108 protein-coding genes, 5 tRNA genes and 2 pseudogenes are annotated in these 97552 nt (G+C 66.9%); 44 read left to right on the top strand and 71 right to left on the bottom strand.

Annotated features, from left to right (window positions below; all coding sequences use genetic code 11):
• The 11 genes from L1088_RS04945 to L1088_RS04895 all read right to left on the bottom strand — a co-directional run.
• On the bottom strand, nt 1-208 hold a 208-nt coding region (locus tag L1088_RS04945; RefSeq protein WP_234553975.1), incomplete at its 3' end, for a DUF4277 domain-containing protein.
• Nucleotides 209-306: 98 nt separating this feature from the next.
• Nucleotides 307-1425: a cysteine desulfurase family protein gene (locus L1088_RS04940; protein ID WP_234553974.1), complete on the bottom strand. Its 1119-nt coding sequence runs from the start codon at nt 1423-1425 to the stop codon at nt 307-309.
• Nucleotides 1426-1427: 2 nt separating this feature from the next.
• The gene (locus L1088_RS04935) at nt 1428-1874 is read right to left on the bottom strand and encodes an RrF2 family transcriptional regulator (RefSeq protein WP_234553973.1); all 447 of its coding nucleotides are present in this window, start codon (nt 1872-1874) and stop codon (nt 1428-1430) included.
• A gap of 15 nt (nt 1875-1889) precedes the next feature.
• Nucleotides 1890-2696 carry a metal ABC transporter permease gene (locus L1088_RS04930; RefSeq protein ID WP_234553972.1) on the bottom strand — a complete coding sequence of 269 codons (807 nt, stop codon included), beginning with the start codon at nt 2694-2696 and terminating at the stop codon, nt 1890-1892.
• Nucleotides 2689-3429, bottom strand: coding sequence for a metal ABC transporter ATP-binding protein (locus tag L1088_RS04925; protein ID WP_234553971.1), 741 nt, complete (start codon nt 3427-3429; stop codon nt 2689-2691). Before L1088_RS04925 ends, L1088_RS04930 begins: the two co-directional genes overlap by 8 nt.
• Before the next feature lie 66 nt (nt 3430-3495).
• Entirely contained in the window at nt 3496-4326 is an 831-nt protein-coding gene (locus L1088_RS04920; RefSeq protein ID WP_234553970.1) for an ABC transporter ATP-binding protein, read from the bottom strand.
• A gap of 42 nt (nt 4327-4368) precedes the next feature.
• Nucleotides 4369-5571 carry an ABC transporter substrate-binding protein gene (locus L1088_RS04915; protein WP_234553969.1) on the bottom strand — a complete coding sequence of 401 codons (1203 nt, stop codon included), beginning with the start codon at nt 5569-5571 and terminating at the stop codon, nt 4369-4371.
• A 39-nt stretch (nt 5572-5610) separates the two neighbouring features.
• Nucleotides 5611-6678 carry a branched-chain amino acid ABC transporter permease gene (locus L1088_RS04910; protein ID WP_234553968.1) on the bottom strand — a complete coding sequence of 356 codons (1068 nt, stop codon included), beginning with the start codon at nt 6676-6678 and terminating at the stop codon, nt 5611-5613.
• Nucleotides 6675-7628: a branched-chain amino acid ABC transporter permease gene (locus L1088_RS04905; RefSeq protein ID WP_234553967.1), complete on the bottom strand. Its 954-nt coding sequence runs from the start codon at nt 7626-7628 to the stop codon at nt 6675-6677. Before L1088_RS04905 ends, L1088_RS04910 begins: the two co-directional genes overlap by 4 nt.
• Nucleotides 7625-9556, bottom strand: coding sequence for a long-chain fatty acid--CoA ligase (locus tag L1088_RS04900; RefSeq protein WP_234553966.1), 1932 nt, complete (start codon nt 9554-9556; stop codon nt 7625-7627). The genes L1088_RS04905 and L1088_RS04900 overlap by 4 nt, the downstream gene beginning before the upstream one ends.
• Nucleotides 9553-10314, bottom strand: coding sequence for an ABC transporter ATP-binding protein (locus L1088_RS04895; protein ID WP_234553965.1), 762 nt, complete (start codon nt 10312-10314; stop codon nt 9553-9555). The genes L1088_RS04900 and L1088_RS04895 overlap by 4 nt, the downstream gene beginning before the upstream one ends.
• A 162-nt stretch (nt 10315-10476) precedes the next feature.
• Here L1088_RS04895 and rpmH point away from each other — a divergent pair, with 162 nt between their 5' ends.
• From rpmH to prmC, 6 genes are read left to right on the top strand one after another with little or no spacing between them, the layout of a single operon-like run.
• Nucleotides 10477-10623 (top strand): 50S ribosomal protein L34, encoded by a 147-nt coding sequence (gene rpmH, locus L1088_RS04890; protein WP_038045747.1) that lies wholly within the window; start codon nt 10477-10479, stop codon nt 10621-10623.
• The gene (gene rnpA / locus L1088_RS04885; RefSeq protein ID WP_234553977.1) at nt 10593-10961 is read left to right on the top strand and encodes a ribonuclease P protein component; all 369 of its coding nucleotides are present in this window, start codon (nt 10593-10595) and stop codon (nt 10959-10961) included. The genes rpmH and rnpA overlap by 31 nt, the downstream gene beginning before the upstream one ends.
• Before the next feature lie 5 nt (nt 10962-10966).
• The gene (yidD, locus tag L1088_RS04880; RefSeq protein WP_234553964.1) at nt 10967-11215 is read left to right on the top strand and encodes a membrane protein insertion efficiency factor YidD; all 249 of its coding nucleotides are present in this window, start codon (nt 10967-10969) and stop codon (nt 11213-11215) included.
• Complete coding sequence (locus L1088_RS04875) at nt 11212-12504, top strand: YidC/Oxa1 family membrane protein insertase (protein WP_234553963.1); 1293 nt, start codon at nt 11212-11214, stop codon at nt 12502-12504. Before yidD ends, L1088_RS04875 begins: the two co-directional genes overlap by 4 nt.
• A gap of 9 nt (nt 12505-12513) precedes the next feature.
• The gene (locus L1088_RS04870; protein ID WP_234553962.1) at nt 12514-13101 is read left to right on the top strand and encodes a Jag family protein; all 588 of its coding nucleotides are present in this window, start codon (nt 12514-12516) and stop codon (nt 13099-13101) included.
• The gene (prmC, locus tag L1088_RS04865; protein WP_234553961.1) at nt 13064-13882 is read left to right on the top strand and encodes a peptide chain release factor N(5)-glutamine methyltransferase; all 819 of its coding nucleotides are present in this window, start codon (nt 13064-13066) and stop codon (nt 13880-13882) included. The genes L1088_RS04870 and prmC overlap by 38 nt, the downstream gene beginning before the upstream one ends.
• Here prmC and L1088_RS04860 read toward each other — a convergent pair.
• Nucleotides 13829-15214 (bottom strand): DUF3084 domain-containing protein, encoded by a 1386-nt coding sequence (locus L1088_RS04860; RefSeq protein WP_038045731.1) that lies wholly within the window; start codon nt 15212-15214, stop codon nt 13829-13831. The two genes, prmC and L1088_RS04860, sit on opposite strands and share 54 nt — an antisense overlap.
• A gap of 3 nt (nt 15215-15217) precedes the next feature.
• Nucleotides 15218-15946 (bottom strand): LPS export ABC transporter ATP-binding protein, encoded by a 729-nt coding sequence (lptB, locus tag L1088_RS04855; protein WP_038045728.1) that lies wholly within the window; start codon nt 15944-15946, stop codon nt 15218-15220.
• A gap of 54 nt (nt 15947-16000) precedes the next feature.
• Between lptB and gltX the strand changes: the two genes are divergently transcribed.
• From gltX to ftsY, 3 genes are read left to right on the top strand one after another with little or no spacing between them, the layout of a single operon-like run.
• Nucleotides 16001-17416 carry a glutamate--tRNA ligase gene (gene gltX, locus L1088_RS04850; protein ID WP_234553960.1) on the top strand — a complete coding sequence of 472 codons (1416 nt, stop codon included), beginning with the start codon at nt 16001-16003 and terminating at the stop codon, nt 17414-17416.
• Between the two features lie 46 nt (nt 17417-17462).
• Nucleotides 17463-17903, top strand: a complete 441-nt coding sequence (locus tag L1088_RS04845; protein ID WP_038040021.1) for a hypothetical protein — start codon at nt 17463-17465, stop codon at nt 17901-17903.
• 3 nt (nt 17904-17906) lie between these two features.
• On the top strand, nt 17907-18821 hold the full coding sequence (ftsY, locus tag L1088_RS04840; RefSeq protein WP_234553959.1) for a signal recognition particle-docking protein FtsY: 915 nt from the start codon (nt 17907-17909) through the stop codon (nt 18819-18821).
• 95 nt (nt 18822-18916) lie between these two features.
• Here the strand turns inward: ftsY and L1088_RS04835 are convergent, their stop codons facing one another.
• A complete protein-coding gene (locus L1088_RS04835) occupies nt 18917-19066 on the bottom strand; it encodes a C1orf53 family protein (protein ID WP_167764511.1) in 150 nt (49 codons plus the stop codon).
• Nucleotides 19067-19096: 30 nt separating this feature from the next.
• On the opposite strand from L1088_RS04835, the gene L1088_RS04830 reads away from it, so the two are divergent.
• Complete coding sequence (locus tag L1088_RS04830; RefSeq protein WP_038040025.1) at nt 19097-19516, top strand: disulfide bond formation protein B; 420 nt, start codon at nt 19097-19099, stop codon at nt 19514-19516.
• On the opposite strand, the gene L1088_RS04825 is transcribed toward L1088_RS04830, so the two are convergent.
• The gene (locus tag L1088_RS04825) at nt 19504-20217 is read right to left on the bottom strand and encodes a hypothetical protein (protein WP_234553958.1); all 714 of its coding nucleotides are present in this window, start codon (nt 20215-20217) and stop codon (nt 19504-19506) included. The genes L1088_RS04830 and L1088_RS04825 overlap by 13 nt on opposite strands.
• Before the next feature lie 9 nt (nt 20218-20226).
• The gene (locus L1088_RS04820; RefSeq protein ID WP_234553957.1) at nt 20227-22314 is read right to left on the bottom strand and encodes an ATP-dependent helicase; all 2088 of its coding nucleotides are present in this window, start codon (nt 22312-22314) and stop codon (nt 20227-20229) included.
• A 34-nt stretch (nt 22315-22348) separates the two neighbouring features.
• On the opposite strand from L1088_RS04820, the gene L1088_RS04815 reads away from it, so the two are divergent.
• The 4 genes from L1088_RS04815 (at nt 22349) to L1088_RS04800 (ending at nt 26464) form a co-directional block, all read left to right on the top strand.
• Nucleotides 22349-23245 (top strand): phosphohexomutase domain-containing protein, encoded by an 897-nt coding sequence (locus tag L1088_RS04815; RefSeq protein ID WP_135259943.1) that lies wholly within the window; start codon nt 22349-22351, stop codon nt 23243-23245.
• A complete protein-coding gene (locus L1088_RS04810; RefSeq protein ID WP_234553956.1) occupies nt 23242-24195 on the top strand; it encodes an MBL fold metallo-hydrolase in 954 nt (317 codons plus the stop codon). Before L1088_RS04815 ends, L1088_RS04810 begins: the two co-directional genes overlap by 4 nt.
• Nucleotides 24196-24253: 58 nt before the next feature.
• Nucleotides 24254-25900 (top strand): long-chain-fatty-acid--CoA ligase, encoded by a 1647-nt coding sequence (locus L1088_RS04805; RefSeq protein ID WP_234553955.1) that lies wholly within the window; start codon nt 24254-24256, stop codon nt 25898-25900.
• Nucleotides 25901-26026: 126 nt separating this feature from the next.
• Complete coding sequence (locus tag L1088_RS04800; RefSeq protein WP_234553954.1) at nt 26027-26464, top strand: DUF2267 domain-containing protein; 438 nt, start codon at nt 26027-26029, stop codon at nt 26462-26464.
• 13 nt (nt 26465-26477) lie between these two features.
• Here the strand turns inward: L1088_RS04800 and L1088_RS04795 are convergent, their stop codons facing one another.
• The 4 genes from L1088_RS04795 to L1088_RS04780 all read right to left on the bottom strand — a co-directional run bounded on the left by L1088_RS04795 (nt 26478) and on the right by L1088_RS04780 (nt 29682).
• The gene (locus L1088_RS04795; RefSeq protein WP_234553953.1) at nt 26478-27353 is read right to left on the bottom strand and encodes a phosphohydrolase; all 876 of its coding nucleotides are present in this window, start codon (nt 27351-27353) and stop codon (nt 26478-26480) included.
• A gap of 132 nt (nt 27354-27485) precedes the next feature.
• The gene (locus L1088_RS04790) at nt 27486-28307 is read right to left on the bottom strand and encodes an enoyl-CoA hydratase/isomerase family protein (RefSeq protein WP_234553952.1); all 822 of its coding nucleotides are present in this window, start codon (nt 28305-28307) and stop codon (nt 27486-27488) included.
• A 1-nt stretch (nt 28308) separates the two neighbouring features.
• On the bottom strand, nt 28309-29016 hold the full coding sequence (locus L1088_RS04785) for a phosphorylase family protein (protein ID WP_234553951.1): 708 nt from the start codon (nt 29014-29016) through the stop codon (nt 28309-28311).
• 36 nt (nt 29017-29052) lie between these two features.
• The gene (locus tag L1088_RS04780) at nt 29053-29682 is read right to left on the bottom strand and encodes an ABC transporter ATP-binding protein (protein ID WP_234553950.1); all 630 of its coding nucleotides are present in this window, start codon (nt 29680-29682) and stop codon (nt 29053-29055) included.
• 48 nt (nt 29683-29730) lie between these two features.
• On the opposite strand from L1088_RS04780, the gene L1088_RS04775 reads away from it, so the two are divergent.
• Together L1088_RS04775 and L1088_RS04770 are read left to right on the top strand one after the other, a co-directional pair.
• Entirely contained in the window at nt 29731-30378 is a 648-nt protein-coding gene (locus L1088_RS04775; RefSeq protein WP_038045682.1) for a Crp/Fnr family transcriptional regulator, read from the top strand.
• 12 nt (nt 30379-30390) lie between these two features.
• Nucleotides 30391-31122: a 2-phosphosulfolactate phosphatase gene (locus tag L1088_RS04770; protein ID WP_234553949.1), complete on the top strand. Its 732-nt coding sequence runs from the start codon at nt 30391-30393 to the stop codon at nt 31120-31122.
• On the opposite strand, the gene L1088_RS04765 is transcribed toward L1088_RS04770, so the two are convergent.
• Genes L1088_RS04765 through L1088_RS04750 form a run of 4 tightly spaced genes read right to left on the bottom strand, consistent with a single transcriptional unit; the run spans nt 31119 to nt 34858 of the window.
• Entirely contained in the window at nt 31119-32045 is a 927-nt protein-coding gene (locus tag L1088_RS04765) for an arsenic resistance protein (protein WP_234553948.1), read from the bottom strand. The two genes, L1088_RS04770 and L1088_RS04765, sit on opposite strands and share 4 nt — an antisense overlap.
• A gap of 7 nt (nt 32046-32052) precedes the next feature.
• Nucleotides 32053-33363, bottom strand: a complete 1311-nt coding sequence (locus tag L1088_RS04760) for a dipeptidase (protein ID WP_234553947.1) — start codon at nt 33361-33363, stop codon at nt 32053-32055.
• Nucleotides 33360-34058, bottom strand: coding sequence for a heat shock protein transcriptional repressor HspR, fused homodimer type (hspR, locus tag L1088_RS04755; RefSeq protein ID WP_038045668.1), 699 nt, complete (start codon nt 34056-34058; stop codon nt 33360-33362). The genes L1088_RS04760 and hspR overlap by 4 nt, the downstream gene beginning before the upstream one ends.
• Nucleotides 34059-34099: 41 nt before the next feature.
• Entirely contained in the window at nt 34100-34858 is a 759-nt protein-coding gene (locus L1088_RS04750) for an IclR family transcriptional regulator (RefSeq protein ID WP_234553946.1), read from the bottom strand.
• 98 nt (nt 34859-34956) lie between these two features.
• Here L1088_RS04750 and aceB point away from each other — a divergent pair, with 98 nt between their 5' ends.
• The 11 genes from aceB (at nt 34957) to L1088_RS04695 (ending at nt 44418) form a co-directional block, all read left to right on the top strand.
• Nucleotides 34957-36519: a malate synthase A gene (aceB, locus tag L1088_RS04745; RefSeq protein ID WP_234553945.1), complete on the top strand. Its 1563-nt coding sequence runs from the start codon at nt 34957-34959 to the stop codon at nt 36517-36519.
• A 66-nt stretch (nt 36520-36585) separates the two neighbouring features.
• A complete protein-coding gene (locus tag L1088_RS04740) occupies nt 36586-37989 on the top strand; it encodes an FAD-linked oxidase C-terminal domain-containing protein (protein WP_234553944.1) in 1404 nt (467 codons plus the stop codon).
• A complete protein-coding gene (locus L1088_RS04735) occupies nt 37982-39028 on the top strand; it encodes an FAD-binding protein (RefSeq protein ID WP_234553943.1) in 1047 nt (348 codons plus the stop codon). The genes L1088_RS04740 and L1088_RS04735 overlap by 8 nt, the downstream gene beginning before the upstream one ends.
• A gap of 4 nt (nt 39029-39032) precedes the next feature.
• Nucleotides 39033-40295, top strand: a complete 1263-nt coding sequence (gene glcF, locus L1088_RS04730; protein ID WP_234553942.1) for a glycolate oxidase subunit GlcF — start codon at nt 39033-39035, stop codon at nt 40293-40295.
• 32 nt (nt 40296-40327) lie between these two features.
• Nucleotides 40328-40573, top strand: a complete 246-nt coding sequence (locus L1088_RS04725) for a type II toxin-antitoxin system VapB family antitoxin (protein WP_135259930.1) — start codon at nt 40328-40330, stop codon at nt 40571-40573.
• A complete protein-coding gene (locus L1088_RS04720; protein WP_234553941.1) occupies nt 40574-40960 on the top strand; it encodes a type II toxin-antitoxin system VapC family toxin in 387 nt (128 codons plus the stop codon).
• Nucleotides 40957-42177, top strand: coding sequence for a glycerate kinase type-2 family protein (locus tag L1088_RS04715; RefSeq protein WP_234553940.1), 1221 nt, complete (start codon nt 40957-40959; stop codon nt 42175-42177). Before L1088_RS04720 ends, L1088_RS04715 begins: the two co-directional genes overlap by 4 nt.
• A 4-nt stretch (nt 42178-42181) precedes the next feature.
• Entirely contained in the window at nt 42182-42499 is a 318-nt protein-coding gene (locus tag L1088_RS04710; protein ID WP_234553939.1) for a nucleotidyltransferase domain-containing protein, read from the top strand.
• Entirely contained in the window at nt 42489-42884 is a 396-nt protein-coding gene (locus L1088_RS04705; protein WP_234553938.1) for a HEPN domain-containing protein, read from the top strand. Before L1088_RS04710 ends, L1088_RS04705 begins: the two co-directional genes overlap by 11 nt.
• The gene (gene hemW, locus L1088_RS04700; protein ID WP_234553937.1) at nt 42877-44001 is read left to right on the top strand and encodes a radical SAM family heme chaperone HemW; all 1125 of its coding nucleotides are present in this window, start codon (nt 42877-42879) and stop codon (nt 43999-44001) included. The genes L1088_RS04705 and hemW overlap by 8 nt, the downstream gene beginning before the upstream one ends.
• An 18-nt stretch (nt 44002-44019) precedes the next feature.
• Nucleotides 44020-44418: a PaaI family thioesterase gene (locus tag L1088_RS04695; protein ID WP_234553936.1), complete on the top strand. Its 399-nt coding sequence runs from the start codon at nt 44020-44022 to the stop codon at nt 44416-44418.
• On the opposite strand, the gene L1088_RS04690 is transcribed toward L1088_RS04695, so the two are convergent.
• From L1088_RS04690 to L1088_RS04680, 3 genes are all read right to left on the bottom strand, one after another.
• Entirely contained in the window at nt 44415-44804 is a 390-nt protein-coding gene (locus L1088_RS04690; RefSeq protein WP_234553935.1) for an NADH-quinone oxidoreductase subunit 15, read from the bottom strand. The two genes, L1088_RS04695 and L1088_RS04690, sit on opposite strands and share 4 nt — an antisense overlap.
• A 45-nt stretch (nt 44805-44849) precedes the next feature.
• Nucleotides 44850-44926, bottom strand: a tRNA-Val gene (locus tag L1088_RS04685).
• Nucleotides 44927-44933: 7 nt separating this feature from the next.
• Nucleotides 44934-45008: transfer RNA gene (locus L1088_RS04680), tRNA-Cys, on the bottom strand.
• Nucleotides 45009-45091: 83 nt separating this feature from the next.
• On the opposite strand from L1088_RS04680, the gene L1088_RS04675 reads away from it, so the two are divergent.
• A complete protein-coding gene (locus L1088_RS04675) occupies nt 45092-46522 on the top strand; it encodes an ATP cone domain-containing protein (RefSeq protein WP_234553934.1) in 1431 nt (476 codons plus the stop codon).
• A pseudogene (locus L1088_RS04670) lies at nt 46515-46853 on the top strand (hypothetical protein). Before L1088_RS04675 ends, L1088_RS04670 begins: the two are co-directional and overlap by 8 nt.
• Here the strand turns inward: L1088_RS04670 and L1088_RS04665 are convergent.
• The 5 genes from L1088_RS04665 to L1088_RS04645 are packed head-to-tail and all read right to left on the bottom strand — an operon-like array spanning nt 46826 to nt 50107.
• On the bottom strand, nt 46826-47122 hold the full coding sequence (locus L1088_RS04665) for a hypothetical protein (protein ID WP_038045639.1): 297 nt from the start codon (nt 47120-47122) through the stop codon (nt 46826-46828). The pseudogene L1088_RS04670 and the gene L1088_RS04665 overlap by 28 nt on opposite strands.
• Nucleotides 47122-47436: a hypothetical protein gene (locus L1088_RS04660; RefSeq protein WP_234553933.1), complete on the bottom strand. Its 315-nt coding sequence runs from the start codon at nt 47434-47436 to the stop codon at nt 47122-47124. The genes L1088_RS04665 and L1088_RS04660 overlap by 1 nt, the downstream gene beginning before the upstream one ends.
• 12 nt (nt 47437-47448) lie before the next feature.
• Nucleotides 47449-48504 (bottom strand): threonine synthase, encoded by a 1056-nt coding sequence (gene thrC, locus L1088_RS04655; RefSeq protein WP_234553932.1) that lies wholly within the window; start codon nt 48502-48504, stop codon nt 47449-47451.
• 39 nt (nt 48505-48543) lie between these two features.
• A complete protein-coding gene (locus L1088_RS04650; RefSeq protein ID WP_234553931.1) occupies nt 48544-49104 on the bottom strand; it encodes a Uma2 family endonuclease in 561 nt (186 codons plus the stop codon).
• Nucleotides 49105-49108: 4 nt separating this feature from the next.
• Complete coding sequence (locus tag L1088_RS04645; RefSeq protein WP_234553930.1) at nt 49109-50107, bottom strand: homoserine dehydrogenase; 999 nt, start codon at nt 50105-50107, stop codon at nt 49109-49111.
• 58 nt (nt 50108-50165) lie between these two features.
• On the opposite strand from L1088_RS04645, the gene queG reads away from it, so the two are divergent.
• A complete protein-coding gene (gene queG / locus L1088_RS04640; RefSeq protein ID WP_234553929.1) occupies nt 50166-51314 on the top strand; it encodes a tRNA epoxyqueuosine(34) reductase QueG in 1149 nt (382 codons plus the stop codon).
• On the opposite strand, the gene L1088_RS04635 is transcribed toward queG, so the two are convergent.
• Complete coding sequence (locus tag L1088_RS04635; RefSeq protein WP_234553928.1) at nt 51222-51926, bottom strand: metallophosphoesterase family protein; 705 nt, start codon at nt 51924-51926, stop codon at nt 51222-51224. The genes queG and L1088_RS04635 overlap by 93 nt on opposite strands.
• 67 nt (nt 51927-51993) lie before the next feature.
• Between L1088_RS04635 and lnt the strand changes: the two genes are divergently transcribed.
• Together lnt and L1088_RS04625 are read left to right on the top strand one after the other, a co-directional pair.
• A complete protein-coding gene (lnt, locus tag L1088_RS04630; RefSeq protein WP_234553927.1) occupies nt 51994-53325 on the top strand; it encodes an apolipoprotein N-acyltransferase in 1332 nt (443 codons plus the stop codon).
• Nucleotides 53304-53390: transfer RNA gene (locus L1088_RS04625), tRNA-Leu, on the top strand. Before lnt ends, L1088_RS04625 begins: the two co-directional genes overlap by 22 nt.
• 143 nt (nt 53391-53533) lie before the next feature.
• Here the strand turns inward: L1088_RS04625 and L1088_RS04620 are convergent.
• The 11 genes from L1088_RS04620 to L1088_RS04570 all read right to left on the bottom strand — a co-directional run bounded on the left by L1088_RS04620 (nt 53534) and on the right by L1088_RS04570 (nt 64648).
• Nucleotides 53534-55120, bottom strand: a complete 1587-nt coding sequence (locus L1088_RS04620; protein WP_234553926.1) for an alpha-amylase family glycosyl hydrolase — start codon at nt 55118-55120, stop codon at nt 53534-53536.
• 109 nt (nt 55121-55229) lie between these two features.
• Nucleotides 55230-55442, bottom strand: coding sequence for a DUF1653 domain-containing protein (locus L1088_RS04615; protein WP_234553925.1), 213 nt, complete (start codon nt 55440-55442; stop codon nt 55230-55232).
• Nucleotides 55432-56397 (bottom strand): tRNA-5-methyluridine(54) 2-sulfurtransferase, encoded by a 966-nt coding sequence (gene ttuA, locus L1088_RS04610; RefSeq protein WP_234553924.1) that lies wholly within the window; start codon nt 56395-56397, stop codon nt 55432-55434. Before ttuA ends, L1088_RS04615 begins: the two co-directional genes overlap by 11 nt.
• 1 nt (nt 56398) lies before the next feature.
• A complete protein-coding gene (gene ttuB, locus L1088_RS04605) occupies nt 56399-56596 on the bottom strand; it encodes a sulfur carrier protein TtuB (RefSeq protein WP_038045609.1) in 198 nt (65 codons plus the stop codon).
• 4 nt (nt 56597-56600) lie between these two features.
• Nucleotides 56601-57728, bottom strand: a complete 1128-nt coding sequence (locus L1088_RS04600; RefSeq protein ID WP_234553923.1) for an acetoin utilization protein AcuC — start codon at nt 57726-57728, stop codon at nt 56601-56603.
• Nucleotides 57722-58348 carry a CBS and ACT domain-containing protein gene (locus L1088_RS04595; RefSeq protein WP_234553922.1) on the bottom strand — a complete coding sequence of 209 codons (627 nt, stop codon included), beginning with the start codon at nt 58346-58348 and terminating at the stop codon, nt 57722-57724. Before L1088_RS04595 ends, L1088_RS04600 begins: the two co-directional genes overlap by 7 nt.
• A gap of 71 nt (nt 58349-58419) precedes the next feature.
• A complete protein-coding gene (locus tag L1088_RS04590; RefSeq protein ID WP_234553921.1) occupies nt 58420-59403 on the bottom strand; it encodes an ABC transporter ATP-binding protein in 984 nt (327 codons plus the stop codon).
• On the bottom strand, nt 59400-60419 hold the full coding sequence (locus L1088_RS04585) for an ABC transporter ATP-binding protein (protein ID WP_234553920.1): 1020 nt from the start codon (nt 60417-60419) through the stop codon (nt 59400-59402). The genes L1088_RS04590 and L1088_RS04585 overlap by 4 nt, the downstream gene beginning before the upstream one ends.
• Nucleotides 60420-60491: 72 nt before the next feature.
• On the bottom strand, nt 60492-61841 hold the full coding sequence (locus tag L1088_RS04580; protein WP_234553919.1) for an ABC transporter permease: 1350 nt from the start codon (nt 61839-61841) through the stop codon (nt 60492-60494).
• Nucleotides 61842-61857: 16 nt separating this feature from the next.
• On the bottom strand, nt 61858-62841 hold the full coding sequence (locus L1088_RS04575) for an ABC transporter permease (RefSeq protein WP_234553918.1): 984 nt from the start codon (nt 62839-62841) through the stop codon (nt 61858-61860).
• Between the two features lie 55 nt (nt 62842-62896).
• A complete protein-coding gene (locus L1088_RS04570) occupies nt 62897-64648 on the bottom strand; it encodes an ABC transporter substrate-binding protein (RefSeq protein WP_234553917.1) in 1752 nt (583 codons plus the stop codon).
• A 128-nt stretch (nt 64649-64776) separates the two neighbouring features.
• Between L1088_RS04570 and L1088_RS04565 the strand changes: the two genes are divergently transcribed.
• The 4 genes from L1088_RS04565 (at nt 64777) to L1088_RS04550 (ending at nt 68535) form a co-directional block, all read left to right on the top strand.
• Complete coding sequence (locus L1088_RS04565) at nt 64777-65808, top strand: zinc-binding dehydrogenase (protein ID WP_234553916.1); 1032 nt, start codon at nt 64777-64779, stop codon at nt 65806-65808.
• A gap of 79 nt (nt 65809-65887) precedes the next feature.
• Nucleotides 65888-66895 (top strand): NAD(P)/FAD-dependent oxidoreductase, encoded by a 1008-nt coding sequence (locus tag L1088_RS04560; RefSeq protein WP_234553915.1) that lies wholly within the window; start codon nt 65888-65890, stop codon nt 66893-66895.
• Nucleotides 66896-66958: 63 nt separating this feature from the next.
• On the top strand, nt 66959-67507 hold the full coding sequence (locus tag L1088_RS04555; RefSeq protein WP_234553914.1) for a LabA-like NYN domain-containing protein: 549 nt from the start codon (nt 66959-66961) through the stop codon (nt 67505-67507).
• Between the two features lie 8 nt (nt 67508-67515).
• On the top strand, nt 67516-68535 hold the full coding sequence (locus tag L1088_RS04550; protein ID WP_234553913.1) for a hypothetical protein: 1020 nt from the start codon (nt 67516-67518) through the stop codon (nt 68533-68535).
• Here the strand turns inward: L1088_RS04550 and L1088_RS04545 are convergent.
• Nucleotides 68532-69065: a ribonuclease FAU-1 family protein gene (locus tag L1088_RS04545; protein WP_234553912.1), complete on the bottom strand. Its 534-nt coding sequence runs from the start codon at nt 69063-69065 to the stop codon at nt 68532-68534. The genes L1088_RS04550 and L1088_RS04545 overlap by 4 nt on opposite strands.
• Before the next feature lie 30 nt (nt 69066-69095).
• Nucleotides 69096-69287, bottom strand: coding sequence for a YgaP family membrane protein (locus tag L1088_RS04540; RefSeq protein ID WP_038045571.1), 192 nt, complete (start codon nt 69285-69287; stop codon nt 69096-69098).
• An 87-nt stretch (nt 69288-69374) separates the two neighbouring features.
• Between L1088_RS04540 and L1088_RS04535 the strand changes: the two genes are divergently transcribed.
• Together L1088_RS04535 and L1088_RS04530 are read left to right on the top strand one after the other, a co-directional pair.
• Nucleotides 69375-69451: transfer RNA gene (locus L1088_RS04535), tRNA-Ile, on the top strand.
• A 103-nt stretch (nt 69452-69554) separates the two neighbouring features.
• On the top strand, nt 69555-69884 hold the full coding sequence (locus L1088_RS04530; protein WP_234553911.1) for a tRNA-binding protein: 330 nt from the start codon (nt 69555-69557) through the stop codon (nt 69882-69884).
• Here L1088_RS04530 and L1088_RS04525 read toward each other — a convergent pair.
• On the bottom strand, nt 69881-70912 hold the full coding sequence (locus tag L1088_RS04525; RefSeq protein WP_234553910.1) for an SIS domain-containing protein: 1032 nt from the start codon (nt 70910-70912) through the stop codon (nt 69881-69883). The two genes, L1088_RS04530 and L1088_RS04525, sit on opposite strands and share 4 nt — an antisense overlap.
• A gap of 33 nt (nt 70913-70945) precedes the next feature.
• Here L1088_RS04525 and L1088_RS04520 point away from each other — a divergent pair, with 33 nt between their 5' ends.
• Genes L1088_RS04520 through uvrA form a run of 3 tightly spaced genes read left to right on the top strand, consistent with a single transcriptional unit; the run spans nt 70946 to nt 74461 of the window.
• A complete protein-coding gene (locus L1088_RS04520; RefSeq protein ID WP_135259633.1) occupies nt 70946-71167 on the top strand; it encodes a toxin-antitoxin system HicB family antitoxin in 222 nt (73 codons plus the stop codon).
• The gene (locus tag L1088_RS04515; RefSeq protein ID WP_135259632.1) at nt 71164-71562 is read left to right on the top strand and encodes a type II toxin-antitoxin system VapC family toxin; all 399 of its coding nucleotides are present in this window, start codon (nt 71164-71166) and stop codon (nt 71560-71562) included. Before L1088_RS04520 ends, L1088_RS04515 begins: the two co-directional genes overlap by 4 nt.
• Nucleotides 71563-71602: 40 nt before the next feature.
• Nucleotides 71603-74461: an excinuclease ABC subunit UvrA gene (uvrA, locus tag L1088_RS04510; RefSeq protein WP_234553909.1), complete on the top strand. Its 2859-nt coding sequence runs from the start codon at nt 71603-71605 to the stop codon at nt 74459-74461.
• A gap of 22 nt (nt 74462-74483) precedes the next feature.
• Here the strand turns inward: uvrA and L1088_RS04505 are convergent, their stop codons facing one another.
• From L1088_RS04505 to L1088_RS04490, 4 genes are read right to left on the bottom strand one after another with little or no spacing between them, the layout of a single operon-like run.
• Nucleotides 74484-75122 (bottom strand): TetR/AcrR family transcriptional regulator, encoded by a 639-nt coding sequence (locus L1088_RS04505; protein WP_234553908.1) that lies wholly within the window; start codon nt 75120-75122, stop codon nt 74484-74486.
• Between the two features lie 25 nt (nt 75123-75147).
• Nucleotides 75148-75642 carry a DJ-1/PfpI family protein gene (locus tag L1088_RS04500; protein WP_038041638.1) on the bottom strand — a complete coding sequence of 165 codons (495 nt, stop codon included), beginning with the start codon at nt 75640-75642 and terminating at the stop codon, nt 75148-75150.
• 9 nt (nt 75643-75651) lie between these two features.
• Nucleotides 75652-76851 carry an FAD-dependent oxidoreductase gene (locus tag L1088_RS04495; protein WP_234553907.1) on the bottom strand — a complete coding sequence of 400 codons (1200 nt, stop codon included), beginning with the start codon at nt 76849-76851 and terminating at the stop codon, nt 75652-75654.
• 56 nt (nt 76852-76907) lie between these two features.
• Nucleotides 76908-77762: an NAD(P)H-dependent flavin oxidoreductase gene (locus L1088_RS04490; RefSeq protein ID WP_038043405.1), complete on the bottom strand. Its 855-nt coding sequence runs from the start codon at nt 77760-77762 to the stop codon at nt 76908-76910.
• A 36-nt stretch (nt 77763-77798) separates the two neighbouring features.
• Here L1088_RS04490 and L1088_RS04485 point away from each other — a divergent pair.
• Nucleotides 77799-78970: pseudogene (locus tag L1088_RS04485) on the top strand (MFS transporter).
• Here L1088_RS04485 and L1088_RS04480 read toward each other — a convergent pair.
• Genes L1088_RS04480 through L1088_RS04450 form a run of 5 tightly spaced genes read right to left on the bottom strand, consistent with a single transcriptional unit; the run spans nt 78932 to nt 84386 of the window.
• Nucleotides 78932-80362, bottom strand: coding sequence for a glycosyltransferase family 2 protein (locus tag L1088_RS04480; protein WP_234553906.1), 1431 nt, complete (start codon nt 80360-80362; stop codon nt 78932-78934). The pseudogene L1088_RS04485 and the gene L1088_RS04480 sit on opposite strands and share 39 nt — an antisense overlap.
• Entirely contained in the window at nt 80362-81498 is a 1137-nt protein-coding gene (locus L1088_RS04475; RefSeq protein ID WP_234553905.1) for a HEAT repeat domain-containing protein, read from the bottom strand. The genes L1088_RS04480 and L1088_RS04475 overlap by 1 nt, the downstream gene beginning before the upstream one ends.
• Nucleotides 81482-81853 carry a response regulator transcription factor gene (locus L1088_RS04470; RefSeq protein ID WP_438948059.1) on the bottom strand — a complete coding sequence of 124 codons (372 nt, stop codon included), beginning with the start codon at nt 81851-81853 and terminating at the stop codon, nt 81482-81484. The genes L1088_RS04475 and L1088_RS04470 overlap by 17 nt, the downstream gene beginning before the upstream one ends.
• 7 nt (nt 81854-81860) lie before the next feature.
• Nucleotides 81861-84026 carry an ATP-binding protein gene (locus L1088_RS12425; protein WP_267961029.1) on the bottom strand — a complete coding sequence of 722 codons (2166 nt, stop codon included), beginning with the start codon at nt 84024-84026 and terminating at the stop codon, nt 81861-81863.
• A 42-nt stretch (nt 84027-84068) separates the two neighbouring features.
• On the bottom strand, nt 84069-84386 hold the full coding sequence (locus L1088_RS04450; protein WP_234553903.1) for a cupin domain-containing protein: 318 nt from the start codon (nt 84384-84386) through the stop codon (nt 84069-84071).
• A gap of 56 nt (nt 84387-84442) precedes the next feature.
• On the opposite strand from L1088_RS04450, the gene L1088_RS04445 reads away from it, so the two are divergent.
• Nucleotides 84443-84519: transfer RNA gene (locus tag L1088_RS04445), tRNA-Pro, on the top strand.
• Nucleotides 84520-84582: 63 nt separating this feature from the next.
• Here the strand turns inward: L1088_RS04445 and fba are convergent.
• From fba to glpX, 7 genes are read right to left on the bottom strand one after another with little or no spacing between them, the layout of a single operon-like run.
• Nucleotides 84583-85506, bottom strand: coding sequence for a class II fructose-1,6-bisphosphate aldolase (fba, locus tag L1088_RS04440; RefSeq protein ID WP_234553902.1), 924 nt, complete (start codon nt 85504-85506; stop codon nt 84583-84585).
• A complete protein-coding gene (rpe, locus tag L1088_RS04435; protein WP_038045532.1) occupies nt 85487-86155 on the bottom strand; it encodes a ribulose-phosphate 3-epimerase in 669 nt (222 codons plus the stop codon). The genes fba and rpe overlap by 20 nt, the downstream gene beginning before the upstream one ends.
• Nucleotides 86156-86164: 9 nt before the next feature.
• The gene (locus L1088_RS04430; RefSeq protein ID WP_234553901.1) at nt 86165-87112 is read right to left on the bottom strand and encodes a phosphoribulokinase; all 948 of its coding nucleotides are present in this window, start codon (nt 87110-87112) and stop codon (nt 86165-86167) included.
• 7 nt (nt 87113-87119) lie between these two features.
• A complete protein-coding gene (gene cbbX, locus L1088_RS04425; protein ID WP_234553900.1) occupies nt 87120-88010 on the bottom strand; it encodes a CbbX protein in 891 nt (296 codons plus the stop codon).
• A gap of 60 nt (nt 88011-88070) precedes the next feature.
• A complete protein-coding gene (locus L1088_RS04420; RefSeq protein WP_234553899.1) occupies nt 88071-88496 on the bottom strand; it encodes a ribulose bisphosphate carboxylase small subunit in 426 nt (141 codons plus the stop codon).
• A gap of 18 nt (nt 88497-88514) precedes the next feature.
• Nucleotides 88515-89954: a form I ribulose bisphosphate carboxylase large subunit gene (locus L1088_RS04415; RefSeq protein ID WP_234553898.1), complete on the bottom strand. Its 1440-nt coding sequence runs from the start codon at nt 89952-89954 to the stop codon at nt 88515-88517.
• A gap of 13 nt (nt 89955-89967) precedes the next feature.
• Complete coding sequence (glpX, locus tag L1088_RS04410; protein ID WP_234553897.1) at nt 89968-90942, bottom strand: class II fructose-bisphosphatase; 975 nt, start codon at nt 90940-90942, stop codon at nt 89968-89970.
• A 70-nt stretch (nt 90943-91012) separates the two neighbouring features.
• Between glpX and L1088_RS04405 the strand changes: the two genes are divergently transcribed.
• Complete coding sequence (locus tag L1088_RS04405) at nt 91013-91918, top strand: LysR family transcriptional regulator (protein WP_038045518.1); 906 nt, start codon at nt 91013-91015, stop codon at nt 91916-91918.
• Here the strand turns inward: L1088_RS04405 and L1088_RS04400 are convergent.
• Genes L1088_RS04400 through tkt form a run of 8 tightly spaced genes read right to left on the bottom strand, consistent with a single transcriptional unit; the run spans nt 91896 to nt 97372 of the window.
• Nucleotides 91896-92336, bottom strand: a complete 441-nt coding sequence (locus L1088_RS04400) for a phosphate-starvation-inducible PsiE family protein (RefSeq protein ID WP_038045516.1) — start codon at nt 92334-92336, stop codon at nt 91896-91898. The two genes, L1088_RS04405 and L1088_RS04400, sit on opposite strands and share 23 nt — an antisense overlap.
• A gap of 4 nt (nt 92337-92340) precedes the next feature.
• Nucleotides 92341-92610, bottom strand: a complete 270-nt coding sequence (locus tag L1088_RS04395) for a hypothetical protein (RefSeq protein ID WP_234553896.1) — start codon at nt 92608-92610, stop codon at nt 92341-92343.
• Between the two features lie 9 nt (nt 92611-92619).
• Nucleotides 92620-92892 carry a hypothetical protein gene (locus L1088_RS04390; protein ID WP_038045509.1) on the bottom strand — a complete coding sequence of 91 codons (273 nt, stop codon included), beginning with the start codon at nt 92890-92892 and terminating at the stop codon, nt 92620-92622.
• Entirely contained in the window at nt 92880-93185 is a 306-nt protein-coding gene (locus tag L1088_RS04385) for a Dabb family protein (protein WP_234553895.1), read from the bottom strand. Before L1088_RS04385 ends, L1088_RS04390 begins: the two co-directional genes overlap by 13 nt.
• Nucleotides 93173-93928 (bottom strand): HAD-IA family hydrolase, encoded by a 756-nt coding sequence (locus L1088_RS04380; RefSeq protein ID WP_234553894.1) that lies wholly within the window; start codon nt 93926-93928, stop codon nt 93173-93175. Before L1088_RS04380 ends, L1088_RS04385 begins: the two co-directional genes overlap by 13 nt.
• Nucleotides 93913-94722 carry a class II fructose-bisphosphate aldolase gene (locus L1088_RS04375; protein ID WP_234553893.1) on the bottom strand — a complete coding sequence of 270 codons (810 nt, stop codon included), beginning with the start codon at nt 94720-94722 and terminating at the stop codon, nt 93913-93915. The genes L1088_RS04380 and L1088_RS04375 overlap by 16 nt, the downstream gene beginning before the upstream one ends.
• A gap of 8 nt (nt 94723-94730) precedes the next feature.
• Nucleotides 94731-95420, bottom strand: coding sequence for a 2-phosphosulfolactate phosphatase (locus L1088_RS04370; RefSeq protein ID WP_234553892.1), 690 nt, complete (start codon nt 95418-95420; stop codon nt 94731-94733).
• On the bottom strand, nt 95417-97372 hold the full coding sequence (tkt, locus tag L1088_RS04365; RefSeq protein ID WP_234553891.1) for a transketolase: 1956 nt from the start codon (nt 97370-97372) through the stop codon (nt 95417-95419). The genes L1088_RS04370 and tkt overlap by 4 nt, the downstream gene beginning before the upstream one ends.
• Nucleotides 97373-97552 lie beyond the last annotated feature (180 nt).

The raw sequence follows: 97552 nt of genomic DNA, 5'->3' as shown, positions 1-97552 counted from the left end.
AGTGGCCGAAGAGGTAAAGGGGGGAGGAGAGGAAGCCCAGGGCGTTGAGGACCGCGGCCTTCAGGGCAACCCCCGTGCTTACCTTCTCCCCCGGGCGGGGACCTACCCGCCTGTCCACCAGGGATACCAGTCCGATGCGGTCCAGGATGCCGGCCACCAAGCCCAGGTGGCCGAGGTCGTACACCTGCAGGTCGGGAGTCTCTGCCACCCCGAAATCCTACAGGAAGGTGGGAGGGGTGCGGAATGTGGGTTTTAAGGTCCCCGTCGTGGCTTAGGCTACGACGGGGTACCTAGCCCAGGGGGTTTTCAGGCCCGGGCCCGGGCCACGGCCTCGCGGAAGGCCTCCACCGCCCGGTCCACCTCGGCCTCGGTGGTGAAGCGGCCCAGGGAGAAGCGCAGGGAGGCCTTGGCCTCTTCCCGGGAGCGCCCGATGGCCAAAAGGACGTGGGAGGCCTCGAGGCTCCCCGCGGAGCAAGCCGAACCCGAGGAAACCGCCACCCCCAGAAGGTCCATGGCCAGGAGCAGAGCCTCCCCGTCCGCCCCCTTTGCGGTCACGTTCACCAGCTTGGGAAGGCGGCCCTCAGGGGGACCGTTGAGCTCCACCCCTTCCACAGCCAAAAGCCCCTCCTCCAGACGCCGCCTGAGACCAAGAAGCCTCCGCGACTCCTCGGGCAGAAGCCGGAGGGCTTTCTCCAAGGCCACCGCCATCCCGTGGGCCAGGACCGGGCTTTGCGTCCCCCCCCGCCTCCCCCCCTCCTGTTTGCCGGGGATCAGGGGCACAAGGTCCACCCCCTGGCGCACCAGAAGGGCCCCTACCCCTTTGGGCCCGTAGAACTTGTGGGCGCTCAAGGAGACCAGGTCCGCCCCCACCTCGTCCATGCGGAAGGGCACCTGGCCCACGGCCTGCACCGCGTCCGTGTGGAAGAGGGCCCCGTGGGCGTGGGCCACCTGGGCCATCTCCCGCACGGGGTAAAGGGTGCCGAGCTCGTTGTTGGCGGCCATGACGCTCACCAGGAAGGTGTCGGGACGCAAGGCCTCCTCCACCTGCTCCGGGTAGACCAGGCCCTGCCGGTCAGGCCTCAACCGGGTCACGGCGAAGCCCAAGCGCTCCAAAAGCCGAAGGGCCCCCAGGACCGCGGCGTGCTCCACCTCCGTGCTCACCACATGCCCTTTTCCCCGGGCCAGGGCCACCCCCAAAAGGGCTAAAGCATCCGCCTCCGAGCCCGAGGCGGTGAAGACCACCTCCCGAGGGCGCGCCCCCAGGAGGGCGGCGATCCTTTCCCTCGCCCCTTCCAGCACCCGCCTGGCCTCCTGGCCGAAGCGGTGGATGCTGTTGGGGTTGCCCAAAACCCCCTCCACCTCCCGCATGGCCTCCCCGACCTCGGGGTCTAAGGGGGTGGTGGCGGCGTAGTCCAGGTAGACCACGGCTAACCCGCAGGCTGGAGCTGGATGAGGCGCTTGGACTCAATGAGCTTCCGCTCGGCGATGAGGTCCTGCAAGGTGGTGCCCCCCAGGACCTGGCGCATGGCCAGGTCCACCCGCTTCCAGAGGAGCTCGGTGGAGCACTGGCCCACCTTGGCGCAGGACTCGGGGTCCTCGATGCAGGAAACCGGGGCCAGGCTCCCTTCCAGGGCCTCCACCACCTCGAGGGCCGTCACCCGCTCAGGGGGACGGGCCAGGCGGTAGCCCCCCTTGGCCCCGCGGACGGAGCGGATGAAACCCGCGCGGCGGAGCTGCGCGGCGATCTGCTCCAGGTAGTGCTGGCTGATGCCCTGGGCCTCGGCCACCTCCTTGAGGGGTACCGCCTCAGGGGCCCGGAGCCCAATCTCCACCAGGGCCCGGAGGCCGTACTGGGCCTTCGTGGAAACCCACATGCTCCCAGTATACCCCTATTTCCCGCCCGAGAATGCGGTTTTTGCCAGGGCCAGGCCAAAGAAAAGGGCCTGCACCAGGACCACGCTGGCCCCGCTGGGCCAGTCCAGGAGGAAGGAGGCCATCAGGCCCAAGAGGGTGGAAAGGAGGGAAAGCCCCAGGGAAAGAAGGGTGAGGCCAGAGAAGGTGCGGCTCAGGAGCCGGGCCGCCGCTCCCGGAATGACCAAAAAGGCCGCCACCAAGATGATGCCCACCACCTTCACCGCCAGGACTAGGCTCACGGCGATGAAGCCGGAAAGCAGGTAGTCGTGCCGGACCACGGGTACCCGGTCAGCCAAGGCCAGCTCCCGGTCAAAGGTGGCGTAGGCCAGGGGACCCCAAAGGGGCAGGAGGGAAAGAGCCAGAAGGAGCAGTAGCCCTATGGCCACGAGATCCGAAGGCCCCACCGCCAAAAGGGAGCCGAAGAGGTAGCCCATGGCGTCCCCCACGTACCCCTTGGCCTTGGAGAGAAAGACCGCCCCCAGGGCCACGGAGAGGGCGAAGAAGACCCCGATGGCCGTATCCTCGGAAAGCTCCGTCCGCTCCTTCACGAAGGTGATGGCCATGGCCACCAGGAAGGTGAAGGGCAAGGCGAACCAGAGGGGCTCCCCCCGCAAGAAAAGCCCCAGGGCCACCCCGGCGAAGGCCGCGTGGGCCAGCCCGTCCCCCAAGAAGGAGAGCCGCCTTTGGACCACAAAAGGCGCAAGGAGCCCTGCCAAAAGGCTCACCAAAACCCCCGCCACCAGGGCCCGCTGGAAGAAGGGGTAGGTCAAAGCCTCAAGCACGGCTACCTCCCACGTAAAGCTCGTGGGCATGCCCCAGGTGGCCGAAGGCCTGGCGCAAGCACTCCTCGGTGAGGGCCCTCTCCGGGGGGCCAAAGCCCACCACCTTGCGGTTCATCACCAGGACGTGGCTGGCGTGGTGGGCCGCTTCCCAGTCGTGGGTGATCATGAGGACCGTGGCCCCCGCCTCCTCCTGGTAGGCCTCGAGGTACCGGTAGAGGTCCACCTCCCCCACCCGGTCCACCCCGGTGGCGGGCTCATCCAGGAGGAGGAGGCGGGGCCTGCGGATGAGGGCCCGGGCCAGGTAGACCCGCTGGAGTTGCCCGCCGGAAAGCCGCCCCAGGGGACGATCGGCCAAGGCCAGGGCCCCCACCCGCTCCAAGGCCGCCAAGGCTTTTTCCCGCGCCTCCCGGGAAAGCCGGAACGGCCAGCGCCGCATGAGTCCCGTGGCCACCAGCTCCACCGCCAGGGCAGGGAAGGTGCGGTCAAAGGTCTTGATCTGGGGCACGTACCCGAACCACATAGGGTCCGCTTCCCCCAGAGGGCGGCCAAAGACCCGCACCTCCCCCCGGAAGGGAACCAGGCCCAAAACCGCCTTGAGGAGGGTGCTCTTCCCCGCCCCGTTGGGCCCCACGATGGCCACGAAGGCCCCCTCGGGCACCCGCAGGGAAACCCCCTCCAGGGCCTGGAACTCCCCGAAGCGCACCGCAAGGTCCTGCACCTCCAAGGCCCACATGACAATAACGATACTGCGTTTTCAACTTCCCGGTCAAGGCAGCCTGGTCTGGTGCCGGGGCAGGACCTACATGAACCGCTTCCGCCGCTTGTAGGCCTTGACCTCCTTGAAGCTCTTCCGCCCACCCCCCTTGGCCACCCCCAGGTAGAACTCCTGCACGTCGGGGTTTTCCAAAAGGTAGTCCCGGTCCCCCTCCAAGACGATGCGCCCCGTTTCCATGATGTAGCCGTAGTGGGCAATGGAAAGGGCCACCCGGGCGTTCTGCTCCACCACCACGACCGTGACCCCTTCCTCCGCGTTCACCTGGGCCACGATGTCGAAGATCTCCCGCACCAAAAGGGGGGCGAGGCCCAGGGAGGGCTCGTCCAGGAGCAGGAGCCTGGGCTTGGCCAGGAGGGCGCGGCCGATGGCGATCATCTGCTGCTCCCCTCCGGAGCAGTAGCCTGCCAGGCGGTTTCTGAGGTCGGCCAGGCGGGGGAAGTAATGGTAGATGCGCTCCAGCTCCTCCTTCAGCCGGGCGTCCTTGCGGGTAAGGGTGCCCACACGGAGGTTCTCCTCCACCGTGAGGTGCTTGAAGACCCGGCGGCCCTCCAGCACCTGCACAATCCCCCGCTGGACAATCTCCTCCGGGGACCGGTTGTGGATGGGCTCCCCCCGGTACACGATCTCCCCCCGCACCACCTTCCCGTCCTCTGGGATGAGAAGGCCCGAGATGGCGCGGAGGGTGGTGGTCTTCCCTGCCCCGTTGGGGCCCAAAAGGGCGGTGATCCGCCCCTCCGGCACCTTCAGGGAAACGCCGCGCAGGACCTGGATGATGTCGTGGTAGACCACCTCGATGTTGTTGACCAGGAGCAAAATGGGGCCCAAATCTTCGGGTCGCGTGGGGTTCAGGCTCATGGCGTAAAGGAAGGCCCGGGGGCAAGCCCCGGGCCCATGGGCTTACTTCCCGTAGTGCACCTTGCGGAAGAGGGCCGAGGTGAAAGGCTCGGTCACGGGCACAAAGCGGCCCCCCTTGGCCTCGAGGATCCTCAGGCCCTCCGCCCCCGTGTGCTCGCTCTTGGTGAAGTCGATCTCGATGCCCTGCTTGGTGGACACCGCAAAGCCCGGCTTGAAGGCGTTGGGCCCGTTCATTCCGATGATGGCCTGGTACACCGTCTCGTTGGTGATGCGCTTGAAGCGCTCCTGAGCCCGGCGCATGGCCTCCACCGCAATGGCCGCAGCCAGCATGCCGTTGGTGTAGTTCACGCTCTCCACGATGGCCTGCGGACGCCCGTACTTCTGCCCGAGCTCCTTCTGCAAGCGGATACCCGGGGCATCCTCGTGGAACATGTAGAAGCTGGTGGCCCAGAGGAACCCCTCCACCGCATCCCCCGCCAGGTTGATGAGGTCCGGGCCCCCGGTGTAGTGGGCCCCCAGCTGACGGATCTTCTTATCCAGCCCCAGGCGCTTGGCGTCTTTCAGGATGTTGGCCACGGGTCCGGCCACGTTCTGGTGGACGATGAACTCCACCCCTGCAGCCTCAAAGCGCTTGAGGAGGGCGGTGTTGTCCAGGTTGCCCGCACCTACCTCCTGCACGTCCACGATCTGGAGGCCCAGCTGCGCAGCGGCCTTGCGGGCGTCCGCCACCGGGGCCCGGCCAAAGGGGGAGGGGTGAACCACCAGGGCCACCTTGGCCCCCTTCTTCTGCTTGGCGATGTACTCCAGCAGGGCCACCACCTGCTCGGAGTAGGTGGAGGTAGGGATGAAGAAGTAGTCGTTGTTGGGCGGGTCGATGAGCTCCACGTGCATGGACGCCGGAATGGTCACCACCTTCACCTCTTGGATAAGGCTTTTGAGCTGCAGGTTAGCCCCCGTGGCGTAGGAAAGGAACACAGGAATCTTGAAGCGGTCCAGGGCCTCCTCAAAGAAGCGCTGGGTGTTGGCGTTGTTGTACTGGTCGTCCCGCACCACGCAGTTGAGCACCACCCCGGGGATGAGCTTTTTCTCGTTGGCGTACTTGCAGTAGTCCTCCACCGCCGCCCCGTAAGGCGCCCCCGCATCGGAGGTGGGGCCGGTGATGGCCCCCGACCAGAGGATGGTCACCTGCTGCTGGCCCAAGGCCATGCCCGCCGCCGTCAGAAGACCCAACCAAAGTTTGCGCATGCGCCTCACCTCCCATTACCAACCCCAACGGGGGGTTGCCTAGTACTTGAAGGGCCAGGTGCGGAAGTAGCTTCGCACGATGCGCCACCAGTTGTAAAGGCCCCTGGGCTCAAACATCAGGAAGAGGACGATGATGAGGCCAAAGGCCAAGGGCCTTAAGGCGCTGGCCACATCCACCCCGGCCACGCTGAAGCCCAGGGCCTTGATGAAGTTAGACAGGGCCTCCATGTTCACGTCCAGAAGCTCCAGAAAAGCCGGCCCCAGGAAACTCCCCACCAGGGTACCCAGTCCCCCCACGATGGCCATGGCCAGAAGCTTGATGGACACCGCGAAGGTGTAGTCCTCGATGACCACGGCCCGGGAAAGGTAGGCGTAAAGCACCCCCGCTACCCCGGCGTAGAAGGCCCCCAGGGCAAAGGCGAAAAGCTTGGTGCGCCCGGGGTCCATGCCCATGGCGTCCGCCGCCCGGTCGTTGTCCCGCACCGCCACCAAGGCTCTCCCGTAGCGGGTGCGCAGAAGGTTGCGGAAAAAGAAAGCCAGCACCACCAAGGTGACCAGGGAAACGTAGTACCAGAAGTGGAAGTGGTTGCGAAAGCCCGCCTCGTATCCCAAAAAGCTGGCCCGGGGCATGTCCATAGCCCCGCCTTGTTTGAGGAGGGGCATGTGCCCCACCGCCCACTCGAACACCATTTGAAAGGCCAAAGTGGCCAGGGCCAGGTAGAGGTGCTTCACCCGCAAGCTGGGAATCCCCACCAGGTAGCCGAAAAAGGCCGCCACCAACCCGCCCAAGGGAACCACCAGCCAAAAGGGAATCCCCTGAGGGGCCACCAGGGCCGCGGTGTAGGCCCCTACCCCCATGAAGGCCGCCTGGCCGATGTTGATGAGGCCCGCGTATCCGGTGGTGATGTTGAGGCCCAGCACCGCCACGCTGTACACCAGGATCAGGTCAAGGATAAACACCTGGGTTCGGGACAAAAACTGGGGTAACACCAGGAGGAACCCCAGGAAGAGCAGCAAGGAAACGAGCTCCCGGTGGGTGGCGAAGATGCTGGTGTCCTGTTGGTACGAGGTGCGGTAGTTTCCGGTCTGGGCCCAGGGGTTTCTCATACGCGCTCAATCTCCTCCGTGCCAAAAAGGCCATGGGGCTTGAACCAAAGGACCAAGAGCAAAACCAGAAAGGGGAAGACATCCCGGGTGCCCCCACCGGGGATAAAGGGGTCCAGGAAGCCCGCGGCCAGGTTTTCCAAGACCCCGATGAGGATCCCCGCCACCACCGCCCCCGGGATGGAATCCAGCCCCCCAAGGATCACCACGGGGAAAACCCGCAGGCCGATGTGCACCAGGCCGTCCAGGTTGAGCCCGGAGATGGTGCCCACCACCATCCCCGCTGCCGCCGCCGTGAGCCCCGCCGCAGCCCAGGCGAGGGCGAAGACCCGCTCCACGGACACCCCTAGGCTCAGGGCCGCCATCTGGTCGTCGGCCACGCTGCGCATGGCCACCCCAAGGGTGGAGCGCTGGAAAAACCAGGTAAAAACCAGGAGGAAAAGAAGGGTGAAGGCTACCGCCAGGAGCTGGGCGTAGGAAATCTGCACCCCCAAAAGGGTGAGGCCCCCTGGCGGGAGGAAGCTCGACAACGGGGTGGCGCAGTGGAAGGCCGCTTCCGTGAGGCCCCCTGGCGGGAGGAAGCTCGGGTAGCTGAAGTTCCCTGCCCCGTAAGGGGTCAGGTGGATGAGGCCGTCCAGCAAGGAGGCCAGGCCAATGGTGGCCATGATCACCGAGATGATGGGCTGGCCCACCATGCGCTTCAAGAAGACCCGCTCCACACCAAAGCCCAGGAGGGCGGTGAAGGCCAAGGCCAAGGCCGCGGCCAGGAGAAAGGGCACCCCCAGGGAAACCATGGCCCAGTATGCGAGGAAAGCCCCAATGGCGATGAACTGCCCCTGGGCGAAGTTCACCACCCGGCTGGCCTTGTAGATGAGGACGAAGCCCAAGGCGGCCAAGGCGTAAACCAGGCCCAAGACGATGCCGGAAAAGAGCAGCTGGAACAGAAAGCTCATGCCCGCACCCCCTCGAGGTCCTGCACGGGCACCCTGGCCCGCACCCGCTGCAGGGTGCCGTCCTGGTAGCGGTACTCGGCCTCCACCTCCACCTCCTGGACCCTTGAATAAAGGGCCTCCACCAAGGGGGCGTAGCGCTTGGCGATGAGCCCTCGGCGCACCTTACCGGTGCGGGTCAGCTCCTCGTCATCCGCATCCAAAAGCTTGTAGAGGAGAACAAAGCGCCGGATCCGCAGCTCCTCCGGGAGTTCCCGGTTCACCTTCTCCACCTCCTCCTGGACCAGTCCCGCCACCTCCGGCTTCAAGGAGAGGTCCAAATAGGTGGTGTAGGCCAGGCCCCGGTCCTCCGCCCACTTGCCCACGGTCTGGGGGTCGATGTTGATCAAGGCCGCCAGGTAGGGCTTGCGGTCGCCGAAGACCACGGCCTCCTTGATGAAGGGGGAGAACTTCAGCTTGTTCTCCACAAACTGCGGGCTGAAGACAGTGCCCTTTTCCGTACGCATGACGTCGGAAAGCCGGTCGATGACCACCAGGTGCCCGTCCTCCGTCAGGTAGCCGGCGTCCCCGGTGTGGAGCCACCCGTCCCGGAAGGTCTCGAGGGTGGCCTCAGGGCGCTCCCAGTACCCGGCGCAGACCGCGTCGGAGCGGCAGAGGATCTCCCCCTCCTCGCTGATGCGCACCTCGGTTCCAGGAATGGGCAGGCCCACGGTGTCGTGGCGCACATCCCCGTCCCGGTGTACGAAGGCGATGCCGATGATCTCCGTCTGGCCGTAGATCTGCTTCAGGTTCACCCCGATGGCGTGAAAGAAGCGGAAGACATCGGGCCCCAAGGCGGCGCCCCCGGTGTAGGCCCGCCTTAGGCGCAGGAAGCCCAACTGGTCGCGCAAAGGCTTGAAAAGCACCTGGTCTGCCAACCAGTAGGCCAGGCGCAAACCCCAAGGCATGGGCCTCCCCCGCATGCGGTATTCCGCCGCCCGGTAGCCCACCTTGAGGAGCCGCTCGTACACCCAGCGGTTAAAAGCGTAGCTTTCCGACATGCGCACCCAGATGGTGCTCTGGATACCCTCCCAGACCCTGGGGGGGCTGAACATCACGTGGGGGCCGATCTCCTTCAGGTCCTGCATGGCGGTTTCCACCGCCTCGGGAAAGTTCACGGCGAAGCCCCCGGTTAAGGCCATGGCCACCGACATCATCTGCTCCCCGATCCAGGCCAGGGGCAGGAAGGAGAGGTAGTCGTCGGTGGGCAGAAGCGGGTCCACCTCCTGCAGGGCCACCCCCATGTGGACCAGGTTGCGGTGGCGGAGCATGGCCGCCTTGGGCCTTCCCGTGGTGCCGGAGGTGGAGGAAAGGTGGCAGACTTCCTCAGGGCTGACCTCGAGGAGGAGCTTCTCCACGGCGTCCGGGTTCTTCTTGCGGTGTTCCCTTCCCCGCTCCAGCACCTCCTCGAAGGAAAGGAGCCAGGGGTCCTTGTACCCCCGCATCCCCTTAGGATCCTCGTAGATGACGTAGCGGACCTGGGGGATCTCGTTTCGGATCTCGTAGAGCTTGTCCACCTGTTCCTGGTCCTCGGCCACCACGAGGCTGGCCCCGGTATAGCTGAGCATGTAGGCGATCTCCGGGGGAAGGCTGCTTTGGTAGACCCCCACGCTGATCCCCCTGACCGCCTGGGCCCCCAGCTCGGCGTAGAGCCATTCGGGGATGTTGTCGGCGATGATGGCCAAGCGCTCCCCCGGCTGGAAGCCCAGGGAGAGAAGCCCGTGGGCGAAGAGGAGCACCTTCTCGTAGTACTCGGCGTAGGTAACCTCGTTCCAGATGCCGTAGTCCTTCTCCCGCAGGGCCACCCGGTCCCCCTCCTTTTCCGCCCGGAGGCGCAGAAGCTGGGGCAGGGTGTAGCGCTTCATCTCGTAGGAGGGCGTTAGGGCCTTCATACCTCCACCCCCAGGTAGGCCTCCTGGACCCGGGGATTCCTGGCCACCTCCTCCGGGGCCCCTTCCGCGATCACCTGGCCGAAGTCCAGGACATAGACCCGGTCGGAGATGTCCATCACCACCCCGAGGTCGTGCTCGATGAGGATCACCGTGGTGCCCTGGGCGCGGATCTCCAGGATGAAGCGCACCATGTCCTCCTTTTCCTCTAGGGTCATCCCCGCCATGGGCTCGTCCAGGAGGAGGAGCTTGGGGGAGAGGGAAAGGGCCCGGGCCACCTCCACCCGCTTCCTGACCCCGTAGGGGAGGTTCCCCACCAGGGCCTTGCGGTAGGGCTCCAGCTCCATGAAGTCGATGACCTCCTCCACCACCCGGCGGTTTTCCACCTCCTTGGCCAAGGCCTTTCCGTAAAAGGCCCCCGCGGCCCCTAGGCCGTAGGCCAAGTGGGTGTGACGGGCCAGCATGAGGTTCTCCAGGACCGTGAGGCCGGAGAACAGCTCGATGTTCTGGAAGGCCCGGGCGATGCCCCGCTGGGTGATCTCGTGGGGGCTAGCCCTCGTGATCTCCTGTCCTTCGAAGAGGATGCGGCCTCGCTGGGGATGGTAGAAGCCAGAGATACAGTTCAAGAGGCTAGTCTTCCCCGCGCCGTTGGGACCGATGACCGAAACCAGCTCCCCCTGCGCCACCACCAAGGAGACCGCAGATAGCGCAGCCACACCACCGAAACTAAGAGTTACGTTCTCCACGAGAAGCTGGGCCACGGATGCCTCCCTAACGACTGTTTGGCGGGAAGTATAAGGGGGAAGCCAGAGAGCTGTCAACGTTATACCGCTCATGTGTAAAAAACCGTTAGACCAGGTACAGCCCTCGTTGTGCTACACTCGGTAGGGTATTGGGGGCCAAGGCCCCAGGGAGGGAAATGAATGAAAAGGACCTGGCAACCCAACCGGAGGAAGCGGGCCAAAACCCACGGCTTCCGGGCCCGCATGAGGACCCCAGGCGGCAGGAAGGTGCTGAAGCGCCGTCGGCAGAAGGGCCGCTGGCGCCTCACGCCCAAGGTGAGCGGTTAAGCCCGAAGCCCCCCGCCACGGGGGGCAAGCTGCTTTCCCTCAAGGGGAACTGGGCTTTCCAGCGCCTGCGCAGGGGACGTGCGGGCCGGGGTCGTCTTGTAAACGTGAAGTGGCTGCCCGCCGGGGAGCTTCGTGTGGGCATCGTGGTGTCCAAAAAGGTAGGCAAAGCGGTGGTGCGCAACCGGGTGAAGCGCCGCCTGAGGGAGATCCTCCGCCGCCTGCACCTGCCCAAAGCCCACCTCTTGGTGGTGGCAAGCCCGGAGGCCCGGGAGGCCTCCTACGCCGAGCTCTTCCAAGACCTCATCCGCGCCCTCAGGAAAAGCGGCCTGATACAATAGGCGGCGTGCGCGGCTTACTCATCCTTCTGGTCAAGGCGTATCGCAGGTTCGTTTCCCCCCTGAAGCCCAAGACCTGCCGCTTCCACCCCACCTGCTCCGCCTACGCCCTCGAGGCCCTGGAACGCCACGGGGCCCTTTGGGGTAGCTACCTGGCGGCAAGGCGCATCCTCAAATGCCACCCCCTCCACCCCGGGGGGCTAGACCCCGTCCCCCTGGTCTTTCCGCCCCGCAAAGCGAAGGAGGGCGTCCAATGAGGCGGCTTTGGGCTTTCCTTCTTCTCCTCGTGCCCGCGCTGGCCCTCGAGGCGGGCTTCAAGGACCAGGACATCAACGGGGACGGGGTGCCGGAAAAGATCGCCGTCACCAACCTCATGGACCTGGCCTTTGACCAGAAGGGCCAGGTGGTGGGCTGGTACGTGAAGACCTATAAGGGAACCACCTTTAGCGACTACACCCGGGCCCCCAACCTGAGCGGCAACGGCCCCGTGGTGGCCCCGGAGGACTTCACCCCGGAAAAGGCGGAGTTTCTGGTGGAGGATGGCCGCCTCCTGGCCCGCTTCCATGGGCAGGAGGGCACCCTCACCTACCGCATCCAGAAAGGCCGCTACACCGTGGAGATCCGCGCCGACTTCCCCCTAAGCCTGAAGCTCTCGGCCCAGGGCACCCCCAAGGTGCTCATGGAGGGGCAGAAGGAACCCATCCCCAGCGGGGAAGGCGCCTTGCGCTACCTGGCCTGGCAAACCAAGCCCAAAGCGGGCTACGCCCTGGTGGCCCTCGCCCAGGAACCCCTTTCGGGAAAGCTGGTGGGGAAGGAAGCCACCCTTACCCTGGCAGCCGGAGAGGCCCTTAGGGTCTACGGGGGCCAGAACGAGCTGGTGCGCTTCCACGTGGAAGGCCTCCTCTCCCTGCCCGGCCTCTTCGCCCCCAACATCTGGGGCCAGCTCTCCTTGGGCCTCCTCTGGCTGATGGAAACCGCCTTCCGCTACACGGGGAGCTGGGGGTTGGCCATCCTCTTCCTCACCCTGGTGGTGCGCCTCCTCCTTTGGCCCCTCATGCACCAGCAGTTCAAGAGCATGGCGGAGATGCAGCGCCTCCAGCCCCTCATCCAGAAGATCAACGAGAAATACAAGGACGACCCCAACAAGCGGGCGGAGGCCACCATGAAGCTCTACCAGGAGCACAAGGTGAACCCCGCCGCCGGGTGCCTACCCCTTTTCATCCAGATGCCCATCCTCTTCATCCTTTGGAAGGTGATCGCCAACTACGAGTTCGGCCAAGGCCTCCTCTGGATCCCCGACCTGGCTCTGCCCGACCCCTTCTACGTTCTCCCCGCCCTCTACGTGGCCTCCACCTTCCTCTCCACCTGGCTCTCCGCCCATGGGAACAAGGACCTCATCCGCCAGAGCCTTTTCATGAACCTCATCTTCATCTTCCTGGTCCTCCAGTTCCCCTCGGGGGTGACCCTCTACTGGGTGCTCTCCAACCTCATCGGCTTGGTGCAGCAGTGGCTCATTAACCGAAGCCTTAAGCCCCTGGCGGCGTAAACTTAGGGCATGGACGAGAAGAAAAAGAGCATCGACGACCTCCTCTCCGACCTGGGGGTGCTGGAGGAAGCCCCGGTGGAGGTGGGGCTCAAGGAGGCGGGAAAAGAGTCCCGCCCCAAAGGGCCGAAGGAGGTGTTGGAGGAGTTCTTAGTGGGCCTCCTCCTACGCCTGGACCCGGCCCACTATGTGGAGATGCGCCAGGAGGGCAACCTCCTCAAGGTGGAGGTCAAGGGCGGGGACCTGGGGCGCTTCATCGGCAAGGAGGGGCGCACCCTGAAGGCGGTGGAGTACCTGGCGGGGGTGGTGCTGGCCAAGCACTTCGGCGGGGAGTACCGGGTGGTGCTGGACGCCGCCGGCTACCGCAAGCGCCAGGAGGAGAAGATCCGCAAGATCGCCGAAGACGCCGCCCTCACCGTGGAGATGACGGGCGAGCCCCTGCACCTCCCCCCCATGCGCCCCTCGGAAAGGCGCATCGTCCACATGCTCCTCAAGAACCACCCCAAGGTGACCACGGAAAGTCAGGGGGAGGGGGAAGCGCGGCACGTGGTGGTCTACCCCCGTGATCAGGCTCCTCCGGGAACTGCAGGCGAGGCTTAGGGCGGCGGGGCTTCCCGAGGGCGAGGCCCTGGACCTCCTGGCCAAGGCCTCGAGGCTTTCCCGCAAGGACCTGCTCCTGCGCCTCGCCGAACCCCCTCCCCCTGGCACAGCGGAACGGGCCTGGGCCCTCTTGGAAAAACGCCTCACGGGCTACCCCCTGCAGTACCTCCTGGGGGAAGTGGAGTTTTTTGGCCTCCCCCTGAAGGTGGCGGAGGGGGTCCTCATCCCCCGGCCCGAGACCGAGGGCCTGGTGGAGTTGAGCCTAAGCCTCCCCCTGCCCGAAAGGCCCCGCCTCCTGGACGTGGGCACGGGCACGGGGGCCATCGCCTTGGCCCTGAAGCGGCACCTGCCGGAGGCGGAGGTCTTCGCCACGGATATCGATGAAAAGGCCCTGGCCCTAGCGCAGGCGAACGCCAGGAGGCTGGGCCTGCAGGTGCACTTCCTGCACGCCCCCCTCACCGGGGGACTAAAGGGGCTTGACCTGGTGGTCTCCAACCCCCCCTACCTGCCGGAAGCCTACCGGGAAGAAGCCCCCAAGGAGCTGGCCTACGAGCGCCCCACCGCCCTCTACGCGGGGGAAGAAGGGCTGGCCGTGGCCCGGCCCCTGGCCGAGGAGGCGGCGGAAGCCCTCAAACCGGGTGGCTTCCTCTTCCTGGAGCTGGCCCCGGAGAATGTGGGCCTCCTGGCGGAGGAACTGAAGGCGAGGGGCTGGACAGAGATCGCAGTGCTACGGGACTTGGCGGGACGGGAGCGGTACCTCCGGGCCCGGCGGCCCGCCTAGGAGCTGGAAGGAAAGGAGGGGGCGCTCGGTGGTCCAGAGATCCTTGGCGGCCACCACCCCCACCCGCACCACCCCCCGCCTCCCCTGAAGGAGGGAAAGCCCCCGGGCCAGCTCCTCCGGGGAGGGGAAGGTGGCGTACTCCGGGGGGAAACCCGCTTCCAGAAGGCGCTGGCGCACTGCTTCTCCCAGGCCCTCGAGGGCCTCCTGGTTCCGCGCCGGAGTGGAAAGGCGGAAGGTGCGGGCAGCCAGAACCTCCCCAGCGGGAAACGCCCGGCGTTCGGGGTAAAAGCGCGCCCGTACCAGAAGCCTCCCCTCCTGGTACCCCGCCCCCTCCAGCACCGCCAGGCCAGGCCCCTGGGGAGCATTCAAGAGCTCCACCCCGCGGAAGCCCTGCAAAAGGGCCCGGCGTTCCGCCACCTTCTCCAGCACCGCCCGCCCCTCCTCCGCCCCCAGCCGCACCTCCCCCAGGTAGAGGCCTTGGGAAAGGCGTACCAGGCTCTGGGAAAGCTGACCCCTCTCCCCCTGGAGCACCTCCGCCTGCACCAAGAGGGAACGCACCCGCTCCTCCGCCTGGCGCAAATCCTGGCGGGCCTGGCTCAGGCCCACCCTAAGCGCCTCCACCTCCTGGAAGAGGGCCTGGCGCTCCCTCCGGGCCTCCTCCAAGCGGGCCCGCGCCTGGGCCAGCTCCCGGTCCAACCGCTCGCGTTCCCCCAGAAGCCTGGCCTTCTCCGCCTCCGCCTGTCGGGCCATGGCCTGCAACTCCCGCAGATGGCCCTCCAGGACCTTCAGCTCCTCCGCCTTGCGGACAAGCTCCCCGCTCCGCTCCCGCAGGAGCCGGCTCAGGGCCAGCCGCTCCGCCTCCAAGGCTGCCCGCTGCCGGGTCAGTTCCGCCACCTGAGCGGTGAGGGCCTGGGCCTCGGTCTCTAGACGCCGCCTCAGGGCCTCGGCCCGCTCCAAGGCTTGCGCGAGCTCCCTCCGGTCCTGCCGCAGCAGGTTCACCTGAGCCAGGGCCTGGGAAGCCTCGGCCTCCAGGGCCTCTTTGGCCCTAAGGAGGGCCTCCCGCTCCCCCTTGAGCTGGTCCCGCTCCTGGCGGATGGCCTGGGCCTCCAAGATCACCTCCCGGGCCTCCCGGAAGACCAAAAGAAAGCCCAGGTAGCTGAAAAGGGCGATCCCCACCCCGGTGAGGACCGCGATCAGGGTGGCCGTCTGCCGGGGCCTTAGGCCGAAGAGGCGGTAGTGGCGCTTCCCCGCCCACTTGGCCACTTTGTCCCCCAGGTAGGCCACCAGAGCCGAGAGGAGGAGGATGAGGAGGAGGAGCGCCCAAAAGGTCATGGGTTAAAGCTCGTAATCCTCGCCCAGGTAGTGCCGCCTCACCCCCTGGTCCCGGGCAAAGGTTTCGGGGTCGCCGTGGAAAAGGATTTCTCCATCGTACATCACGTACACCCGGTCGGTGATGGCCAGGGTTTCCCGCACGGAGTGGTCGGTGATGAAGACCCCTACCCCCCGCCTTTCCCGGAGCTCGGCGATGACTTTTTGGATTTCCCTTACGTTTTTGGGGTCCACCCCGGTAAAGGGCTCGTCCAGGAGGATGAAGTCCGGGTTGGTAGCCAGGGCGCGGGCCATCTCCAGCCGGCGCCTTTCCCCGCCAGAGAGGGCGTAGGCCATGCGGTCCTTGAGGTGGTAGATGGCCAGCTCCTCCAGTAATGCCTTGGCCTTTTCCAGGCGTTCCGCTTTGGAGAGGGGCTGAAACTCTAGGACGGCCAAGAGGTTCTCCAACACCGTCATGCGGCGGAAGGCAGAGGGTTCTTGGGGCAGGTAGCCGAGGCCCAGCCGGGCCCGGCGGTACATGGGGAGGCGGGAAACCTCCTGCCCCTTCAGGAAGATGCGCCCTCCCGTGGGCCTTATGAAGCCCACCACCATGTAGAAGGTGGTGGTCTTGCCCGCCCCATTGGGGCCGAAGAGGGCCACGATCTCCCCCCGCTTAAGGCTTAAGTCCACCCCCCGCACCACCTCCTTGGGGCCGTAACGCTTGCGCAAACCCTGGGCCAGAAGCTCCCCGTCCATTGCTCCTCAGCCTAAGGCCCCGTCTTTAGGCGCGGATGAGATAATGGGCGAGGTATGGTGGTGACCCGCATCGCCCCAAGCCCCACGGGGGACCCCCACGTGGGCACGGCCTACATCGCCCTCTTCAACTATGTCTGGGCCAAGAAGAACGGGGGCCGCTTCCTGGTGCGCATCGAGGACACCGACCGCACCCGCTACGTGCCGGGGGCGGAAGAGCGCATCCTGGCCGCCCTTAAGTGGCTCGGCATCCCCTACGATGAAGGGCCGGACATCGGGGGGCCTAGGGGCCCTTACCGGCAGTCGGAAAGGCTTCCCCTTTACCGCCAGTACGCCGAGGAGCTCCTGAAGCGGGGGTGGGCCTACCGGGCCTTCGAGACCCCAGAGGAGCTGGAACAGATCCGCAAGGAAAAGGGAGGCTACGACGGCCGCGCCCGCCACATCCCCCCCGAGGAGGCCGAGGAAAGGGCAAAAAGGGGCGAGCCCCACGTGATCCGCCTGAAGGTGCCGAGGCCCGGGAGTACAGAGGTAAAGGACGAGCTCCGGGGGGTGGTGGTCTACGACAACGCTGAGATTCCCGACGTGGTCCTCCTCAAGTCCGACGGCTACCCCACCTACCACCTGGCCAACGTGGTGGACGACCACCTCATGGGGGTCACGGACGTGATCCGGGCGGAGGAGTGGCTGGTCTCCACCCCCATCCACGTCCTGCTCTACCGGGCCTTCGGTTGGGAGGTGCCCAAGTTCTACCACATGCCCCTTTTGCGCAACCCCGACAAGACCAAGATCAGCAAGCGGAAGAGCCACACCTCCTTGGAGTGGTACAAGGCGGAGGGCTTCCTGCCCGAGGCCTTGCGGAACTACCTGGCCCTCATGGGCTTTTCCATGCCCGATGGGCGGGAGATCTTCACCCTCGAGGAGCTCATCCAAGCCTTCAGCTGGGAGCGGGTTTCCCTGGGAGGCCCGGTCTTTGACCTGGAGAAGCTCCGCTGGATGAACGGGAAGTACATCCGCGAGGTGCTCTCCTTAGAGGAAGTGGCGGAAAGGGTCAAGCCCTTTTTGGAGGCCGCGGGGTACTCCTGGCCGAGCGAGGCCTACCTCCTGCGGGCCGTAGAACTCATGCGCCCCCGGTTTGACACCCTAAAGGAACTTCCGGAAAAGGCCCCTTACCTCTTCCGCGAGGACTACCCGCTTTCGGAAAAGGCCCTGGACAAGCTGCGGGAGGGCCTTCCCCTCCTGCGGGAGGTGAGGCCCCTCCTCGAGGCCCAGGAGGACTGGAGCGAGGCCGCCCTGGACGGCCTCCTTCGGGGCTTCGCCCAGGAGCGGGGCCTGAAGCTGGGCCAGGTGGCCCAGCCCCTGCGGGCCGCCCTCACGGGGAGCCTGGAAACCCCGGGGCTTTTTGAGATCATGGCCCTTCTGGGGAAGGAGCGGGTGCTCTCGCGGCTGGCGCGGGTCCTAAAAGACCCCTCCTAAAGGGCTGCAAGTGAAAAGCAGCGCAAAAGGGGCTATACTGTTTCCCATGAGGCGCCTTCTTGTCCTTCTGGTGCTTCTTTTTGGTTTAGCGAGCGCGCAAAGCGCCATACAGATGCGCTTCGGCTACGGGGAGGGCCTGGGCCTCACCTTCGGGGCGGGGGTGGAAAGCCGCCTCCGGCAGAACCTCTCCGGCCGCCTCACCGCCGAGCTTTCCCCCGCGGCCCCGGGGGTGGCCCTCGAGGCCGCCCTCCTCTTCAAGCCCGACCTGGGCCAGTACGACCCCACCCTGGCGGGCCTCCTGCCCTACTTCGGCGGGGGCCTGGGGGCGTTGGTGGGGCCGAGCCTTACCGCTGGGGTGAGCTTCACCATGGGGCTGGAAGGGCTTTTGGACCCCTTCACCGGGCTTTTCGCTGAAGGCGCCTACGTCTACGGCTTCGCCGACTTCCCCAAGGTGTGGCGCTTCGCCTTGGGGGTGAACTTCCGGTAGTCCATGGGCTTCTTTGACCGCCTCAAAGCCGGCCTCTCCAAGACCCGGGAAAAGCTCCTCAGGGCCGTCCCCTGGGGAGCCGACCCCGAGGAGGTCTTGGAGGAGCTGGAGATGGCCCTCCTGGCCGCAGACGTGGGCCTGGCCGCCACCGAGGAACTTCTGGCCGAGGTGCGGGCCTCCGGGCGGAAAGACCTGAAGGAGGCGGTCAAGGAGAAGCTCGTTCAGATGCTAGAACCGGACGAGCGCCGGGCCACGCTCCGCAAGCTGGGCTTCCGCCCGCAGGCTCCCAAACCCGTGGAGCCCAAAGGCCACGTGGTCCTGGTGGTGGGGGTGAACGGGGTGGGCAAGACCACCACCATCGCCAAGCTGGGCCGCTACTACCAGGACCTGGGTAAGAAGGTCATGTTCTGCGCCGGGGACACCTTCCGCGCCGCGGGGGGAGCTCAGCTTTCCGAGTGGGGGAAGCGCCTCGGCATTCCGGTCATCCAGGGCCCAGAAGGCGCCGACCCCGCCGCCCTGGCCTTCGACGCCGCCCAGGCCCGCAAGGCCCGGGGCCTAGACCTCCTCTTCGTGGACACCGCCGGGAGGCTCCACACCAAGCACAACCTCATGGAGGAGCTGAAAAAGGTGAAGCGGGCCATCGCCAAGGCCGACCCCGAGGAGCCCAAGGAGGTCTGGCTGGTGCTGGACGCCGTCACCGGGCAAAACGGCCTGGAACAGGCCAAGCGGTTCCACGAGGCCGTGGGCCTCACGGGGGTCATCGTCACCAAGCTGGACGGCACCGCCAAGGGCGGGGTGCTGGTGCCCATCGTGCGCACCCTCAAGGTGCCCATCCGCTTCATCGGGGTGGGGGAAGGCCCGGACGACCTCCAGCCCTTTGACGCCGAGGCCTTTGTGGAAGCCCTGCTGGAGGCCTAGGTACCCGCACGCAAAGGTTGCCCCACCGGCCAAAGCCAAAGCGACGCGCTCATGGCCTTTTTGGGGCCCCCGTCGTGGCGCAAGCCACGACGGGGTTAAGCCTCTTCCTCCTCCTTCCCGCGCCAGGGGCAATGGCGGCACCCTGAACCACAGCAGTAGCCCCGCTTGCGGTGGTAGGCCTCGGTGAAGACCATCCGCCCCTCCTCCCAATAGAAGTCCTCGCCCTCCACAAGCTCTTCCCTCATAAGGAGCAGTTTAGGGGTATGCTGGGACCGATGCGGCGCGGCTCCCTCATCTTGGCCTTCGCCTGGCTGGTGGCCCTGGTGGCCACCTTGGGAAGCCTCTACTACTCCGAGGTGCGCCTTTTCCTGCCCTGCGAGCTCTGCTGGTACCAGCGCATCTTCATGTACCCGCAAGCGGTGATCCTGGGCCTGGCCCTTTGGCGGCAGGATTTTGCCATATGGCCTTACAGCCTGGCCCTTTCCCTCATCGGGGGCGGATTCAGCACCCTACATCTCCTGGAACAGCGCTTCCCCGACCTCTTCACCCTGGCCTGCAAGCCTCCGGTGCCCTGCTCGGTGGAGTACATCCCCCAGTTCCCCATCCCCCTGCAGGCCCTCATCGCCTTCGCCCTTATCGCCCTCAGCATGGGGTTCCTGGCCAGGGAGGTCCGGCGGGCGGGTCAGAGGGGGTAGCCGAGGCCCTCGAGGACCGCCCGCACCTGGAAGGCCAAGAGGTCTTCTGGGGAATGGACCACGTGCACCCGCTCGTACACCCCCCGGTCCACGGGGGCGAGGGCAAAGAGGGCGTGGAAGGGCTGGAGGTGCTCCAGGGGAAGCCGCCCCCCCGCATAGAGGAGGAGGTCGGCCTGGAGGGAAAGGGCCCCCACCTCCTCCCGCCTCAGGGCCACGTGCCCCCGGGCCCGCTCCGGCAAGCGGGCGAGGAAGCTATCCCCCTGGGCGAAGCTCTCTGCCGCCAGGGAGACCTGGCCCAAAGGCCGCAGGAAGGGGGCCAACGAGGGGCGCAGGGGGCCGAGCCAAAGCCCCTTGGCCCCGGGAAAGTGGAGGGCGAGAAAGCGCTCTAAGGCCACCCCTTCCGTGTACTGGCCCACGGCCCCGCCCATGCCGGGCACCACCAGATCCACCAGGCCTGCGGCTCGGGCCTCCGGCTCCAAGCGGAGGCCCTCCTGGGGAGGCGTGGCCTCCGCCAACACCATTCCGGCCAAGCCCAAGGGAGCCAGGCAGGGAAGGACCTTCCAGGGGTCTTCGCCCTCCACCGGGTAGGGGAAAAGGGGGAGCCGGGCCGCGGCCACCTCCGCCAGCAAGCGGTCAAAGAGTGGGGAAGGCTTCCGGTAGAGGAAGACCAAGGGGCGGGTGCTGTGGTACTCCGGGCGCATCCTTTTCCCTCACCCTGGGCGCAGGTCGGCGTACTTCAGGGAGAGGCGCTTCAGGCCCACCCCCTCAAAGTGCACCGTGACCTCGTCCCCGCTGGCCGCCACCACGGTGCCCGGGCCGAAGCGCGGGTGGACCACCTTCTCCCCGCCCCGGAAAGCCCCGGGCTTGGGCCGATGAGCTGGGGGGACGGGCTTTAGGGGCCTTTCCCGGTAGGGGTCGTACTCCTGGTATAGCCCCTCCTCCACCTCCTCCAGGAAGCGACTCGGTCGGGTGGGCTCGGTGCGCCCGTAGACCTCCCGCTCCTCAGCGTAGGAGAGGTAAAGCCTCTCCTGGGCCCGGGTCACCCCCACGTAGAAGAGGCGGCGCTCCTCCTCCAGGCCCTCCAGGGTGTTCACCGAGGAGCGGTGGGGCAAAAGCCCCTCCTCGACTCCCACCAAAAAGACCACCGGGAACTCCAAGCCCTTGGCATTGTGCAGGGTCATGAGGGCCACCTTGCCCTCGGGCTCCCCCGGCTCCTCCGCCTTGGCGGTGAGGGCCACCTTGTCCAGGAAGTCCATGAGGCCCTCCGCCTCCTTGGCCGCGCGGAGGAGCTCCTCCACGTTCTCCAGGCGGTCTTCAAAGTCTTCGGGATAGGCCTCGCGCACGTAGGCCGGGTAGTCGGTGGCCAAAAGGAGGTGGCGGAAAAACCCTTCCGCCGGGCCGAAGGCCAGGTCCTGGAGTTCCTCCATCAGGGCCAGGAAGTGGCGCAGGGGCTCGGGGCGGGGAAGAAGCTCCACCCCCACCTTCAAGGCCTCGTAGAGGGGAAGCCCCCTTTCTTGGGCGATGCGGGTGAGCCGTTCCACCGTGGCCGGGCCGATGCCCCGCGGAGGGGTGTTCAGCACCCGCTTGAGGCTCACCCCGTCCAAGGGGTTCAGGGCGAGGCGGGCGTAGGCCAGGAGGTCCTTCACCTCCGCCCGTTCAAAGAACCCCACCCCCCCCACCACCCGCGCCCCGATGCCCCTAGAGGCCAGGGCCTGCTCCAGGAGGCGGCTTTGGGCGTTGGTGCGGTAGAGGACCGCCACCCGGTCGAAGGGCGGCCCCAGGCGCAGGACCTCCTCCGCCACGAAGCGGGCTTCGTCCCGGGCGTCCCTGGCGCGGTAGAGGCGCACCGGTTCGCCCCCAGGCTTCACCGGACGCAAGCTTTTCTCCAGCCGCAAGACGTTCTTCACGATGACGGCGTTGGCCAAGCGCAGGATGGCCTCGGTGGAGCGGTAGTTCTCCTCGAGGCGGTACACCTTGGCCCCGGGGAAGTCCCGGGTGAACTCCAGGATGTTCTTGATGTCCGCGGCGCGGAAGGAGTAGATGCCCTGGTCCGGGTCGCCCACGGCCATGAGGTTGGCCTCCTCCCCCGCCAGGAGCTTGGTGAGGCGGTACTGGACGGGGCTCGTGTCCTGGTACTCGTCCACGTGGATGAAGCGGGCCCGCTTCCTCACCCGCTTCAAAACCTCCGGGTCCCCTTCCAGAAGGCGCAGGGCATAAAGGAGAATGTCCCCGAAGTCCAAGGCCCCCTGGGCCTTGAGGGCCTCCTCGTAGCGCTTCAGCACATCCAAAAGCCTCCCCCGGCTCAGCCCGGCGTAGTAGTCGGGAAGCTCCAAAAGCAGGGACTCGGGGGCCTCCCCCCGGTTCTTGGCCCGGTCTAAGAGGCCCTTGATGGGCCCGGGGCGTGCAGCAAGCCCCAGCTCCTTTAGCACCTCCTTCAGGAGGGCGGTCTGGTCGTCCTCGTCGTAGACCACAAACCCCGGCCTCAACCCCACCCTCTCCCCGTAGACCCTCAGAATCCGCAAGGCGGCGGAGTGGAAGGTGGCCACCCAAAGCTCCCCTGCCCCTTTCACCATCCGCCTAAGGCGCTCCTTCATCTCCTCAGCGGCCTTGTTGGTGAAGGTGACCGCCAGGATCTCCGAGGGGAAGACCCCTCGCCGGGCCATGAGGTAGGCCACCCGGTGGACCACGGTGCGGGTCTTGCCGCTGCCCGCCCCCGCCACCACCAAAGCCGGCCCCTCAAAGTGCAAGACCGCCTGGCGCTGGGCCTCGTTCAGGGAGTGGAGGAGCTCGTCGTCCACGGGGGAGAGTGTACCACGGGGTAGACTCTAGGGCATGGAGCTCTACCCCACGCAGGATGGCTTCCTGGGAGAGATCGCCAAGGGTTTCACCTTCGCCGCCGTGGCCCGGCTGGCGGCGGGCTTTGGCGCAAGGGTGCAGGAAGAGGGGCTTGGACGGGTGGTGGTGGCCCACGACGCCCGCTTCCTGGCGGGGGAGATGGCGGAGGAAGCGGCAGGGGTGCTTGCGGGGTTGGGCCTGGAAACCTACCTGCTCCGAGGCCCCGCTCCCCTCCCCCTCTTCGGCTTCGCCCTCGAGGAGCTGGGGGCCGCGGGCTTCTACCTCTCCGCGGGCCGCAGGCCCGCCCGCTACCAGGGGGTGAGGCTCCGCCTGGGAGCGGGCCATCCCCTCGCCCCGGAGGGGGTTCTCCTGCCCGAGGAAGCCCCGGAGGCCCGAGGCGGCTTCCAGGTCCTGGACCGCAAAAAGGCCTACGTGGAGCGCCTGGCCCAGAGCGCTGGGGAAGGGCTTGGGGCCAAGGCGGGGGTGGTCTACCTGGACACCCTGGGCGGGGCGGGCGGGGGGCTGATGCCCCTTGCCTTCAAGCGCCTGGGCCTTGGGGCGGAGCTTAGGGAGCTCCACCCCCTCCCCCACCCCCTCTTCTACGGGGTGGACCCGGACCCCAGGCCGGAAAACCTCTCCACCCTCCTGGTCCTCCTGAAGGCCCAAGAGCCCCCGGCGGTGGGCTTCGCCCTGGACGGGGATGCGGACCGCCTGGCCGTGGTCCTGCCTGGGGGGGAGGTGCTCCCTCCAGAGGAGGTCTTGGCCCGCCTGCAGGAGGCCCTAGGGGGCCTCGAGGTGGAGGCGGACGGGGAAGGCGGCTTCCGCTTCCCCTGGCACCTGAAGGAAAAAGACCCCTTCCTGGCCGCCCTCTTCCTCCTCAAGGTCCTCCTATGAAGGAGCTCCTCCCTGGACTTTACCTCCTCCCCGTACCCATCCCCTACCCCTTGAAGACGGTGAACCTCTACCTCCTGAAGGGCCAAGGGGAGGTGGCTCTGGTGGACACCGCCCTGGGCACCCGCACCGCCCGGGGCACCCTGGAGCTCTACCTGGCGGAGCTCGGCCTGTGCTTCCAGGACGTGACGTCCGTCCTCCTCACCCACCACCACCCCGACCACTACGGCCTGGCGGGCTTTTTCGAGGGGCTTGGGGCAAGGGTTTACCTGCACGAGGAGGAGCTTTCCCGGGGCCACCGCTTCTGGCTCCACCCTGAGGCCTTTGAGGAGGCAAGCTGGCGGCTTTTCCGGGAGCACGGCACCCCCGAGGAGGCCCTTTGGGGCATCCGGGAAACCATGGCCAAAACCCGGGAGCGGGTCCACCCTCCCCAAAACCCCATTCCCTTGCAAGACAGGGAGGTGCTGCAGGTGGCGGGGCGGCGCCTCCGGGTCTTCTGGACCCCGGGGCATGCGGACGGCCACGTGGCCTTTTGGCTGGAAGAGGAAGGGATCTTGCTGGCAGGGGATGCCCTGCTGGAGCGGGTCTCCCCCAACGTGGGCCTTTGGGCCTACACCCGGGAAAACCCCTTGAAGGACTTCGTCGCCTCCTTGAAGCGCCTGGAAGAGGTCCCCGCCCGGATAGCCCACGCCGGCCACTTCGGCCCCATCCCGGACGTGGCCCAAAGGGCCCAAGAACTCATCGCCCACCACGAGAAGCGCCTTTCGGCCCTCCTCACCCACCTGGAAGGCCCCAAGACCGCCTGGGAGCTCTCCCTGAAGCTCTTCCCTCAGGAGCTGGACGCCGCCGGGAGGCGCTTCGCCTTCGCGGAAACCCTGGCCCACCTGGAGTACCTGCGCCAGGAGGGGGAGGTGGACCGGGAAGGCCCCCCCTATCGCTACTTCCGGGCCTAAAGCCCCTTGCCCGGGGTAGGGCGGAGGGGTAAACTTTGACCCGGTTCAAGGAGGTGCCATGCATCCTTGGTACAGCCACTACGACCCTAGGGTCCCCAAGGAGGCCCCCAAACCCTGGCTCCTGACCGAACTCCTGCGGGAAAACGCCCGGCGCTACCCCAAGAAGGTGGCTCTGGAGTTCCTGGGGCGAAGTCTCACCTACGAGGCCCTCTGGCGGGAGGTGGAGGCCTTCGCCAGAGGGCTGCAGGAGGCGGGCCTGAAACCTGGGGACCGGGTGGCCATCATGCTACCCAACTCCCCCCAGTTCGTCGTCGCCTTCTACGGCACCCTGCTGGCGGGAGGGGTGGCGGTGAACACCAACCCCATGTACACCCCAAGGGAGCTTCGGCACCAGCTTCTGGACTCGGGGGCCAAGGCCCTGGTCATCTTGGACCTCCTCCTCCCCCGCTACCAGGAGGTGAAGGCCGAGGCCCCGGTGGAACTCCTGGTGCGCACCGGGCTGCAGGACTACCTCCCCTTCCCCAAAAACCTCCTTTATCCCCTCATGCTGCGGCGCAAGGGACAGGCGCCCAAGAACCTGGAAGGCACCCCCTGGCGGGCCTTCTTGAAGCCTGGGAAGCCCGAGCCCGTACCCCTGGACCTGGACGACCTGGCGCTTTTGCAGTACACCGGGGGGACCACCGGGGTGGCAAAGGGGGCCATGCTCACCCACCGGAACCTCTCCAGCAACGCCCTCCAGGTGCGCGCCTGGATCCCCGACTTCCGGGAAGGGGAGGAGGTGGTCCTGGGAGCCATCCCCTTCTTCCACGTCTACGGCATGACCGTGGCCATGAACCTGGCCCTTTTAGGGGCCGCCAAGCTGGTCCTCCTGCCCCGGCCAGAGATCGGGCCCATCGTGGAGGCCATCGAGAAGCACCAGGTCACCCTCTTTCCCGGGGTGCCCACCCTCTACGTGGCCTTCAACAATTTCCCCGGCATCGAAAAGCGGAGCCTGAGGAGCATCCGGGCCTGCATCTCGGGCTCGGCCCCCCTGCCCGTGGAGGTGGCGGAGCGCTTCGAGCGGCTCACCGGGGCCAAGCTGGTGGAAGGCTACGGCCTCACCGAAGCCAGCCCCGTGACCCACTGCAACCCCCTCTACGGGCCCCGCAAGCTGGGCAGCGTGGGCCTCCCCTTCCCTGGGGTGGAGGCCAAGGTGGTGGACGAGGAAGGGAACGAGGTGCCCCTGGGCGAGGTGGGCGAGCTCATCGTCCAAGGCCCCAACGTCATGAAAGGCTACTGGAACCGCCCCGAAGAAACCGCAAAAACCCTCAAAAACGGCTGGCTCTTCACCGGCGATATGGCCCGCATGGACCAAGACGGCTACTTCTACATCGTCGACCGCAAAAAAGACATGATCATCGCCGGCGGCTACAACATCTACCCCAGGGAAGTGGAAGAAGTCCTCTACCAGCACCAAGCCGTCCAGGAAGCCGCCGTGGTGGGCGTCCCCGACCCCTACCGCGGGGAAACCGTCGCCGCCTTCCTCGTCCTCAAAGACGAGTTCAAAGGCAAGGTCTCGGAAATGGACATCGAGGCCTTCTGCCGCCAAAACCTCGCCGCCTACAAGGTCCCCCGCATCATAGAGTTCCGCGACACCCTCCCCAAATCCAGCGTGGGGAAGATCCTCAAGCGGGAGCTCACCAAGGAGGTGGGGACCCGAAGGTAGCCCGCTGACGCCAGGGCAACCCCGTAGGGTGAGGGTCCCCAGACGGAAGCCCCCCGCCGTTTGGGGACTCGCTGCCCATTTACATATCTACGCTCAAGTTATATGCTTTAAATAAGGGGTGAATGTATGAGCGCCACCGGTCTGGAGGTGTTCGATACCACCCTTCACAAGACCCATGCCTGGCTAAAGGCCGTCATGGAGGCCCTGGGCACTGAGGACCGCCACCGGGCCTACATGGCCCTGAGGGCCGTGCTCCACGCCCTCAGGGACCGCCTCACCGTGGAGGAGGCCGCCCAGCTGGCCGCGGGTCTACCCATGCTCCTTCGGGGCCTCTTCTACGAGGGCTGGGACCCCACGGACAAGCCCCTCAAGGAGCGGCACAAGGAGGACTTCCTGGCCCACGTGGCTCGGGAGCTCAAGACTCCCTCCGGCCCCGCCCTGGACCCCGAGGCCGCAGCGCGGGCGGTTTTCCGGGTCCTTAAGGAAAAGGTTTCGGAGGGGGAGGTCCAGGACGTGATGAACCTGCTCCCCAAGGAGGTCCGGGAGCTTTGGCCGCAGGGGTAAACCTCCCGGAGCCTCAGTCCAAGACGAAGCGGTCCTCGCTCTCATGGAGGCGCACCCGGTGGACGATGCGCTGGTCTTGGCTTCCGTTGCCCTCGGTCATGGCCACCACGCTGACGTAGGGCCGCAAGGGGCTTCGCAGCACCTTCTTGGTGAGGGTTTCCTCCACCTGGAAGATACCCGCGGAGTTGTTCATGGTGACCTGGATCTCCACGGGCACCTTTTCCCCTTTGAGGATGCGCACCTCGTCCACCGCCAGGGCGCTGATGGAGTGGATGTCGATGCTTCCCAGGGCAAAGGCCTTCCTTCCCCGTCCCTTGGTGATGTCGGTGCCGTCGGCCACGGCGGTGACCCCCGCTTCGATGGTCAGGGGCTCTGGGGAGAGGTCATGGCTATAGATGCCGTGGAGGATGAGGGCCCTTAGAGCGGTGCGCTGTTCGGGATCGGGGTAGATCTTCTCCAGAAGGCGGTTGAGAATGGGCAAGGCCAGGGTGACACCGAAGGCCTCGTGGTGTTCCCGGTGCACCTGGTTCCCCAAGTCGTGGAGCATGGTGGAGAGGAGCACCACCACGTAGGCGTCCTCCACCTCCCCCGCCCCCGACTCCACGGTGTCCAGCCGCACCCCGGCCTCGCTCAAGAGGGAGAGGATGGCCACGCTGGCCGCCCCCGTGAGGAGGGCGTGGACCCGGCCGTGGTCGTTGTAGCCCAGCTTGCGCATGGTGAGGTAGTTGGCCATGTTCCACCCAGCGCGGGCTTCCGGGTCTTGAATGAGGAGCTCGTAGGCCTTGAGCGCTTTGGGAAGGGACTTCAGGCGCTCGCGGATGGCCTGGTCGGCCTCCGCGTAGAGCTTGGCCTTGGGGCTGGCGACGTGAACCACGCGTTCTCCCGTCATGGGTACCTCCTACCTTACACCACCCCAGCGAGGAGAAGGAGCAACCCCACCAAGGCTACCCTTGGGCCATATCCGCCAACGGCCCAGGGGAAGGGAGTGCCGACCCCCCTGCTGGGGCCAGGTGGGGCGGCCCTACTCCCCCTTGAAGTTGGGGGGGCGCTTTTCCAAAAAGGCCTGTACCCCTTCCTTCATGTCCTGGGTGGCCGAGGCGTAGCCGAAGAGGTCGGCCTCGATCTCCAAGGCCTCCGCCAGATCCAACCCCTCTCCCCGCACCACGCTCTCCTTGGCCAGGGCCAGGGCGATGGGAGCGTTTTTCAGGATCTGCCGGGCGAGCCTTTTCGCCTCCTCGAGGGCGTCCTCCGCCACGCGGTTCACCAACCCCAAGGCGAGGGCTTCTTCCGCGGGCACGTGCCGCCCGGTGAAGATGAGGTCCAGGGCCCGCCCCCGCCCGATGAGGCGGGGAAGGCGCTGGGTGCCGCCGAAGCCAGGCATGAGGCCCAGACCCACCTCAGGCAGGCCCAGCTTGGCGCCCTTGGCGGCCACCCGCAGGTCGCAGGCCAGGGCCAGCTCCAGCCCGCCCCCCAGGGCGTAGCCGTTGATGGCGGCGATGGTGGGCAGGGGCAAGGCGGCGATCTCGGCGAAGACCTGCTGGCCTAAAAGGGCGTACTCCCGGGCCATGAAGGGGTCTTTGAGGGCGGCGATCTCCTTCAGGTCCGCCCCAGCGGCGAAGGCCTTCCCTTCCCCGGTGAAGATGACCACGCGGGCCTCGGGGTCTTGGTGGATGACCTCGGCCACCTCCGCCAGCTCCTGGAGAAGGTCTTGGGAAAGGGCGTTCAGGGCCTCCGGCCGCTTGAGGGTCACCAGGGCGATGCCCTCCTCCACCTCGTAGGCGAGGTGCTCAAACTCGGGGATCTCCAGGATGAACTCGTGTTCGTGGTCGTGCTCGTGGGCCATGCTACACCTCCAAAAGGGCCTCGAGGGCCACCTCCACCATACGCCGCACCCCCTCCTGCAACACCTCCGGGGGCGCCAGCTCCGGGTCGCCGATGCGGTTGGAAACGGCAAGGAGCGCACCCGCCTTTACCCCCCGCATCTTGCCTAGGAGGAAGAGGGCGCTGGCCTCCATCTCAAAGGCCAAGACGCCAAAACGGGCCCAGGCCTTGGCTCCTTCCGGGGTGGTGGCGTAGAAGGCGTCCTCCGTAGCCACCAGGCCCACGTGGTGGGGAAAGCCCTTCTCTTCCGCCTTCCGCCAAAGGGCCCGAAAGAGTTCGGCGTCGGGCACGGGAGCGTAGGGGCGGCCCTCCAGGTACTGCCGGGTAGCCCCGTCCAGGGGCACGGCCCCTTGGGCCACCACCAGGTCCCCCGGGGCCAGAGCTTCGTCCACCGCCCCGCAGGTGCCCACCCGCAGGAGAACCCGGGCCCCCAGGCTCACCAGCTCCTCGGCCACGATGCTGGCCGAGGGAGCCCCCATGCCCGTGGTCTGCACGGAGATGGGCACCCCCTTGTAGCGGCCCGTGAAGCCCAGGAGGCCCCGGTAGGAGGTGTAGAGCCTGGGTTCCTCCAAGAAGGTGGTGGCGATCCACTCCGCCCGCCCCGGGTCCCCGGGCAGGAGCACCCTTTCGGCCACGTCCCCTTTCTGCCCGCGCACGTGGATGGGGCTCATACCGCTCAATCTTACTTCACCCCCCTGGGAAGAGGGCTACAGCCACAGGGCGGGAAGCCCCTCTACCAGGGAGGCGTCGTGGGTGGAGAGGAGCAAGGCCGCCCCCACCTCCCGGGAAAGCTCCCGCATGAGTCCAAGCACCTCCCGGGCCTGGTGGCGGTCCAGGCTGGCGGTGGGTTCATCGGCCAGGAGGAGCCTGGGCTTGAGGTAAAGGGCCCTCGCCACCGCCACCCGCTGCCTTTCCCCGCCGGAAAGCCGCTGGGGCAGATAGTCCGCCCGCGCTGCCAGGCCTAGCCGTCCCAGGAGCCAAAGCCCAAACTCCCGGTCTACCCGTCCTGTCAGGTACCCCGGGGCGAGGACGTTTTCCAAGGCGGTGAGCTCGGGGAAGAGGAAGTGGTGCTGGAAGACCAGGCCCAGGAAGCGCAACCGCTTCCGGGCCAACTGCCCTTCCGAAAGCCCCCGGATGGCCTCCCCTTCCCAGTAGACCTCGCCCTCCTGCAAGGGCAGGAGGCCGGCCAAAAGGTGCAAGAGGGTGGTCTTGCCGCTCCCCGAAGGGCCCAAAACCGCCCACGCCTCTCCGGGAAGCACCCTTAAGGAAAGGGCCCGAAACAGATAGCCGTTCCCGTAGGTGAACCCTAGGTCTTTGGCCTCCAGCACCGGGCGCACCTCCTCATCCTCTAGGCAAAAGATGAAGGCTCGGTTAGAGTGGGACCGATGTCGCCCACCCTCTTCCAAGACCTGAGCCCCGAGGAAGCCCGCCTGGCGCGCTCTTACTTCCAGCCCCTCTTCTACCCCAAGGGCAAGCTGGTCTTTGAGCAGGGGGACCTGGGTCAGAGCCTTTACCTGGTGGAGCGAGGCCGGGTGCGGCTCTACCGCACCCACCTGGGAGGCCAGGAGAAGACCCTGGGCTTCCTGGGACCGGGGGGGGTTTTTGGGGAGATGAGCCTCCTGGACGCCTCGGAAAGGAGCGCCAGCGCCGTGGCCGAGGAGGATACCCTACTCCTCACCCTCCACCGGGAATCCTACTTCGGCCTCATCCGGCGCCTTCCCCTCTTCGCCCACAACCTGGCCCGCATCCTGGCCTACCGCCTGCGGGAGGCCAACCTGGAGCTGGACCTTTTGGCCTTTGAGGAAGCGCAGAGCCGGGTGGCCTACGCCCTCCTCAAGCTGGTGCGCCAAGGGTACGGGCTCAGGCTCCACCTGCGCCACCAGGACCTGGCGGCCCTGGCCGGGGCCAGCCGGGAAACCGTGACCCGGGTGCTCCACCAGCTGAAGGGGCAGGGCATCCTGCGGCTGGCCCCAGGGGAAGTGGAGGTTTTGGACGAGCGGCTTTTGGAGGAAGTGGCCTTCGGCCTAACCTGAGGAGGAAACCGCATGCGCCTGAAGGTGGACGTGCTGCCCACGGAAGAAGTGGCCTACCCGGACGTGGTTTTGGTGGTGGACGTGATCCGGGCCACCACCACCGCCACCTGCCTTTTGGAGGCCGGGGCGGAGGCCTTGTACCTGGTGGCGGGCCTCGAGGCCGCCCGGGCTTTCAAGGACCGGGACGTGCTCCTGGCAGGGGAGGTGGGGGGGCTAAAGCCCCCAGGGTTTGACCTGGGCAACTCCCCCCGGGAGGCCCTAGAGGCCCCGGTGGGGGGCAAGGTGGTGGTCCTGAGCACCACCAACGGCACCAAAGCCGCCCACGCGGCCGCCAAAACCGCCAAGCACGTCCTTTTGGCCTCCCTCTTTAACGCCCATGCCGCCGCCCGGCTGGCCCGGGAGCTGGCCGCGGAGGAGGTGGCCATCCTCTGCGCCGGCAAGGAGGGGCGGGTGGGGCTGGACGACCTCTACACCGCCGGGGTGCTGGCGGAGTACCTGGGGCTTTTGGGGGAGGTGGAGCCCGAGGACGGAGCCCGGATCGCCCTTTCCGTGAAGCGGGCCTACCAGGACCCCTTGGAGGCCCTCTCCCTCTCCGCGGCGGCCCAGGCCCTGAAGGCGGTGGGCCTCGAGGCCGACGTGCCCTTTTGCGCCCAGGTGGCCAAAAGCGCCGCCGTACCCATCCTCTCGGGCCGGGTGGGGGAGGCCCTCATCTTCAAGAAGGTCCACCCCGGGCAGGCGGGCTAAGGGAAAAGCCTAGGGACCAGCCGGACCGCCGCACCCATGCCCAAAAGCTCCACCAAGGCCTGAAAGACGATGACCAGGGGAGCGAGGGCCATCCCCTCTGGCAGGGCCAAGGCCAAGGGCAGGACCAGGAAGGAGTTGCGGGTGCCCAGGCTGAAGGCTAGCGTCCGCCCCGCCTTGGCCTCGAGGCGGAAGAGGCGGGCCAGGACCCAGGCCAGCCCCAGGGCCAGGAGTAGGTAGAGGGCGAAGACGCCCCCAAGCACCAGGAAAAGGGCGGGGAAACCAGCCAGGTGGCCCGCGTTGCCCAAGGCCACCAGGAAAACCACCAAGGCCAGGAGGGGCACGGGCCAGGAGGCGGTCTTGGCGGCGAGGTGGCGCCCAAGAGAGCGGACCTGGAGAAAAAGGGCGAGCAAAAGAGGGAAGAAAACCACCCAAGCCGCCTCCAACAACGAGGCCAGGGGCACGCCCCCTGGGCTTCCTCCGGAAAGGAGAAAGAGGTAGAGGGGAAGCAGGAGAAGCTGTAGGAAAAGGTTGAGGGGTGTGAGGACTAGGGCCCGGGCCACATCCCCCCGGCCCAGGTGGGCGAAGGCCAGAAACCAGTCCGTGCAGGGTACAAGGAGGACCAAGGCCACCCCCAGCCGGAGGCCCGGCTCCGGAGGGAGGAGCTGGAGAAGGGCGTAGACGAAAAGGGGCACGAGGAGAAAGTTGCCCACAAGCCCGGCAAGGAGGAAGGCCCGGTCGCGGAAAGCCTGCCGCAGGGCGAGGAGGGGCACCTGGAGAAAGGTGGCGAAGAGGAGGACCATAAGGGCAGGCCAGAGCAGGACCTCCCCCCACGGGGGAAGCCCCGGAACCCAGAACCCAAGCCCTGCCCCCAAAAAGGCTGCCACCAGGTACAGGGGCAACTGGAAACGCTCCAGGGCTGACACCCTTGGCCTAAGCCTCCGCCAGGAGCTCGTAGAAGCGCCTTATGACGGCGATGCCCTTCTCCAGGTTCACCAAGTCCAGCTTCTCGTTGGGGGCGTGGAGGTTGTCGTCGGGAAGCCCCAGGCCCAGGAGGACCACCGGCGCCCCCAGGGTTTCCTGGAGCTCCGCCACCACGGGGATGGTCCCGCCTTCCCGGGCGTAGACCGGCGGGCGGCCCCAGACCTCCTCCAAGGCCTTGGCCATAAGCCGCATGGGGGGGCTATGGGGATCGGTGAGGACGGGCTTACCCCCGTGAAGGCGGAGGACCTCCAAGGTGTAACCGGGTGGGCAAACCTCCCGCAGGTACGCCTCCGCCAGGGCCGCCACCTCCTCCGGGTCCTGATCCGGCACCAGGCGCATGGAGAGCTTCATCCCCGCCTCGGCGGGGATCACCGTCTTGGAGCCCTCGCCCTGGTAGCCGCCCCAGATGCCGTTGGGGTCCAGGGTGGGCCGGGCCCAAAGCCTTTCCAGCGGGGTGTAGCCCTCCTCCCCCGGCAGGACCTCCACCCCCAACTCCGCCTTCAGGACCGCCTCGTCCAAGGGGGGCCAGAGGCGGCGCTCCTCTTCCGCCACGGGGCGCACCCGGTCGTAGAAGCCAGGGATGAGGACCCTGCCGGTTCCCTCGTCCTTGAGCTTGGCCAAAAGCCAGCCCAGGGCCTGGATGGGGTTCGGGGCCACCCCACCGAAAGCCCCCGAGTGGAGGTCCCGCTTGGCCCCCTGGAGCCGCACCTCCAGGTAGGCCAGGCCCCTTAGGCCGTAGGTGAGGGTGGGGGTGAGGGGGGCGAACATGGCCCCATCGGAGATGAGAACCACGTCCGCCCTCAGCTTCTCCCGGTTCGCCCGGACAAAGGGCAGAAGGCTGGGGCTTCCGATCTCCTCTTCCCCCTCCACCAAGAACTTCACGTTCACCCGAGCAGAAAGACCCTCCAAGGCCGCCACGTGGGCCCAAAGCTGCCCCTTGTCGTCCGAGGCCCCCCGGGCGTAGACCCGCCCGTCCCGCAGGGTGGGGCTAAAAGGCGGGCTTTCCCAAAGCTCCAGGGGGTCCGGGGGCTGGACGTCGTAGTGGCCGTAGACCAGGACCGTGGGAGCGTTCTCGTCCAGGAGGCGCTCCGCATAGAGGATGGGGTGCAAGGGGGTTTCGTGGAGCTCGGTGCGGAAGCCCAGGGCTTGGAGCTTGGCCTCCAGCCACAAGGCCGCCTTGCGGACGTCTTCCTTGTGGGCCGGATCGGTGGAAACGGAAGGGATGGAAAGGAACTCCAGAAGGGGCTCTAAGGCGCTCACGCGCCCATACTACTCCCTTCCGGAAGCGCCCGGCCCTCTTCCAAAAGGAGGAGCTTGAGCCGGGCCACCTCGGCCTCGAAGCGGGCCTGCAGGGCCTCGAGCTCCGACCGCAGCCGCATGATCTCCTCCACCCCCGCCAGGTTCACCCCAAGCTCCTGCGTCAAGCGGCGGATCTCCCTAAGCCGCTCAATGTCCCGCTCCGAGTAGAGCCTGGTCTTCCCCGAAGACCGCTTCGGCCTGATGAGCCCCTTCCGCTCATACAGCCTCAGCGTCTGCGGGTGCATCTCCACCAGCTCCGCCGCCACAGAGATCACGTACACCGGACGGTCCTTGGGGGAGGGCTTCTCCGTCCCCCCCGGGGCGGGGAGGGCGCGGCGCTCCAGCTCCTCCAGGCGGGTGCCGATCTCCCGCTTGAGCCGGGCCACCTCGGCCTCGAAGCGGGCCTGCAGGGCCTCGAGCTCCGACCGCAGCCGCATGATCTCCTCCACCCCCGCCAGGTTCACCCCAAGCTCCTGCGTCAGGCGGCGGATCTCCCTAAGCCGCTCAATGTCCCGCTCCGAATAAAGCCTGGTCTTCCCCGAAGACCGCTTCGGCCTGATGAGCCCCTTCCGCTCATACAGCCTCAGCGTCTGCGGGTGCATCTCCACCAGCTCCGCCGCCACAGAGATCACGTACACCGGACGGTCCTTGTCCATGGCCCTTAGCTCCTCCCGCTAAACCCACCTAACCTTTCTCATTATACAGGGCCTGTAAAGCCAAGGCGCAAAGAAGCTCTCCAGGCCGCCTCCACCACCCGGGGAGCCAGCCGATGGGCCTCCTCCAGGGAGAGGCGGCTCGCGGGGGCCGAGAGGGAGATGGCCCCCACCACTTCCCCCCCCGGTCCAAAGACGGGCGCGGCCACGCACCGCACCCCAAGTTCCTTTTCCTCGTTGTCCAGGGCATAGCCCTGCCGGCGCACCCCAGCGAGCTCGCGCTCCAGAGCCTCTGGAGAGGTGAGGGTATGGGGGGTATAGGGGGTCAGGGGGAGGCCCTCGGGTACCCCCCGGAAGGCCAGGAGCACCTTTCCCACCCCGGTGGCGTGCAGGGGGGCCCGGGAACCCGGGGCGGTGAAGAGGCGCACCAGCTTGGTCCCCTCCGCCTGGTCCAGGTAAAGGGCCTCCATCCCCGCCAGCACCGCCAGGTTCACGCTCTCCCCCGTGGCCTGGGCCAGGGCCTCCATCTCGGGGCGCACGGCCTCCAAGAGGTTCTTGCGGAGGTAGGCCTGTCCCACGGTGAAGGCCCGGGGCCCCACCCGGTAGACCCCCCCCTCCTCCTCCACGAAACCCCGGCGGGCCAGGGTCTGAAGCAGGCGGTAAAGGGTGCTCCTGGAAAGCCCCGTGCGCTCGGCCAAGGGGGACAAACCCGCCTCCCCCAGCTCGCTCAAGACTTCCAGCACCCCAAGTCCCCGCTCCAGGGTCTTGACCTCCCCAGGACCTTTTCCTCTGGGTCTAGGCATAGACCCTAGGGTACCAGGCTCCCCAAGATTTTTCAATATACAAAAAAGCATTTTGCTTCTTGACAAACCTCCGCCCCCTCCCTTAGGCTCAGGCCACCATGAAGGGCGTGGAGATCACCAAGGACCATCCCCTCCTGGGGGAAGTGCTCACGGAAGAGGCCCTGAAGTTTGTGGTGGCCCTGCAGAGGGAGTTCGGTCCCGTGCGCAAGGCCCTCCTGGAGCGGCGGAAGGCGCTTTGGGCAAGGTACCAAGCAGGAGAGAAGCCGGATTTTCTGGAGGAGACCGCCTTTGTGCGGGGCGGGAGCTGGCAGGTGGCCGAGACCCCTCCCGACCTCCAGGACCGCCGGGTGGAGATCACCGGGCCCGTGGACCGCAAGATGATCATCAACGCCCTGAACTCCGGGGCCAAGGTCTTCATGGCCGACTTTGAAGACGCCCTCTCGCCCACCTGGGACAACGTCATCCAAGGGCAGAAGAACCTGTATGACGCTGTCCGGCGCCAGATCGACTTTGTGAGCCCCGAGGGGAAGGAGTACAAGCTCAAGGATAAGGTGGCCACCCTCCTTGTCCGGCCTCGAGGCTGGCACCTGGTGGAAAAGCACGTCTTGGTGGACGGGGAACCCATCTCGGCTAGCCTCTTTGACTTCGGGCTTTACTTCTTCCACAACGCCCACGAGCTCGTAAGGCGGGGAAGCGGTCCCTATTTTTACCTACCCAAGCTGGAAAGCCACCTGGAGGCCCGGCTGTGGAACAACGTGTTCAACTTCGCCCAGGACTACGTGGGCCTCCCCCGGGGGACCATCCGGGCCACGGTGCTCATCGAAACCATCCTGGCGGCCTTCGAGATGGAAGAGATCCTCTACGAGCTTAAAGAGCACGCCGCCGGGCTCAACGCCGGCCGCTGGGACTACATCTTCAGCTGCATCAAGAAGTTCGCCACCACCGCCCCCATCTTCCCCGACCGGGCCCAGGTCACCATGACCGTGCCCTTCATGAAGGCCTACACCGAACTTCTGGTGAAGTCCTGCCACCTCCACGGGGCCCACGCCATCGGCGGCATGGCCGCCTTCATCCCCAGCCGCAAGGACCCCGAGGTGAACGAAAGGGCCTTCCAGCAGGTGCGGGCGGACAAGGAGCGGGAAGCCTCCCAGGGATTTGACGGCACCTGGGTGGCCCACCCCGATCTGGTGCCCGTGGCCATGGAGGTCTTCGACCGCTACCTGGGGGATAGGCCCCACCAGAAGCACGTGAAGCGGGAGGACGTGCAGGTGGGGGCGGAGGACCTCCTGGACTTCCAGGTGCCCGGGGGCAAGGTGACGGAAGCGGGCCTCAGGAACAACGTCTCCGTGGCCCTCCAGTACCTGAACCAGTGGCTTCTCGGCAACGGGGCCGCGGCCATCTTCAACCTCATGGAGGACGCTGCCACCGCGGAGATTGCCCGAGCCCAGCTCTGGCAATGGGTGCACCGGGGGGCCACCTTGGAGGATGGGCGCACCATCACCCCGGAGCTTTACCAGCAGGTGAAGGAGGAGGAGCTGGCCAAGCTCGGGGGGCGGGAAGCGGGCCGCTACAAGGAGGCGGAGGAGATCCTGGACCGGCTGGTGCTCTCCCAGGAGTTCATCGAGTTCCTGACCCTGGTGGCCTACGACTACATCGACTAGCCCGGCATGCCAAGGGGCGGGCAGGGGCCTGCCCCTTGGCGTAAAGTGGGAGGCAAGGAGGCAGACATGGGGTTTTTGGAGGAGCTCAAGGCCCTCTTCCCCCCGGGGAGGGTTCTCACCCGGGAGGCGGAGCTCGCCCCCTACGAGTCGGACGCCCTCACCGCCTACCGCAAGCGCCCCCTGGCCGTGGTCCTGCCCGAGCGGAAGGAGGAGGTGGTGGAAGCGGTCAGGCTCTGCCACCGCTATGGTGTCCCCTTCGTGGCCCGGGGAAGCGGCACCAGCCTATCGGGGGGCTCTTTGCCCGTGGAGGGGGGCCTGGTCATCGCCCTCAACCGCATGAACCGCATCCTGCGCCTGGACCCCAAGGCCCGGATCGCTGTGGTGGAGCCCGGGGTGGTGAACCTGGAGGTGTCCAGGGCGGCGGCCCCTTACGGCCTCTACTACGCCCCTGATCCCAGCAGCCAGCCCATTTCCACCATTGGCGGCAACGTGGCCTTCAACTCCGGCGGGGCCCACTGCCTGAAGTACGGCATGACGGCGGGCCACGTGCTGGCCCTCGAGGCGGTCACCCCGGAAGGGGAGGTGGTGCGCCTGGGCGGGGAAGGCCTGGAGGGGGTTGGCCCTGACCTCGCGGGCTTTTTCGTGGGCACCGAGGGGCTTTTGGGGGTGGCCTTGGAGATCACCCTCAGGCTCCTCCCCAAACCCGAGGCCTACCACACCCTCCTGGCGGCTTACGGGAGCCTCGAGGCCGCCGGGAACGCCGTGAGCCAGGTGATCCGAAGCCGCCTCCTCCCCGGGGCCATGGAGATCATGGACCGCTTGGCCATCGAGGCCGCCGAGGCGGCGGTGAAGGCGGGCTACCCCCAGGCCGAAGCCCTCCTCATCGTGGAGCTGGAAGGCCCCAAGGAGGAGGTGGAGGAGGAAGCCAAACTCCTGGCCCAGGTGATCCAAGAAAGCGGGGCCACCGAGGTGCGCATCGCCCAAAGCGAAGCCGAGCGCCAGGCCATCTGGAAGGGGCGCAAGGCCGCCTTCAGCGCCGTGGGAAGGCTTTCCCCCGACTACATCGTCCAGGATGGGGTAGTGCCCCGAAGCCGCCTGGGGGAAGCCCTGAAGGAGATCGGAAGGCTTTCCCAGGAATACGGCCTTAGGGTGGCCAACGTCTTCCACGCGGGGGACGGGAACCTCCACCCCCTGGTCCTCTACGACGGCAAAAAACCCGGGGAGCTGGAGCGGGCGGAGGAGCTGGCGGGGGAGATCCTCAAGCTTTGCGTGCGCCTGGGAGGCTCCCTCACGGGGGAGCATGGGATTGGGGTGGAGAAGAAAGGCTACATGCCGGAGATGTTCGCAACAGAAGACCTCCTGGCCATGGAGCGGGTAAAAGAGGCCCTGGACCCCAAAGGCCTGGCCAACCGGGGGAAGGTCCTGCCGGAGCCCGGGGGACGCCCGGGCCTCGAGGAGGTCCATGGCTGAGCTTCGCGCCACCAGCTTAGCGGAGGTGCAGGAGGCGGTGCGCCTCCACCCCCGCCTGCGCCCCAGGGGAAGCGGGACCAAACCGGCCCTCTCCACCCCCCGGGAGGGGGAGGTGGCCTTGGACCTCTCGGGGCTCAAGGGCATCCTGGAGTACGAGCCCGAGGAGTTTGTCTTCACCGCCTACGCGGGCACCCCGGTAGAGGAGGTGGAGGCCGCCTTGCGGGCCCACGGCCAGTACCTGCCCTTCCACCCGCCCCTGGCGGGGAAGGGGGCTACTTTGGGGGGCACGGTGGCCGCGGGGCTTTCCGGCCCCATGCGGGAACGGTTTGGGGGCCTGAGGGACTTCATTCTGGGGGTGCGCTTCGTGGATGGGGAAGGAAGGGTGGTGCGGGGCGGGGGCAAGGTGGTGAAAAACGCCGCCGGCTTCCCCTTCCACCGCCTCATGGTTGGCTCCTTGGGGGCTTTTGGGGTCATGGTGGAGCTCTCCTTCAAGGTCTTCCCCCACCCCAGGGCCACGGCGACGCTTCGGGTGGCCTTGGGCGGCTTGGAAAAGGCCATGGCCGCCCTGGAGCGCCTTCGGGGCCTACCCTTGGACCTCCTGGCCCTGGACCTCCTCCCTCCCGCCACCTTGGAAGTCCGCCTGGGGGGGTTTCCCGGGAGCCTGGAAAGGCGCCTAAAGCGGCTCCAGGAGCTTTTGGGGCGGGAAGGGGAGGTCCTCCATGAGGACGAGGCCCACTGGGAAGGGGTGCGGGACCTCTCCTTCCTGGAGGGAAGCCCCGTCTGGGCCAAGGTGCCCTCCCGCCTGGACCTCATCCCCACCCTCGAGGGTCTACCCCTGGGGCCTAGGCGGTACATGGCGGGGGGGGAGCTCCTCTATGTCGGCCTGGAACCCGAAGGGCTCCACGCCCTGAGGCGGGCGGGGATTCCCCACCTGGTCCTGAAGGGTGCCGAGGAGGCCCTTTTCCCACCCCCACCCGAGGCCTTTTTCCGCAAGGTCAAAGGGGCCCTGGACCCCAAAGGCCGCTTTCCCTTAGGGTGAGAGCATGCAACACCGGATCCCCGTGGAAACGCTGGGCAAGGAAGGGGAGGTGATGGCCCACGCCATCGAGGCCTGCGTCCACTGCGGCTTCTGCCTCCCCACCTGCCCCACCTACCTGGTCCTGCAGGAGGAGATGGACTCCCCCCGGGGGCGCATCTTCCTCATGAAGGAGGTGCTGGAGGGAAGCCTCCCCCTGGAGGAAGCCCTCCCTTACCTCGACCGCTGCCTGGCCTGCCAGGCCTGCGTCACCGCCTGCCCCAGCGGCGTTCCCTACGGCGAGCTGATCGCCACCTTCCGCCTCCACACCGAGAAGGAGCGCCACCGCTACCCCCTGGAGCGGGTCTACCGCTTGGGGCTTCTCCGCACCCTCCCATACCCGGAGCGCTTCCGGCCCTTAGCGGAGCTTGGGGTGCGCCTCAAGCCCCTCCTGAAGCCCCTGCCCCTGCCCAAACCCCTGAAAGCCCCCCTGGCCCTCCTCCCCGACCGCTTGCCCGAAAAGGAAACCTACCAGGAGGTCTACCCCGCCAAGGGGGAAAGGCGGGCCAGGGTGGGGATCCTCCTAGGGTGCGCCCAGCAGGTCCTCAGGCCCTCCATCAACCGGGCCACCATCCGGGTGCTCCAGGAAAACGGGGTAGAGGTGGTGGCGGCCAAGGAGCAGGTCTGCTGCGGGGCCCTGAACCTGCACGCCGGGGACAAGGAGGGGGCGAAGCGCCTCGCCCGGCAGAACCTGCAGGTCTTCCGGGACGTGGACTTCGTGGTCACCAACGCCGCCGGATGCGGCTCGGGGATGAAGGAATATCCCCTCCTCTTCCTGGGTGAGCCCGAGGAGGAGGAGGCCAAGGCCTTGGCCGCCAAGGTCAAGGACCTGACCGTCCTCCTGGACGAGCTGGGCTTCCTGCCGCCCCCGCCCCCCAAACGCCCCTTGCGGGTGGCCTACCACGACGCCTGCCACCTGGCCCACGCCCAAGGGGTGCGGGAACCCCCAAGGCGCCTCCTGAAGGCGGCGGGGGTGGAGGTGCTGGAGCCCAGGGAATGGGAGATCTGCTGCGGCAGCGCCGGCACCTACAACCTCTTCCAGCCGGAGATCGCCGAGGCCCTGGGCCGGAGAAAAGCGGAGAACCTGAAGGCCACCGAGCCCGACCTGGTGGTCACGGGCAACATCGGCTGCCTCACCCAGATCCGGGCCTACCTGGACCAGGGCATCCCCGTGCTGCACACCGCGGAGCTCCTGGAGTTGCTCTATGACGGAAAGGACCCCGTGGATTGACGTAATGAAAATCGGGCATCTATGCTGAAACTATGCCTCTCACCATCCGCAACCGGGAAGTGGAGCGTTTGGCCAGCGAGGTGGCCCGCCTGACCGGCGAAACCAAGACCGAGGCGGTGCGCAAAGCCTTGGAGCTCCGCCTGGCCGAGCTGACCCGTAAGCGGCGCTCCGATCGGGTACTTCGCTTTCTGGAGGAGGAGGTGTGGCCCCAAATCCCTCCTGAGCTCTTGGGAAGGGGGGTCAGCAAGGAGGAGATGGACGAGCTCTGGGAGGGGTAGATGGTGGTGGATTCCTCCGTCCTCCTGGCCATCCTCTTCCAAGAAGAGGGGTACGAGGCCTTTCTCCAAGCCATCCAGGAGGCTCCCAAAACCACCGTGGGTGCGCCCACGTTGGTGGAAACCGCGGTGGCCTTTGGCCACCGGGTGGGCTTTGAGCGGGCCCATCTGGTGGAGAGATTGGTGGAGGAGCTAGGCCTCGAGGTCCTGCCCTTTACCAAGGAGCACTACCGGGAAGCGGTGAGAGCCTACGCCCGCTACGGCAAGGGCCGCCACCCCGCCGGGCTCAACCTCGGGGACTGCCTGAGCTACGCCGTGGCTCGGGTCGAGGGGGAACCCCTGCTCTATAAAGGGGAGGACTTCCGCAAAACCGACCTGGGGAAGGGATGAAGGAGCTTCTAGAGGCCGCCTTCCTCGAGGCCCTGCAAACCGCCCACCCCTACCGCCTCACGCAAAGGGCCCTCCCTCCCTGGAAGCCGGACCTGGTCCTGGCGGTGGGCAAGGGGGCGGCTTCCATGCTGAAGGCCGCCTTGGACCGCTACGGGGAGGTGCCCTACCACCTCACCCTGCCCAAGGGCCAAGGCGCCCTGGGCCTGAGGGCGGTCTTCGCCGGACATCCCCTGCCCGATGGGGAAAGCCTAAGGGCGGCCCAGGAGGTCCTGGAACTCCTCCAGGGGCTTTCCCCCAAGGCCCGGATCCTGGCCCTGGTCTCGGGCGGGGGAAGCGCCCTTTGGTGCCTGCCCCTGGGGATCTCCCTAGAGGAAAAGCAAGCCCTCACCCAAGGCCTCCTCCGAAGCGGGGCCAGCATCGGGGAGGTCAACGCCGTGCGCAAGCACCTCTCCCGGATCAAGGGAGGAAGGCTCCTCCTGGCCACCAGGGCCAGGGTCCACGCCCTCCTCCTCTCCGACGTGCCGGGGGACGACCCCAGCGTCATCGCCTCCGGGCCCTTCCACCCCGACCCCACCACCTACGCCGACGCCTTGGCCATCCTGGACCGCTACCGCCTGGGCCTCGAGGGGGCCCGGCGGGTGCTGGAGCGGGGGGCTAAGGGGGAGCTTCCGGAAACCCTCAAGCCCGGCCACCCCGCCCTAAGGCGGCTTTCCTGGCGGATGGCCGGGCGCAACCTGGACCTCCTGAAGGCCGCCCAGGGGTTCTTAAGGCGGCAAGGCTACCGGGCGGTGATCCTCTCCGACCGCTTCGGCGGCGAGGCCCGGGCCCTGGCCCGCTTCCACGCGGAGCTTTTGGAAACCATCCGCGCCCACGGGGTGCCCTTCCGAAAGCCCCTTTTCCTCCTCTCCGGCGGCGAGGCCCAGGTGCGGGTGGAGGGAAGGGGCCTCGGGGGAAGGAACCTGGAGTTCCTCCTGGCCCTTTACGCCCACCTGCAAAGGCCCCTTTACGCCCTGGCCGCAGACTCCGACGGGCTGGACGGGCCCTCGGGCGCGGCGGGGGCCCTCCTCACCCCGGAGGTCTGGGAGCTGGGCCTAGACCCCAGGCCCTTCCTGGCGGAGAACAACAGCCTGGGCTTTTTCCAGGAGGCGGGTACCCTCCTGAAGACCGGTCCCACCGGCACCAACCTCAACGACTTCCGCCTCCTCTTTGTAGACTAAAGGGGTGGAGTACCCGGAGCTGGCCCCGGTCCTCGAGGCCATCCTCAAAACCGTACCGGCCCAGAAGATCATCCTTTTCGGCAGCCGGGCCCGGGGAGAGGCCCGCCCGGAGAGCGACTACGACCTTCTCGTGGTGTTGCCTAGGGAAGTGGATAAACGCTCGGCGGCGCGGTGCCTTTACCTTGCCCTAGCCAAGGTACGTAAGGGTTTTGCCGTGGACCTGGTGGTAGCCCATCCAGAGGATCTAGAAAAGTACAAGGATGCTTGGATGACCATCTATCCCCAAGCCCTAAGGGAGGGGAGAACCCTTTATGCCGCTTGAACCCACAGACCCCTGGTCCTGGCTACGCCTTGCCCGAAGCGATCTGGCCTACGCCACCCAAACGCCTAAAGAAGCCCTGTTCGAGCCCTCCGCCTTCCTGGCGGAGCAGGCGGCGGAGAAAGCCCTAAAGGCTCTCCTCGTGGACAAGGGCGTTCCCTTCCCCAAAACCCATAATCTGGACTACCTCCTGGAACTTCTGGAGAGCACAGGCCTCCCTATTCCCGAGGCCATAAAGGAGGCCACCCTCCTCATGGAGTACACCCTCAGGGGCCGCTACCCCGCGGGGCTTCCCGAGCTCACCCGGGAGGAATGGGAAGAGGCCCTAGCGCTGGCCAGGCGGGTGGTGGCCTGGGTGGAAGCCCTCCTGTCCCAAGGCCATGGCTAGCCTCTACGTCCACGTCCCCTTCTGCCCCACCCTATGCCCCTACTGCGACTTCCACGTGGTGCGCCGGGCCCCAGGCTGGGTGGAAGCCTACCTGAAGCGCCTGAGGGAAGAAGCCCAAGGGCTTTACCTAAGCCATCCTGAGCCCCTCGCCACCCTCTACCTGGGCGGCGGCACCCCAAGTTTCCTGCGGGACCGGGAGCTTTTGGCCCTCTTCCAGGCCCTACCCTGGAGGCTGGAACGGGGGGCAGAGGTGACCCTCGAGGCCAACCCCGGCACCCTCAACCGGGAAAGGCTTGCCCTTCTCAAGGACCTCGGCGTCAACCGCCTCTCCTTGGGGGTCCAAAGCTTCCAAGAGGGCGTACTCAAGTTTCTGGGCCGGGCCCATGGGCGCAAGGGGGCCCTAAAGGCGGTGGAGCTGGCCTTGGAGGGGGGCTTCCGGGTTTCCCTAGACCTCATCCTGGGCCTGCCCATGCAGGACGTGGAACAGGACCTGGCCGAGGCCGCCGCCTTGGGGGTGGGGCACGTGTCCGCCTACACCCTGCAGGTGGAACGGGGCACCCCCTTCGCCCTTATGGGCCTGAAGGAGGACCCCGAGCGGGAGGCCTGGGCCATAGAGCGGGCGGAGGAAGTCCTGGGAGAAGCCGGTCTTCTGCGCTACGAGGTCTCCAACTTCGCCAGGCCCGGGGAAGAGGCCAGGCACAACCAGGTCTACTGGCAAAACGGCTTCTGGCTGGCCCTGGGCCCTGGGGCCACGGGCCAGTACCCGGGCGGGGGTTCGGCCTACGCCTTCCGGCGCACCCACCCCCCCCTCCCCCGCTGGCTTTTCGGGGAAGCGCCCAGGGAAGAAACCATCTCCCCCCTAGAGCACGCCAAGGAGAGCCTCATGCTGGGGCTGCGCCTGCGGGAAGGGTTGGACGTGGCCGAGGTGGAAAGGCGCGCGGGCCTTTCCCTCTGGCCCCTCCTGGAAGGCTCCGCCAGGAGCTTGGCCCAAGAGGGCTACCTGGAGGTGGAAGGCCACCGCCTGAAGCCCACCCGCAAGGCCTTCCCCTTGCTCCACGGGGTGGTGCTGAAGCTTTGGGAGGCCTTGGAACCCCTGGAAACCCAGGGTAAGCTTTGACCTGGACAAGGAGAAGCCATGGACCGGACCGCTTTGGCGCAAGAGGTGCTCAAAGCCCAGCCCTTCAGCCAGCACCTGGGGATGGAGCTCCTCTCGGCTGGGGAAGAAGAGGTGGAGCTTGCCCTCCCGGTGCGCCCCGAGTTTTACCAACACCTGGGTGTGGTGCAGGGCGGGGTGATCGCCGCCCTTTTGGACAACGCCCTCACCTTCGCCGGGGGCATGGTGTTTGGGCCCGAGGTCCTCACCGTGGAGTTCAAGGTGAACTTTCTCCGCCCCGCCAAAGGCCGGCGGCTTTTGGCCCGTGGGCGGGTGGTCCAAGCCGACAAGCGCCTGGCCGTGGTCCAGGGCGAGGTCTACAGCGAGGAACCCGAGCCCAAGCTGGTGGCCTTGGGCCAGGGCACCATCGCCAAGGTTTAGGCGAAGGCCAAGGCCTCGCGGGCCCGGTCGGCCAGGGCGAAGAAGCGCTCCTTCGTGAGGGGGACCTTCCCCGTCACCAGGCCCTTGCCGGGCTCAAAGTGGGCGTGCAGGTGGATGTGGGCCCGGGGAAGGCGGATGCCGATGCGCTTCAACTTGGCGTGCCGGGGAGAGACATCCGCAAGAAGGAAGGGCTCCCCCAGAGCATCGGAAAGGGAAGCGGTCATGATGGTGGTGGGCAGGTCGTAGGGGCGCTCCATGCGGTAGATGAAGTCGGGGAAGTCCGCTTCCTTCTCAAAACGCACGCCCTTTTCCTGGGCGTACTCCCGCATCCAGCCGAGGAGCTCCACCCAGGCCTGGTAGAGTTCGCGTTCGTGGGACGCACTCATGGCCTGAGTATAAAGCAAAACCCCGGGGTCTTTCCCCGGGAAAGCTGGTGGGCGCGAGTGGACTTGAACCACCGACCCCTACCGTGTCAAGGTAGTGCTCTGGCCACCTGAGCTACGCGCCCGCGTTCTTGGAGGCGCCGGCCGGATTCGAACCGGCGAATGGAGGTTTTGCAGACCTCTGCCTTACCACTTGGCTACGGCGCCAAGCCGTAAGGTATGGTAGCACGCGCGGCAAAAGCCTGTCAAGAAAGCCCTTTCCCAAGGGAAAAGTGCTATGATGCCAAGCAATGGGTGAGGTCTTCGTGCGCCTCCGGCGAGGGCGGTGGCCCCTCTCCAAAGGCCTTCTGGTGGAGGCCCTTCTGCCCCTCGGCGTGCCCCTCGAGGCCGCCCAGTCCGTGGCCCACACCGTGGAGGAGCGGCTGAAGGAGGAAGGGCGGAAGGAGGTGTCCCCCAAGGTCCTGCGGCGGGTCTTTCTAGAGGAGGTGGCCCGGGCCCTGGGGAGCAGGGTAGCCGAGCGCCTGGCCCAGCAGACCCTCCCCTTTGAGGAGATCCTGGTGCTGGCGGGCAAAAAGCGTCTCCCCTTCTCCAAGGGGCTTCTGGCCCGGAGCCTGGAGGAAGCCGGCCTGCCCCTGAAGGAGGCCCACGCCCTGGCCAAGGAGGTGGAAAAGCGCCTCCGGGAAAAAGGGGTGCGGCAGATCGCCGCCCGGCGCCTGGAAGCGGTGGTGGCAGAGGAGGTCGCCAAGGCCAAAGGCAAACCCGCCGGGCGTCGCTACCTGGAACGCCAGGCCTTTGCCGGGGAGCTTTTCGTGGAGGAGGAAGGCGGGGAGCCCCGGATGCCCTTCTCCAAGGGCATCCTGGCCCAGTCCCTCATGGGGATCGGCCTCTCCCCCGAAGGGGCCTACCGCCTGGCCCGGGAGATCGAAACCCAGCTCCGGCAGGAGGGCCTGCGGGTGGTGCGCCGTCCAGAGTTGCGCGAGCGCGTCCACCAGGCCCTTCTCAAGGAAGCAGGGGAAGAGGCGGCCCGGCGCTACCTCCTCCTGCGCCGCCTGCGGCGCAGCGCCAAGCCGGTGCACATCCTCATCGGGGGGGTTACCGGCGTGGGCAAAAGCGTCCTGGCCTCAGCCCTCGCCTACCGCCTGGGCATCACCCACATCGTCCCCTCCGATGCGGTGCGGGAGGTGTTCCGCGCCTCCTTCTCCAAAGACCTCCTGCCCAGCCTTCACCTCTCCACCTTTGAGGCTTGGAAGGCCCTGATGCCCGAACTCTTCACCGAGGAAACCCACGAGGCCCGGGTCCTGCGGGGGTATCTGGACCAGGTGGCCCGGGTGGCGGTGGGCCTCCGGGCCATCCAGGAGAGGAGCGCCCTGGAAGGCACCTCCATCGTCCTGGAGGGGGTGCACGTGGTGCCCCGCTACCTGGACCACCCCTACCGGGACAAGGTGCTCACGGTGCCCATGCTGGTGGCCCTGCAGGACGAGAAGCTGCACCGGGACCGCTTCCTCCTCCGCGACCGGGAAACGGGCCACGCCCGCCCCCAGGACAAGTATCTGGCCCACTTCCCCGAGATCCGCCTCATCCAGGAACACCTTCTCCTTTGGGCCCAGGAGGAGGGCATTCCCGTGATCCCGGGCGAGGACCTGGACGAAGGGGTGGAAAAGGCCCTGGAGGTCCTGGTGGCCTACCTCGAGGCCCAGGGCCAGGAGGTGGCCCGTGCTTGAGGCCCTGGGCTTCCTCCTCCTCTTCGCCCTGGCCCTCCGGATGGGCACCCGCCTTCCCCCTGCTGCCTTGGGGGTCTGGCTCAACCTCCTCTGGTTCGTCTACCAAAACGAGCTGGGCTCGGGATGGCTCACCTACCTCAAGGGCCTGGGTGCAGGGCTCTTTTTAGCCGCAGGTTACGGCCACCCCGGCCTGGCCTAGGCCCTCACCCCTTGGCCCTTTCTCCTCTACCTGCGCTTTGACGTGAGGGAGTTCCTCCTCTACCTTCCGGCCATGGGGGAAGGGATGCTCCTGGGGGCCCTCTTCTACCTGGCGGGCTTCCGCAGGCGGTAGGCCAGGTAAGGGAGACCTGCCCCCAAAGCTCCCCCCAGGAGGAAGGGCAGGGGGTGGCCGAAGAGAAGCTGGAGGAGGAGAAGAAGGGCGTAAAGCCCCAAGAAGAAGGGCACCGGGAAGGGTTTCTCCCCGTAGGCCAGGGTCATGGCCCCCACGAAGAGCCCCACCGCCAAGGCCATCCCCGCCTGGTTGGGGCGGAGGAAGAGGAAGAAGGCGTAGGCGGCCACCCCCATCAGGGCCAGGGCCTGGGCTAGGCGGTTGGGTTCCATCAGCCGCGGACGAAGCGCCCCACCAGAAGCTGGGAAAGGGCCAAGGCCACCCCGCCCCAAGCCACCTGGGGTTCCCGCCCCAGAAAGCCCAAAACCGCAGAGAACACCCCCGCGGCCAGGAAGAAGGGCACGTACCGGGGGCTCACCATGAGGCCCAGGACAAAGGCCACCAAAAACCCGGCCACCCCTGGGGGAAGGCTCGCCCCCAAGGCCATGAAGAGGAGCATGAGGGCGAGGGTGATGGCCCCCGCCAGGTAGTAGGCTCCGGGAAAGGGCTCCTTAGGCTTTTTTCGCGTACCCTTGGCCTCTGCCATGGCCCAAGCTTATCACGAAAGCCCCGCCGCCTTGGCCACGGCCTCGAGGGTGGCGGGCACAGGGGGGAGAAGCCCCGCCACCTTTTCCGCGGTGGCCGGGTCCTTCAGGCCGTGGCCCGTGAGGGTGAGGACCACCTGGGTTTCCGGCTCCAGGCGCTCCTCCCTAAGGAGCTTCCACACCCCGGCCATGGCGGCGGCGCTGGCGGGCTCGCAGAAAATCCCCTCCTCCTGGGCCAGGTAGCGGTAGGCGAGGAGGATCTCCTCGTCCGTCACCGCCTCTATAAGCCCCCCCGACTCCTCCTTGGCCCGCATGGCCCCTTGCCAGCTGGCGGGGTTGCCGATGCGGATGGCGGTGGCCAGGGTTTCCGGCTTCTCCACGGGCCGCCCCAGGACCAAGGGAGCAGCGCCCGCCGCCTGGAAGCCCAGCATTTTGGGGAGCCTGGTGGACCTCCCTAGGGCGAAATACTCCTTGTACCCCATCCAGTGGGCGGTGATGTTGCCGGCGTTGCCCACGGGGAGGGCATGGTAGTGGGGGGCCTCCCCCAGCTCGTCCACCACTTCAAAGGCCAGGGTCTTCTGCCCTTCCAGGCGGTAGGGGTTCAAGGAGTTCACCAAGGCCACGGGGTAGGCCTCGGTGAGGGCCTTGGTAAGAGCTAAGGCCTGGTCGAAGTTGCCCTCTATTTGGATGATCCTGGCCCCATGGACCAGGCTCTGGGCCACCTTGCCCAAGGCCACGTACCCTGCGGGCAGGACCACGATGGCCCTTATCCCCGCGCGGGCGGCGTAGGCGGCGGCAGAGGCGGCGGTGTTTCCCGTGCTGGCAGCCGCCACCGCCTTGGCCCCCGCCTCCACCGCCTTGGACACGGCCAGGGTCATGCCCCGGTCCTTGAAGCTTCCCGTGGGGTTCAGGCCCTCGAACTTGGCGTAGAGGCGGATGCCCTTCCTCCTGGCTTCCTCAGGGCCCTTCAGGGGGATGAGGGGGGTGGAGCCCTCCAGGAGGGAGACCACCGGGGTGTTTAGGGAAACCGGCAGGTGGGCGCGGTAACGCTCCATGAGGGGCAGGCGCATGGCCATATGCTTCCCCCAAGGGCGGGAGGGCGTCAAGGGCTAGAGGAAAAGCCCCCGGGTCAGAAGCTGGAAGCCGGGAAGCTCGGGGTCCAAGGACACCGCCTCCTGGTCCTGGTAGGAGGTCACCCCCTCCTTCCGATACACCTCCACCCGGTGAGCGTAAGGGTCCAGGAGGACCACCAGACCCACTCCATTTTTCAGGTAAAGGGCCGCTTTTTCCCGAAGCTCCTCCAGGCTTTGGCTCCGGGAACGAACCTCGAAGGCGGCATCGGGGGCCAAGGGAGGAAACCCTTCCCGCTCCTCCGGGGTGAGGGCCAGCCAGCGCTCCTTGCGCACGAAGGCCGCATCGGGGGAGAGGACGGAGCCGTCGGGCAGCTTAAAGCCCGTGGAAGCGTCAAAGACCACCCCCAGGGACTGGGCCTCGTTCCAGCGGTAGAGCTGGCCCAGCACCGCCGCGCCCATCCTGCCGCCTTCGCCGCCCGTGGGGGACACGAGAAGCCTCCCATCGGCCCCGCGCTCAAACTGCCAGCCGGGGTTGCGCTCCGAAAGGGCCCAGAGCTCCTCATCGCTCACCGGGCGCAGGAGGTCCAGGACAGGCACGCCCTCATTCTACCTCGGGGAAGGGGCTTCCCTCCGCCAGGGGGGCCTTGGCCTGGGGAGCGGGCAGGTGGCCGGGGGCCCCGGAAAGGAGGCGGAAGAGGTCGGCGAGGAGGCCGCTGGCCGTGGCGTCGCCCCCGGCTCCAGGTCCGGTGACGAAGACCTCGCCCAAGGGGTGCGCCCGCACGAGGAGGGCGTTCCCCCGGGCCTGGGCCAGGGGGTGGTCCTGGGGGAGGCGCCTCGGAGCCACCTCCGCCCGCCAGCGGCCTCCTTGCCCGTAGAGGCTGGCCAAGAGGCGCACCCTTTTCCCTTGGGCCTCTGCCCCTTTCAGGGCTTCCGGGGTGAGGCCGCTTATGCCCTTGGCCCGCACCTCGGGGAAGGGGAAACCAGGGTCCACGAGCAGCCTAGCGAGAAGGGTGAGCTTGTGGGCGGCATCTATACCCTCCACGTCCAGGGTGGGGTCGGCTTCGGCGTAGCCCAAGCGCTGGGCCTCGAGGAGGGCCTCCTGGTAGGTGCGCCCCTTCTCCATCTCCTGCAGGATGAAGAGGGTGGTGCCGTTCAGGATGCCGTGGAGCTCCAGAAGCTGGCTTCCCCTAAGGGTTTCCAAAAAGGAAAGGGCTGGGGTGCCGGCCATGACGCTAGCCTCGTGGTAGATGAGCCCCTCCTCGGCGAAGGGGCGGAGCTTGTCCCAAGCCTCCGCCAGAAGGGCCTTGTTGGCGGTGATGAGGGGGATGCCGGCCTCGAGGGCGGGAAGGACCAGCCCCAAGGGCGCCCCCACCCCGCCCATGGCCTCCACCACCACGTCCGCCTCCAGGAGGTCCGGGGGCTCTAGCCGGAGGAGTTCTGCCGGAATGGGACGGGGCTTGGCGGGATCCCGCACCAAAACCCCCAGAAAGCGGGGAGAAAAACCCAGGGCGTGGAAGTCCGAAAGGCGCTCCTGGACCAGCCCGTAAAACGCGCTTCCCACGGTGCCGCCTCCCAAGAGGGCGATCCTTAGGGTTTCCATGGGGGAGATTATACGGAGAGGTGGCCCCTCCCCTACCCTCGGGGTTTAGGCTAGGAAGGTGGACCCCAAGGCCCTCCTGGAGGAAGCCGCACGGGAGCGGGGCCTGGAGGTGGCCTGGGCTCCCCTGGAACCCATGGCCGGGGCCGAGGCCCGCTTCCGCCGCTGGCTGGCGGAAGGGCGGCACGGGGGGATGGCCTACCTGGAACGGGGGGTGGCGGAGCGCTTCCACCCCCAAAGGCGCTTCCCCTGGCCAAGGAGCGCCCTCCTCCTCCTCGCCCCCTACGCCTACGAGGACCCCGGAGCGCCCCCAGGAGGCCTCCGGGTGGGCCGGGTGGCTCGCTACGCCTGGGTGCGGGACTACCACCTCCTCCTGGGGGAGGAGCTGAGGCGCCTCGAGGCCCTGGCGCAGGCCCTGGGGCTCCCCGCCAAGGGCTACGTGGACCACGGACCCCTCCCCGAGCGCACCCTGGCAGTCCTAACTGGGGTGGGCTGGATTGGAAAAAGCGGGATGTTCCTCTCCCCGGCTTTCGGCGTGCACGCCTTTATCGGCGTGCTCCTCACTTCCTTGGAGGTGGAAGCTATTCCTCGGCACCCCAACCGCTGTGGGCGGTGCACCCGTTGCCTGGCGGCCTGCCCCACGGGGGCCCTCCTGGGGGATGGCACCCTGGACGCCCGGCGTTGCGTGAGCTACCTCACGGTGGAGCACCGGGACTTCATCCCCCCGGCCCTGTGGCGGGGAATGGGGGAGTGGCTCCTCGGGTGCGACGGGTGCACGGAGGTGTGCCCCTGGGGGCGGTTCGGCAAGGTCTGGCGGGGCTTCCGCCCCGAGCCTGAGCTGGCCCACCCTGACCTCACCGATTTCTTCCGCCTTTCCGGGCATGCTTTCCAAAGGAAGTACAGGGGCACCGCCTTCGCCCGCCCAGGGAGGGCCCGCATGGCCCGCAACGCCCTCATCGTCCTCAGCAACCTGGGCCTGGGGGAGGGCCTGATGCGGGAAGCGGCCAAGGACCCCAACCCCCTGGTGCGGCGCACCGCCCTCCACGCCCTCCACCAGGCCGGCCTGGGGGTTGAAGCCTTCCGGCAGGACCCCGACCCCCAGGTGCGGGCCGAGGCCCTAGCCTTGCTCGGGGAAGCGCCCGGTGCGGTAGACCTTCTCCAGAACCGGGGGGAGCCCCCAGGCCCTGAGGTCAAAGATGAGGGGGCCTAGGTCGTAGGGTACCTTGAGGAAGCGGACCTCGAGGGTCTCCGTGTCCAGGACCATGGCGTCGGCTCCGGGTTCCCCACTCAAGGAGAGGCCCACGCTTCCCGGATCCGCCACCAGGCCCAGGCCCACCCGGCGGGATAGGGGAAGGTGCCGGCCTCCCAGGAGGAGGGTAGCGGCACCGTAGCGCTCCAGATGGGGCAGGAGCTGGTTGGCAGGGCCCAGGAGGTCCAGGTGTTTCTCGGGGTTGCCAGGGGTGCCGTGGAAGGCCACCAGCCGGTTTTCCCCGTAAACTTTCCGGTGGGAAAGCCTTAGGGAGCGGAGGTAGTTGAGCTCCCTTTCTGAAAGTTGGGACCGGGTCCATTCCAAGGTGGCCTTCCCCACCCCTTCGGGCAGGGTGCCGGGCAGAGGGTAGGCCACCCGCAGGTCCCACGCCCCGGCGATGACGGGAAAGCCCTCCTTCCAAAGCCGGGCGATGACCTGCTTGGGGTGGGGACCGTAGGCCACCACATCCCCCAGGACCAGAACCTCATCCACGCTCTCCTGCCGCAGGGCCTCGAGGGCCGCCTCGAGGGCGGGCAGGTTGGCGTGGATGTCGGAGAGGACGCCCAAGCGCATGCTCCTATTCTCTCCCCTGCCCGGGAAAACCCTGTGAAAAGCAACCGCCGCCCCTTATGGTAAAGGGGTGCGGCCCCTGGCCTTAGGCTTCGCCCTAGCCCTCACCCTGCCCCCCTTCCCCCTGGGCTTTCTGGCCCCCCTGGTTCTGGCCTTTCTCCTGCGGGGAGGGTTCCGCACAGGCTTCCTGGCGGGGCTAGGGTTTTGGACCCTGCACCTGGTCTGGCTTCCCCAGAGCTTCGCCGTACTCTTTGGTCCCCTGGGAGCCTTACCCTTCCTGCCCCTGGTCCTCCTCAAGGCCTTCACCTTTGGTCTCCTCTTCGCCCTCACCCCCACCCCCCTCCTGCGGGTGGGCGGCTGGGTGGTGCTGGAGTGGCTTACGGAGCAAGGCGACCTGGCCTTCCCCTGGGGGTTTCTGGGCTACGCCCTGGTGGAAGCCCCTGGGCGGGTTTTGGCCGCCTGGGGCGGGGTCTACCTCCTGTCCCTGGTGGTCCTCCTCCTAGCCTGGGGCCTGACCAGGGGGCGCTACTGGCTCCTTGTGCCCTGGGCTCTCCTTTGGCTCCTGCCCCTTCCCCCCGCGCCAGGCAAAACGCAGGCCCTCTTGGTCCAGGGCAACGTCAACCCCCTGGCCAAGGTGGGGGGAGATCTGGGGCAGGAGGTCTACCTGCGCCTCACCCGGGAAGGCCTCGCCCGCTACCCCGAGGCTTGGTTGGTGGTCTGGCCGGAGACGGCGGTCTGGCAGGTTCCCGAGGAAGCCCGAGAGGTGCTGGCGGGCCGCTCCCTCCTTACCGGCGTGAACCTGTACGGGCCCAACCGGGCGGTCTTGTACCGGGAAGGCCAGGTGTTAGGCCACTACGACAAGGTGCGCCTCGTCCCCTTCGGGGAGCGCTTCCCCTTCCGCGAGGCCCTGGGCGGGGTTTACGCCTTCTTTTTCCAGGCCTTCGGCCTGGGCGACCTGGGGGACCGCACCCCCGGAACCCGCCTGGCCCCCATCGGGCCTTACGGGGTCATGATCTGCTACGAGTCCGTCTTCCCCTCCGTGGCCCGGACCCTGGCGCGGGAAGGGGCCGAGGTCCTGGTCCTCCTCACCAACGACGCCTGGTACGGGCCCTCCTTTGGGGGAAGGCAGCACTTTGCCTTAGGGCGCCTGCGGGCGGTGGAAACCGGGCGCTGGCTCCTACGGGCGGGAAACGATGGGATTACCGCCAGCATCGACCCCCTGGGGCGGGTGGTGGCCCAGATCCCCCCTCACCGGGAGGGCTACCTCCTGGCCCCCTTCGCCTTCCGGGAGGGGAAGACCCCTTACGTGCGCTTCGGGAACTGGGCGGTGGGCCTGGCGTTGACGCTTCTTCTTCTCGGCCTTATCCTTAGGATGCGCGCGCCGGGGTGGCGGAACCGGTAGACGCGGCAGACTCAAAATCTGCTGTCCGCAAGGACGTGCGGGTTCGAGTCCCGCCCCCGGCACCAGAAGGGCCAGGCCCTAGGGCCTGGCCCCGCGCGTTTTCACCCTACACCCCCTCTATGCGCACCCCGAGAACCTCGAGGAACCGGGCCAACCAGACGGGGTGGGCGGGCCAAGCAAGCGGAAAACCCAGGGCTTCGCCGCCCCCCTAGCCAAGCCGCACCACCACCCCCTCGTCCGGGCGCAGGGCGAGGCTTTCCCCCACCCTCTCCTCCCGGTCCAGGTGGGTGGAGAGGACCACCTCCCCGCCCCGGGGCAGGGGCAGAACCTTCTCCTTGTCGGTGAAGTTCAGGGCCGCCAGCCAGCCCTTCCCCCGCAGGTAGGCGTAGACCCCGCCTTGCGCCCGGTAGGTGCGGTAGGCCCCGTAAAGAAGTTCCCGGTCCTTCCGTAAGGCGATGAGGCGGCGCACCAGCTGGAGCATGGAGCGGGGGTCTTGCTCTTGGGCGGCCACGTTGCGGACAGGCCAGTCGGGGTTTAAGGGAAGCCAGGGCTCAACGGTGGAAAAACCCGCGAAGGGGGAGGTGTCCCAGGGCATGGGGGTGCGCTCCGGGTCGCGGCCTGGGGGCAGGCCGTGCTCGGCCTTGCGACCCTTCTGCCGGAGGGCGGCGGGGTCTTGGACCCTTTCCGGGGGAATCTCCCCGTTGGGCAGGGCCAGCTCGTCCCCGTAGTACCAGGTGGGGGTGCCCCGCAGGGTGAAGAGGAGCATGGCCGCCACCCGGGCCTGGGCCTCCCCCAGGCGGGAGGCCAGCCGGGGCTGGTCGTGGTTGCCCAGGACCCAGTTGGGCCAGTCCCAGCGGGTGAGGAGGCCCTCGTATTCCTCCACGATGCGGGCGATGTTCTCGGGGCGCCAATCCGTGAGCCCCCGGAAGATGAGGTGGAAGTTGAAGGGCAGGTGGCAGCCTGCCTGGTAGTAGCGCACCAGCTGGGGGTAGGGCAGGTAGATCTCCCCCACCATGACCCGCTCCCGCCCAGGCTCGGAGAACTCGTCCAGCACCTGGCGCATCTCCCGCACGTAGGCGTAGGTCTCCGGCTGATCCTCGGTGTAGAGGTGCAGGTGGCGGCCCCGGTCCCACATCCCCGGGCGCCAGTCGGGGTTGCCGGGCTCGTCCCTGAGGAGGAAGTCCTCGGCGAGGAGCCAAAGCACGTCCACCCGGAAGCCGTCCACCCCCCGCCGGAGCCAGAAGCGCATGGCCTCGTAAATGGCCTGGCGCACCTCGGGGTTGCGCCAGTTGAGATCGGGCTGCTCGGGCAGGAACTGGTGCAGGTAGTACTGGCCGGTCTTCTCGTCCAGGGTCCAGGCGGGACCGCCGAAGAAGCTCTGCCAGTTGTTGGGGGGGCCGCCATGGGGGGCGGGGTCGGCCCAGACGTACCAGTCCCGCTTGGGGCTTTCCCGGGAGCTCCGCGACTCCAAGAACCAGGGGTGCTCGCTGGAGGTGTGGTTGGGCACCAGGTCGATGAGGAGACGGAGGCCCTGGCCGTGGGCCTCCTGGAGGAGGCGGTCAAAGTCAGCCAGGGTGCCGAAGATGGGGTCCACGTCGGTGTAGTCGGCCACGTCGTAGCCAAAGTCCTTCATGGGGCTTTTGTAGAAGGGGGAAAGCCAGATGGCGTCCACCCCCAGGGACTTCAGGTAGGGAAGCCGCCTGCGGATGCCCTCGAGGTCCCCGATGCCGTCCCCGTTGCTGTCCTGAAAGCTCCGGGGGTAGACCTGGTAAATGACCGCTTCCTTCCACCACATGCCCCGAGTCTACCCCCGTGCCCGCCGGGGTGGAAGCCCTTCCAGCCCCTGCCGGCCCGGAGGCGTGGCGGCCTGGCAGGAAAGCGGGCGCAAGCCCCAGGTGCCGCCCTCAGTCCCCCAGGCGTTCAAACCGGGGCACCTTCCGCCCCTCCACCTCCACCAGCTCCAGGAAAAGGGTCAGGGGGCGCACCCAGTAGCCCTCCTCCCCGTAAAGGGCCTGGTAGACCACCAGCACCTCCTCCGTTTCCGAATGGCGGGCCAGGAAGAGAACCCGATAGAGCTTGCCCTTGTAATGGCGGTAAAGGCCAGGCTTAACCGGCATGCACGGGCTCCACGTGGGGGCGGAACTCAGCCTCCTCGGGGAGGAGGCGCCGCTTCTTGGCCCGCCGGTAGGCCGCGTCCCACATGCGGCAGAAGGAGCAGACCGCCCCCGTGGTGGGGTAGCCGCAGCGCTCGCACTCCCGTAAGGCCACCTCCTCCCCCGCCTGAAGGCGGGGCCGGATCTTCTCAAGGAAGCCCTCGAGGAAGCGGAGCTTGGCCCCCGGCATATCCTGTTCCACCCGGTTCAGGGCCTCCTTGTAGAGGAGGCTCTTGGCCCCCTTGGCGTTGGGGCACTCCTCGTGCAGGTAGCGGATGCCCCGAAGCAGGGTGTAGGAGAGCACCTCCCTTTCGCTGAAGCGGTAAAAGGGCTTGACCCGGGCGGCAAGGCCGGGGCGCTCGGGCAGGACCGGCCCCTGGCGGATGAGGGCGTCCTCCTGGGGATTGAGGAGGTTCCCGAAGAGCACCGCCGCCTCGTCGTCCAGGTTGTGCCCCGTGGCCACTGCCCTAAAGCCCCCTTCCACCGCCACCTGGTTGATGACGTAGCGCTTGGAAAGCCCGCAGGCGGAGCAGGCCACCCGCCCCGTGAGCTGGGCCAGCTCCGGCACCCCGAAGCCGTAGGCTTGGCGCAGGTCCACCACCAGGAGTTCCAGGCCCCGCTCCCGGGCGAAGGCCTGGGTGACCTCGAGGCTCCTTTCCGAGTAGGCCCCAATGCCCAGCTGCAGGTGGAGGCCCACCGCCTGGTACCCGAGGCGGTGGAGCACGTCCCAAAGGGCCAGGGAGTCCTTCCCCCCCGAAACGGCCACCAAGACCCGCTCCCCCGGTTGGAGCATCCGGTGGCGCCGGATGGCCCTCTCCGTTTCCTTCACGAACCAGTCCAGGTAGTGCGCCTTGCAGAGGGCGAAGCCCCGGGCGCGGAGTTCCACCTGCGCCTTCTCCCCGCAGACCTTGCAGACCATCCTAACCCCCCGAGATGGCGGAGAGGACCTCGAGGGTCTCCCCTTCCCCCACCCTCTCGTCCGGGGTGAGGAGCTCCTCGCCCCGGATCACCACCACCGTTTCCGGATTTAAGCCTAGCTCCAGGAGGACCTCCTTCAGCGGCCTATCCCCCTTCACCTCCACCTCTTTGCGCTCGGGCAGGCGCAGAATGACCTTCACCCCGCTAGTGTAGCAGGTGGGGCCCCACCAGCTCCGTGAGCCTTTGCAGGGTGAGGCGGTTGCGCTTTTCGATCTCGGGCTTTCGGGGAATTTCCGGGTAGGGGGCCCTGGGGTCATGGAGGGTAGGGGTGAGGGGCTTCCCCAGCCTCGCCTCCCACGCCGAGCGCCAGCCCTCGGGCAGGCGCTCGGGGAGGGAAAGGCCGTGGAACACGTGGTAGAGCAGGGCCCAGACCCGGACCGCCGCGTCCAGGCTGTACCCGCCCCCCAGGGTGAAGAGCACCCTGCCCCCGGCGTAGGCTTCGGCGTACTGAAGCACCAGGCGGAAAAGCCTCTCGTAGGCCCGGGTGGTGAGGAGAAGGTCCGCCAAGGGGTCCAGGAAGTGGGCGTCCGCCCCCGCCTGAACCACCAGAACGTCCGGACGGAAAGCCGCCAAAGCCCAAGGTACCAGGGCCTCGAAGACCTCGAGGTAGCTTTCGTCCTCGGTAAAGGGCTCCAAGGGCAGGTTGAGCTTCCTACCCGCCCCTCCCCCCTTGCCGATCTCGTGCACGTGGCCGGTGCCGGGAAAGAGGTAGCGCCCGGACTCGTGGAGGCTCAGGGTGAGGACCTCCTTCTCCTCGTAGTGAAGCCACTGCACCCCGTCCCCGTGGTGGACGTCGATGTCCAGGTAGGCCACCCTAAGCCCAGCGCGGGTGAGGCGGCGGATGGCCACAGAAAGGTCGTTGTAGACGCAAAAGCCCGAGGCCCGGTCGTACTGGGCGTGGTGGAGGCCCCCGCCCAGCTGGAGCACCCGCTTTTCCCCCGCCAGAATGCGCCTCGCCCCCTCCAGGGTCCCCCCCACCAGCACCCGGGCCGCCTGGTCCATGCCTGGGAAGACGGGGGTGTCCCCCGTGCCCAGGCCGTAGTGTTCCAGGTCGGACACCTTCTCCCCCCGGCTTGCCGCCTCCACCCGCCGCACCAGCCGCTCGGAATGAACGGAGAGCACCTCCTCCCGGGTGGCCTCCGGCGGGGCCAGGGGCTCCTGCCAAACCCCTAGGGCCTTCAGGAGGGAGGTGAGCATCTCCAGCCGCACCGGGCTGAAGGGGTGATGGGGCCCGAGATCGTAGAGGCGGTACTCCTCCCGGTAGATCACCATGGCTTCTTGGGCGGCCAGAGGACATCAAAACCTTCCTGGCGGAGGCCCTCCGCCAGGAGGTGGGTCTCCAAGGTGTTCACCCGCACCACCGCCCGCACCCGGTCCCCGTCCTCGGGGTAGGAGAGGAGGGAGTGGATGTTGACCCCCCGTCCCGCCAGGAACCCCGTGAGCCGGGCCAGCTCCCCCACGCGGTCGGGCAGGCGCACCTCCAGCCGCCCGGAAGGCTCCGTAACCCCGGTGAGCTTCAGGAGGGCATCCAAAAGGTCGATCCCCGTCACAATCCCCACCAGGCGGCCGTCCTCCAGGACCGGCAACGAGCCAATCTTCCGCTCCCGCATCACCCGGGCCGCCTCCTCCACGGGGTCCAAGGGATGGGAGGTGATCACGTCCTTGGTCATCACGTCCCCCACCTGGGTGCACCCCGGGCAGGGGCCTTGAGGGTTCAGGTGGCTGGTGGCCAGGCGGATGTCTCGGTCGGTGATGATCCCCACCAGCCGCCCGTCCGCCACCACGGGGAGGTGGCGGATGCCTCGTTCCAGGAGGAGCTTGTAGGCGTCCTCGAGGGTCCACTCCGGCCCCACGCTTATCACGGGACCGTGCATCACGTCCTTGACCAGCATGGGAAAAGTATACCCCGGCGGGTTGGTCCCCGCCGGGGCCCCCACCCTGACGGCGTCAGGGTGGGTTGGCGTTAGAGGATGTCATCCCGGATGCAGGCCTTAAAGTGGCCGGGGCTCACCTCCTTGAGCTCGGGCACCACCTGGGCGCACTCGGGGAGGGCATAGCGGCAGCGGGTGCGGAAGACGCAACCCGAGGGCGGGTTGATGGGGGAAGGGATGTCCCCCTGAAGGACGATCCGCTCCCGCTTCACCGTGGGATCGGGGATGGGCACCGCCGAGAGCAGGGCCTCGGTGTAGGGGTGCTTGGGGTTGCGGTAGAGCTCCTTGGAGGAGGCGATCTCCATCACCTTGCCCAGGTACATCACCGCTACCCGGTCGGAGATGTACTCCACCACCGCCAGGTCGTGGGCGATGAAGAGGAGGGTTAGCCCCAGCTCCTCCTTCAGGTCTTGCAAGAGGTTCACCACCTGAGCCTGGATGGACACGTCCAGGGCGGAAACCGGCTCGTCGGCCACGATGAAGTCCGGGGCCACCGCCAGGGCCCGGGCGATGCCGATGCGCTGACGCTGCCCGCCCGAGAACTCGTGGGGGTAGCGACGCATGTGGTCCGGGGAAAGCCCTACCAGCTTCAAAAGCTCCGCCACCCGCTCGGTCCGCTCCTCGGGGGTCTTGCCGATGCCGTGGATGATGAGGGGTTCGGCAATGATATCCCCCACGGTCATGCGCGGGTTCAAGGAGCTGAAGGGGTCCTGGAAGATGATCTGCATGCGGCGGCGGTAGGGCCTCAGCTTGTCCTTGGGCAGCTCGGTGATGTCCTGCCCGTCAAAGAGGATGCGCCCCCCCGTGGGCTCGATCAGGCGCAAGAGGGTGCGGCCTACAGTGGTCTTACCGCTCCCCGACTCCCCCACCAGACCCAGCACCTCCCCCTTCCGGATGGCAAAGGACACCCCGTCCACCGCCTTGACGCTCCCCACCACTCGGGAAAGCACCCCGCCGCGAATGGGGAAGTGCTTCTTCAGGTCCCTAACCTCCAGGAGGACGTGGTTCCCGTTCATGCCCTAACCTCCCGGATGTCCCGCCAGCGCACGCAACGCACCTGGCGGCCGTCCCCCGCGTCTTCCAGCGGGGGGATTTCCCGGTCGCAAAGCCCCTCCACGTAGTGCTTGCACCGGGGGTGGAAAGCGCACCCCGAGGGCAGGTACAGGGGGTTGGGAACGTTGCCGGGGATGGCTTCGAGGCGCTCCTTATGCTCCGCCGCCAGGTCCAGCCGGGGCACGGAGTGGAGAAGCCCCCGGGTGTAGGGGTGGAGCGGTTCCTTGAACAGGGGAACCACATCCGCCTGCTCCACCGCCCGGCCCGCGTACATCACCACCACCCGGTCGGCCATCTCCGCCACCACCCCCAGGTTGTGGGTGATGAAGAGGATGCTCATGCCGATCTCCTCCTGGAGCTTCTTCATCAGCTCCAGGATCTGCGCCTGGATGGTCACGTCCAAAGCGGTGGTGGGCTCGTCGGCGATGAGCAAGGAGGGGTTGCAGGAAAGCGCCATGGCGATCATCACCCGCTGCCGCATCCCGCCGGACATCTGGTGGGGGTAGTTGGCAAGCCGCTTCTTGGGCTCAGGGATGCCCACCAGGTCCAGCATGTGGGCCGCCAGCTCCATGGCCTCCTTGCGGCTTTTCCCCTGGTGGAGCATGATGGCCTCGGCGATCTGGTCCCCCACCGTGTACACCGGGTTCAAGGAGGTCATGGGCTCTTGGAAGATCATGGCGATGTCGTTGCCCCGGATGCGGCGCATCTCCGCCTCCGAAAGCTTGGTCAGGTCCCGCACCTGCCCGTCCTTGCCCCGGAAGAGCACCTCGCCCCCCACGATCCGCCCAGGGGGGGTGGGAATGAGCCGCATGAGGGCCAAGGAGGTCACGCTCTTCCCCGAGCCCGACTCCCCCACCACCGCCAGGGTCTCCCCCTTATCCACGTGGAAGGACACCCCGTCCACCGCCTTCACCACCCCATCGTCGGTGAAGAAGTGGACCCTGAGGTCCTTCACCTCCAGTAGCCGCTTTTCGTCCATGCGCACTCCTTCGGGCACTGCCCTCAAAACACCTCACCCGTTATACGCCATACCCGGTCAAAAGAGAAGGGCCTACTGCCTCCGCCGGGGATCCAGGGCATCCCGCAGGCCATCGCCCAGGAAGTTCCAGGAAAGAACCGAGAGGAAGATGAAAAACCCCGGCCACAGCACCCACGGGCGGTCGGTGAAGGAGGCAAACCCCCCCTGCTGCGCCGCCTGCAGGAGGAGCCCCCAACTGGTATAGGGCTCCGTTACCCCCAAGCCCAGGAAGGAGAGGCCACTCTCCCCCAGGATAAACCCGGGGATGGTGAGGGAGAGGCTCACGATCACGTAACTGGCCGTGGCGGGAAGCACATGTCGGGCGATGATGCGCCCGTCCGAGGCCCCCAGGGCCCTCGCCGCCTGCACGTAGTCCATCTCCCGCACCGAGAGGACAATGCCCCGCACCACCCGGGCCAGCCCCCCCCAGCCGATAAAGCCCAGTAGGCCCACCACGAGGTAGAAGGTGAGGAGGGGATCTACGTTGGTGGGAAAGACCGCCCGCAAGGAGATGAGGAGGAACAGGCTGGGAATAGCAGCGATGATCTCCACCGTGCGCATGATGAGGTCATCGGGGTCCAAGCGGAGAGGCTCCCGGAAGACCCGCCAGAGGATCGCCAGCGCCGCCCCCACCCCCAAGGTCAAGACCAAGCCGTCGATCCCGTAGGAGAACCAGTCCTTGCCCGGGCTCAGCCGCACGAAGGACCAGGCCAGGTACAGAGCCCCCATGGCCACGGCCACCCACAGGACGAGGCTCAAAGGCCCCAACACCAACCCCAGGCCCCGCCATGCCTTGGGGGGAAGGGAAAGGGCAAAGGGACGCCCGGAGAAGTAGCCGGCGATCCCCCCTAAAAGGAGCCCCAAGGCGAAGGACACCAAGGCCGAGAGGATACCGATGGTGAGCGAAACCTGCCCGCCGTAGACCACACGGCTGAAGAGGTCCCGGCCAAAGTTATCGGTACCCATGAGAAAGATGCGGCCCGGAGCCTCCACTCCGAAGAGCCGGAGGTCGGAGCGGAACACCTTGAAAATGGTATAGGGTTGTTCGGGAGTGCGCACGAAGAAGCGCAAGTAGAACTTGCCCTGAGAGGGGTCTTCCTCGTAGCGGGGCTGCAGGGTTACCGGGTCGATACTCCGATTGGTGGCATAGACAAAAGGTCGGCTGAGCCTTCCCGTTTCCGGGTCCACAAAGTAAATGCGGGTGGGCGGGTGGTGGCCCTTGGGCGGGTAGAGCTCGTAGTAGTTGGGGTCGTAGGGGCTGAAAAACCCCGCAAAAGCGGCCATCAGGTAAAGCACCAAAAGAATACGCCCGCCCCAAACCGCCAGGCGGTGCTTGCGGAACTGGCGCAGAACCAGATGCGTCCGGGTAGCGTTGGCAGACATAGCCACAGCTCACCCCCTATTCGTAGCGGATCCTGGGGTCCACCCAGGCCAGAAGAAGGTCGGAGATGAGGTTCCCCACCATGAGGAGAACGAGGCTCACGGTAAGGAAGCCTGCGATGACGTAGAGGTCCTGGTTGGCGATGGCATCCAGGAAGAAGGGGGTAATGCCCGGCCAAGCCATGACCACCTCCACGAAGCCCGCCCCCGAGATGAGGCTAGGAAGGAGGCCGCCCAAGGTGGCGACGAAGGGGATCACCGCGTTGCGAAAAGCGTGCTTGTAGAGCACCACCCGCTCGGCCAGGCCCTTGGCCCGAGCGGTGCGGATGTAGTCCTGGCCCAATACCTCCAGCATCTGCCCCCGCATGAGGCGGGAAAGCCCAGCGATGTCGTTGGCAGTGGCCACCAGCACAGGCACCACCGCGTGCCAGGCGATGTCCAGAAGCTGGCGCAAGGGCGGTAGCTGCTCAAAGCCGCTGGAGGTCATGCCGGAAACAGGGAAGATCAAGGTCCCGGTGCGAAACTTGATTTGCAAAAGGATGTAGATGGCGATGAGGGCCAGGAAGAAGCTGGGAATGGAAAGGCCAAGGTAGGCCAGGAAGGAGAGGAGGCGGTCTCCCAAGGAGTACTGGCGCACCGCGCCATACACCCCGATGGGGATGGCCACCAGGTAGAGGAGGAGGGTGGAGGGGAGGACAATCACCATGGAGTTCACCACCCGGGGCCAGATGACCTCGAGGACCGGCGCCTGGTAGGCAAAGGAGTACCCCAGATTCAGATGGAGGATGTTGTTCATCCAGAGGAGGTACTGCTCGTGCACGGGCCGGTCCAGCCCGAACTGGGCCCGCAGGCGGGCAATGGTCTCCGGGGTCACCTTGGGGTCTAGCTCCAGCTGGGTGAGGTAGTCCCCTGGGGCCATCTGGATGATGAGGAAGGCCAAGAAGGTGGCCCCGAAAAAGGTAGGGATCAGGTAAAGGATACGGCGCAGGATGTAAGCGGTCATAGCTTCTGAAAGGCCCCCCGGGGCACCCTGGCCCCGGGGGACACACAGGGCTAGCTCACTTCTTGATGAAGGTCAGCTCCAGCTCCCGCTGGCCCCAAATGGCGCTGATGATGGCGTCGGGGTGCTCGCCGCCCAGGCGGTTGTTCCAGGCAGGGTGGTAGTTGGGCCCGGCGATGTAGATGACAGGCAAGAGCTGCGCCTCGATCTGCTGCATCTGGAAGCCGATCTCCCGCCGCTTTTGGAAGTCCAGTTCCGTGCGTCCGCGGGAGTAGAGGGCGTCCAGCTGGGTCTCCCGCGGGTCGATGCACTGGCCCGACTTGTTCCACATGTGCAGGTTGCCCTTGCAGGGCACCACGTTGGACCCAAAGGGCCAGTCCAGGTCCCCGCCGGAAAGGCCGATGATGATGGCATCAAAGGGCCGGTCGGGCCCGGAGGCAAGCAGCTGGCCCACCAGGGTGTTGAAGTCGATGGCGGTGAAGTTCACCTTCACCCCCACCTTTTTGGCCTCGTCCACGAAGAGCTTGGCCATCTGCTCCCGCTGGGCGTTGCCGGCGTTAGTGGCGAGGTTGAACTCCAGCCGCCGCCCCCTGCCGTCCACCAGGTAGCCTTCCTTGTCCTTCTTGGTGAAGCCCAGCTCCGCCAGGAGCTTGGCCGCCTCTTGCAGGTTGTACTCGTACTTGGGCACCCTGGGGTTGATCCACTGGGTGAGCACGGGGTAGACGCTGGTGTACATGGGGGTGCCCAGACCACCGTAGACGATGTCCACCACCGCCTGGCGGTTCACGATGTGGCTCATGGCCCGGCGGAACTTGTCGGAGCGGAAGAGGCTTTGCTTGAAGGGATCCGAGGCCTTGTTCCAGTTAAAGACCATGAACTGGCTACTGGCCACCGGAGAGGCGTTCACCTTGATGGTGGCGTCCAGGCGGCCCTGCTGGATGGCCTGGCGGATCTGGGAGATGTGGTCCACGGTGGAGGGGGCCATCAAGTCAATGTTCCCCGCCAGGAACTCCGCCAGCTGGGCGTTAGTGTCCTTGACGATCCTGATCTCGTAGCGGTCCAGGTAGGGTACGGGGTTGCCCGCCTCATCCTTGTTCCACTCCCCGAAAGCAGGGTTACGCTTCAGCACCAGGCGCTCGCCGGGGCGGTAGCTCTCGATAAGCCAAGGCCCCCCAGACACGATCTTGTTCGGGTCCTCATTCAAGCCCCACATCTTCTTGATGCCTTCAGCCCCCTCCCTCTGGTACACAGGACCGAAGACATGGGCAGGCCAGGGCACGAAGGCAGCCACGGCAAACGCTGTGGCATCAGGCTTGGGGTAGGTGAAACGGATGGTGTAGTCGTCGATCTTCCGCAGGGTGATGGGCTTGCCGTCAATGAAGAAGGAATCGTAGCTGTTGGACCCCACCGCCTTGTCGGTGTGGATGCGCCAGGTGGTGATCCAGTCGTCGGCGGTGATGGGCCGGCCATCCGACCACTTCATGCCCCGGCGGATCTTGAAGGTGATCTCCAGCTTGTTGGGGCTCACCGTGAAGGACTCGGCCATGTAGGGGATCCAGTCCCCGGTGGTGGGGTCGCGGGTAACCAGGCCCCTGCCTCCGGAGATAATGCTGGGCACATTCCCCGACTCCGCGGTGATGAAGGGGTTAAAGGTGCGGTAATCGGAAATCACCGAGTTCCGCAGGGTGCCCCCCCGCTTCACCTCCTGGGGCTTGGCCACCGTCCACTTCTGGGGCCAGACGAAGGTCTGGGCGCCGGCCACGCCCGCCATAGCTAAAAGTCCCGCTACCACCAACCATCCTTTTCTCATAGGGCTCGCCTCCTCTTGCTTACGCCGGTAAGGGTACCCCCTCTTTCTAGACACTGTCAAGACTGCCCCCACACTATGCTTGACCCCTCGCCCTTGCCGTGGGAAAATCCCCTCCATAAGGAGGCGCGATGAAAGCCGTGGTCATGGAAGCCAGGGGGGGACCGGAGGTCCTCAAAGCGATGGAAGTCCCTACCCCCGAACCGGGCCCCAAGGAGGTGCGCATCCGAGTTAAGGCGGCGGCCCTCAACCACCTGGATGTCTGGGTGCGCAAAGGGGTAGCCAGCCCCAAGCTTCCCTTGCCCCATGTGCTGGGGGCTGATGCCAGCGGGGTGGTGGACGCGGTGGGACCGGGGGTAATCGCCTTCGCCCCGGGGGACGAGGTGGTGGTGAACCCCGGGCTCTCCTGCGGCCACTGCGAGCGGTGCCTGGCGGGGGAGGACAACCTCTGCGCCAAGTACGAGATCCTGGGGGAGCACCGCTGGGGTGCCTATGGGGAGTACCTGGTGGTGCCCGAGGTCAACCTCCTCAGGAAACCGTCAAACCTCTCCTTCGTGGAGGCCGCCGCCATCCCCCTCACCTTCCTCACCGCCTGGCAGATGGTGGTGGACAAGCTCGGGGTACGGCCCGGAGAGGACGTTCTGGTGATGGCCGCAGGCAGCGGGGTCAGCGTGGCCGCCATCCAGATCGCCAAGCTCTTCGGGGCCCGGGTCATCGCCACCGCAGGCTCGGAGGACAAGCTCCGAAGGGCCAAGGAACTTGGGGCCGACGAGACCGTGAACTACACCCACCCTGACTGGTACAAGGAGGTGCGCCGCCTTACTGGGGGTAAAGGGGCGGACAAGGTGGTGGACCACACCGGAGCCCTCTACTTTGAGGGGGTCATCCGCGCCACGGCCAACGGGGGGAAGATCGCCATCGCTGGGGCCTCCTCGGGCTACGAGGGCACCCTGCCCTTCGCCCACGTGTTCTTCCGCCAGATCAGCATCCTGGGTTCCACCATGGGCTCTAAAAGCCGCCTCTTCCCCATCCTCCGCTTCGTGGAACAGGGGAGGCTGAAGCCCGTGGTAGGCCAGGTACTGCCCCTCGAGGCGGCGGCGGAGGGGCACCGCCTTCTGGAGGAGCGGCGGGTTTTCGGCAAGGTGGTACTGGAGGTCGGGTAGCCCTCGGGCCCTTCGTCCCTTTACCGAAAAGGGGGCGGGGGCAGGGGGAAGTGCGTAGAATGCCAGGAGAGGTGAGGCCATGGAGCACACGGATGTGATCATCATCGGTGCGGGGCCTGCGGGGCTCTTTGCGGGGTTTTACGTGGGCATGCGGGGGCTTACCTTTCGCTTCATCGATCCCCTGCCTGAGCCCGGGGGACAGCTTTCCGCCCTCTATCCGGAAAAGTACATCTATGACGTGGCAGGCTTCCCCCAAGTCTACGCCAAAGACCTGGTGAAAGGTCTGGTGGACCAGGTGGCGCCCTTCAACCCCATCTACAACCTGGGGGAGCGGGCGGAGACCCTGGAGAAAGAGGGCGAACACTTTAAGGTGACCACCTCCTTAGGCCACACCTTCACCGCCAAGGCGGTGATCATCGCCGCAGGGGTGGGGGCTTTTGAGCCCAGGAGGCTGGGAGCCCCAGGGGAGCGGGAGTTTGAGGGGAAAGGGGTCTACTACGCCGTCAAGGCCAAGGCCGAGTTCCAAGGGAAGCGGGTCTTGATCGTGGGCGGGGGGGACAGTGCCGTGGACTGGGCCCTGAACCTCCTGGGCACCGCCCAGGAGATCACCCTGATCCACAGGAGGCCTCAGTTCCGGGCCCACGAGGCCAGCGTGAAGGAGCTTATGGAAGCCCACAACGCAGGCAGGCTGCGCGTCCTCACCCCCTACGAGGTGCGGCGGATCGAAGGGGACGGGGAGGTGCGCAAGGCGGTGATCTTCCACAACCAAACCCAGGAGGAGACGACGCTGGGGGTGGATGCGGTCCTCATCCTGGCCGGCTACCTCACCAAGCTGGGGCCTCTGGCGGGCTGGGGGCTGGAGCTGGAAAAGAACAAGATCAAGGTGGACACCACCATGGCCACCAGCATCCCCGGGGTCTACGCCTGTGGGGACATCGTCACCTACCCAGGGAAACTGCCCCTGATTGTCCTGGGTTTCGGCGAGGCCGCCATCGCCGCCAACCATGCGGCGGCCTACGCCAACCCCGCCCTCAAGGTCAACCCCGGCCACTCCTCGGAGAAGTCTGAGGAAAAGGCCCCTGCCTGAAGGCTTCGTCCCCTCGAGGCCCAGGGTACCCTGGGCCTCGGCTTTGCCTTAAGATGGGGGCATATGCGGGTTGCCCTTTTCATCGACGGGTCGTACATGTACCAGGCGGCCAAGCGCCTGGGCTGGAACGTGGACCACCGCCGGGTGCTCACCCAGTTCGCCACCCCAGAGCAGCTTTACAACGCTTTCTACTACGTGCCCATCACCGACCCCGAGGACGAGCGCCAGCAGCGCTTCATCGACGCCCTGGTCTTCATGGGTTACACGGTGCGAAGCCGCCTGGTCCGGGGAGAGCCCCGGTTTGAGGCCATGATGGCCACCGACCTCCTCACCACCTCCCCCCGCTGGGACCGGGCCATCGTGGCCAGCGGTTCCGGCGAGCTGGCGCACACCTTTAGTGCCCTGCGTTCCCTAGGCAAAGAGATTCACCTCTTGGGGCTCCACGAGCTGGCGGACCTGGAACTTAGAAACCAGGCGGACCGCTTCCTCAACCTCCCCGAGTGGCGGGAGGTGCTGGAAAGGACCCTGGGGGGCCGCCGCACCTACGTGGGGTATCCGGTGGAGGCCACCGTGGAGGTCGCCCCCGCGCCCGTGGAGGACCCCCAGGCTTAAGGCCGCCCATGCCCTTGGGGCCCTGGCTCGTCCTTCTGGCGGCGGGCCTTTTCTTTTTGGCCCTTCCCCTGCCCCCGCCCCCGCCCCCTTCGCCCAGCCTGCGAGACCTCCTGCCCTACCCGCGGCAGGAGCGGGAGGTCTGGGTGGCCCAGCACCTCGCCAACAAAGCCAGCCTCCAGCTTCTTCTGGGAGCTGAGGCCGCTCGGGCTTACGACCGGCTGGTGCGCCTGGAGCTGAAAAACCAGCGCTCCGGCAAGCGGGCCGCCTTCCTCGAGGCCCGGGAAGCTCTCCTGGCCGCACGGCACTGGGTTCAAGCCATCGGGCAGGCCTCGAGGGGAAACCGGGTTAGCCTGGAAGGCCTCCCCGTAGCGCCTCACCACGTCCTGCCCCACGCTACGGAGATCCGGGCCGCCGCCTCCGCCCTAGGGTTGCCTTACGGGGTGCTGGCAGCCATCGTGGACAACGAGCAGTACGGGGGGGACAAGGCCTTCGGCCTCTCCCGTGGCGTGCGCGAAGCGGCGGATACCCTGGCCGAGCGGCTGGCCACCCTCCAAGGGCAAGCTCCCCTGAGCCGGACCCTAGGCCTGGCGCAGATGAGCTGGGAGGACGCCCTGAAGCAGGAGGCCCGCCTGCAGCGCTTCGGAGCCTGGGACCCCGCCCGGCCCTTCCCCCGGAGCGAGGCGGAGGCCCGGCAAGCTCTGGAAGACCCCTACCTGAACCTGCTCTTCACCGCAAGCCGCCTCAGGGGCTACTTCAACGCCCTCCTGGGCCTTCCCCCGGAGGACACGCGCCCCCTCGAGGACCCCTGGCTTTTCTACCTAGGCCCCGCCTGGCACAACTATCCCCTAAGGGCGCAAAACCTAGAAACCTGGGAGGACAGCTTCCACGGCTTCTTCAAGGGCCTCTTCTACCAGGTGGCCCTAAAAAGGCGCTGGCACCTGGAGGGGCGCACCCTGAAACCCCTTAGGGCCTGGAGCCCCGGAGGGAACGAGGAGGGGCACATCCCCATGCCCCGCCTTCAACCCTAGATTCGCTCCATCCAGGGTAGGGGTTCCCCAGGGGGCAAGACGGGCCAGCGGCCCTCCCGCATGTGGCGGAAGATGGCCTCCACCGCTTTCTCTGCCTCCTCCACCCAGAGGCTGGGGTAAAGGGCGCGCTTGGCCAGGAATTCCTCCTGGTCAAAAACCTGGCAGGTGTGGTCGGCGCGGCACTTCACGTCCAGCTCCAGGTCGTACTGGCGAAACCCCTCTCCCGTCCACGCCGCCGGGGTCTGGACGTTCCAGTAGTACTCCAGGACCCGCCCCTCGCACACGTCGGGACCGCCGGAGTACCAGGCCCCGGGGAAGAAGGCCACGTAGGCGTCGTGGTCCAGCACCACCCTCCTACCCTTGGCCACATGGTGGAAGGTTCCCCCCTGGGGCAAAAGGGTGAGGACCCCTTCGGGGCGCACCTCCACCACCTTGGCCTCCCAGAAGTAATGCAGGCTATCCCCCGGGAACTTGTAAAACTCCACCCGCACGGGGTCCCCGGGAGCCACCGGCCAGGGCAAGGCCCCCATGCAAAGCGCCCAACGGACCCTGCGCCCTGTTTACTTCTTGGTGCTGATGCCCAGAACCTTGTAAAGGGCGCAGAAGCCGGTGATGGCCGTGAAAAGCAAAACGACGCCCACGATGCCCAAAATCCAGTTCCAGGGCGAAGCCGACTGGAAGGCAAAGTAGAAGAGGACCAAGGCCAAGACGAAACGGATGACCCGGTCGGTGGTGCTCTCGTTCACCGCCATGTTCCACCTCCGCCATCCAGCTTATACCAGAGCGGACCGGGACGTTTGGCCCCCTAGGCCCCTTGTGCTAGAATGAGCCTTCGGCGCGGGCCGTTAGCTCAAGCGGTCAGAGCGGCCGGCTCATAACCGGTTGGTTGCAGGTTCAAGTCCTGCACGGCCCACCAGCTTCAGGACCACACAAATCCCGCCTCCTGAGGAGGCGGGAACCCGTTTGTACCGCAAGCGTGCACCAACGCCCCGAAAGGCTCTTCCTGGCAAAATCCAGGTATGGACGCCCTGCACGCCTTCCAAACCCTGGACCTGCGGGTGGGCCGCATCCTGAGGGCTGAGCCCCACGAAAAGGCTAGGAAACCCAGCTACAAGCTCTGGGTAGACCTGGGGCCCTTGGGGGTGAAGACCTCCTCCGCCCAGATCACCGAGCTCTACCGCCCAGAGGATCTCATTGGCCGCCTGGTGGTCTGCGCGGTGAACCTGGGCACCCGCGTGATCGCCGGCTTCCCCTCGGAGGTCCTGGTCCTGGGGGCCAGGGACGGGGCGGGGCGGGTGGTGCTCCTAGCGCCGGAACGGGAGGTGCCTTTGGGGGAGAAGGTCTTCTAACGGGTCCGGGTCACCTTGGCCAGGTGGCGGGGGTGGTCCGGGTCCAGGCCTCGGGCGCGGGCCAGGGCCTCGGCCTTGGGGTAGAAGGCCTGGACCAGGAGGAGGGGGGTGAGCTCCGGCTCCAGGGCCACGGGAAGGGCCAGGGGGGTGTGGGCCAGGGCCAGGGCGTCGGGCTCCGGGGAGAGCACCAGGAGGTGGGCCCCCTTGGCCCGGAGGCCCTCCAGGGTCTTTAGGAAGCCCTCCAGGGCCTCATCCCCCTGCACCAGGGCCAAGAGGGGAAAGCCCTCCTCCAAAAGGGCCTGGGGCCCGTGCAGGAACTCCGCCGCGGAAAACCCCTCCGCGTGCAGGGCGGCCACCTCCTTGAGCTTGAGGGCCGCCTCGAGGGCCACGGGGTAGGTGAAGCCCCGGCCCAGGACGAAAAGGCGCTCCACGTCTTCCAGGTAGGCCAAATCCCCCCCGGCCACCAAGGCCCGGTGGAGGGCCTCAGGGAGGGCGGGGAGAGCCTCCCGGAGCCTCGTCTCTTCCAAGAGGTCGGCTAGGAGCTGGGCCGTGGCGGCCATCATGGCCAGGAAGCTCTTGGTGGCGGCCACCGCCCTTTCCTCCCCCGCGTGGAGGGGGAGGACCACCTCCGCCGCCCGGGCCAGGGGGCTGTCCTCCCGGTTCACCAGGGCCAGGGTGAGGACCCCCTGGCGGCGGTAGGCGGCCACGGTTTCCACCACGTCGGGGCTTTCCCCGCTTTGGCTATAGGCCAGGAGCAGGGAAGGCTGGGGAGGGCGGGGCAGGGCCCGGTACAGGGTGAGGACGGAAGGGGCCAGGGAGAGGGTGGGCCACCTTAGGCGGGCCTCGAGGAGGTACTTGGCGAAACGCGCCGCGTGGTCCGAACTCCCCCGGGCGGCGGTGAGGACCAAAGCCGGGGGACGCCGCCGGAGGAAGGCGGCGAGGTCCTTCACCTCGGCCGCGTTCTCCCGGAGAAGGCGCTCCACCACCTGGGGGGCTTCCTCCGCCTCGAGGCGCATGCGGGAAACCATGCCTTCATTCTATTCGCATGCTACAATCATGCCATGAGCACCCTCCAGATCAAGGGCCTTCCCCCCGAGCTCAAGGAGCGCCTCCTGCGCCGAGCCCGGGCCAGGGGAATCACTCTGAAGGAACTGGCCCTGGAAGCCCTCCGGAAGGAGCTGGAGACCGAGGAGTGGGAAGAGCGCCTTGGGAGGCGGGAACCCGCGAACCTAGGCGTTCCGGTAGCCAAGCTCCTAGAGGAGGTTCGGGAGGAACGGGAGTGAGGCGGCTCGTGCTGGACGCCTCCGCCGCGGGGGAGTACCTTCTCCGCACCCCCCTGGGCCAGGAGGTGGCGGCCCTGGTTCAAAGCGCCCTCCTCTTCGCCCCTGCTCTTTTGGACGCTGAGGTACTGGCCATTCTGCGCAAGGCGGTGCTCTCAGGGAGGCTAGGAGAGGCGCGAGCCCGGGAGGCCCTGGAAGACCTGGCCCGCTGGCCTCTGCGGCGGGTGGACCACCGCCTTCTCCTGGAAGAAGCCTGGGCTCTCAAGGACCGGGTCACGGCCTACGACGCCCTTTACGTGGCCTTGGCCCGAAAGCTTTCCGCCCCCCTGCTCACCGCCGATGGCCCCTTGGCCCGAGCCCCCGACCTAGGGGTTCCCTTGATCCACCTGCGTCCTTAGCCCCTGGTCCCTCCTGGGAAGGGGTGGTATACTTCCACGGATGGACCGCATCGTCATCCGGGGGGCACGGGAGCACAACCTCAAGAACTTCAACCTGGAGCTCCCGCGGGGCAAGTTCATCGTCATCACCGGGGTCTCGGGCTCGGGGAAGAGCACCCTGGCCTTTGACACCCTTTACGCCGAGGGGCAGCGGCGGTACGTGGAAAGCCTCTCCAGCTACGCCCGCCAGTTCCTGGGGGTCATGGACAAGCCGGAGGTGGAGAGCATCGAGGGCCTCTCCCCCGCCATCTCCATCGACCAGAAGACCACCAGCCACAACCCCCGGTCCACCGTGGGCACGGTCACGGAGATCCACGACTACCTGCGCCTCCTCTTCGCCCGGGTGGGCACCGCCTACTGCCCGGAGTGCGGCCGCCCCATCGAGAAACAGTCCGCCAGCGAGATCACCGACCGCCTCCTGCAGCGCCCCCCAGGCACCCGGGCCATCCTCCTGGCCCCCTTGGTCCGGGGGCGGAAGGGGGAGTACCGGAAGCTCTTCCAGCAGCTTATGAAGGAGGGGTACGCCCGGGTGCGGGTGGACGGGGTCATCTACCTCCTGGAGGAGGCCCAGAACCTAAACCTGGAAAAATATGAGAAGCACGACATCGACCTGGTAATCGACCGGGTGGTCCTCAAGGAGGAGGAGCGCCCCCGCATCGCCGAGGCGGTGGAGCTGGCCCTCCTCCGGGGGGAGGGGCTTCTGCGGGTCCTCTACCCCGACACGGGGGAGGAGGAGCTCCTCTCGGAGAAGTTCGCCTGCCCCGAGCACGGGAGCGTGCTGGAGGAGCTGGAACCCCGCATCTTTTCCTTCAACGCCCCCTACGGGGCCTGCCCCGCCTGCTCTGGCCTGGGGTATAAGCAAGAGTTTGACCCCGAGCTCATCGTGAACCCCGAGCTCTCCCTGGCCGAGGGGGCCATCCTGCCCTGGGCCCGGGGCCGGGACACGGGCCGGAGCTACCTTTGGGACCGGCTCAGGGCCTTAGCGGAGCACCTGGGCTTTGACCTCAGGACCCCCTTCAAGGACCTGCCGGAGGCGGCTAAGCAGGCGGTGCTCTACGGCCTGCCCGAGCCCTTTGAGGTGGTCTTCCGCCGTGGGGGGAAGGAGACCTTCCGGGTGGAGGTCCACTACGAGGGGGTCATCCCTTGGCTACAGAAGCGGTACCAGGAAGCGGAGTCCGAGGGGGTCAAGGAGGTGCTGGAAGGCTTCATGTCGCAAAAGCCCTGCCCCGTGTGCGGGGGCACCCGCTACAAGAAGGAGGTGCTCTCGGTGCGGGTGGCGGGGCGGAACATCGCCGAGGTTTCCGCCCTGCCCGTGCGGGAAGCCCTGGAGTTCTTCCAGAACCTCGAGGAGAAGCTCACCCCCTTCCAGGCCCAGATCGCCCGGCCCATCCTGCGGGAGATCGTGGAACGCCTGGGCTTTTTGGTGGGGGTGGGCCTGGACTACCTGACCCTGGACCGGGCGGCCAACACCCTCTCCGGGGGGGAGGCCCAGCGCATCCGCCTGGCCACCCAAGTGGGAAGCGGGCTCACCGGGGTCTTGTACGTGCTGGACGAGCCCTCCATCGGCCTCCACCCCCGGGACAACCAGCGCCTCATCCAAACCCTCAAGCGCCTCCAGTCCCTGGGCAACACCCTCATCGTGGTGGAACACGACGAGGAGACCATGCGGGCCGCGGACTGGATCGTGGACATGGGCCCGGGGGCGGGGATCCACGGGGGGGAGGTGGTGGCCGAAGGCCCCTTGGAGGCCATCCTGCAAAACCCCAGGAGCCTCACCGGGGCCTACCTCCGGGGGGAGAAGAGGATCCCGGTGCCCAAGGAGCGGCGCAAGGGAAACGGCAAGTGGCTGGTCCTTAAAGGAGCCCGGGAGCACAACCTGAAAAACGTCACCCTGCGCATCCCCCTGGGTCGCTTCGTGGCCGTCACCGGCCCCTCGGGCTCGGGGAAGAGCACCCTGATCCACGACGTCCTCTACGCCGCCCTGGCGCAGAGGCTCATGCGGGCCAAGACCACCCCGGGGGCTTTTGACGCCCTGGAGGGTCTGGAACACCTGGACAAGGTCATCGAGATCGACCAGTCCCCCATCGGCCGCACCCCCCGCTCCAACCCCGCCACCTACACCGGCATCTTCGACGAGATCCGCGACCTCTTCGCCAAGACCCCGGAGGCCAGGAAGCGGGGCTACGGCCCGGGCCGCTTCTCCTTCAACGTGAAGGGAGGGCGGTGCGAGGCCTGCGGCGGCGACGGCACGGTGAAGATCGAGATGCTCTTCCTGCCCGACCTCTACGTGCCCTGCGAGGTGTGCAAGGGCAAGCGCTACAACAAGGAAACCCTCGAGGTGAAGCTGAGGGGCAAGAGCATCGCCGACGTCCTGGACATGACCGCCGAGGAGGCCCTGGACTTCTTCCAGAACGTGCCCACCATCGCCCGCAAGCTCCAGCTCATGGTGGACGTGGGCCTGGGGTACATGCGCCTGGGCCAGCCCTCCCCCACCCTTTCCGGGGGAGAGGCCCAGCGGATCAAGCTGGCCACGGAGCTGGGCCGCAAGGCCACGGGCCGCACCCTCTACATCCTGGACGAACCCACCACCGGCCTCCACTTTGACGACGTGGCTAAGCTCCTTTCCGTCCTCCACCGCCTGGTGGACGCGGGGAACACCGTGGTGGTCATCGAGCACAACCTGGACGTGGTCAAGACCGCCGACTGGGTCATCGACCTGGGCCCCGAGGGGGGGGACCGGGGCGGGGAGATCGTGGCCGAGGGTACCCCGGAGGAAGTGGCCCTCACGGGTAGCCCCACAGGAGTCTTTTTGGCCAGAATCCCCGAGATCGCCGAGCGGCTAAAGGTGGCCGCGGACTAAGCGCCCNGCGGGGGGGGGGTACTTAAGCCTTGGCTTTGGGGGATTTCCTGGAAACCTGGGCGGGCTGGCTGCGGGCCAGGATCCCCTCCAGGGCCAAGGACAAGGATTTCTCCACCTCCCCCCCGAAGTCCCGGTTAGGGGTATAGGCCGCCCAGCGCAAGGCGGCAAGGAAGTAAAGATCGGCCAAGGTGCGGCCCATGCGTTCCAAGGAAAGGTCCTGCCGCACCACCCCCTTATCCCGCAAAGGCTTTAGGACCTCGGCGATCAGGTCCCCCAAAGGCAGGGCCATGAAGGCCGCCTTGGCCCGGATGGGGTCGGGGTTTAACAGCTCATAGAGGAGAGGCAAGAGGAGATCCTTCTCCGCCTGGGTAAAGGCCGCAAGCCTCCCGAAGAGGTAGCGCAAAAGGGCCAGGGGATCCTCCCCCTGGGCAAGCCGACGCCTAACCTCACCCCGAAGGTCCGCCAACAGGAGACTTCCGTACTCCAGGAGTACCGCCTCCTTGTAGGGGTAGTAGTTGAAGAAGGTACCCCGGGACACGTGGGCGGCCTTGGCGATGTCGGTGGCGGTGGTTTCCCGGAAGCCCTGCTGGCGAAAAAGGGCCATGGCCGCCTGAAAGATGCGCTCCCGGCGCCGCTTTTTCTGATACTCCCTCGCGGTCATGGGGGTAGTGTACTACCGTATAAACTCAAAGCTCAATCGCTTTTTGCGCCCAATCTTCTAAAGCCTTAAGCAGGGACAATCCCCCCAGGGTGGTATAGACCTTGGCCTCCCGGTGGAAGGAACCATCCGCCACCTGGTAGCCCTGCTTGGCCAAGGCCTGGGCCACCTCGGCCGTGGCCGCCACCCGGGGAGGCAACCGGCCCACCTCCGCCAGGAAGAGGTGGGCGTTGAAGCCCAAAAACACCGCCTCTAATCCCTCCCACATCTCCTCCACAAAGGCCACATAGGAGGGATCCCGGGCCATCCGGCCTGGCCTTTTGGCCCCCGGGATGAGGAGGACTTCCGGGGGTGGGGCTGCGGGGAAGGCGTAGGTGGGAGTCCAAACGGAGCCTGCCAGGGCCGGGGTTCCCTTGCGGCCCTTGGCCACGGTATAGGCGGGAAGGCCTAGGCGCTTGGCCGCCTCGAGGGCTAGGGCCGCCTCCAGCTCGGAGAACTCGGGGAGGAGCAAGATGGCTAGCACTTTAGACCATTATGGCAGAAGCCGGTAGAGGAGAAGGGCCGCCTCCCCCCGGGTCACGGGATCGGCACCTGAAAGCCTGCCCTCCCCCAGCGCCTGCAAGAGCTGATTCAAGGTGAGCCGCTTCAAGGGCTTTTGCAGTTCCTCCCGGAAAAGCTCCCTGGCCTTCAGCACCACCCTGAGGCGCTCCTCAGGACCTTTTGCCCGGTAGTAGTGCTCCAGGTTGGCCAAAAAATCCCCCAGGAGAACGGGTTCAGAAAGGCCCAAGGAGCCTTTTAAGTACCCCGTCGTGGCTTGCGCCACGACGGGGTACTTAGGGGCCACCCCGGCCAGGTGGGCGGTGCCAAAGAGGAGGGGATCCTTCCCCCGCAGGTAGGCCACCACCCGCTCGGCCTCGAGGGCCGCTTCCACGCGCTTGCGCTCCAGGCTCAAAGGATCCGCCCCCTCCACCCCGAAGAGGAGGAGGGCGTTCACCAGGAGGCTTCCATCGTCTTGGCGGCTCAGGTTGAGGCCCCGGAGGGCGTAGCGGCTGGGATCGGAAGGCACGTACCCCCGCACCAGCTCCCCGAAACCCCAGCCGCTTCGCCCCCAGGCCCCTGCCCCTGTGCGCCGCACCTGCCCCTCGTAGTTCAGGGCCAAAAAGACCGCCCCCCAGGGCACCCCCTCCAGGCGGAAGACCAAGGTAGCGGCCATGCTCCGCCGGTCCAGGCCCGTGTCCTCCCGTCCCAGGGTGAAGCCGGCCCCGGCGCGGAAAGCCAGCTCGGCGGTGTCGGTGGCGTCCACGAAGTAGGGGGCCTGGAAAAGGCCCCCAGGGGTAGCCAGGGCCACCACGGTGCCCCCGTCCACCTCCACCCGGTCCAGGGGGGCCTCGAGGCGTAGCTCCACCCCGGCCTCCCGCAGCATGGCCAAAAGGGCCTCCTCTGCCCGCTTCACGTCAAAGGAAGCCTCCTCCCCAATGCGGCGGTAAAAGTCCAGGAAAAGCCCCCGCTGGAGCAGGCCCTCCTTGTCCTTGGCCAGGTCCAAGGTGGCCAACCACCCCTGGGTGAGGACCCCTCCCACCCCTCGCCCGGGCTCCAGGAGGAGCACCTTGAGGCCCTCCTGGGCCGCGGCCACGGCTGCCGTCACCCCTTGGGGGGTGGCCCCGTAGACCACCAGGTCATACTGGGCGAGCCCCAGGCCGAAAAAAAGGAGAAAGGCCAGCCACGTGCGCATGGCACCTCAGGAAAAGGCCCGGGGGCGTCCCCGGCGACCTTGCTCAGGATACCGGCTCAGGGCAGGGCTTGCTTGGCCTCCTGGTACTCGGCCACCAGCCGGGCCACCACCTCCTTGGCGGAAGGGAGATCCCGGATGAAGGCCACCCCGTGTCCAGCGGAGTAAACCTCCTTCCAGGCCTTGCCCCCGCCCTGGCGGAAGCGCTCCAAGGACTCCCGGAGGAAGTTGGCGGGCACCCCGGTCACCTCGGGGGTGTACTGGATGTCCTCAGGGGTGGCCCGGAGGAGGGCCTCCTTGTACTCCAAAGGCGCCTCCGACTCCAAGGTGGCGATGAAGCGGGTGCCGATGTAAGCCCCGTCCCCCAGGGCCAAGGCCGCCAGAAGCTGGCGGCCGGTGGCGATGCCCCCCGCGATGAGCACAGGTACGCCCAGCTCCTCCTTGAGCCAGGGCCCGAGGACAAAGGGGCTCACCATCCCGGCATGCCCCCCGGCCCCCGCGGCCACCGCCACCAGGGCATCGGCCCCGGCTTCCACCGCCTTTCTGCCGTGGCGCAGGCCCACCACGTCGCACCAGACCACCCCGCCGTAGGCCTTGACCCGCTCCACCACCGGGGTGGGATCGCCCAAGGAGGTGACCACCAGGGGCACCTTGCGCTCGGCCACGGCCTCGAGGTCCTCCCCTAGGCGCGGGTTGTCTTTCAGGATGAGGTTCACCCCGAAGGGCACCCCTTGGGGAAAGTGCTCCAGGAACTCCCGGAAGGCGGCGTGGGTGCGGAAGTTGAGGCTGGGAATGACCCCAATGGCCCCGGCCTCAGCCACCGCCTGAAGGAGCCTGGCTCCGGAAACCAGGAACATGGGCGCGGCCACGATGGGGTAGCGGATGCCCAGCATGCGGGTGATGGCGGTCTCCATGGGGGAGATTTTACCGGGTTCAAGGATAATCATGGGGTGGAACCGGAGCGCTCCCTAAAGCTCTCCATATGGGAAGGCGTCTTGGCCATCCTCTTCCTCAACTGGAGCACGGGGGTAATGGTCACCGGCTACGCCCTGGCCCTGGGCGCCTCGCCCCAGGCCCTGGCCCTCCTGGGAGCCCTGCCCTTCCTAGCCCAGCGCCTCGCCCCCCTGGCCCTCTTCCTCCGGGGAAGCCGCAAGGCCCTGGCGGTACGCCTCAACCTCCTCTCCCGCCTCCTCTTCCTGCCCGCCGCCTTTGCCGCCTTGTTGCCGGAAAGCCTGCGGGTGCCTTTCCTGCTTCTCTTCGCTGGGCTCTCCCAGCTCCTCGCCGCCCCCGTGGGGGTGGTCTGGCTCTCCTGGATGGCCGACCTGGTACCCGAGGCGCAGCGGGGGCGCTACTTCGGCTTCCGGAACGCCCTCTTGGGCCTGGTGGGCACCCTGGGCAACCTCCTGGGAGGACAGGTGGCCGACCGCCTGCCACCCCCCTTGGGCTACCAGGCGGTCCTCCTCCTGGGGGTGGCGGCAGGGCTTCTTTCCGTTCTCCTTCTGCGCTGGCAAACCGAACCCCAAGAAACCCCTCCACCCCCCGCCCGGGCCGCCTTGGCCCTTGCCTGGCGGGACCGGGCCTACCGGCGCTACCTGGGCTGGTCCTCCTGTGGTACGGAGCGGTGATGGTGGGCGGCCCCTTCGTGGTGCCCTACTTCGTGCGGGTGGGGGGCTTCTCCATGACCGAGGTGGGCCTCTGGACGGTGATCTCCGCCACCAGCGGCCTCCTCTTCGGCCCCCTGTGGGGCCGCCTGGCCGACCAAAAGGGGCACGGGATCGTCCTCCGCGGGGCAAGCCTGGCGGCCGCCCTGATGCCAGGGCTTTGGCTTCTGGGGTCGGAGGGCTTCCCCTGGCCCATCTGGCTTTCCGCCCTGGCCGACGCCCTGGCCTGGAGCGGCCTGGGCACCGCCCTGGTCAACGCCGCCTTGGCCCAAGCCCCCAGGGAAGCCAGGAACGGCTACCTGGCCCTCTTCTGGCTGGCCCTGGGCCTTGGGGGCATCGCGGGGAGCCTCCTGGCGGCCAAGGTGGCGGGCCTCGGCTGGGGGCCAAGCCCCTACCACCTGCCCATCCTCCTCTCCCTTTGCCTAAGGCTCCTTGCGGCCCTCCGCCTGGGCAGGCTCTAGACCCTTCCTCTGCATCTCTCCCCACACCCCCCGCTTGCGCCACACCTGGAAGGTGGCCAAAAAGCGCTCAAAGGCCAGCACCTGCCGATAGCCCAGGGTTTCCAGGAGGGACAGGAAGAGGAGCCAAAGGCGGTCCCGCAGGCGGGGATAGCGCTTTAAGAGCAGGGTCTCCATGCCCACCGCCAGCTGGGACAAGAGCACCCCGTAGCCCAGGGCCAATAGGAGAAAGAGGGCCGCAAAGTCCAGGTTGGTCAAGCCCAGGAGGAGGAAAACGGGGAACAAAAGGTAGCCCAGCACCTCCACCACCGGGCCCAGGCCCTCGAAGAGGAAGAAGTAGGGCATGGCCAGGAGCCCCAAGCGCCCGTACCGGGGGTTGAAGAGCATGCCCCGGTGGAACCAGAGCACCTCCCAAAGCCCCCGGTGCCAGCGGTTGCGCTGGCGGCGGAGGGTTTTCCAGTCCGCAGGCACCTCGGTGTAGCAGATGGGATCGGGGGTGTAGGGGATGCGGTACTCCCGGCCCTCCTCCCGGGCGCGGCGGTGCAGGCGCACCACCAGCTCCATGTCCTCCCCCACGGTGTCCGTTCGGTACCCTCCGATCCTCAGCACCTCCTCCCGCCGGAAGACGCCGAAGGCCCCGGAAATGATGAGGAGGGCGTTCAAAGCGCTCCACCCCGCCCGCCCCAGGAAGAAGGCACGGGCGTACTCCACGATCTGCATCTTCTCCAGGAAGCCTCGAGGAAGGCGCATCGCCTCCACCACGCCTCCCCGCACCTCCGCCCCGTTCAAGGGCCGGATGGTCCCCCCTACCGCTAGCACGCCCTCGTCTTCCAGGAAGAGGCGGCTGGCCCGCAGGAGGGCCTGGGCGTCCAGAAGGCTGTCCGCGTCCACGCTGCAGAAGAGGGGGTAGCGGGCCAGGTTGAGCCCGGCGTTCAGGGCATCCGCCTTGCCCCCGTTTTCCTTGTCCACCACGACGAGGTTGGGGTAAAGGGTGGAGCGGTAAATCCCCCGGACGGGCTTGCTGGAAAGTACCCGGCGGTACACCACCTCCACCGGCACCAAGCGGAAGGCTTCCTTGAGCACCTCCAGGGTGCGGTCCTTGGGCCCGTCGGCCACCACCACCACCTCAAACTCCGGGTAGTGCAGGGCCAAGAACGAGCGCACGGAAGCGGCGATGGTCTTTTCCTCGTTGTAGGTGGGGACCAGGATGGACACCGGCAGGTAAGCTTCCCGTTCCAAAAGGTCCTTCAAGGAGAGCTCGGAAAGCTCCCGGGCATAGCGGGCCACCGATCCCAGGCCGTAGAGGGCGAAGAAGGCATAGAGGAAATTCAGCACGGCGAAGTAGTAGAGGACAAAGACCTGGTAGGCGAAGAGGAGCCAGAGGAAAGCGTCCATCACGCCCCGCGCAGAACCTGGGCCGCCAGCGCCCTCCCGTAGGCGTCGGGGTGCACCGCCGCCGCCTCCTCCAAAAGCTCGGGGTCCAAGGCCCGCAAGCCTTCGGCCGCCGCCTTCCGCACGTAGAAGGAGGGATCGGAAAGGGCCCGCCAGAGCCCCTTACGGGCTAGGGCACCGCCCAAAAGGGGAAGCAGCCTGACCGCGTGGAGGCGCAGGAACTCCTCTGGGGCCAAAAGGGCGGAGAGCACCGCCTCCTCATGGCCTTCCGGAGGGTAGCCCAAGCGGTAAAGCGCCCGCAGGGCCGCGGCCTTCAGCTCAGGGTCAGGGCTTTCCAGGAAGTCCAGCACCTGGGGTACAAAAGCGTGCAGGCGTAGCCTGCCTATAGCCTCCAAAGCCGCCCAGCGCTCCTTCTCCTCCCCAGCCACCAAGAAACGCTCCACCACCGGGAGCACTCGGTCCTCCAGGAGCAAAAGCACCTCCAGCAAGGCCCCTCGAGGCAAGCCCGCCTTCCGCAGGGCCTCGGCCAGGAGGGCCACCCCTTCCCCTTGGGCCAGCCGGGCTCCCGCCCGGGCCGCCGCCAGTCGCAGCACGGGGTCCGGGTGCTCCAGGTAGGGCAAGACCAAAGGCAGGGCCTCGGGAAGCCGGGCCTGGGCCAGGGCGTCCAGGGCCTCCAGACGGGCAGCCTTAGAGGCGAAGCGGCTCTTGAGAACCCGGGCCCACCGGGGCAGGCCCTGGCGCAACCACTCGGTCAAGGTGTCCGCGAACTCCCCCTTCAGCATCTCCCTAAGGGAAAGCAGGGCCTGTAGGGCAGGCGCGGGCCAAGGAGGTGGAGGGGGAGGTTCCCCGGCAAAGAGGGCCTCGGTGAAGCGGTCCAGCCAGGCGGTGGAGGCCTTGTGTTCCCCCACCTCCCGCCAGGCGGTGTAGGCGTGGTAGAGGAGCACGTAGGCGGAAAGCACCAGCAGGGCCAAGGCGGTGAGGGCGAGGCCTTGGAGGAGGCTTTGGAAAACCGCCCCGGACCCCACCAGGCCCAGAAGCCGCCCCGTGAAGCTGAGCACCAAAACCCCCAGGGCCAGGGCCTCCAAGGCCACCACCCCGAAGACCACCAGGGCGTACAGCCTTTCACCGCGCCGCCACATGCCGCTCCAGCCGGAGGACCAGCTCCTGGGGGCTAAAGGGCTTGGTGAGGTAGTCTTGGGCCCCCAGCTGCAGGGCCTCCACCACGGTGCGCTCCTGCTTGAGCCCGGAAAGGACGAGGACCGGGGTGATCCGCTTCAGCTTCTGGCGCAGGTGGCGGAGGAGGTCTAGGCCGAACCCCCCGGGGAGGTTCAGGTCCAGGACGATGGCGTCCCAGTCCTGGCCCAGCGCCTCGAGGCCCCCCAGGAAGTCCCGGGCCAGGGCTACCTCGTGGCCTGCCCGCCGTAAGGCCAGCTCCAGCACCCGGGCCACCGTGGGGTCGTCCTCCACCACTAAGACCCGCGCCACCCGGCCCATTCTACCCTCAGGGAAGCCGCCTTAAGAGGGCCGCCACCTCTTCGTTGGGGGCGCGGCGGAGTTCCTCCTGCAAAAGCCCCTTGGCCTCCTCCACCCGGCCCTGCTCCAAGAGGGCCTTGGCCAGGGTGAAGCGGCCCAAGGGATAGTCCGGGGCCACGGCCAGGACCTGCCGCGCCAACACCTCCGCCTCCTTGGCCCGGCCCAAGGCCAAGACCACCTCCGCCAGGCCCCAGCGGGCGTCCAGGTTGCCAGGGTCCTGGGCCAGCACCCGGCGGTAGCTTTCCTCCGCCTCCGCATAGCGACCCATGTGGTAAAGGAGCCTACCGTAGCGCACCCGGGTGTCGGGGCTATCCAGAAGGGCCAAAGAGCGCTCAAACAGGGGTTTGGCCTCGGCGTGGCGGCCCTGGAGGTAGAGGGCGAAGGCCAGCTCCCCCATGGCCTCGGCGTCGTCGGGGAAGGCGTCCACCGCCTTCCGCAGGTAGGCCTCCGCCCCCGCAGGGTCCTGGGGAAGCCGCCTCCGGCCCTCGTAGAAGCTTCTCCGCTCCCGGAAGGGCACGGGGTCCGAGGGGTAGCCCTCGAGGCCCACCTCATCCAGGGCCATGGCCCGCACCTGGCTCAAGCGGTCCGCCTGGGGTAGGTAGCGGAAGAAGCCCCCTTCCCCTTTGGCGGAGAGGACCACCCGATCCCCGCTTGCCACCTCCACCCGGAACCCCTTCGCCCCCTCGGGTAGGAGGAGGCGGAAGACCACCTCCCCCTCCGCTCCCAGGACCGGGCGCACCAGGGGCGCAGGGAGGAGCTTCCTCCGCACCCCCCGGCCCAGGACCGCCCCCTCCCCGGCGGGCAGGGGCTCCTGGCCCAAGGCCACCTTCCCCCGGTAGAGGGAAACCCGGGCGGCCTCCTCCCGGGAAAGGCGCAGGTGGGTGCCCGTGGGCCGCACCTCCCCTTCCGGGGTGATGAGGGCTAGGGGCACCTGCCCCTCCCGCACCGCCTCCACCCCGCCCGCTTCCAGCGCCACCCGAACCCGCTCCCCTCCGCCCCAAAGGCTCCGCCAGCGCTGGGCCTCCCCTTTGGCCTCGGGGCTGAAGGCCAGCTCCAGGCCCCTAAGCCGCACCACCTCCCCCGCCGGCACCTCCCCGAAGGCCTTGGAACCCAAGGGAGCAGGGAAGATGGGTAACCGGGCCAGGGCGATAAGGGCCACCATGAGGAGGAGAAGCCGGCCCACCGGGGCCCGCTGGCCCGGCTTGGGCCTTGGAAGAAGGAGGAGGAAGGTGCTTCCCCTCCCCAGGCGGCTTTTCAGCCGGACCTCCCCCCCGTGGGCCTCGAGGACCCGCTTCACCAAGGCCAAGCCCAAGCCGGTCCCCTCCACCTCCCCGCGGGTGGAAGCCCGGTAAAAGGGCTCAAAGACCTTGGCCTGCTCCTCCTCGGGGATGCCGGGACCGGTGTCGGACACCGCCACCCCATACTGGTCCTGGCCCACCAGAAGGCGCAGGACCACCCGCCCCCCCTCGGGCGTGTACTTCACCCCGTTGTTGACCACGTTGAGGACCGCCTGATACAGCCACTCCCGGTCCCCGTACACCCAAGCCTCCCGCCGGGGCAAGACCAGCCGTAGGGAAACCCGTTTCCGCCGCGCCACGGGCCTCAACTCCTCTGCCACCTGGCGCAGAAGCTCCTTCAGGTCCACCCGCTCGCTCTTGAGCCGCACCCCCTGCCCCAGGCGCAGGTACTCCCGCGCCTTCTGCAAGAGCTCCTGGATGCGCCGGGCACTCTTCTCCGCTATGCCCAGGAGCTCCTTGGCCTCCTCCGGCAACCCCTTGGTCTCTAAGGCCAGCTCCAAAGCGCCCAGCACGCTCATCAAGGGGTTCTTGGTTTCGTGAAGAAGAAGCCCCAAAAGCCGGCTCCCCTCCTCCTGGCTCTTCAGGAGGGCGAGCTCCCGCTCCCTAAGCTCCAAGACCTCCCGGAAGGCCCGCAGGAGGAGGCCAAGGGTCTCCCGGACCTCCTTGGACGGGGGAGGACCTTCCCAGTAAAGGGCCAGCTCCCCCTCCTCCAAGAGCTTCTCCCCCTGCACCGGGCCCTCGGGAAGCACCTCCCCCCGGAACACCAAACGCACCGGGTAGCGCTGGAGCAGGTGCCCGAGAAACCCCAGGTCGGCGGGCAGGCGGGGTTGGACCATCCCTTTTAGGCTAGGCCGGGCGCTTGAAGGCCTTGTGAAAACTCAGGGCTTAGGGGCCATGACCACCAGGAGGAGGGCGGGGTTGGCGGACTCGTTGCGCACCCCGTGGGCCTCCCCCGCCCGGGCTAAAGCCGCCATCCCTGGAACCAAAAGGGCCTCCTCCTCCCCAATCCTCACCACCACCTCCCCTTCCAGGACGTAGTAGACCTTGTCCGAGCCCTCGTGGGCGTGCACCTTCTGCGTCTGCCCCGGAAGGAGGGCGTAGAGGTCAAAGAACATGCGCTCGGACTCAAACACCGGGATCTTGGCCATCTTCTCCGGGCTGAAGCGGGCCAGGCTTTTCAGGTCCCTGATCTCCATGTCCCCGAGTCTACTTGACGGGGGCCTTAGAGGGCACTAGACTAACCTTTGCGCGCCGGGGAGTAGCGCAGCCTGGTAGCGCACACGCTTGGGGTGCGTGTGGTCGTCGGTTCAAATCCGGCCTCCCCGACCAAAACCCCCGCCCGCACGGGCGGGGTTTTGTTACTGAGGGTCCCTTGGGATCTACGAGGGGGGCTTAGGCCCGGCCCACGGTCCCCATCAGCTCGAACTTCTCCCGGATCACCTGCTTCAGGTACTCCCTCCCCTTGCCGATGATCTTCCGGGGGTCGAATTCCTTGGGGTTCCCCAGCACCACCTCGCGGATGCCCAGGGTCATGGCCAGGCGCAGGTCGGTGTCGATGTTGATCTTGGCGATGCCGTTGGGGATGGCCTTCTTGATGTCCTCGTCGTGGATGCCCGTGGCCTCCTTGAGTTCGGCCCCCGTGGCCAAGAGCTTCTCCTTAAGCCAGGTGGGTACCCCGCTGGCCCCGTGGAGCACCAGGGGGATGGAAACCCGCTTGCTGATCTCCTCGAGGCGCTTGTGGTCGATGTAGGGCCGGCCCTTACCCTTGTAGGCCCCGTGGCTGGTGCCGATGGCGATGGCCAGGTAGTCGATGCCCGTTTCCGCCACGAAGCGCTCCGCCTCCTCGGGGTCGGTGAGGAAGGCCTCCGCCTCGGACACCTGGATGTTGTCCTCAATGCCCTGAAGCCGCCCCAGCTCCGCCTCCACGCTCACCCCCACCGCGTGGGCCGCCTCCACCACCTTCTTGGTCTCGGCCACGTTTTCCTCAAAGGGGTGGTGGCTGGCGTCGATCATCACGCTGGTGAAGCCCGCCCGCAGGGCCTGCATCACCATCTTGAAATCGGCCCCATGGTCCAGGTGGAGGACCACGGGCACCTTGGTGCGGCTGGCCATGTCCTTCACCAGGTTGGCCAGGTTCTCCATCCCGGCGTACTTCCGAGCCCCGTCGGAAACCTGGATGAAGACCGGGGCCCGAAGCTCATCGGCCACCTCGAGGATGGCCTGGGTGATCTCCAAGTTGTTGGTGTTGAAGCTGGGAACCGCATAGCCTTCCCGCCGCGCCTTGTCCAGTACTTCCTTACCGACCACCAAGGGCATACAGCACCTCCTTGAGTTCCTTCAGGTTCTCCGCCACCGGGCGCGGGTTGAACAGGGCGCTCCCCGCCACGGCCACGTCCGCACCCGCCCGGTACACCTCGGCCACGGTGTCCTTGTTCACGCCCCCATCCACCTCAATGAGGCAGGCCGGGTTCAGCCGGTCCCGCATCTCCTTGAGGCGCTTCAGCCTCCCCGTAGCGCTGGGGATGTACCTTTGCCCCCCAAACCCTGGGTTCACGCTCATGAGGAGGGCCAGGTCCAGCTCGGGCAGAAGGGGCTCAAAGGCCTCGAGGGGGGTGGCGGGGTTGAGGGCCAGCCCCGCTTTCTTCCCCAGCTCCTTGACCTTCTGCACCGCCCGGTGAGCGTGGGGGGTGGCCTCGTAGTGGACAGTGATCACATCGGCCCCGGCGCGGGCGAAGTCCTCCAGGTACCGCTCCGGCTGGACGATCATCAGGTGGACGTCCAAGGGCAAGGCGGTGACCCGCCGCACCGCCTCCACCAGAAGGGGCCCGAAGGTGAGGTTGGGGACAAAAACCCCGTCCATCACGTCCAAGTGGATCCAATCCACCCCGGCCGCCTCCGCTTCCTGAATCTGGTCCTTCAGCCTCGCCAGGTCCGCCGTGAGGATGGAGGGCGCGAACTTGAGCATCCTTTCCCCCTAGGCCACCCGCAGGTGCCCCCGCTCAATGGCCAGCTCCCGCATCTTAACCAGATAGTAGGCGATGATGAGCTGGGTCAGGGCCAGGGGGTAGCTCTGCCCCGCCTTGTCCCAGAAGGTACCCACCAGGCCGGGGTCAAAGTGCTCTGCGTGAGCCCCCAACTGCTCCCAAATGATGCGCTCGAAGGCCTGGGCCTGCTCGGGGGTCACGTTGCCGGTGATGTCCAGGATGTCGGCCTCCCGCCGGGTTTCCAGGCGGATTAAAGCCTCGTCCTCGTAGGCGGAGTGAAGCACCTCGGAAAGGTCCAGGCGGGGCAGGGTGTGCTTTAGGGCGATACGCACGTTCAGGGTGCTGGGGTTTTCCGGGTCGTAGCCCGCGGGGCGGTAGAAGCGCACGATGATATCCGCATGCTCCTTCTGCGGCCAGATGAAGGCCCGGGAGTCGGGCATGCGCCTCTCGATGTCCGCCAGCACCTCCTCGGGGGTGTAGCCCCGCTTGGCCACGTCCCGCCTCACCTTCCACTCCCGCCTCAGCTCCTCCTCGGGATCCAGGTAGACCGTAAGGTGGTAGCGGCCCCGGAGGGCGGGGGAGTAGAGGGTGAGAAGGCCCTCGAGGACCACCACCCGGGGAACGAGCCGCCCCTCCTCCTCCACCGCCCGGGGCGCGGGGACGTACACCGGGGGGTCAAAGGTGCCCGTGGAGTGGTTGTAGACGGGCTTCAGGATAGGCTCCCCTTCGGACAAGAGGCGCACGTGCTGCTCCATGATGTCCATGTAGTTGCACTCGGGGTTCAAAGGGGTGATGCCCAGCTCCTTACGCTGCTTGCGGTCGTACTTGTGGTAGTCGTCCACGCAGATGCTGGTGGTGCGCTCCACCCCAAGAAGCCGGGCAATGCCGCCGGAGATGGTGGTCTTCCCCGCTCCCGAGTCCCCTGCAATGCCTAACATAAATGGCCTATGGGGCATCCTCTTCCTCCTTTTCCCTAAACACCGAGCTGGCATAGATGTCGTCAGCGGTAAGGGTCATGAGCTCCTCCGCGGTCACCGGCCCCGCCTTCTGATAAAGCCGGTAAGCCTGCCGGAGCTTGAAGCGGTCCAAGGCGTTGCGCACGCTCCGGGCGTAGGCAAAGTTAGGCAGGCGCATGCGCCTTTCCAAGTACTCCAAAAAAGCCTTCTCCGCCTCCTGAGTGAAGCGGTAACCCTGCCGTTCCAGCATGAGCTTGCCAATCTGGAAGAGCTCCTCGGCGCTATAGGGGGGAAACTCGATGTGATGAGCGATGCGGGAGCGCATCCCCGGGTTTAGGGCGAAGAACTCCTCCATGCGCTCCTTGTACCCCGCCAGGATCACCACCAGGTCCTCCCGCTGGTTCTCCATGACCTGCAGGAGGATCTCTATAGTCTCCTGGCCGTAGTCCCGCTCGTTCTCTGCGCGGTAGAGGCTGTAGGCCTCGTCGATGAAGAGCACCCCGCCCATGGCTCGCTTCAGCACCTCCTTGGTCTTGGGGGCGGTGTGGCCGATGTACTGGCCCACCAGGTCGTCCCGGCTGGCCACCACCAGGTGGTCGCGGCGGATGTAGCCCAGCTTGTGGAGGATGGTGGCCATGCGCATGGCCACCGTAGTCTTTCCCGTGCCCGGGGGGCCCACGAAGGCCATGTGCAGGGTGGGGCGATCGGCAGTAAGCCCCAGCTCCCGGCGGAGCCTATCCACAGAAAGGTAGGCGGCGATCTCCCGGATGCGCTGCTTCACCGGCTTAAGGCCCACCAGCTCCCGGTCCAGGGTGTCCAGCACCGCCTCGATCTCGGGGTTCTTCACCACCGCCAGGTTTTGGCCTTGGGTTTCCTGCATAACCCTCCTTGGTTTGGCCAAGGGGCCCCGGGCCAGGCCGGGACCCCTTAAGGGTTAGGGCTACTCTTGGTAGCGCTCGCCCTCTGGCTTCATGGTGGCGTAGGACTCCAAGGTGTATTTGAGCCTGCGCCCGTCGCTCCACAACTGCCGGTGCAGGCGGAAGCCGGGCTCCTTCTTAGGCCGGTGGGCGATGAAGGATACCCTTTGCGCCTGCCACATGGGGGAGGGGTCATAGCCATTGATCTTGATGTAGTGGTTGGGGAAGGCCTCGCGGCACTTCTGGAACTCGTACATGGCCGCCGCCGCATCCTGCAGGTCAAACATGGGCAGGCCCCACATGTTCCAGTAGACGTTGTAGGGGCTGGGATCGTCGGTGTACTCAATGGAAACCGCCCAGCCGTTTCGGATGATGTACTCGATCTGGGCCCGGATCTCCTCGTCCGTGAGGTCGGGCAGGTAGGAGAAGGTACCTTGGGTGATCCGCATCTTTCTCAACTCCTTTCCTTAGCTGGTGGGGGTGGAGAGCACGTCCGGGGTATCGGTAGAGGCGAAGTCAAAGGTGACGCTGCCCCAGGTTTCCAAAGCGGCCGCCAGGGCCGGGGAATGCTGGGCCGCCTTCTTGAGGATCTCGGGGCCTTCCGCCAGGATGTCCCGGCCTTCGTTCCTGGCCTTAACCATGGCTTCCAAGGCCACCCGGTTGGCCGTGGCCCCTGCCTGGATGCCCATGGGGTGGCCGATGGTGCCGCCTCCAAACTGCAGGACCACGTCGTCCCCGAAGAGGGAAAGCAGGAGGTGCATCTGGCCCGCGTGGATGCCGCCCGAGGCCACAGGCATTACCGCGGGCAGGTAGGCCCAGTCCTGGTCAAAGTAGATGCCCTTCACGGGGTCAGCCTTCACGTACTGTTCCCTGAGGATGTCGTAGTACCCGCGCACCAGGTTGGGGTCCCCCTCCAGCTTCCCCACGGCGGTCCCGGCGTGGATGTGGTCCACCCCCAGCATCCGCATCCACTTGGCCAAGACCCGGAAGTTGATGCCGTGGTTCTTCTGTCGGGTGAAGGTGGCGTGGCTGGCCCGGTGGAGGTGGAGGATCATCCCGTTTCTGTGGCACCAGTTGGACACGGACTGCAAGGCGGTGTAGCCCATGGTGAGGTCCACCATGACGATGATGGAGCCGATCTCCTTGGCGAACTCCAGGCGCTCGTAGACGTCCTCCATGGTGGCCGCAGTGACGTTCATGTAGTGGCCCTTGCGCTCCCCCGTGACCTCCTCCGCCCTCATCACCGCCTCTTGGGCGTAGAGGAAACGGTCCCGCCAGCGCATGAAGGGCTGGGAGTTGATGTTCTCGTCGTCCTTGGTGAAGTCCAAGCCCCCTGCCAGGGCCTCATAGACCACCCGGCCGTAGTTGCGCCCGGAGAGGCCCAGCTTGGGCTTCACCGTGGCCCCAAGGAGGGGGCGGCCATACTTATTCAGCATGTCCCGCTCCACGGGGATGCCGTGGGGAGCACCCTTGAAGGTTTTCAGGTAGGCCACAGGGATGCGGAGGTCCTCGAGGCGCAGCGCCCTGAGCGCTTTGAAGCCGAAGACGTTCCCGATGATGGAGGAGGTCATGTTGGCGATGGATCCCTCCTCAAAAAGCGCCAGGTCGTAGGCAATCCAAGCGAAGTACTGCTCCGGGTTGCCGGGCACCGGCTCCACCCGGTAGGCCTTGGCCTGGTAGCGCTCCAAGGTGGTGAGGCGGTCGGTCCAAACCACCGTCCAGGTGGCCGTAGAGGACTCTCCCGCCACCGCCGCGGCCGCTTCCTCGGGCTCAATGCCCGGCTGGGGGGTGATGCGGAAAAGGGCGATGGTATCGGTTTCTTTGGGCTCGTAGTCGGGCTGCCAGTAGCCCATCTGTTTGTACTCCACCACCCCGCCCTTCTTGTAAATGGCCTTCTTGTCCGTCATGCTGCCTCCTTCCTTAGTAGGCCACGGGGCTGATACCCCGAAGCTTCTCCAGCTGGTGCCAGGCTTCCACCTTCCTGAGGGTGCGGGTGGCTCCCCGGATCACCAGGCTCTCGGTCCAAGCCTGGTGCGCCCCGTACCGCACTCCCCGGAGGAAGGGACCATCGGTGATGCCAGTAGCGGCGAAGTGGGTGTCCTCCGCGGCACAGAGCTCCTCTAAGGTGTAGACCCTATCCAGGTCGTAGCCGGCATGCACCAGGTTCCAGCGCTCCTCCTCACCCTGGGGGTCCAGGCGCATCTGCATCCCCCCTCCCAGGGCCCGCACCGCCACGGCGGCGATGACCCCCTCCGGGGTGCCTCCCGTGCCCATGAGGACGTCAATGCCCGTGTCCGGCAAGACAGCGGCCAGGGCCCCGCCCACGTCCCCGTCGGTCTGAAGGCTGATGCGGGCCCCGGCCAGGCGGATCTCCTCGATGAGCCTCTGGTGGCGAGGCTTGTCCAGGACGAAGACCGTGAGCTCCCGCACCTCTTTCCCCAGGGCGCGGGCGATCTCCTTGAGGTTGTCCGCTACCGAGGCCCGGAGGTCGATGGCCTCCTTGGCCCTAGGCCCCACCACCAGCTTGGCGGCGTAGAAGCCTGGTCCCGGGTTGAAGAGCGCCCCCTCGGGAGCGGCGGCGATGACGCTGATGGCCCCAGGACGGCCCAGGGCCAAAAGCCTCGTGCCCTCCACCGGGTCCACCGCCAGATCCCAGGAAGGACCCTCCCCCTGGCCCAGAACCTCGCCGTTATAAAGCATGGGGGCTTTGTCCTTTTCGCCCTCCCCAATGACCACCCGGCCGCGGAAGTCCAGGCTGTTGAGGAGAAGGCGCATGGCCTCCACCGCTGCCCGGTCGCCCCCCTCCTTGTCGCCCCGGCCCACATGGCGGGCCGAGGCCAGAGCGGCGGCCTCAGTGGCCCGCATGAGGTCCAGGCCCAGGTTGCGCGTGGGCATAGCCATACGCTTACCCTAGGAGGGGTCTCTTATTATTGCAATCATATGTTTTCGGGACTACCATAAGTCCATGCTCATATCTAAAAACGCTAAACTCCCGAACCCTGCCGCATTACGGGTCTTCGTGACGGTGGTGGAGGAGGGCGGGGTGGGCCGGGCTGCCTTGGCCCTGGGCATCACCCAGCCCGCGGTGAGCCAGTACCTGAGGGCCCTCGAGGAGCAGGTGGGCCATCCCCTCTTTGAGCGCCAGGGGCGTCACCTGGTGCTTTCCCGGGTAGGAGAGGCCCTCTTGCCCGAGGCCAGGCGGGTGGTGCAGGCCCTGGAGGAGTTCCAGCGGGTTTCCCAGGCCATGGGACGCTTGGAGCTGGGGGAGATCACCCTGGGAGCCGCCACCACCATGGCCACCTACGTGCTCCCGGCGTTTTTACGGTATTTCCACGATTCTCATCCCGGGGTCCGGGTGCACGTGGAAAGCGGTTCCTCCGAGCGCCTGGCCGAACGCTTGCGGATGGGCGAGGTGGAGTTCGCCGTCCTGGAAGGGGTGGAGCACTGGGAGGGGTACGAGCGCCACCTCTTTTACGAGGACGAGCTGGTCCTCATCGTGCCCCCGGAACACCCCTGGGCTAAGCGGGAAACCATACCCCCGGATTGGCTCACCCAGGAAACCCTGATCGTGCGCAAGCCCGGCTCCATGACCTGGCGGGCTTTGGAGCGGGCCTTTGAACAGGCGGGGCTGGAGCTCAACCCCATCTTCTACACCGACAACAACGAGGTCACCAAGCGCCTAGTGCTGGCAGGGGCCGGGGTGGGGATCGTGAGCCGGGTGGTGGTCCAGCCCAACCTGAAGGTGGGCAACCTCCGGGCCTTGCGCCTCTCCGAGCCCGTGGGAGAGATACGGCGCTACTTCTGGCTGGTGCACCCCAAGGCGGTAGCCAACCCGGCGGCCCAAGCCCTCATTGACCTGCTGAAGGCCTGACCAGGCGGATGGCCAGGGCGAAGGCCACCACCAGGAAAGCCAAGAGGCCAAGTTCAGCCAACACCGCCAGGAAAGCGGGGTCCGCCAGGTCGAACTTCTCCACCGCCTCCGCGGTGAGGACCAAGACCCGGCGCACCGCGGCGATGATGCCGATGACCAAGAAGGGAACGGCTTCTATGGTCCCTTCCCGGGCAAAGCGCAACAAGGTATAGAGTATCTCGGCCAGCATCATGGCCAGAAGTATCCTGTCCAGGAGGGCCAAGGCCACCTCGCTGTACCCTCCATCTAAGAGGTGGCGCATCCCTTCCACCATGGTGGAAAGGAGCAAGACCGCCGCCCCGGCGGCGATGAGGAAGCCCGCGAAGAGGTAAATAACAGTTTCCGTAACCTGGAGAACCCGGAAGGCGTCCCGCTTCACAGGGCTAGTCTACGTCATTGAGGTACGTGAACTCCCCTTGCTCCTCCAAAAACTTTTGCATCTGGTAGGGGGAGCGAATGCCCCCTTCTTCGGGGAAAGGCCCCTCCATCCAGTGGGGCAAGGCCCCGGGGGGTGGGGACTGGAAACCATAGAGGTAGTAAAGAGCCCAGTAGCCATGGTCATCCTTCAAGACCACGGCGTCCCCATAGCCATCTTCCAGCACCTTCACTGCCCGCCTTTTGGCCTCTTGGTAGGGCATTTCGGAGTAGTCCATGCGCGCCTCCTATTTAGACTCATTGATGAATGAAGCATACCCGTTGTCCTCCAACCATCGGGCCTGATCGTAGGGGCTACGGAACCCCTCGGGAGAAGGCTTTGGCCCCTCCACCCAGTCTGGGGTTTCGTCCGGGTCCGGGGCCTTGCGCCCGTACCAGGCGTAAAGGTAGTAAAGGGCATAGTAGCCTCCTTCCCCTTCCAAGACCAAGCCTTCTCCCAAGCCGTCCACCAGAATCCTAAGCGCCCTGGCCTCCGCCTCCCGGTGGGTCATTTGCCGCATAACACCTCCGTCAACACCAGATAATCGGTGGTGATCCGGTCCTGGGCCATGGGACGAAAGACCGTGTCTGCGAACTCCACATGCAAGGGGTGATCCCGGTAGAAGGGAACCACCTCCGGTCCCTCAAAGAGAATGGAGAGCCAATAGCGGTAACGGGCGCCCTTGGAAAGGGCCTCCCCATAGCGCAACCCGCAAACCCCGGGGATCTTTAGGAGGACCTCCTGGGCTTTCCGCACCATCCCCCGCACCTCCTCAGGGCTCGCCTCCGCGTTGAAGAGTATCAGGTGCTCCACCACGTTCTCACCGCCTCCAGGTAGCAAAGGTCCACCACCACCCTCTCCCCCGCCCTTGGTCCTTGAAGCACAGGCGCCGGATTCCCCGGTTCCCCCAGGTGGGGGAGCAACACAGCGGCTTCCCGGTAGTCCTGGTCCAGGGTGTAGAGGCTTGGGGTAGCGATCACAGGGAAACCAACCCCTAAGGCGCTCAAGAGGCCATTGCGGGAATCTTCCACCACCACCCCCTCCTGGGGTTTTAGACCCAAGCGCTCCTGGGCCAAGAGGTAGATGCTGGGATCTGGTTTTTTCCTTGGCACCACATCCCCCGCCAGGACCAAGGAAAACCACCCCCTAAGCCCCGCGCCCTCCAAGAAGGCCTCGGCGTTTTCCGGGCTGGTAGTGGTGCAAAGGACCAGGGCTACCCCCGCTTCCCGGGCCTCAGCAAGGAGGCGGCGCACCCCCGGGCGCAACACAATCCCTTCCTCCCGCAAAAGTTGCAAGTAGAGGTCCGTCTTGTACCCGTGGAACTCGTCGATCTCCTCCCAAGAAAGCGAGGGCGCCCCGGGCGTTTCCTCTAGGGCCCGCTTCAGGCGCTCCTTGCCCCCTGTGGTCCAAAGGAGGCGGGCGTAGGTTTCCTGGTCCCAGTAAAGGGGAAGGCCAAAGTGGGCAAAGGCCCGGTTGAAGGCCTCCCGGTGGAGTTCCTCGGTTTCCGCTAAGGTGCCATCCAAATCCCAAAGAAGGGCCCTCAGCTTCCCCACCATAGGCGCATCCGGGCCATGGCCAAATCCTTGAGGCCCTCCTTCATGGCCGCCATCAGGCCCAGGTAGTCTTCCGCTTCCACCTTCCTGAGAACCGAGGCCGCCTCGAGGGCCAGGTCGGCGTACAGGTTGATCTTGCGAATCCCCCTCGCCACCAAGGCCCGGTACGCCTCCGGGCTCAGGCCCGAGGCCCCGTGGAAGACCAGGGGCACGGGAAGCTGGCCCAGCTCCTCCAAAAGGGGCAGGTTCAGGCGCACCGGCCCCTTGTGCAGGCCGTGGCGGGTGCCGATGGATACCGCCAAAGCATCCACCCCGGTTTCCTCCAGGTAGCGCCTGGCTTCCACGGGAACCGTGTAGGCCACCGGTTCCTGGGAAACCTCCCCCCCGTAGCCTCCCGGCACCGCCCCCACCTCCCCTTCCACCGTGGCCCCATAGGCCCGGGCCACCTCCACCGCCAGGCGGGTCAAGTGGATGTTCTCCTGAAGGGGCAGGTGGCTTCCATCCAGCATCACGCTGGTAAACCCGAGCCTTAAGGCTTCCACCACCTCCCTCAGGTTTTCCCCATGGTCCAGGTGCAGGGCCACGGGCACCCCGGCCTCTTCCGCCAAAACCCTAAGCCCAGGAGCCAGGGCCCTTAAAGATAGCCCCCCCAGGTGGGGGGCCACGCTGAGGATGACGGGAAGGCCGAGGGTTTCCGCTCCCTCCAGGATGGCCTCCGCCCACTCCAGGCCCACCACGTCAAAGGCCCCCACCGCCCGGCCCTTTTCCGGCAAAACCTCCCGCAAGGTGGCCAGCATCCCTCCCCCTAACCTCCAAAGACCATGCCCTCACCCCGCATCCCCAAGAAGCGCGGGACAACCCCATGCACGTCCACACGGGCGCACTCGGCCACATCCTCCCCCAAGCCCACCCGCACCAGGGCTTGGGCGGCTTCGCTCACGGAAAGGACCGGAAGGGGCCGGTTTACCGCAAGGCAGAGGGCCAGGTGGGCCATCTCCCCCTCGGGGGAAAACCCTAGGGCCTGGAGGTGCCTGCCTATGACCCCAGCGGCGTAGAGATCGTCCAGGGCCACCTGACCCTCCTTGCCCGCGCAGACCAGGTGGACCTCCTCTCCCGTTGCCACCGCTCTTTCCGCCACCGCGCGGGCGTTTTGCAAGGACCCCAAAAGGATCCACCTGGCTCCCATGGCAGCGTGGACGGCCCGGGTGCCGTTAGTGGTGGCCATGACCACGACCTTACCCACCACCCCATCCACCTCCCGGGGGGAGTTGCCCAGGTCAAACCCCTCTGGGGGAAGCCCTCCCACCTCCCCGGCCAGGATTTCCCCATCCTGGCGCAAGGCCCGGGCGGCCTCCACTCCCCGGGCCAAAACCAGGGCAGTGGCCCCAGCCTTGAGGTAGAGGGCGGCGGTGGTGGTGGCCCGGATGACATCCACCACGATGGCCGCGCCCCCGTAAGCACCGGGGCGGGGAAGCGGGTCCACCCGAAACCTCATAGGAGCTCTTCCAAGGCCTCCGCCACCCGCTCCGGGGTAAAGCCCAGCTTCTCGTAGACCTCGGGGTAAGGGGCGCTGGCCCCGAAGCGGTCCAGGCCCACCACCTTCTGGGCGTAGCGCTCCCAGCCCAAAGTCGCCCCTGCCTCCACCGCCAGGGTGGGGAGGCCTTGGGGAAGCACCTCCTTCCGGTACGCCTCGGGCTGGGCCTCAAAGAGCTCAAAGGAGGGCAGGCTCACCACCCGCACCCGGCGGCCCTTTTCCGCCAAGAGGGCTTTGGCCTTCAAGGCCAGGTGCACCTCGCTTCCCGTGGCCACGATCACCCCTTCGGGCCTTTCCGCATCCTCCAGCACGTAGCCGCCCCGGAGGAGCCCCCTCGCCTTCTCCGGGGTGAGAAGGGGCACCGCCTGCCGGGTGAGGATGAGGGCGGTAGGGCCTTCCTTCCGCTTCAAGGCCACCTGCCAGGCGTAGAAGGTTTCGTAGGCGTCGGCGGGGCGGATCACCCAAAGGCCCGGCATGGCCCGGAGGCTCATGAGGTGCTCCACGGGCTGGTGGGTGGGACCGTCCTCCCCCAGGGCGATGGTGTCGTGGGTGAAGACGAAGACCGTAGGGGTACCCATGAGGGCCGCCAGGCGGATGGCGGGGCGCATGTAGTCGGAGAAGACCAGGAAGGTGCCCCCGTAAGCCCGGTAGCCCCCGTGCAGGTTGAGCCCGTTCAGGATGGCGCCCATGCCGTGCTCCCGCACCCCGAAGTGCAGGTAGCGGCCCGTGGGGTTCTCCGGGGTAAAGTCCTGCATCCCCTGGGCCTGGGTGTTGTTGGAAGGGGTGAGGTCGGCGCTTCCCCCCAGAAGCTCCGGCATCCCGGGGGCGATGGCGTCCAGGGCCTTGCCGCTGGCCGCCCGGGTGGCTACCGGCTTCTCAAAGACAGGAGGCTCCTTTGGGAGGGAGGGAAGGTCCCCCTTCAGGCGGCGGAGGAGTTCGGCGTGAAGGTCAGGGTACTCGCGGGCGTAGGCCTCGAGGACCCTCTCCCAGGCCTCCTGCCAGGCCCTCCCCTTCTCCCGCATGTCCATGTGCCGGTACACCTCTTCCGGCACCTCAAAGGGGGCGTAGAGCCAGCCCAGGTTCCTCCGGGTAGCTTCCACCGCCTCTGGGCCCAGGGGCTCCCCGTGGGCCTTGTGGGAGTCCTGCTTGGGAGAGCCAAAGCCGATGTGGCTGCGCACGGCGATGAGGGAGGGCCTTTCGTCCAGCTGGGCCAGGTGGAGGGCGTGGCGCAACGCCGCCAGGTCGTTGGCGTCCTCCACCCGGAGGGTCTGCCAGCCGTAAGCCCGGTAGCGGGCCAGGACGTCCTCGCTGAAGGCTAGGTCGGTGGAACCGTCGATGGAGATGCGGTTGTCGTCCCAGAAAACGATGAGCTTAGAAAGCTTCCAGTGGCCGGCCAAGGAGCTGGCCTCCCCGGAAACCCCCTCCATCAGATCCCCATCCGAGGCCAAAACGTAGGTGTAGTGGTCCACCACCTCGTACCCTGGGCGGTTGAACTCCGCGGCCAGCTTCCTCTCCGCCAAAGCCATGCCCACCGCGGTGGAGATGCCCTGCCCCAAGGGGCCGGTGGTCACCTCCACCCCCGGGGTGTGGCCGTACTCGGGGTGGCCCGGGGTCCTGGAGCCCCACTGGCGGAAGCGTTTGAGCTCTTCCAGGGGGAGGTCATAGCCCGTGAGGTGGAGGGTGGCGTAAAGGAGCATGGAGCCGTGCCCGGCGGAGAGGACGAAGCGGTCCCGGTTGGGCCAGGTGGGGTCTTGGGGGTTGTGGCGCATGGCCTCCCGGAAGAGCAGGTAAGCCAGGGGGGCCATGGCCATGGGCATGCCGGGGTGGCCGCTTTTGGCCTTTTCCACCGCGTCGATGGCCAGGAAGCGGATGGCGTTCACCGAAAGGGCGGTGAGGTCCTTGGTCTCGGTCATGGTTCCCTCCAGGGTAAGGGGCCGTGAAGCCAGGCACAAGCGGCATCCGGGAGGCCCGGGATAAAAGGATGCTTATGGAAAGACCCCTTACCCCCGGGAAAAGACTATACCGCTCCCAGACTTGACCGGTATACCCCTTTTGGGGTAGATGGTTCTCCATGACCCTGCGCGAAGCCCTAT

This window comes from Thermus caliditerrae (assembly GCF_021462525.1).
Lineage (GTDB): Bacteria > Deinococcota > Deinococci > Deinococcales > Thermaceae > Thermus > Thermus caliditerrae.
Note: the sequence above shows the minus strand (reverse complement) of the source record. Positions and strands in the feature narration are given on the sequence as shown.

Coding starts and splice junctions, on each gene's coding strand:
- L1088_RS04845 (WP_038040021.1), top strand. CDS start 17,463: ATGAGGCGCCTTCTTGTCCTTCTGGTGCTTCTTTTTGGTTTAGCGAGC.
- L1088_RS04770 (WP_234553949.1), top strand. CDS start 30,391: ATGCGCCTGAAGGTGGACGTGCTGCCCACGGAAGAAGTGGCCTACCCG.
- L1088_RS04550 (WP_234553913.1), top strand. CDS start 67,516: ATGCCCTTGGGGCCCTGGCTCGTCCTTCTGGCGGCGGGCCTTTTCTTT.
- L1088_RS04715 (WP_234553940.1), top strand. CDS start 40,957: ATGAAGGAGCTTCTAGAGGCCGCCTTCCTCGAGGCCCTGCAAACCGCC.
- L1088_RS04800 (WP_234553954.1), top strand. CDS start 26,027: ATGAGCGCCACCGGTCTGGAGGTGTTCGATACCACCCTTCACAAGACC.
- L1088_RS04530 (WP_234553911.1), top strand. CDS start 69,555: ATGGACGCCCTGCACGCCTTCCAAACCCTGGACCTGCGGGTGGGCCGC.
- L1088_RS04470 (WP_438948059.1), bottom strand. CDS start 81,853: ATGGGCCGGGTGGCGCGGGTCTTAGTGGTGGAGGACGACCCCACGGTG.
- fba (WP_234553902.1), bottom strand. CDS start 85,506: ATGCCCTTGGTGGTCGGTAAGGAAGTACTGGACAAGGCGCGGCGGGAA.
- ttuA (WP_234553924.1), bottom strand. CDS start 56,397: ATGGTCTGCAAGGTCTGCGGGGAGAAGGCGCAGGTGGAACTCCGCGCC.
- L1088_RS04920 (WP_234553970.1), bottom strand. CDS start 4,326: ATGAGCCTGAACCCCACGCGACCCGAAGATTTGGGCCCCATTTTGCTC.
- L1088_RS04570 (WP_234553917.1), bottom strand. CDS start 64,648: ATGAGAAAAGGATGGTTGGTGGTAGCGGGACTTTTAGCTATGGCGGGC.
- L1088_RS04900 (WP_234553966.1), bottom strand. CDS start 9,556: ATGAAGGCCCTAACGCCCTCCTACGAGATGAAGCGCTACACCCTGCCC.
- gltX (WP_234553960.1), top strand. CDS start 16,001: ATGGTGGTGACCCGCATCGCCCCAAGCCCCACGGGGGACCCCCACGTG.
- L1088_RS04785 (WP_234553951.1), bottom strand. CDS start 29,016: ATGAGCCCCATCCACGTGCGCGGGCAGAAAGGGGACGTGGCCGAAAGG.
- L1088_RS04935 (WP_234553973.1), bottom strand. CDS start 1,874: ATGTGGGTTTCCACGAAGGCCCAGTACGGCCTCCGGGCCCTGGTGGAG.
- L1088_RS04370 (WP_234553892.1), bottom strand. CDS start 95,420: ATGAGGTTTCGGGTGGACCCGCTTCCCCGCCCCGGTGCTTACGGGGGC.
- glcF (WP_234553942.1), top strand. CDS start 39,033: ATGCAACACCGGATCCCCGTGGAAACGCTGGGCAAGGAAGGGGAGGTG.
- L1088_RS04560 (WP_234553915.1), top strand. CDS start 65,888: ATGGAGCACACGGATGTGATCATCATCGGTGCGGGGCCTGCGGGGCTC.
- L1088_RS04805 (WP_234553955.1), top strand. CDS start 24,254: ATGCATCCTTGGTACAGCCACTACGACCCTAGGGTCCCCAAGGAGGCC.
- L1088_RS04790 (WP_234553952.1), bottom strand. CDS start 28,307: ATGGCCCACGAGCACGACCACGAACACGAGTTCATCCTGGAGATCCCC.
- L1088_RS04675 (WP_234553934.1), top strand. CDS start 45,092: ATGGGTGAGGTCTTCGTGCGCCTCCGGCGAGGGCGGTGGCCCCTCTCC.
- L1088_RS04740 (WP_234553944.1), top strand. CDS start 36,586: ATGGGGTTTTTGGAGGAGCTCAAGGCCCTCTTCCCCCCGGGGAGGGTT.
- L1088_RS04775 (WP_038045682.1), top strand. CDS start 29,731: ATGTCGCCCACCCTCTTCCAAGACCTGAGCCCCGAGGAAGCCCGCCTG.
- L1088_RS12425 (WP_267961029.1), bottom strand. CDS start 84,026: ATGGTCCAACCCCGCCTGCCCGCCGACCTGGGGTTTCTCGGGCACCTG.
- L1088_RS04705 (WP_234553938.1), top strand. CDS start 42,489: ATGCCGCTTGAACCCACAGACCCCTGGTCCTGGCTACGCCTTGCCCGA.
- L1088_RS04555 (WP_234553914.1), top strand. CDS start 66,959: ATGCGGGTTGCCCTTTTCATCGACGGGTCGTACATGTACCAGGCGGCC.
- L1088_RS04925 (WP_234553971.1), bottom strand. CDS start 3,429: ATGTGGGCCTTGGAGGTGCAGGACCTTGCGGTGCGCTTCGGGGAGTTC.
- hemW (WP_234553937.1), top strand. CDS start 42,877: ATGGCTAGCCTCTACGTCCACGTCCCCTTCTGCCCCACCCTATGCCCC.
- L1088_RS04580 (WP_234553919.1), bottom strand. CDS start 61,841: ATGTCTGCCAACGCTACCCGGACGCATCTGGTTCTGCGCCAGTTCCGC.
- tkt (WP_234553891.1), bottom strand. CDS start 97,372: ATGACCGAGACCAAGGACCTCACCGCCCTTTCGGTGAACGCCATCCGC.
- L1088_RS04810 (WP_234553956.1), top strand. CDS start 23,242: ATGAAGGAGCTCCTCCCTGGACTTTACCTCCTCCCCGTACCCATCCCC.
- L1088_RS04905 (WP_234553967.1), bottom strand. CDS start 7,628: ATGAGCTTTCTGTTCCAGCTGCTCTTTTCCGGCATCGTCTTGGGCCTG.
- L1088_RS04695 (WP_234553936.1), top strand. CDS start 44,020: ATGGACCGGACCGCTTTGGCGCAAGAGGTGCTCAAAGCCCAGCCCTTC.
- L1088_RS04660 (WP_234553933.1), bottom strand. CDS start 47,436: ATGGCAGAGGCCAAGGGTACGCGAAAAAAGCCTAAGGAGCCCTTTCCC.
- L1088_RS04505 (WP_234553908.1), bottom strand. CDS start 75,122: ATGACCGCGAGGGAGTATCAGAAAAAGCGGCGCCGGGAGCGCATCTTT.
- L1088_RS04395 (WP_234553896.1), bottom strand. CDS start 92,610: ATGGACTACTCCGAAATGCCCTACCAAGAGGCCAAAAGGCGGGCAGTG.
- L1088_RS04415 (WP_234553898.1), bottom strand. CDS start 89,954: ATGACGGACAAGAAGGCCATTTACAAGAAGGGCGGGGTGGTGGAGTAC.
- L1088_RS04615 (WP_234553925.1), bottom strand. CDS start 55,442: ATGCCGGTTAAGCCTGGCCTTTACCGCCATTACAAGGGCAAGCTCTAT.
- L1088_RS04690 (WP_234553935.1), bottom strand. CDS start 44,804: ATGAGTGCGTCCCACGAACGCGAACTCTACCAGGCCTGGGTGGAGCTC.
- L1088_RS04830 (WP_038040025.1), top strand. CDS start 19,097: ATGCGGCGCGGCTCCCTCATCTTGGCCTTCGCCTGGCTGGTGGCCCTG.
- L1088_RS04495 (WP_234553907.1), bottom strand. CDS start 76,851: ATGCGCACGTGGCTGGCCTTTCTCCTTTTTTTCGGCCTGGGGCTCGCC.
- L1088_RS04420 (WP_234553899.1), bottom strand. CDS start 88,496: ATGCGGATCACCCAAGGTACCTTCTCCTACCTGCCCGACCTCACGGAC.
- L1088_RS04750 (WP_234553946.1), bottom strand. CDS start 34,858: ATGCCTAGACCCAGAGGAAAAGGTCCTGGGGAGGTCAAGACCCTGGAG.
- L1088_RS04585 (WP_234553920.1), bottom strand. CDS start 60,419: ATGGACGAAAAGCGGCTACTGGAGGTGAAGGACCTCAGGGTCCACTTC.
- ftsY (WP_234553959.1), top strand. CDS start 17,907: ATGGGCTTCTTTGACCGCCTCAAAGCCGGCCTCTCCAAGACCCGGGAA.
- lptB (WP_038045728.1), bottom strand. CDS start 15,946: ATGGACGGGGAGCTTCTGGCCCAGGGTTTGCGCAAGCGTTACGGCCCC.
- L1088_RS04545 (WP_234553912.1), bottom strand. CDS start 69,065: ATGGGGGCCTTGCCCTGGCCGGTGGCTCCCGGGGACCCCGTGCGGGTG.
- glpX (WP_234553897.1), bottom strand. CDS start 90,942: ATGCCCACGCGCAACCTGGGCCTGGACCTCATGCGGGCCACTGAGGCC.
- L1088_RS04520 (WP_135259633.1), top strand. CDS start 70,946: ATGAGCACCCTCCAGATCAAGGGCCTTCCCCCCGAGCTCAAGGAGCGC.
- aceB (WP_234553945.1), top strand. CDS start 34,957: ATGAAGGGCGTGGAGATCACCAAGGACCATCCCCTCCTGGGGGAAGTG.
- L1088_RS04430 (WP_234553901.1), bottom strand. CDS start 87,112: ATGTTAGGCATTGCAGGGGACTCGGGAGCGGGGAAGACCACCATCTCC.
- thrC (WP_234553932.1), bottom strand. CDS start 48,504: ATGCGCCTGCCCCTCATGGAGCGTTACCGCGCCCACCTGCCGGTTTCC.
- L1088_RS04645 (WP_234553930.1), bottom strand. CDS start 50,107: ATGGAAACCCTAAGGATCGCCCTCTTGGGAGGCGGCACCGTGGGAAGC.
- L1088_RS04635 (WP_234553928.1), bottom strand. CDS start 51,926: ATGCGCTTGGGCGTCCTCTCCGACATCCACGCCAACCTGCCCGCCCTC.
- rpe (WP_038045532.1), bottom strand. CDS start 86,155: ATGCTCAAGTTCGCGCCCTCCATCCTCACGGCGGACCTGGCGAGGCTG.
- L1088_RS04875 (WP_234553963.1), top strand. CDS start 11,212: ATGAGGCGGCTTTGGGCTTTCCTTCTTCTCCTCGTGCCCGCGCTGGCC.
- L1088_RS04915 (WP_234553969.1), bottom strand. CDS start 5,571: ATGCGCAAACTTTGGTTGGGTCTTCTGACGGCGGCGGGCATGGCCTTG.
- L1088_RS04795 (WP_234553953.1), bottom strand. CDS start 27,353: ATGACGGGAGAACGCGTGGTTCACGTCGCCAGCCCCAAGGCCAAGCTC.
- L1088_RS04665 (WP_038045639.1), bottom strand. CDS start 47,122: ATGGAACCCAACCGCCTAGCCCAGGCCCTGGCCCTGATGGGGGTGGCC.
- L1088_RS04405 (WP_038045518.1), top strand. CDS start 91,013: ATGCTCATATCTAAAAACGCTAAACTCCCGAACCCTGCCGCATTACGG.
- L1088_RS04390 (WP_038045509.1), bottom strand. CDS start 92,892: ATGCGGCAAATGACCCACCGGGAGGCGGAGGCCAGGGCGCTTAGGATT.
- L1088_RS04540 (WP_038045571.1), bottom strand. CDS start 69,287: ATGGCGGTGAACGAGAGCACCACCGACCGGGTCATCCGTTTCGTCTTG.
- L1088_RS04815 (WP_135259943.1), top strand. CDS start 22,349: ATGGAGCTCTACCCCACGCAGGATGGCTTCCTGGGAGAGATCGCCAAG.
- L1088_RS04525 (WP_234553910.1), bottom strand. CDS start 70,912: ATGGTTTCCCGCATGCGCCTCGAGGCGGAGGAAGCCCCCCAGGTGGTG.
- L1088_RS04575 (WP_234553918.1), bottom strand. CDS start 62,841: ATGACCGCTTACATCCTGCGCCGTATCCTTTACCTGATCCCTACCTTT.
- L1088_RS04490 (WP_038043405.1), bottom strand. CDS start 77,762: ATGGAGACCGCCATCACCCGCATGCTGGGCATCCGCTACCCCATCGTG.
- L1088_RS04375 (WP_234553893.1), bottom strand. CDS start 94,722: ATGCTGGCCACCTTGCGGGAGGTTTTGCCGGAAAAGGGCCGGGCGGTG.
- L1088_RS04835 (WP_167764511.1), bottom strand. CDS start 19,066: ATGAGGGAAGAGCTTGTGGAGGGCGAGGACTTCTATTGGGAGGAGGGG.
- L1088_RS04590 (WP_234553921.1), bottom strand. CDS start 59,403: ATGAACGGGAACCACGTCCTCCTGGAGGTTAGGGACCTGAAGAAGCAC.
- L1088_RS04725 (WP_135259930.1), top strand. CDS start 40,328: ATGCCTCTCACCATCCGCAACCGGGAAGTGGAGCGTTTGGCCAGCGAG.
- L1088_RS04595 (WP_234553922.1), bottom strand. CDS start 58,348: ATGCTGGTCAAGGACGTGATGCACGGTCCCGTGATAAGCGTGGGGCCG.
- L1088_RS04860 (WP_038045731.1), bottom strand. CDS start 15,214: ATGACCTTTTGGGCGCTCCTCCTCCTCATCCTCCTCCTCTCGGCTCTG.
- cbbX (WP_234553900.1), bottom strand. CDS start 88,010: ATGCAGGAAACCCAAGGCCAAAACCTGGCGGTGGTGAAGAACCCCGAG.
- L1088_RS04870 (WP_234553962.1), top strand. CDS start 12,514: ATGGACGAGAAGAAAAAGAGCATCGACGACCTCCTCTCCGACCTGGGG.
- L1088_RS04475 (WP_234553905.1), bottom strand. CDS start 81,498: ATGTGGCGGCGCGGTGAAAGGCTGTACGCCCTGGTGGTCTTCGGGGTG.
- L1088_RS04565 (WP_234553916.1), top strand. CDS start 64,777: ATGAAAGCCGTGGTCATGGAAGCCAGGGGGGGACCGGAGGTCCTCAAA.
- uvrA (WP_234553909.1), top strand. CDS start 71,603: ATGGACCGCATCGTCATCCGGGGGGCACGGGAGCACAACCTCAAGAAC.
- L1088_RS04600 (WP_234553923.1), bottom strand. CDS start 57,728: ATGGTGATCTACCGGGAGGAGTACCGCCTCTACGATCTCGGGCCCCAT.
- rpmH (WP_038045747.1), top strand. CDS start 10,477: ATGAAAAGGACCTGGCAACCCAACCGGAGGAAGCGGGCCAAAACCCAC.
- L1088_RS04480 (WP_234553906.1), bottom strand. CDS start 80,362: ATGGACGCTTTCCTCTGGCTCCTCTTCGCCTACCAGGTCTTTGTCCTC.
- L1088_RS04910 (WP_234553968.1), bottom strand. CDS start 6,678: ATGAGAAACCCCTGGGCCCAGACCGGAAACTACCGCACCTCGTACCAA.
- hspR (WP_038045668.1), bottom strand. CDS start 34,058: ATGGACAAGGACCGTCCGGTGTACGTGATCTCTGTGGCGGCGGAGCTG.
- L1088_RS04735 (WP_234553943.1), top strand. CDS start 37,982: ATGGCTGAGCTTCGCGCCACCAGCTTAGCGGAGGTGCAGGAGGCGGTG.
- L1088_RS04380 (WP_234553894.1), bottom strand. CDS start 93,928: ATGGTGGGGAAGCTGAGGGCCCTTCTTTGGGATTTGGATGGCACCTTA.
- L1088_RS04450 (WP_234553903.1), bottom strand. CDS start 84,386: ATGGAGATCAGGGACCTGAAAAGCCTGGCCCGCTTCAGCCCGGAGAAG.
- L1088_RS04620 (WP_234553926.1), bottom strand. CDS start 55,120: ATGTGGTGGAAGGAAGCGGTCATTTACCAGGTCTACCCCCGGAGCTTT.
- L1088_RS04825 (WP_234553958.1), bottom strand. CDS start 20,217: ATGCGCCCGGAGTACCACAGCACCCGCCCCTTGGTCTTCCTCTACCGG.
- L1088_RS04720 (WP_234553941.1), top strand. CDS start 40,574: ATGGTGGTGGATTCCTCCGTCCTCCTGGCCATCCTCTTCCAAGAAGAG.